Annotated in this window: 95 protein-coding genes and 1 pseudogene (2 of these 96 only partly in view); 15 read left to right on the top strand and 81 right to left on the bottom strand. The window is 40.0% G+C overall.

Going from position 1 to position 115,343, the window contains the following annotated elements; genetic code table 11:
• The 25 genes and pseudogenes from WAA20_RS05735 to WAA20_RS05615 all read right to left on the bottom strand — a co-directional run.
• Positions 1 to 877: the 5' portion of a LacI family DNA-binding transcriptional regulator gene (locus tag WAA20_RS05735; protein ID WP_073384882.1), read on the bottom strand. Its footprint begins 185 nt before the window's first position; only the first 877 of its 1,062 coding nucleotides appear in the window; its start codon is at positions 875 to 877; the stop codon falls past the left edge of the window.
• A 97-nt stretch (positions 878 to 974) separates the two neighbouring features.
• Entirely contained in the window at positions 975 to 2,858 is a 1,884-nt protein-coding gene (locus WAA20_RS05730) for a beta-galactosidase family protein (protein ID WP_073384884.1), read from the bottom strand.
• A 307-nt stretch (positions 2,859 to 3,165) separates the two neighbouring features.
• Positions 3,166 to 4,740 (bottom strand): ABC transporter substrate-binding protein, encoded by a 1,575-nt coding sequence (locus tag WAA20_RS05725; protein WP_073384887.1) that lies wholly within the window; start codon positions 4,738 to 4,740, stop codon positions 3,166 to 3,168.
• 183 nt (positions 4,741 to 4,923) lie between these two features.
• Positions 4,924 to 5,859: a carbohydrate ABC transporter permease gene (locus tag WAA20_RS05720; RefSeq protein ID WP_073384889.1), complete on the bottom strand. Its 936-nt coding sequence runs from the start codon at positions 5,857 to 5,859 to the stop codon at positions 4,924 to 4,926.
• 64 nt (positions 5,860 to 5,923) lie between these two features.
• Positions 5,924 to 6,904, bottom strand: a complete 981-nt coding sequence (locus tag WAA20_RS05715; protein ID WP_073384891.1) for a sugar ABC transporter permease — start codon at positions 6,902 to 6,904, stop codon at positions 5,924 to 5,926.
• Between the two features lie 354 nt (positions 6,905 to 7,258).
• The gene (gene smpB, locus WAA20_RS05710; RefSeq protein WP_022759504.1) at positions 7,259 to 7,723 is read right to left on the bottom strand and encodes an SsrA-binding protein SmpB; all 465 of its coding nucleotides are present in this window, start codon (positions 7,721 to 7,723) and stop codon (positions 7,259 to 7,261) included.
• Positions 7,724 to 8,379: 656 nt separating this feature from the next.
• Positions 8,380 to 10,500 (bottom strand): annotated as a pseudogene (gene rnr, locus WAA20_RS05705) (ribonuclease R); the annotation flags it as partial.
• 196 nt (positions 10,501 to 10,696) lie between these two features.
• Positions 10,697 to 10,948, bottom strand: coding sequence for a preprotein translocase subunit SecG (secG, locus tag WAA20_RS05700; RefSeq protein ID WP_073384896.1), 252 nt, complete (start codon positions 10,946 to 10,948; stop codon positions 10,697 to 10,699).
• A gap of 173 nt (positions 10,949 to 11,121) precedes the next feature.
• Positions 11,122 to 12,903, bottom strand: coding sequence for an ABC transporter ATP-binding protein (locus WAA20_RS05695; RefSeq protein ID WP_073384899.1), 1,782 nt, complete (start codon positions 12,901 to 12,903; stop codon positions 11,122 to 11,124).
• Positions 12,903 to 14,636, bottom strand: a complete 1,734-nt coding sequence (locus WAA20_RS05690; RefSeq protein ID WP_073384901.1) for an ABC transporter ATP-binding protein — start codon at positions 14,634 to 14,636, stop codon at positions 12,903 to 12,905. The genes WAA20_RS05695 and WAA20_RS05690 overlap by 1 nt, the downstream gene beginning before the upstream one ends.
• Before the next feature lie 687 nt (positions 14,637 to 15,323).
• The gene (locus tag WAA20_RS05685; protein ID WP_073384903.1) at positions 15,324 to 17,000 is read right to left on the bottom strand and encodes a M3 family oligoendopeptidase; all 1,677 of its coding nucleotides are present in this window, start codon (positions 16,998 to 17,000) and stop codon (positions 15,324 to 15,326) included.
• Between the two features lie 127 nt (positions 17,001 to 17,127).
• Positions 17,128 to 18,342: a hypothetical protein gene (locus WAA20_RS05680; protein WP_073384905.1), complete on the bottom strand. Its 1,215-nt coding sequence runs from the start codon at positions 18,340 to 18,342 to the stop codon at positions 17,128 to 17,130.
• A gap of 219 nt (positions 18,343 to 18,561) precedes the next feature.
• Positions 18,562 to 19,869 (bottom strand): ATP-binding cassette domain-containing protein, encoded by a 1,308-nt coding sequence (locus tag WAA20_RS05675; protein ID WP_242951124.1) that lies wholly within the window; start codon positions 19,867 to 19,869, stop codon positions 18,562 to 18,564.
• 18 nt (positions 19,870 to 19,887) lie between these two features.
• Positions 19,888 to 21,639, bottom strand: coding sequence for an oligopeptide/dipeptide ABC transporter ATP-binding protein (locus tag WAA20_RS05670; protein ID WP_027215277.1), 1,752 nt, complete (start codon positions 21,637 to 21,639; stop codon positions 19,888 to 19,890).
• Positions 21,640 to 21,654: 15 nt separating this feature from the next.
• Positions 21,655 to 22,635 (bottom strand): ABC transporter permease, encoded by a 981-nt coding sequence (locus WAA20_RS05665; RefSeq protein WP_207649260.1) that lies wholly within the window; start codon positions 22,633 to 22,635, stop codon positions 21,655 to 21,657.
• Positions 22,636 to 22,691: 56 nt separating this feature from the next.
• On the bottom strand, positions 22,692 to 24,272 hold the full coding sequence (locus tag WAA20_RS05660) for an ABC transporter permease (protein ID WP_073384910.1): 1,581 nt from the start codon (positions 24,270 to 24,272) through the stop codon (positions 22,692 to 22,694).
• A 157-nt stretch (positions 24,273 to 24,429) separates the two neighbouring features.
• Positions 24,430 to 26,661, bottom strand: a complete 2,232-nt coding sequence (locus WAA20_RS05655; protein WP_073384913.1) for an ABC transporter substrate-binding protein — start codon at positions 26,659 to 26,661, stop codon at positions 24,430 to 24,432.
• Positions 26,662 to 27,154: 493 nt separating this feature from the next.
• On the bottom strand, positions 27,155 to 28,954 hold the full coding sequence (gene pepF, locus WAA20_RS05650; protein WP_073384916.1) for an oligoendopeptidase F: 1,800 nt from the start codon (positions 28,952 to 28,954) through the stop codon (positions 27,155 to 27,157).
• Between the two features lie 189 nt (positions 28,955 to 29,143).
• Positions 29,144 to 30,694, bottom strand: coding sequence for a 2,3-bisphosphoglycerate-independent phosphoglycerate mutase (gene gpmI / locus WAA20_RS05645; RefSeq protein WP_073384918.1), 1,551 nt, complete (start codon positions 30,692 to 30,694; stop codon positions 29,144 to 29,146).
• 218 nt (positions 30,695 to 30,912) lie between these two features.
• A complete protein-coding gene (locus tag WAA20_RS05640; RefSeq protein WP_073384920.1) occupies positions 30,913 to 32,085 on the bottom strand; it encodes a cation diffusion facilitator family transporter in 1,173 nt (390 codons plus the stop codon).
• A gap of 102 nt (positions 32,086 to 32,187) precedes the next feature.
• Positions 32,188 to 33,951: a zinc ribbon domain-containing protein gene (locus WAA20_RS05635; protein ID WP_081373631.1), complete on the bottom strand. Its 1,764-nt coding sequence runs from the start codon at positions 33,949 to 33,951 to the stop codon at positions 32,188 to 32,190.
• Between the two features lie 24 nt (positions 33,952 to 33,975).
• On the bottom strand, positions 33,976 to 35,412 hold the full coding sequence (locus tag WAA20_RS05630) for a tetratricopeptide repeat protein (protein ID WP_073384923.1): 1,437 nt from the start codon (positions 35,410 to 35,412) through the stop codon (positions 33,976 to 33,978).
• Positions 35,413 to 35,644: 232 nt separating this feature from the next.
• On the bottom strand, positions 35,645 to 35,848 hold the full coding sequence (locus WAA20_RS05625; RefSeq protein ID WP_073384925.1) for a hypothetical protein: 204 nt from the start codon (positions 35,846 to 35,848) through the stop codon (positions 35,645 to 35,647).
• A 26-nt stretch (positions 35,849 to 35,874) separates the two neighbouring features.
• Positions 35,875 to 36,690, bottom strand: a complete 816-nt coding sequence (locus WAA20_RS05620; protein WP_073384927.1) for an NADAR family protein — start codon at positions 36,688 to 36,690, stop codon at positions 35,875 to 35,877.
• Positions 36,680 to 38,011: a D-alanyl-D-alanine carboxypeptidase family protein gene (locus WAA20_RS05615; protein ID WP_073384929.1), complete on the bottom strand. Its 1,332-nt coding sequence runs from the start codon at positions 38,009 to 38,011 to the stop codon at positions 36,680 to 36,682. The genes WAA20_RS05620 and WAA20_RS05615 overlap by 11 nt, the downstream gene beginning before the upstream one ends.
• Before the next feature lie 203 nt (positions 38,012 to 38,214).
• On the opposite strand from WAA20_RS05615, the gene WAA20_RS05610 reads away from it, so the two are divergent.
• The 3 genes from WAA20_RS05610 (at position 38,215) to rho (ending at position 42,836) form a co-directional block, all read left to right on the top strand.
• Positions 38,215 to 38,940, top strand: a complete 726-nt coding sequence (locus WAA20_RS05610; protein ID WP_073384931.1) for a hypothetical protein — start codon at positions 38,215 to 38,217, stop codon at positions 38,938 to 38,940.
• Between the two features lie 495 nt (positions 38,941 to 39,435).
• The gene (locus WAA20_RS05605) at positions 39,436 to 40,896 is read left to right on the top strand and encodes a serine protease (RefSeq protein ID WP_073384933.1); all 1,461 of its coding nucleotides are present in this window, start codon (positions 39,436 to 39,438) and stop codon (positions 40,894 to 40,896) included.
• A 251-nt stretch (positions 40,897 to 41,147) separates the two neighbouring features.
• Positions 41,148 to 42,836, top strand: coding sequence for a transcription termination factor Rho (gene rho / locus WAA20_RS05600; RefSeq protein ID WP_073384935.1), 1,689 nt, complete (start codon positions 41,148 to 41,150; stop codon positions 42,834 to 42,836).
• A 234-nt stretch (positions 42,837 to 43,070) separates the two neighbouring features.
• On the opposite strand, the gene WAA20_RS05595 is transcribed toward rho, so the two are convergent.
• From WAA20_RS05595 to WAA20_RS05570, 6 genes are all read right to left on the bottom strand, one after another.
• Positions 43,071 to 43,367 carry a hypothetical protein gene (locus WAA20_RS05595; protein ID WP_073384937.1) on the bottom strand — a complete coding sequence of 99 codons (297 nt, stop codon included), beginning with the start codon at positions 43,365 to 43,367 and terminating at the stop codon, positions 43,071 to 43,073.
• Entirely contained in the window at positions 43,368 to 43,538 is a 171-nt protein-coding gene (locus WAA20_RS05590; protein WP_167562637.1) for a hypothetical protein, read from the bottom strand. It lies immediately after the preceding gene.
• 192 nt (positions 43,539 to 43,730) lie between these two features.
• Positions 43,731 to 43,904, bottom strand: a complete 174-nt coding sequence (locus WAA20_RS05585; protein WP_167562638.1) for a hypothetical protein — start codon at positions 43,902 to 43,904, stop codon at positions 43,731 to 43,733.
• A gap of 266 nt (positions 43,905 to 44,170) precedes the next feature.
• Complete coding sequence (locus tag WAA20_RS05580) at positions 44,171 to 45,919, bottom strand: zinc ribbon domain-containing protein (protein WP_073384939.1); 1,749 nt, start codon at positions 45,917 to 45,919, stop codon at positions 44,171 to 44,173.
• A gap of 48 nt (positions 45,920 to 45,967) precedes the next feature.
• Positions 45,968 to 46,522, bottom strand: coding sequence for an NUDIX hydrolase (locus WAA20_RS05575; protein ID WP_073384941.1), 555 nt, complete (start codon positions 46,520 to 46,522; stop codon positions 45,968 to 45,970).
• Between the two features lie 238 nt (positions 46,523 to 46,760).
• Positions 46,761 to 48,260: an SPFH domain-containing protein gene (locus WAA20_RS05570; protein WP_073384944.1), complete on the bottom strand. Its 1,500-nt coding sequence runs from the start codon at positions 48,258 to 48,260 to the stop codon at positions 46,761 to 46,763.
• Positions 48,261 to 48,547: 287 nt separating this feature from the next.
• Between WAA20_RS05570 and WAA20_RS05565 the strand changes: the two genes are divergently transcribed.
• Positions 48,548 to 49,468, top strand: coding sequence for a hypothetical protein (locus WAA20_RS05565; RefSeq protein ID WP_073384946.1), 921 nt, complete (start codon positions 48,548 to 48,550; stop codon positions 49,466 to 49,468).
• 290 nt (positions 49,469 to 49,758) lie between these two features.
• Positions 49,759 to 49,980, top strand: coding sequence for a hypothetical protein (locus WAA20_RS05560; protein WP_073384948.1), 222 nt, complete (start codon positions 49,759 to 49,761; stop codon positions 49,978 to 49,980).
• A 144-nt stretch (positions 49,981 to 50,124) separates the two neighbouring features.
• Here the strand turns inward: WAA20_RS05560 and WAA20_RS05555 are convergent, their stop codons facing one another.
• The 14 genes from WAA20_RS05555 to WAA20_RS05490 form a co-directional block, all read right to left on the bottom strand.
• The gene (locus tag WAA20_RS05555) at positions 50,125 to 50,802 is read right to left on the bottom strand and encodes a thiamine diphosphokinase (protein WP_073384950.1); all 678 of its coding nucleotides are present in this window, start codon (positions 50,800 to 50,802) and stop codon (positions 50,125 to 50,127) included.
• Positions 50,803 to 50,816: 14 nt separating this feature from the next.
• On the bottom strand, positions 50,817 to 53,081 hold the full coding sequence (locus WAA20_RS05550; RefSeq protein WP_207649261.1) for a tetratricopeptide repeat protein: 2,265 nt from the start codon (positions 53,079 to 53,081) through the stop codon (positions 50,817 to 50,819).
• A gap of 125 nt (positions 53,082 to 53,206) precedes the next feature.
• Positions 53,207 to 53,773, bottom strand: a complete 567-nt coding sequence (locus WAA20_RS05545; protein WP_073384951.1) for a glycerol-3-phosphate responsive antiterminator — start codon at positions 53,771 to 53,773, stop codon at positions 53,207 to 53,209.
• Positions 53,774 to 53,795: 22 nt separating this feature from the next.
• Positions 53,796 to 54,590: an HAD-IIA family hydrolase gene (locus WAA20_RS05540; RefSeq protein WP_073384954.1), complete on the bottom strand. Its 795-nt coding sequence runs from the start codon at positions 54,588 to 54,590 to the stop codon at positions 53,796 to 53,798.
• A gap of 116 nt (positions 54,591 to 54,706) precedes the next feature.
• Positions 54,707 to 55,081 carry a DUF1667 domain-containing protein gene (locus WAA20_RS05535; RefSeq protein ID WP_073384956.1) on the bottom strand — a complete coding sequence of 125 codons (375 nt, stop codon included), beginning with the start codon at positions 55,079 to 55,081 and terminating at the stop codon, positions 54,707 to 54,709.
• 72 nt (positions 55,082 to 55,153) lie between these two features.
• Entirely contained in the window at positions 55,154 to 56,416 is a 1,263-nt protein-coding gene (locus tag WAA20_RS05530; RefSeq protein ID WP_073384958.1) for an FAD-dependent oxidoreductase, read from the bottom strand.
• A gap of 33 nt (positions 56,417 to 56,449) precedes the next feature.
• On the bottom strand, positions 56,450 to 57,898 hold the full coding sequence (locus WAA20_RS05525; protein ID WP_073384961.1) for an NAD(P)/FAD-dependent oxidoreductase: 1,449 nt from the start codon (positions 57,896 to 57,898) through the stop codon (positions 56,450 to 56,452).
• A gap of 246 nt (positions 57,899 to 58,144) precedes the next feature.
• A complete protein-coding gene (locus WAA20_RS05520) occupies positions 58,145 to 59,320 on the bottom strand; it encodes a MalY/PatB family protein (RefSeq protein ID WP_073384962.1) in 1,176 nt (391 codons plus the stop codon).
• Positions 59,321 to 59,600: 280 nt separating this feature from the next.
• Positions 59,601 to 60,521 (bottom strand): DUF3737 family protein, encoded by a 921-nt coding sequence (locus WAA20_RS05515; RefSeq protein WP_073384964.1) that lies wholly within the window; start codon positions 60,519 to 60,521, stop codon positions 59,601 to 59,603.
• 967 nt (positions 60,522 to 61,488) lie between these two features.
• Positions 61,489 to 63,039, bottom strand: coding sequence for a hypothetical protein (locus WAA20_RS05510; protein ID WP_027204381.1), 1,551 nt, complete (start codon positions 63,037 to 63,039; stop codon positions 61,489 to 61,491).
• A 248-nt stretch (positions 63,040 to 63,287) separates the two neighbouring features.
• Entirely contained in the window at positions 63,288 to 65,123 is a 1,836-nt protein-coding gene (locus WAA20_RS05505; RefSeq protein ID WP_073384967.1) for an immunoglobulin-like domain-containing protein, read from the bottom strand.
• A gap of 119 nt (positions 65,124 to 65,242) precedes the next feature.
• Positions 65,243 to 66,934 carry an extracellular solute-binding protein gene (locus WAA20_RS05500; RefSeq protein ID WP_027215297.1) on the bottom strand — a complete coding sequence of 564 codons (1,692 nt, stop codon included), beginning with the start codon at positions 66,932 to 66,934 and terminating at the stop codon, positions 65,243 to 65,245.
• A gap of 86 nt (positions 66,935 to 67,020) precedes the next feature.
• Positions 67,021 to 67,965 (bottom strand): carbohydrate ABC transporter permease, encoded by a 945-nt coding sequence (locus WAA20_RS05495; RefSeq protein ID WP_022757905.1) that lies wholly within the window; start codon positions 67,963 to 67,965, stop codon positions 67,021 to 67,023.
• 26 nt (positions 67,966 to 67,991) lie between these two features.
• Complete coding sequence (locus tag WAA20_RS05490; protein ID WP_022753366.1) at positions 67,992 to 68,918, bottom strand: sugar ABC transporter permease; 927 nt, start codon at positions 68,916 to 68,918, stop codon at positions 67,992 to 67,994.
• A gap of 389 nt (positions 68,919 to 69,307) precedes the next feature.
• Here WAA20_RS05490 and WAA20_RS05485 point away from each other — a divergent pair, with 389 nt between their 5' ends.
• A complete protein-coding gene (locus WAA20_RS05485; RefSeq protein WP_027218265.1) occupies positions 69,308 to 70,339 on the top strand; it encodes a LacI family DNA-binding transcriptional regulator in 1,032 nt (343 codons plus the stop codon).
• 38 nt (positions 70,340 to 70,377) lie between these two features.
• On the opposite strand, the gene WAA20_RS05480 is transcribed toward WAA20_RS05485, so the two are convergent.
• The 9 genes from WAA20_RS05480 to WAA20_RS05440 form a co-directional block, all read right to left on the bottom strand.
• Positions 70,378 to 71,310 (bottom strand): zinc ribbon domain-containing protein, encoded by a 933-nt coding sequence (locus WAA20_RS05480; protein WP_073384969.1) that lies wholly within the window; start codon positions 71,308 to 71,310, stop codon positions 70,378 to 70,380.
• A 581-nt stretch (positions 71,311 to 71,891) separates the two neighbouring features.
• Positions 71,892 to 73,664 carry an ABC transporter ATP-binding protein gene (locus WAA20_RS05475; protein WP_242951125.1) on the bottom strand — a complete coding sequence of 591 codons (1,773 nt, stop codon included), beginning with the start codon at positions 73,662 to 73,664 and terminating at the stop codon, positions 71,892 to 71,894.
• Between the two features lie 51 nt (positions 73,665 to 73,715).
• Complete coding sequence (rsmH, locus tag WAA20_RS05470; protein WP_073384971.1) at positions 73,716 to 74,759, bottom strand: 16S rRNA (cytosine(1402)-N(4))-methyltransferase RsmH; 1,044 nt, start codon at positions 74,757 to 74,759, stop codon at positions 73,716 to 73,718.
• A gap of 95 nt (positions 74,760 to 74,854) precedes the next feature.
• Positions 74,855 to 75,475 carry a sel1 repeat family protein gene (locus WAA20_RS05465; RefSeq protein WP_073384973.1) on the bottom strand — a complete coding sequence of 207 codons (621 nt, stop codon included), beginning with the start codon at positions 75,473 to 75,475 and terminating at the stop codon, positions 74,855 to 74,857.
• Positions 75,476 to 75,572: 97 nt separating this feature from the next.
• Complete coding sequence (locus WAA20_RS05460) at positions 75,573 to 77,390, bottom strand: ABC transporter ATP-binding protein (RefSeq protein WP_073384974.1); 1,818 nt, start codon at positions 77,388 to 77,390, stop codon at positions 75,573 to 75,575.
• A gap of 12 nt (positions 77,391 to 77,402) precedes the next feature.
• The gene (locus tag WAA20_RS05455) at positions 77,403 to 78,176 is read right to left on the bottom strand and encodes a type III pantothenate kinase (RefSeq protein WP_073384976.1); all 774 of its coding nucleotides are present in this window, start codon (positions 78,174 to 78,176) and stop codon (positions 77,403 to 77,405) included.
• A 7-nt stretch (positions 78,177 to 78,183) separates the two neighbouring features.
• Positions 78,184 to 79,389 (bottom strand): bifunctional phosphopantothenoylcysteine decarboxylase/phosphopantothenate--cysteine ligase CoaBC, encoded by a 1,206-nt coding sequence (gene coaBC, locus WAA20_RS05450; RefSeq protein ID WP_073384979.1) that lies wholly within the window; start codon positions 79,387 to 79,389, stop codon positions 78,184 to 78,186.
• Positions 79,390 to 79,530: 141 nt separating this feature from the next.
• The gene (gene rsgA / locus WAA20_RS05445; RefSeq protein WP_073384981.1) at positions 79,531 to 80,292 is read right to left on the bottom strand and encodes a GTPase RsgA; all 762 of its coding nucleotides are present in this window, start codon (positions 80,290 to 80,292) and stop codon (positions 79,531 to 79,533) included.
• Positions 80,293 to 80,600: 308 nt separating this feature from the next.
• Entirely contained in the window at positions 80,601 to 80,951 is a 351-nt protein-coding gene (locus tag WAA20_RS05440) for a multidrug transporter (protein WP_073384983.1), read from the bottom strand.
• A 516-nt stretch (positions 80,952 to 81,467) separates the two neighbouring features.
• On the opposite strand from WAA20_RS05440, the gene WAA20_RS05435 reads away from it, so the two are divergent.
• The 3 genes from WAA20_RS05435 (at position 81,468) to WAA20_RS05425 (ending at position 84,032) form a co-directional block, all read left to right on the top strand.
• The gene (locus WAA20_RS05435; protein WP_139263590.1) at positions 81,468 to 81,932 is read left to right on the top strand and encodes a hypothetical protein; all 465 of its coding nucleotides are present in this window, start codon (positions 81,468 to 81,470) and stop codon (positions 81,930 to 81,932) included.
• 72 nt (positions 81,933 to 82,004) lie between these two features.
• Positions 82,005 to 82,517 (top strand): hypothetical protein, encoded by a 513-nt coding sequence (locus WAA20_RS05430; protein WP_139263592.1) that lies wholly within the window; start codon positions 82,005 to 82,007, stop codon positions 82,515 to 82,517.
• 207 nt (positions 82,518 to 82,724) lie between these two features.
• A complete protein-coding gene (locus WAA20_RS05425; protein ID WP_073384989.1) occupies positions 82,725 to 84,032 on the top strand; it encodes an AAA family ATPase in 1,308 nt (435 codons plus the stop codon).
• A 293-nt stretch (positions 84,033 to 84,325) separates the two neighbouring features.
• Here WAA20_RS05425 and WAA20_RS05420 read toward each other — a convergent pair whose 3' ends face one another.
• The 3 genes from WAA20_RS05420 to WAA20_RS05410 form a co-directional block, all read right to left on the bottom strand.
• Positions 84,326 to 84,964 carry a flavodoxin domain-containing protein gene (locus WAA20_RS05420; RefSeq protein WP_073384991.1) on the bottom strand — a complete coding sequence of 213 codons (639 nt, stop codon included), beginning with the start codon at positions 84,962 to 84,964 and terminating at the stop codon, positions 84,326 to 84,328.
• Positions 84,961 to 85,440 (bottom strand): MarR family transcriptional regulator, encoded by a 480-nt coding sequence (locus tag WAA20_RS05415; RefSeq protein WP_073384993.1) that lies wholly within the window; start codon positions 85,438 to 85,440, stop codon positions 84,961 to 84,963. The genes WAA20_RS05420 and WAA20_RS05415 overlap by 4 nt, the downstream gene beginning before the upstream one ends.
• A gap of 165 nt (positions 85,441 to 85,605) precedes the next feature.
• Positions 85,606 to 86,715: a radical SAM protein gene (locus WAA20_RS05410; protein ID WP_073384994.1), complete on the bottom strand. Its 1,110-nt coding sequence runs from the start codon at positions 86,713 to 86,715 to the stop codon at positions 85,606 to 85,608.
• A 372-nt stretch (positions 86,716 to 87,087) separates the two neighbouring features.
• Between WAA20_RS05410 and WAA20_RS05405 the strand changes: the two genes are divergently transcribed.
• The gene (locus WAA20_RS05405) at positions 87,088 to 88,131 is read left to right on the top strand and encodes a PD-(D/E)XK nuclease family transposase (RefSeq protein WP_073384996.1); all 1,044 of its coding nucleotides are present in this window, start codon (positions 87,088 to 87,090) and stop codon (positions 88,129 to 88,131) included.
• 87 nt (positions 88,132 to 88,218) lie between these two features.
• On the opposite strand, the gene WAA20_RS05400 is transcribed toward WAA20_RS05405, so the two are convergent.
• The 6 genes from WAA20_RS05400 to WAA20_RS05375 all read right to left on the bottom strand — a co-directional run bounded on the left by WAA20_RS05400 (position 88,219) and on the right by WAA20_RS05375 (position 91,981).
• A complete protein-coding gene (locus WAA20_RS05400; protein ID WP_073384998.1) occupies positions 88,219 to 88,590 on the bottom strand; it encodes a YccF domain-containing protein in 372 nt (123 codons plus the stop codon).
• Positions 88,591 to 88,669: 79 nt separating this feature from the next.
• Positions 88,670 to 88,981 carry a hypothetical protein gene (locus WAA20_RS05395; protein ID WP_073384999.1) on the bottom strand — a complete coding sequence of 104 codons (312 nt, stop codon included), beginning with the start codon at positions 88,979 to 88,981 and terminating at the stop codon, positions 88,670 to 88,672.
• A 61-nt stretch (positions 88,982 to 89,042) separates the two neighbouring features.
• Positions 89,043 to 89,390 (bottom strand): hypothetical protein, encoded by a 348-nt coding sequence (locus WAA20_RS05390; RefSeq protein WP_207649262.1) that lies wholly within the window; start codon positions 89,388 to 89,390, stop codon positions 89,043 to 89,045.
• 30 nt (positions 89,391 to 89,420) lie between these two features.
• Entirely contained in the window at positions 89,421 to 90,695 is a 1,275-nt protein-coding gene (locus WAA20_RS05385; RefSeq protein WP_073385001.1) for an AAA family ATPase, read from the bottom strand.
• A gap of 120 nt (positions 90,696 to 90,815) precedes the next feature.
• Entirely contained in the window at positions 90,816 to 91,796 is a 981-nt protein-coding gene (locus tag WAA20_RS05380; RefSeq protein ID WP_338802373.1) for a hypothetical protein, read from the bottom strand.
• Positions 91,781 to 91,981 carry a hypothetical protein gene (locus tag WAA20_RS05375; protein ID WP_073385004.1) on the bottom strand — a complete coding sequence of 67 codons (201 nt, stop codon included), beginning with the start codon at positions 91,979 to 91,981 and terminating at the stop codon, positions 91,781 to 91,783. Before WAA20_RS05375 ends, WAA20_RS05380 begins: the two co-directional genes overlap by 16 nt.
• A gap of 229 nt (positions 91,982 to 92,210) precedes the next feature.
• Here WAA20_RS05375 and WAA20_RS05370 point away from each other — a divergent pair, with 229 nt between their 5' ends.
• The 4 genes from WAA20_RS05370 (at position 92,211) to WAA20_RS05355 (ending at position 95,357) form a co-directional block, all read left to right on the top strand.
• Positions 92,211 to 92,723: a DUF6431 domain-containing protein gene (locus WAA20_RS05370; protein ID WP_338802739.1), complete on the top strand. Its 513-nt coding sequence runs from the start codon at positions 92,211 to 92,213 to the stop codon at positions 92,721 to 92,723.
• A gap of 72 nt (positions 92,724 to 92,795) precedes the next feature.
• Entirely contained in the window at positions 92,796 to 94,199 is a 1,404-nt protein-coding gene (locus WAA20_RS05365; RefSeq protein WP_338800976.1) for a DDE-type integrase/transposase/recombinase, read from the top strand.
• On the top strand, positions 94,192 to 95,007 hold the full coding sequence (locus tag WAA20_RS05360) for an AAA family ATPase (RefSeq protein ID WP_338800974.1): 816 nt from the start codon (positions 94,192 to 94,194) through the stop codon (positions 95,005 to 95,007). Before WAA20_RS05365 ends, WAA20_RS05360 begins: the two co-directional genes overlap by 8 nt.
• 62 nt (positions 95,008 to 95,069) lie before the next feature.
• The gene (locus tag WAA20_RS05355) at positions 95,070 to 95,357 is read left to right on the top strand and encodes a hypothetical protein (protein WP_338800972.1); all 288 of its coding nucleotides are present in this window, start codon (positions 95,070 to 95,072) and stop codon (positions 95,355 to 95,357) included.
• Positions 95,358 to 95,484: 127 nt separating this feature from the next.
• Here WAA20_RS05355 and WAA20_RS05350 read toward each other — a convergent pair whose 3' ends face one another.
• The 18 genes from WAA20_RS05350 to WAA20_RS05265 all read right to left on the bottom strand — a co-directional run bounded on the left by WAA20_RS05350 (position 95,485) and on the right by WAA20_RS05265 (position 114,364).
• A complete protein-coding gene (locus WAA20_RS05350) occupies positions 95,485 to 96,387 on the bottom strand; it encodes a hypothetical protein (RefSeq protein WP_073389924.1) in 903 nt (300 codons plus the stop codon).
• 109 nt (positions 96,388 to 96,496) lie between these two features.
• Positions 96,497 to 97,264 (bottom strand): hypothetical protein, encoded by a 768-nt coding sequence (locus WAA20_RS05345; RefSeq protein WP_073389925.1) that lies wholly within the window; start codon positions 97,262 to 97,264, stop codon positions 96,497 to 96,499.
• A gap of 20 nt (positions 97,265 to 97,284) precedes the next feature.
• Complete coding sequence (locus WAA20_RS05340; RefSeq protein WP_073389927.1) at positions 97,285 to 98,478, bottom strand: MBL fold metallo-hydrolase; 1,194 nt, start codon at positions 98,476 to 98,478, stop codon at positions 97,285 to 97,287.
• 29 nt (positions 98,479 to 98,507) lie between these two features.
• Positions 98,508 to 99,491 (bottom strand): WYL domain-containing protein, encoded by a 984-nt coding sequence (locus tag WAA20_RS05335; RefSeq protein ID WP_073389928.1) that lies wholly within the window; start codon positions 99,489 to 99,491, stop codon positions 98,508 to 98,510.
• Between the two features lie 96 nt (positions 99,492 to 99,587).
• Complete coding sequence (locus tag WAA20_RS05330) at positions 99,588 to 99,854, bottom strand: hypothetical protein (protein WP_073389930.1); 267 nt, start codon at positions 99,852 to 99,854, stop codon at positions 99,588 to 99,590.
• Between the two features lie 11 nt (positions 99,855 to 99,865).
• Positions 99,866 to 99,994, bottom strand: a complete 129-nt coding sequence (locus tag WAA20_RS05325; RefSeq protein WP_278308469.1) for a hypothetical protein — start codon at positions 99,992 to 99,994, stop codon at positions 99,866 to 99,868.
• 140 nt (positions 99,995 to 100,134) lie between these two features.
• On the bottom strand, positions 100,135 to 100,587 hold the full coding sequence (locus tag WAA20_RS05320) for a hypothetical protein (protein WP_338802366.1): 453 nt from the start codon (positions 100,585 to 100,587) through the stop codon (positions 100,135 to 100,137).
• Positions 100,588 to 100,660: 73 nt separating this feature from the next.
• On the bottom strand, positions 100,661 to 101,575 hold the full coding sequence (locus WAA20_RS05315) for a hypothetical protein (RefSeq protein WP_338802365.1): 915 nt from the start codon (positions 101,573 to 101,575) through the stop codon (positions 100,661 to 100,663).
• A 130-nt stretch (positions 101,576 to 101,705) separates the two neighbouring features.
• Positions 101,706 to 102,677, bottom strand: a complete 972-nt coding sequence (locus WAA20_RS05310; protein WP_073389935.1) for a hypothetical protein — start codon at positions 102,675 to 102,677, stop codon at positions 101,706 to 101,708.
• A 257-nt stretch (positions 102,678 to 102,934) separates the two neighbouring features.
• Positions 102,935 to 103,330, bottom strand: a complete 396-nt coding sequence (locus WAA20_RS05305) for a DUF1284 domain-containing protein (RefSeq protein ID WP_073389936.1) — start codon at positions 103,328 to 103,330, stop codon at positions 102,935 to 102,937.
• Between the two features lie 452 nt (positions 103,331 to 103,782).
• Positions 103,783 to 104,754, bottom strand: coding sequence for an ABC transporter permease (locus tag WAA20_RS05300; RefSeq protein ID WP_242951228.1), 972 nt, complete (start codon positions 104,752 to 104,754; stop codon positions 103,783 to 103,785).
• A 13-nt stretch (positions 104,755 to 104,767) separates the two neighbouring features.
• Entirely contained in the window at positions 104,768 to 106,264 is a 1,497-nt protein-coding gene (locus WAA20_RS05295) for a sugar ABC transporter ATP-binding protein (protein WP_073389938.1), read from the bottom strand.
• A gap of 12 nt (positions 106,265 to 106,276) precedes the next feature.
• Entirely contained in the window at positions 106,277 to 107,215 is a 939-nt protein-coding gene (locus WAA20_RS05290) for an ABC transporter permease (RefSeq protein WP_073389939.1), read from the bottom strand.
• 132 nt (positions 107,216 to 107,347) lie between these two features.
• On the bottom strand, positions 107,348 to 108,523 hold the full coding sequence (locus WAA20_RS05285) for a substrate-binding domain-containing protein (protein WP_073389941.1): 1,176 nt from the start codon (positions 108,521 to 108,523) through the stop codon (positions 107,348 to 107,350).
• A 490-nt stretch (positions 108,524 to 109,013) separates the two neighbouring features.
• The gene (locus WAA20_RS05280) at positions 109,014 to 109,493 is read right to left on the bottom strand and encodes a hypothetical protein (RefSeq protein WP_073389942.1); all 480 of its coding nucleotides are present in this window, start codon (positions 109,491 to 109,493) and stop codon (positions 109,014 to 109,016) included.
• A 90-nt stretch (positions 109,494 to 109,583) separates the two neighbouring features.
• The gene (locus WAA20_RS05275) at positions 109,584 to 111,197 is read right to left on the bottom strand and encodes a helix-turn-helix domain-containing protein (protein WP_073389944.1); all 1,614 of its coding nucleotides are present in this window, start codon (positions 111,195 to 111,197) and stop codon (positions 109,584 to 109,586) included.
• Positions 111,190 to 113,013, bottom strand: coding sequence for a sensor histidine kinase (locus WAA20_RS05270; protein WP_081373968.1), 1,824 nt, complete (start codon positions 113,011 to 113,013; stop codon positions 111,190 to 111,192). The genes WAA20_RS05275 and WAA20_RS05270 overlap by 8 nt, the downstream gene beginning before the upstream one ends.
• 487 nt (positions 113,014 to 113,500) lie before the next feature.
• Positions 113,501 to 114,364: a patatin family protein gene (locus WAA20_RS05265; RefSeq protein ID WP_242951229.1), complete on the bottom strand. Its 864-nt coding sequence runs from the start codon at positions 114,362 to 114,364 to the stop codon at positions 113,501 to 113,503.
• Positions 114,365 to 114,678: 314 nt separating this feature from the next.
• Here WAA20_RS05265 and WAA20_RS05260 point away from each other — a divergent pair, with 314 nt between their 5' ends.
• Positions 114,679 to 115,343 carry the 5' portion of a glycosyl hydrolase gene (locus WAA20_RS05260; RefSeq protein WP_073389945.1) on the top strand. Its footprint extends 874 nt past the window's final position, so the window shows 665 of its 1,539 coding nt (coding positions 1–665); the start codon lies at positions 114,679 to 114,681; its stop codon lies beyond the right edge, outside the window.

The following is a 115,343-nucleotide window of genomic DNA, read 5'->3' as shown; positions in this document are numbered from 1 at the left end:
TATCATAACTTACAACAGTTATATCTTCGGGAATCTTAAGCCCATGTTTTCTTATGCTCTTGATAACTCCGGCAGCAGTACTGTCGTTGATACAGATGACAGCTTCAGGAAGAGGCTTTCCTGCAAGGCTGAACCTTTCGATAAGTTCGTTCATGGAGACTGTTCCCTCTTCGATTCCGTATCCGCCAAAGTTGTCAGTATAAAGAGAGCTGTTTTCAAGTTCTAATTCTTTTGTCAGTTTTAAGAACTCATTATATTTAATGTAAGTAGATTCTACGTCAAGTCTTCCTCCAACAAGTGCGATTCTTTTGTTGCCATTAGAAACAAGGTGCTGAACTAGCATGTCCATGGCAGCAGCTGCATCGATCTGAACCTGATAACAGTTGGTGTTATCAAGCTTACCTGTTACAACAAGAGGTATCTTATTGCCAAGGAGGCGGTTAACTTCTTTGACATAAGAAGGATCTGTAGTAAGGCTGTCGACAGCACCTCCAAGCTGGATTATGGCATCTGCTCTCCACTGAACGAGCTTGCCAAGCTGTCTTATCTCCATAGATGTCTGTCCAAAAGAGTTCATGAGCATTACAGAATAGCCTTCTTTGTTAGCTGCATTCTCGCAAGCCACGTACATATCTGCATAATATGTGTTTCTGATATCTGCAACGATAATGCCTATGATGCGGCTTTTGGTATCGGACAAGCCTCTGGCAACAGCACTGGGCTTGAAGTTATACTTCTTTATAAGCTCTAAGACTTTTTCCTTCTTCTCCTTTTTGACATTGGCATTGCCTGTAAGGACGCGCGAAACAGTGGCTGGTGAGACACCTGCTTCTTTGGCTATCTCATATATAGTTATCTTCTTGTCTGTCTGCTGCATATGCGTCCTCACTTTGCGAATGTGTATGATGATCACTCTGCACTTTCCCGATCAAAAGTACAAAGCCAGGCAATGAACTTTTCTGTACTATTATCGTTTATGGGCTAACCTGTTCACATGGTCCAAGGGAAGGATGATCCATAAGTTCGATCACGCTCTTAGCTTTGCCTTCTGTTTCAAATACAATGATCTCGTTCTTGCCATTCTTTATAAGTGGGCCGGGGAGATACAATGTTTCCTGCGGGCCAACTTCCCAGAATCTTCCGAGATTAAAGCCATTGATGAATACGCATCCCTTACCAAAGCCTTTCATATCAATGAAGGTGTCAGCTGATTCATCAGCTTCAAATGTATATCTGTAAAAAGAGGGGCCGTGATCTGTGATGCTATCTGAGTCTATATTATCAGCACAAGCCTTTTCAACATGATCACAAGATCCGTTGTCATCAATATTCTTATGTAATGCATCACCATTATTATCTTTATGCAATGCATCTATATTTACATCCTTAAAGCTAAGCTTGTCTACATTATCAAGTGGAAGCGTATATATATCATATCCATAGTGCTGATGAGTATTTATAAGTACGCAGCCATCAATTCCCTTGCGCTGTTTGAGCATATATGGTCCAAAGTTAACGCGGCCCATATTTTCAACAAGGATATCCATGTCTTTACCAAGCGTGGGAACAGGTGGCTCGATCTTCTTATCTTCAAGAAGCTCTCTGTCATACATGGTAGCAACATGCTTATGATCAACATATACTTTGGCTCTGTCATTAGCATCAACAAGTCTTATTCCGTTAATTTCCGGAATTTCTTTAAGCTTTGTATGATAGAGAATGTAGCCATAGCTCTGGTCAAGCTTCTCCATGGATACAGGATAAACGCTTTCGTTTTTACCAGCGATATCATCAAGGCTGTCCCAAAGTGATACATAGCCGTCAAGCTTTATGCTGCCATAAGCTTTTCTCTTGATAGGTTCTAAGTCTTCAACTTCAGGAAGTCCATATCTTTTGGATATTTCTTTTTGAAATGCTATATATTTGTCTGTAACCTGTCCGTCTTCTGTAAGGATAGCGTCATAGTCGTAGCTTGTAACATCGGGAGTCAGTTTATCATAATAGTTGGCTCCATTCATGAATCCGAAGTTGGTTCCGCCCTGGAACATGTAGATGTTGACATTGCCGTTATCGAGCATATATGCAAAGTCTTTGACATTCTGCTCTACGCTTGTTGTGTGATGGAAGCCTGATCCCCAGTCATCAAACCAGCCAAGCCAGAACTCCATGCAGGAAAGCGGGCCATCCACATATTTTTTCATAAAGTCAAAACGCTCTTTGGCATGAGATCCGAAGTTGCCTGTCTGAAGGATTCCGGGTATCTTGCCACCTGTAAATGCGTCATCGTACGGTCCGTCTGATGTAAAGAGCGGAACATTTATATCATAGCTTCTGATCAGGTCTTTGAGCCATTCCATGTAAGAATGGTCATCGCCGTAGTAACCGTACTCGTTCTCTATCTGCATCATGATGACAGGACCGCCATTGTCATACATGTAGGGTTTGATATATGGCATGAGCTTGTCATAATATTTTTTGACATGATCAAGGTATGGCTTATATGAGCAGCGAAGCTTCATTCCATCTTCTTTGAGAAGCCAAGCCGGGAATCCTCCGAACTCCCACTCTGCACAGATATATGGTGATGGGCGAAGGATCACGTAAAGTCCCGTCTCCCCTGCTGTTTCTATGAACTTGCCAAGATTAAGGATTCCTTCGAAGGTAAACTGTCCTTCTTTAGGTTCGTGCATGTTCCAGGGGATGTAGGTTTCAACTGTGTTGCATCCCATGGCGCGAAGTTTGATAAGTCTATCCTTCCAGTACTGAGGCACTACTCTGAAATAGTGGATCGCACCTGATATAAGATGGAACTCTTCGCCATCAAGATAGTATTTGTCTTTAATTTCAATTCCCCTCATCTATGTAGACCTCATTTTATAAAATCATTCAAAATCATTTTGTATAAAAACTTAGTTCGATCTGAGCTTTCAATATACTTTTTAAAAAGATTTTTTGAACAAAAGTATACACATATTATCCTTGGAGATATATTTATAATTTCATTCAAAAATGTATTTATAATGATTCGCATTTTCTTTTCTTAAAAATGGGGACGTACCCGAAGATACGCCCCCAAGGATTTAGAAAGGAAATTACAGGATGTAATTTAGACATGTCCAGAATTGAGGAGTTCATAATGAACTCCGGATGCAATTCTATGTCATTTTATTTATAGAGTTCGTCGATCTGCTTCTGAAGTTCTGCAGTTACATCATCGATACCTGCATCTTTGAGTGCCTGCTGATACTCAGCAACGATTTCTTCTGCTGTTCCTGAATACTTACCGAATGCGATCTGCTTCATGTAGTTAGTATGAATCTCGTTGATCTGGTCGATCTGAGTTGAGATATTATCTACGTTAGGAATGAACTGACCATAAGGATACTCGATCTTGATTCCGTCATACTCTTTGTAAAGTGCATCGATTGCATCCCAGTTCATTGTTGCATCTCTGATCTCAAGATCATCGTTTCTGCCCCACCAGTAGTTAGTAACGATTGCGTCAGCATCAGCGATTGTCTCTCTAAGACCGTCAGCATTTACATTGTACTGAACGCCTTCGATACCATAGTTGAAGAGCTTGTAGCAATCTGGATCATTTCTGATGAGATCATATACCATAAGTGCTCTCTCAGGGTTCTTGGAAGCAGCTGATACAGCCATAGCACCGTGTGTGATTGAAAGTGCTGTTACGTTGCCTGTCTCTTCACCAAAGTAGAAGAATCCAACTTCTGCATCTTCGTCATCAGCAAAGATTGTGTTGTTTGTGTGTCCAGGTGAGCAAAGGTCTGTCCATGTCTGTGTGTGGTGCTGCTCAGCAGCTGTCTTACCTACACGGAAGTCTTCTCTGTTATCAGATGATGTGTTGTTAAGAACGTCTGTCTTCCAAACACCGATCTCATCCCATTCCTTCATGAGCTTAGCAAACTCAACGAGTGAATCTGTATCTGTTACATATGGGCTGTATACTGTGTAAAGGTCATCCTTTGTGCCGCCCCACATAGCGCCGGAGTTGATACCGTCGATTGAAACATAGTTGCTGTGAGATGAGATCCATCCACCAACCATTGTTGCATACTGTGTTCCGTCTGAATCCCAAGGCTGAACATCAGGATAAGCTTCTTTTACATACTTGAAGTATGTTGTCATGTCTTCCCAGCTCTTTACGCCGTCTGTAAGTCCAGCTTCCTTAGCCCAGTCAAGACGATAAGAGAATCCGTGGTTAGTCCACTGTGCATAGTTGTCTTCAGGGATGAGGTAGATGTTGCCATCATATTTGCAGTACTCCCAGTTTTCAGCAGGAACTGATGCGTATGTCTGAGGTGCATATGTCTTGAGCATCTCCTCGTCGAGTTCAAGGAAAGCACCATTCTTAGCGTTTGGCCATGCATCAAGCCAGTCAGTAGCTGTTCCTACAAGGTCAACTGTTCCGTCCATCTGAGCAAGTGTCAGGTTGTAAACTGAAAGATAATCTGTCCAGTCAATATAGTAGATCTGAAGCTCTGCATTAACCTTCTCTGTAAGGATCTTGTTGAGCTCTGCAAGCATATCGTCTGTTGCGCTGTTCTCAGGCTTACCACCTGTTGTCATGTAGGTGATAACTACGTGCTCTGATGTATCAACAGCTTCTGCACTACCAGATCCGCTTGTATCCCCTGAGCCATTTCCACCATTACCGCAAGCTGCAAGTCCTGCTACCATAGTGAGTGAAAGAAGTGAAGCAAGCAATTTCTTTTTCATTAAATATCCTCCTATAGAATATATATTTGTTACTGCGTTATTGCAGTTAACTTTCCCCTAAAAATATTATTATAGTATTGCTATATCTCACGGAGTTAAATAGCTTTAGCTATTCGATTGCCCGGGAGTTAAATAGCTTCAGCTATTTAACTCTGTGTTAAAAGAATTGTTATAACAATTCTTTTAACCTTTAACCGCACCAACTGTGATACCGCCGATGAAGTATCTCTGTACGAAAGGATACAGAAGTACGATAGGTCCTGTAGCTACAACTGCTGTTGCCATCTTAAGTGAGTTGGTAGGAAGATCTGTTACAGTTACGAACTGTGCTGCAACTGAGTTCTTCAGTGAGTTAGCCTCATTTACTACCTTGTAGAGCATGTACTGAAGTGGATATGCATCAACCTTTGAGCTTAAGAACAGTGATGACTGATACCACTCATTCCAGTAACCAAGTGCAAGGAAAAGACCTATAGTTGCAAGTGCAGGCTTGAGCATCGGAAGGATAAGAGATGTAAATATCTTCATATCTCCTGCTCCATCGATCTTACCTGACTCTGTTATTTCAAAAGGTATAGACTTAACAAAGTTCTTCATCAGGATGATGAGCCATGGTGACATAAGAAGCGGAAGGAGTACTGCGAAGTAGCTGTCCTTAAGGTGATATGTCTGTGTCATAAGAAGGTAATATGGCGCAAGTCCTGCCTGGAAAAGACTTGTGAAGTAGATGAAGAATGAGATTACATTTCTAAGTACAAAGTCTTTTCTCTGAAGTGCGTAGCCTGTCATTGAGATAACGAGAAGTCCTACGCCTGTACCAACGCCTGTCATTAAAATCGTAAGAAGATATGATTTCCAGATCGCGCCTCCTTTAAGTACCATGTCGTAAGCTTCTGTGGTGAAGTCTCTTGGGAAGAGCTGAACTCCGGCTGATCTTATTACAGCTTCTGATGTAAATGATGTTCCGATGATAAGAAGGAAAGGGAATATGCAGGCAAGTGCATACAGTGTTACGAACACATATCCAATTCCTCGTATAACGTAATCCGATGTTCCAAGCTTAACTCTGGCGCTGGAATCATATGTATCATAATCAATTTTTTTATCTTTCTTAGCCATTTATATCCTCCATACCGTGTGCGGTATCTGTTATTTAGTAGTGAAAATACGAATCGGTTTTTTATCAGAAAAGTGAATAATCAGGATCAATCTTTTTAACTACAAAGTTTACTATCATGACCATAAAGAATCCGACTAATGACTGATACAAACCTACCGCAGATGCTGTGGAGAAATTGAAATCTGTCATTGTAGCACGATATACGTATGTCTCAATGATATCGGTTGTTGAGTAAAGCAGTGAGTTGGTACCGATTATGTTGTAGAACAGACCGAAGTTACCTTTTACGATTCCTCCGATAGCAAATAGAAGAAGGATTACTACTGTCTGACGAAGTCCCGGAAGGATGATGTATCTGATCTTCTGCCATGCGTTGGCGCCGTCTACTCTTGCTGCTTCGATGATCTCAGCGTCGATACCCATGATCGATGCGAAGTATACGACTGAGTTATAACCTGTTGACTGCCACAGGTGAATGATTACAAGAAGTACAGGCCAAACTGTTGGATCTGAGTAAGGGCTGAAGAGCTTTTCTTCAGGAGTTCCAAGAGCTTTTAAGATACTGTTTACGAAACCGGTATCATAGTTGAGAAGGTTATAAACAAGGAGTCCTATCAAAACCTGTGAAATGAAGTAAGGCAGGAACATCATTGTCTGTGAAACTTTCTTGAACCATTTGTTCTGGATCTCATTAAGAAGAACCGCTACAAATACTGCGAAGAAGTTACCAAGCAAAATAAATGCGATGTTATAAAGGATAGTATTCTTGGTCAGCATTCCGAGCTTACCGGAAGTTGCAAGAAATTCAAAGTTCTTAAGACCGATGAAATTACTTCCAAAGATACCTTTACGATAGTTATATTTAACAAATGCCACATAGATACCAGGCATTGGTGCATAGCAAAAAGCTATAAAGAAGATAATTGCCGGAATGCACATAAGAACAAGTGTACGATTCCTCCAAAGTTTCTGGCCAAATGACAGAGATGACTTTTGAACCTTTATCTTCTCGACCCCATTTACCGTTCCGTTTTTCTTACCCATACTTTCCTCTCCTGCTGAAATCCAAATGAATGATTTTTGAAATCGGTTTCTTGCTTGAGATTAAAAAATGGAAGTTTCTGAACCAAAACATATATTTGATATGTATCGATAGCTTACTTCCGTTAATTTTAACTACTTCTGATGTCCTTATACGATATAGCTTTAATTTGCTTTGTGTATTTTGACGTATATTTTATTTTGAAACCCATTTCATAATGTCATATTACACAAGATACTTAAATGTGTCAATAGAATTATAAAAGTTCTTTAAAATATTATGGCAATATATAAAAAAAGCCTCCAAAAACGGTTGGGTTTTTGGAGGTTATTACTAATACTATAACTTTTCTTAGCTTATCTAAGTCGCATTTTGTAGTTTTTCTCTACTTCACGCTGCTGGTCACGCTTTGCATCTGACTCTCTCTTATCATAGAGTTTCTTGCCTCGGCCAAGGCCTATCTCAACTTTGACGCGGCCTTTCTTGAAATACACCTGAAGCGGAACTATTGTATAGCCTTTGATCTTGACCTGCTGCTCGAGTTTCATGATCTCATTCTTGTGAAGGAGAAGTCTTCTGACACGAAGCGGATCTTTGTTGAATATATTGCCCTTTTCATAAGGACTTACATTCATTCCGCACAGGTCAGCCTGTCCATCCTTGATCACAACAAAGGATTCACCAAGGCTGCATCTGCCCATACGGATAGACTTAACTTCGGTTCCGACAAGTTCTATTCCTGCTTCATATTTGTCTTCGATAAAATACTCGTGGTATGCTTTCTTGTTATTACATACCAGCTTTATCTTCTCTTCTGCCATTATAACTTCTCCCATTCAAGTATTATATTAATAGTTTTGCTTCTTGATTTCTATTCTTTCAATAGTCATCATCTTTTCTTTTTCTGGTTGCTGCGAGCTGCTTTTGAAGTTGCAGACTTCTTATATTTGTGCACCTTATACTTCTTATGGCCTTTTTCCTGAGGTCCGCTTTCCTTGGACTTATGGCTCTTTGTACTGTTGTTAGATGAACGCTTCTTTTCTCTTGGTCTTCCTGTACGGCCGTCAGGTTCAAGTCCTTCTATCATGCGCTTTTTGCGCTCATGCGCGCGAAGCTCTGCGGCAGTCATAAGGTTATCATCTTCGCCGTCACTGAAGTCTATGTCATCAAGATCAGTATGCTTGCGGCTTCTGAAGTGATTTTCGACTTCGTCAAAGTCATCTTCGAAATCTTCAAGAGTAAGTTTTCTCTTTCTCTTCGCAAGATCTCTTTTAGCATTTTCATCTGATTCATCGGTGCTATAGCCATCAGACTCCTTACGTGAACGTCTACCTGTTCTCTTATCAGAATCATCCTCAGATGATGTTACGTTATTCTTCATGGAAGCTTCTTCTTTTCTCGCAGCCTCTTCTTCCATGAGTTTTAATACGTAATGCTTCTTGGCAGGCTTAAGCTGTATATCATCAGGATCTGTATCTTCATCAACGATCCTGAAATCTACAGTCTTTTCAATTCTGTCAGCACCTACAACCTTGATCTTGACCTTCTGTCCAAGTCTGTACTCTTTGCCAAAATCAGTTCCTGTAAGTGTAAAATTCTGCTCATCAAAAATATAATAGTCATCGGTAAGTTCTGCAAGTCTGATCATGCCTTCGCAGGTATTATCAAGCTCGACGAACATTCCCCAGGCTGTAACACCTGAGATTACGCCATCATATACTTCGCCAATGTGCTGCTCCATATATTCAGCTTTCTTGAGCTTATCTGTATCGCGCTCTGCATCATCAGCACGTCTTTCTGTATCGGAGCAGTGTTTTGCAACTTCCGGAAGAATTTCAGTATAATGCGCAAGCTTCTTTTCATCAAGTCGTCCTCTGATGCTATCCTTGATGATCCTGTGAATCTGAAGGTCAGGATAACGTCTTATCGGTGATGTAAAGTGGCAGTAATACTGGAGTGCAAGTCCGAAATGTCCCACGCACTCTGTTGTATACTTAGCCTGCATCATGCTTCTTAAAGCGACTCTGCTTATTATGGATTCTTCTCTGCTTCCTTCTATTTTGGAAAGGAGCTTCTGAATCTCCATAGGTCTTATCTCATCCTGACGGATATTGAGATGATAGCCGAAGCCTCTGATGAAGCTTGTAAGTGTATCAATCTTAGCTTCTGATGGCTGTTCGTGTGTTCTATAGACAAAAGGCACCTGAAGCCAGTAGAAATGCTGGGCTACAGTTTCATTTGCCGCAAGCATGAAGTCCTCGATAAGCTCGTTGGCAGGGCCTCTTTCTTCTTTTTCAATGCTTACAGGATTACCTTCTGTATCAAGCTTGATCTTGGCTTCTACTGAGTCGAACTCTATTGAGCCACGTTCAAATCTGCGCTTTTTGAGGATCTTGGCAAGCTCGTACATCTGCTCGAACATGGGGACGAGGTTTGCATACTTCTCTTTTTCCTCTTCATCGTTACAGGCTATGATCTTGCCAACGCTTGTATAGGTCATTCTCTCATCTACGTTGATTACGGATTCTACGATCTCATGATCTACGATCTCGCCCTTATTATTGATCTTCATAAGGCAGCTCATGGCAAGTCTGTCTTCTCCGTGATTGAGAGAGCATATTCCATTTGAAAGCTTATGAGGAAGCATAGGTATAACGCGGTCTACGAGGTATACGCTGGTTCCGCGCTTTAAGGCTTCTCTGTCAAGTGCAGAGCCCTCCTGTACGTAGTTAGCAACGTCAGCGATATGAACTCCAAGATGATAAAAGCCTTCATCGTCAATGCTTACGCTTACTGCATCATCAAGGTCTTTACTTTCTTCGCCGTCGATTGTGACCATCTGAACATCTCGAAGGTCTCTTCTTCCAAGCATATCGGCTTCACTGACTGTGTCAGAAGTTCTCATAGCCTGGTTCATGACTCTTTCAGGGAACTCGCTTGGTATCTCGTATCCTTTAACGATAGCAAGAATATCTACGCCGGGATCATTGATGTTACCTATGATTTCTTTGACTTTACCTTCAGGGTTCTTACCTGTAGCGATGTCGCCGTAGTCTGTGATCTCAACAACGACTTTATCTCCTGATACCGCGCCCTTGCTGCGTTCTTTTGGAACGAATATGTCGTTTGGAATCTTGTTATTATCTGCTCTTACAAAACCGAAGGTCTTAGAACTTTCATAAGTTCCGACAACTTCAGTCATTCCGCGCATTACGATCCTTATGATGCGGCCTTCCTGCCTCTTGCCTGCCTGCTCGCGCATGAGCTCGACAGCAACCGTATCTCCAAGGAATGCGTTGCCGGTTTCTCCTTCAGGAATGTAGATATCATCATCTCTTCCTTCAACAGTAACAAATCCAAAGCCTCTGCTGTTGCTGGTGAATACACCAATGATTCCGGCGTCAGACTTAAGATATCTTCCTCTGTTATTCCTAATGATCTGGCCTTCATTAACAAGGTCTTCTAGGATCTGCGCAAGCTCGTTACGGTCTTCCTTTTCAACTTGAAGGAAAACAGCCAGTTCCTTCTCCTTCATTGGAGAATATTTATCATCATGAATAAAGGCATTGACCATAGCTTTACGGTCCTGTGCTATCATGAATGTTTCCTGTTCATTTTTTATTTTCTTTTTTGCCATTTAGTTATTACTCCAAAAATCTCATGACTTGATATCCGAGGGCAATATAACTTCTTATAATATCTCTAAATACATTATAGATTATTCTCAAACTAATGTTTTATAAAATAAAAAGCGACACCCTATAAATAGAGTGCCGCGTCATTATTCCACTGAATCAGTCTACGATTCCTGTGTTAAGGAATATAGAAAGTGCGAAGAAAAGAACTGTAAGAACGATTGTAGCTGTTCTAAGTCTTCCTTCTGTAGAACGTCCCTTGTTCTTAGCCCAGTATGTATCAGAACTTGCCTGACCTGTGAGGGCTCCAAGGCTCTGTGTCTTACCCTGCTGTGAAATGATGATTCCAACAAGGGCGAAGCAAACACCCAAATATATAATATTTACAAGAAGTTTAACTGCAAATGCCATTGTAAAATGACCTCCCGAATTATTCTGTTATTGCATATCATATGTATCTGTCTGGGTCAAAAGATATTTTTTACACTGATCATATCTTTCGTTAAGAACAGACCTTGATTAGAATACCATACCTGCAGACATTTTTCAACTACATTTTGGATATATGGGTGTTTGGGATTGCCTTACGCAAACTGAGCCATATACAGGTCATAGTATGCACCGTGCTTACGCAGAAGATTTTCATGGCTTCCGCTTTCAGCAATTCCACCATCGTTAATTACAAATATACGGTCGGCACTCTTGATGGTAGAAAGTCTATGAGCAATGACAAAGCTTGTTCTTCCTGAAAGCATGGTCTGTATGCCTTTCTGAACCAGAAGCTCAGTATGTGTATCGATATTACTTGTAGCTTCGTCAAGGATCAGTATCTTAGGCTTACTGATCATAGTTCTTGCAAAAGCAATGAGCTGTCTTTGGCCGATTGAAAGGCCTGCGCCGCGCTCTTTTAACACAGTATCGTAGCCATTTTCAAGCTTCATGATGAAGTCGTGGGCATTTACAGCTTTAGCAGCTTCGATCATCTCTTCTTCGGTTGCGGAGAGGTTTCCATACATGATGTTCTCTCTAACTGTTCCGCTGAAAATGAAATTGTCCTGGGTCATGATGCCCATCTGTCTACGAAGGCTGTTGATCTTAACTCCTGTAATATCATGGCCATCGACAAGTATCTTACCCTTCTGGATGTCATAAAATCTGCTTATGAGATTTACAATGGTAGTCTTACCTGCGCCTGTCGGTCCTACAAGAGCAATTGTTTCTCCGGGCTTTGCTGTGAAGTTTACATTCTCAAGGACCTTCTTTTCACTAGCTGTTCCTTCATCGTAGGTAAATCCTACGTTTGCAAAGCTTACCTGTCCTGTGATATCTGGAAGCTCCTCTGCATCTTCTTTGTCCACGATCTCAGGCTCTGTATCAAGGATATCGAATACTCTTTCTGCTGCTGAGATGTTGGTAACAAGCTGGTTGTAGTAGTTTGAAAGTCCCATGATAGGGCTCCAGAACATTGTTGCATAGCTTGCAAATGCAGCAATAAGTCCAACTGAAGCTTCTGTATAACCAAGAAGTCTTACAGCAACCAGGTACAGCATCATGCTGCTCACAGCCCAGCTCATGTCGATGGCTGGTCCGAAGAGGTCTGCTGCTCTGCATGCTGAGATATAAGAATCTCTGTGCTTGTTGGCAAGATCCTCGAAGGTTGATCTTGTCTCATCTTCTGCGTGGAAACTCTGTACTACAGCGATTCCTGCAATGTCTTCATGAACGTAGGCATTAAGGTTCGAAGCCTTTTTTCTCATATCTGCCCATCTTGTGTGAGTCATGCTGCGGATCCAGAAGATCGCGATTATCATAAGGGGCATGGAACAAAGGGTTCCAAGGGCAAGCTTCCAGTCCTTAACGAGCATTATGAACACAACGCCAAATACTGTTATAAAGTTCGGTATAAGGTTCGTGATGGTGTTGGCCATAACATCCTTGAGGGAGTTAACATCGCCGATGATCCTAGCCAGGATCTTACCTGTGGGTCTTGAGTCAAAAAAGGTGAATGAGAGCTTCTGGATGTGCTCGTATAGTTCTTCTCTGATGTCCAGAAGTATCTTATTTGCAACCTTGTTCATCATATACATTCTGAGTTTTACAAAGAGCATATATACAAGACCAAGGAGAGCAACGCTACTTGCAACGATGATAAGACCTCTCATATTCTTGTCAGCAACGTGTACGTCTATTGCGTATTCGATAAGAAGCGGACTCACAAGGCCGATCCCTACTGTGATCATGAGGGATATTATAACCGGGATGATCTCTTTTATATGTGGTCTTAAGTATCTGATTATTCTGACAAAAATTTTCTTTTTGTCACTATTATTTATATGCTCATCTTCTCTAAAAGAATTAGCAGCCATTATGCACTTTCCTCCATTTCCTGAAGGGAGCCGTACTGTGCAATGTAAGTGTCGTAGTAAAGTCCCTTCTTTCTAAGTAATTCTTCGTGTGTTCCACGTTCTGCAATACGGCCGTTATCGAGATAGAGAATCTCATCAGCATTTCTGACAGCTGATATTCTGTGGGCTACGATAACCCTTGTAACTGCCTTGATGTCGGACAAGGTCTTCTGGATCTCAGCCTCTGTCTCCATATCAAGAGCGGATGTTGAATCATCAAGTATCAGAATCGGAGCCTTCTTTGAAAGAGCTCTCGCAATGCTTATTCTCTGCTTCTGTCCTCCGGAGAGGCCAACGCCTCTTTCACCGATTACAGTTTCGTATTTGTCTTCAAGTTTTTCTATAAAGCTGCCGGCATTAGCCATTCTTGCAGCTTCTGCGATCTCTTCGTCAGTCATTTCATCACGGCGTCCCATGCGGATGTTCTCATTAATGGTATCTGAGAAAAGAAATACGTCCTGCATTACAACTGCCGATGCCTCTCTGACCTGGTTAAGATCAAGGTTCTTAATGTCCTTACCGTCAAGCTTTATGGTTCCTTTTGTAGGATCATAGAAACGCTGCATAAGGTTAACTATTGTTGATTTACCTGAGCCTGTCTGACCCATGATTCCAATTGTTTTGCCTTCAGTAAGTGTGAAGCTTATATCACTAAGCACATGGTTATCACCAAAATCAAGAGATACATTCTCGAATTCAATGCTACCCTTGACCTTATCAAGGTGCTCAGGCTTTTCAGACATTGCCAGTGTAGAATGAACTGTGTAAATCTTACGTACCTTCTTGAGTGAAGCGATCGCGCTTGAAAACTCATTTGTGATCCATCCAAGTTCTTCTAAAGGCCATGTGCAGTTACGGCTATAGATGATGTAAGCTGTAAGATCACCAAGGTCCATCTTGCCGTTTATTACAAAGAATCCGCCAAGTACCGCACAAGCAACAGGAAGAAGGGTTCCTGCCAGCTGGAAAACCGGATAGAATCTAAGAAGCGCCATAGCTTCTTTCATGTTGTACTCATAATATTTAACGTTGTGCTTTTTGAACTTCTCTATCTCATACTCTTCTCTGGCAAAAGCCTTAACGGTTCTTACTCCTGCAAGGTTCTCTTCAGCGATTGTGGTAAGCTTTGCATTCTCTTCACTGATATCGTCGTAGATAAGGTCAAGCTTTTTCTCCATAAAGATCGCTGTGGCTCCGCAGATGATCATGAAGATCAGCGGAAGGATCGTAAGTACTGCATTTATTGAGAACATGAAATACAGTACCAGTACTGCGTTAAGAGTAACTTCCATACCTCTCATCGCAACCATTCCGACAAGGTTGTAGATCTTGTCGATATCATCCTTGACTCTGGCCATGAGTTCGCCAGTGTTGGCATCATCAAAGTAGTCAAGTGAAAGTCCCTGAATATGATTGAACAGGTCCTTACGCATCTCAGTTCCAATGGCGATGCAGTTTCTGTCAAATGTGAATTCTTTAAAATATCCAAAAACACTTCGGCCAACGCCGATTAGTACTATCGCTCCAAGAAAGAGATAAAATCTCGAAAAATCCTGTCCTATAATTACTTCGTTTACTATAAGCTTCGTAACCTTAGGAAACATCATATCAAGTGCAATAGCGATCAGCATAAAGATGATTGCTACTGAATATGTCAACCAGTGCTCTCGCACATAACTTCTAAGTGTCTTCATAAGTTTCCTCCTCAAAAATTCACTCAAACTTTCCCGGTTGTTTTGGGGAAATAATAGTTGTTGCAGGAAGATTCCGTCTCCCCAAAACAACCGGGAAGTTTGAGTTACTAGCAAAAAACAAGTTAAATGTAAAACCTGGGTCAATATAAAAAGTGGTATTGAAAAATGGGTATAAAAAAACCAGGTAAGTGCACTTTACCTGGTTAATTCCACAATAAGTATTTAAATTATAAGAGCACAGCCAAACAGCTACTCTACTCCTAATTTAAATAATAAACCCGAGGTAAAGATATATTAATTGAATTAAATGTATTAAATGCATTAAGCCAATTTTTCGCCGCTATAAATGTCACTTTATTTGTCATTATTCTTTACCTCACTTTCTTTAATATTTATCGACCCGTAACCAAATCGATGTTTTTATTATTATCAATATAATTTGATTTGTCAACAAGAAATTTGAACTTTTGGTCAAAAAAATTTAAGCAATAAAAAAGTTTTCAATTCAGCCAACAAAAAATGATTGCCTCTAAACCAAATATCAAGAGGCAATCATTTAAATTTTTTCTCACTATTTATATAACAAGTACCGATTTTTATTTTTAAGAATATGACTTCTTAAAAATAGTTTTCACGAACGCACATCTAATGTGTGTCATAATTCAATTATTCAGTATAATAAACACTTTAAATACCCATAGTCTGCTCTAACTGCTTAACTACGTTTCTAAGGCATCCGTCTTCAAAAGGATTGTTAAGACCAACTCTTGTGATCATGCTGTCGAAGAAATCTGATGCAGAGAGCTTGCAGAGTTCTAAGTAGCTGTTCCATGCTGCCTTATAATCTTTATCCATCCATACTTTATACTGGAGAGCGTCTGTACCTGCGATGCAGTAATCAATGTAGTACAGAGGGCAGTCATAGATATGATGCTTGTTCTGCCAGAATGCGCCGCCTTCATAGTATGGGTTGCCGCTGTAATCAAGGTGTGGCTTGTACTGGCGCTCAAGGTCATGCCATACGCCATTTCTGTCCTTAGGTGTAAGGCCAGGGTTCTCGTAAGCGATATGCTGGAACTCATCTACCATTGTTCCGTATGGAATGAATACACAGGAATCTTCGAAGTGCATATCTGAGTAATCCTTAGCACGGTCGCCAAAGAAGAGCTTCATCCATGGGTCTGTAAAGAATTCCATAGCCATTGAATGAGTCTCAGCTGTTTCCATTGTGATGTCCTGAACTTCTCTTACAAGTTCATTTCTAACTACGAAGCCCTGAAATGCATGACCGCACTCATGTGTTATAACATCAGCATCAGAGGATGATCCGTTAAAGTTAGCGAAGATAAATGGGGACTTGTAATCAGGAAGATATGTCATATATCCGCCTGTTTTCTTGGTCTTACGGCCAAGTACGTCAAAGAGGTCATTGTCGCACATAAAGTTCATGAACTCAGCAGTCTCAGGTGAGAGTTCATTGTACATCTTGCGTCCAGCTTCAAGGATCTGCTCAGGAGTTCCGATAGGAGCTGGATTACCGTTTGTAAAGTATACTCCTTCATCCTCAAAATGAAGTCTGGAAAGGCCAAGTCTCTTTCTTCTGATGTCGTGAAGCTTTTCTGCAAAAGGAACGAAGTCATTCTTGACCTGTTCTCTGAAAGATTTAAGATCAGCGGGGCCGTAGTTGTTGCGCTGCATACGAGCGTAGCCAAGAGGAAGATAATTCTTGTGTCCCATCTCTTCGCCCTGCTTTGTTCTGTTCTTTACAAGCTTGTCATAGATATCGTCAAGAGCTTCTGAATTCTCCTCATAGAAAGCTGAATACTTCTTCCATGCTTCTTTTCTCACCTCAGGATCAGAGCTGTTGAGGTAAGGATTCATAAGTGAAAGATTAAGTATTTCGCCCTTCCAGTCGATCTTGGCAGTTGCAAGGAGCTTGTTGTATTCATCCTGGAGCTTGTTTTCTTCCTGCATAAGCGGAAGGATTTTCTCTGCAACAGACTGTTCTGCAAGTTCCATATTCTTGAAAGCGACCTTACCGATTTTTTCTTCAAGATAAGGTCTGAACTTTGAATGAAGGAGCTGCTTCTTGTATTCAACAGAGATGTTTGCAAGTATAGGATTAGTATCATTCCAGAAATCATTCTCTTTTTCATAGAATTCATCTGTCATATCTACGTCATGTCTTATCTCAGCTATAACTGCCTGAGTCATGACATGGTCATTAAGTTCATAATATTCCTGATGGATCTGCCACTGCTCTTCACCGCTTGTGGCATTCTCCATTCTCTTTGTAAGATCTGCAAATTTCTGCTTAACCTGTTCGATGTCAGGTCTTGTATACTGCATTTCATTAAATTTCATATCAGGTCTCTCCTTTTAATCGTCAGACTTCACGCATCTCTTTCACTTTTCGAGGATGGTGAGTAATATTTTTTTGAATATCAAAATATATAGTATTTATATATCTAATTTCGATCATTCAACATCTTCAATTACCAGTATTCATAACAGTACCATTCTCTACCCAGATACTATAAATATTATTATCAGTTAAGCTTTCCAGCGCGTTTGTATCCAGAGTCTCATCACTTTCTGCATTCAGGAAAATATCGTATGCAGAAAGCACCATATCTGCACAGGTGCTGTCGTCCACATCGCTGTAGAGATATAAGCTGGTTGTGCCGGTGGCTGATGTTCCGTCAGATCCTATATAGTAGGATACTTCAGTTCCGTCCTGGTACATATAAAAATTGCCGATATCTTCCTTGGTTGCAAGGAAGTTCTTGAGCCAGACTATATTCCTATGTCCTTTATAGGGATATTCTGAAACAGGGACGATCTTATCTCCATCAACGTCATATATACTAAGAGTAAAGTCTGTATCTGAGCTTAAATTAACTGTGTATCCGTCGTTGGATGACAGGTATCCATTGGTCATTCCTGCTTCTTTAAGCTTTGAAGCTGTAAGGTCTACAACAAATGCGTTTCGTAACCATCCAAGGTTAAGAAGCTCTGTAACTTCATTTTCTTCGCAGAAGGCTTTGTATTCATCTGATATATGGAGGATTATCTTATTATCTCCAAGAAGCTCTATATCTATGCTGTCAGGGTCAACTGCGTATTCTGCAACCTTAGATACATAAGCAAAAATCTCAGGATCTTTAGAAGGATCATAAACGCTTGCTTCTGAATCTGATGAGCTGTTGAATATAGCTGTATAGTAGGTAAGCGCAGGTCCAAGGTATATAGCTCTGTTATCGTACTCTTTAAGCTTATCAAAGACGTAGTACAGATCTTCATCAACCTCAATCTCTGTCTCTGGATTACAGCTGATATAGTAAAGATTGTTTACATCCTTGCATATATTATTGGCGTTAAAAAGCCTGTAGTAATTGACCATAGCTGTAGAGTAGATAGGTGTAAGTACCTTTTTCTCAGCAGTAGATGACACTCCGCTTTGACCCAGATTATATTCAAGTGTAAATTCATCTCCGAGATTTACATCACTTGAAGAATCCACCTTGATCACAGTCCATCCCGAATCAGCATTATTAAGAAGCCATATTGCATATGAAAATGATGCGATGGCAATAGCCACAAATATCAGAGTAAGAATTGCTCTTCTTAAAATGTGGTCATGGTCTACAGTTACATTTTCAATCTTTTCAGGTTTCGGCCTGTTTTTAATATATCTATTACCCATAATTTAAACCTAATATAAATAACATATTAAAAAATATTATTCTAATTCTATAATTATCCGATTTAGAAAAATAATAAAACTATAATAAAACCAATTAGTCCACCTATATTCTCAATTCTAGAATCAGAAACTATAATACATTTTACCAAGTTAAACCGAACGATAAAAATTTAGGTATCAAAAGTCCCCCTTTGATACCTAAATAAAATGCGAAATATATTATTTCAGTGCATATAGAAGTGCCAGCAGGAACAGTACTATCAAAGCTCCAATGAAGATGAATCCTGCAACTGTACCTGACTTAACTTTTCTGTAATTACGAGCATAATGTTTTTTCTTGAATATAAACATCATTATAAGGCCAAGTACAGGAAGGAAGAAGCTAAGAACTGAAAGCCAGAGAGCACCTGTATCATGAATAGGTGTATTCTTAAGGATATCCTCGTCAATAGTTGCATCTCCAACTGTTGTCTTCTGATTTGCAAGCTCTTCGTCAGTCATGATAGTGATTGACTTAACAGGAACACCTGCCTCACGAATTTTCTTGTATTCTTCTATCTCTTTCTTGTTACCATATACGAAATGGTTATGTCCTATATCTACCATTGTAGGCTTATCAGTGCTGTAGTCATGCTGACTAGCATCATATGTAAGGAGCTTCTTGCGCTTCTCAAGCTTAGGATCAGGAAGCGGAATAGCAGATATAAGTGATCTGGTGTATGGGTGAAGAGGGAAATTGAACAGCTCTTCGGAATCTGCAACTTCCACAATATGTCCCTTATAAATAACACCGATACGGTCGGATATGAATCTTACGATTGAAAGGTCATGCGCGATGAAAAGGTATGTAACACCCTTTTCCTTCTTAAACTTGTTCATAAGATTCAGAACCTGAGCTCTGATAGAAACATCAAGAGCAGAGATAGGCTCATCTGCTACTACAAGTTCGGGTTCCATGACCATAGCTCTTGCAAGACCTACACGCTGTCTCTGTCCACCGGAGAACTCATGAGGATAACGTGTAAGATGCTCAGGAAGAAGACCAACCTCGTTGATCATATTCTCAACCTTCTGAACTCTGTCTGCCTCATCCTTGAACAGATGGAAGTTATAAAGACCCTCAGATACGATATAATCTACTGTTGCACGTTCATTGAGACATGCAGCAGGATCCTGGAATACCATCTGAACATTTCTGATAACTTCACGGTCAAGAGAACGCGGTATCTTACCGGAGATACGTACGCCCTTATAATCTATCTCACCTTTAGCAAGAGGGTTAACTCTGATTACAGCACGGCCGATTGTAGTCTTACCTGAACCTGACTCACCAACAAGTGAAAATGTCTCACCTTTATAAATATCGAAGGAAGCATCCTGTACAGCTTTAACTGCGTCTGCGCCTTTGCCGAATGTAATATCTATATCTTTTATGGACAGCAGGATTTCTTTACCTGTCTTCTCATCAATAGGTCCTTTTTCAGGAAAATGAGATGCTGTCTTGTTTTTTTCATATGTATTAGCCACTTTGTGTATCTCCATCTATTAGATATTGAATGCCTTGATCAGCGTCTCATGAATGTTACCTATTGCTTTGGGCTTTTCAACCTTAGGTGAACGAGGATCAAGAAGCCATGTCTTGGCATAATGAGTATCAGTTACTTTGAACATAGGCGGTTCCTTAAGAGAATCGATCTTCAAAGCATACTGGTTACGAGGTGCGAATGGATCGCCCTGTATATCATTATAAAGTGACGGAGGAGTTCCTGTGATAGAAAACAACTCTTCATTAGGCTTAGCCAGCTGTGGAAGTGATGAAAGTAGTGCCCATGTATACGGATGATGAGGATCATAGAATACCTCATCTACAGTACCATACTCTACAATCTGTCCTGCATAGAGAACAGCTACACGATCAGCGATATTAGCAACAACGCCAAGGTCATGTGTGATGAATACTATTGTATAATGGAACTCTTTCTGCAGATCTTTAAGAAGCTGCAGGATCTGTGCCTGAATAGTAACATCAAGAGCTGTTGTAGGCTCATCACAGATAAGTATCTTGGGCTGGCAGGAAAGTGCGATAGCGATTACGATACGCTGTCTCATACCACCTGAATACTCGAACGGATAGTCATCAAAACGGCTCTCAGCATTCGGGATACCAACCTTCTTCATAAGTGTAAGAGCTCTGACACGAGCCTCAGCCTCTGAACACTTCTGGTGCTTCATGATGATTGACGATATCTGCTTACCGATAGTAATGATCGGGTTAAGAGATGTCATAGGATCCTGGAATACTGTAGCGATCTTATTACCTCTGATCTGTGCCCAGTCTTCTTTCTCCTTAACGTCAGCGATATTAAGGATAGCTACGCCGTGAAGTGTATCCTCTGTCTCATCAACATAACGTACATGGAAAGCAACTGTATCAAATACCTGATTGCGCTGATCTTCATTGTCAAGATCAACACCCATCTTCATAGCCTTCTTAAGAGCTTCGAAAAGGCCTCCCATAAGCTTATAAGCTCTGTAGTAGCCATAACGTCCACCTGAGAGATACATCTCCTTGGCGAGGACTTCATTTCTCTTCTTCTGCTCCTGAGTAACAGGCTTAGAGATTTCCTCATGATACTGAGCCTTAAGCTTTGAAAGTTCTGTGCTGTAATATTCCTTAGCTTTAGTATCAGCTTCAAATTCAGCCTTATGCTTTCTGATAGCTTCTTCTTTCTTAAGCTTAAGTTCAGCAATCTGAGCATCATAATCCTTGATCTTCTGAGTAGCTTCCTTTATGAGATGCTTCTCAGTCTTAGGATTATATGTCTGACGCTTATTGAAGATCTCTGTACGCTCATACTTAAGAGTATCAAGCTTATTAGCTATCTTCTCGCGCTCTTCTTCGTTAAGGTCCATTCTTGCGGCCTTTTCTTTTTCAAGAGCTCTGATCTTCTTATAAGTCTCAGCTCCAAACTCAAGACCTGAACAATCATCAAGTTTAGCCTGATATTTCTTGATCATCTTGTGAGCAAATGCATTATAAGAAACCTTGGTATCAGCTAGCTCAAGGTCATTATAAATGATCTCACCCTTATCTATAAATCCATTACTATCAAGCATGCCTGCAAATGTCTTAGTAAATACAGACTTACCTGAACCGGACTCACCTACGATTGCGATTGATTCGCCTTCATATATATCTAATGAAATTCCTCTTATTGCAGTCAGTATACGGCCTCTAACATGGAACTTAACAACCAGGTCTTTGACTGACAATAATACTTTCTTATCTTCTGCCATTTTCTATCTATCCCCTTACATATGTGTTCTAGGATCTGAAGCATCACCAAGATTCTGTCCTACTACATAGAGCACAACTGTTATGATTGATACTACTATTACCGGGCTCCAGAATTCGAACTGCCATCCTGAAATAGCCATTGAGCTTTCATACTGGAATATGAGCTTACCAAGTGACATATCAGCCATACCCATTCCGATGTATGAAAGGAATACCTCGTAAGAGATATATGAAGGTATCTCAGCTGCAGCAAGTGTTACGATGATAGATGTCATGAAAGGCAGGATATTCCTGATAGCAATCTTAAAGATTGATGTTCCAAGACAACGTGATGCAAGATTATACTCTCTGTCACGGATGATGATAACCTGCGTTCTGAAAAAGTAAGCTATAAAGAGCCATCCGGTTACTGTCATGGCAAAAACCATGGTTCCAAAACTTGAAGACATTACAAGTACAAGTACTGATACTACCAAGGTAAGAGGCACATTTCCAACAATGTTATAAACCTCTGTCATGATCAGATCAAACTTTTTAGAGAATCCCCAAATAGCACCAATGATAACACCAAGTGTCATATTGATGATCGCACATGAAAAAGCAAATGAAATAGAAATTCTCGCACCATTCCATACAGCATCAAAAGTAGATTCACCTGAACCACCACGACCAAGTATCTCATGAATAGAAAAACCATTCTTGGCAATAGATGCTGATGGTGTAAGATGCTTCATTGAAGCATCTGTAATATTTGCAAACTTATCATATCCTGAAAACATAGGATAGATATAAGCAAACAGTATAAGAATAAGTAATACTGCAAGCATTATGATATTGATCTTCTTTTTAAAGAATACACGAAACACTGATTTCCAATAAGAATATCTAGGTGCTGTGATCTTCTCAGCTTCTGATTTATCATGCGTATCAAAAGAAAACAGCTCTTCTTCAGACATGCCTGCCAAATCATCTGTTAATTCAAATTTATCAGACATAATTTCCTCATTTCCAAGCGGCAGGGCCGCATTATTTTGTAAGTTACTGCTACTTATTATCTAGCCTTATCTGAGAATGAGATTCTCGGATCGAACATAGCCATAAGGATATCTCCAAGTATTACTGATGTAATACCAAGTGCTGTATAAAACAAAGTAACACCGACAATAACGCCGTTATCATACTTGGCAATCGCTTCTACAAGAAGATTACCTGCACCGGGAACAACATATACCTTCTCAGTAATGATCGCACCAACAAGTGCAACAAGGATTGTTCCGGGAATTCCATGAATTATCGGAATAACTGCATTTTTGAAAATGTGTTTTCTGAATATCTCATTGTCTGTAAGACCACATGCCTTAGCAAACTTAACATAGTCTGAGTTCTGCTGATCGATCATGTATCTTCTAAGCCACTTCATAAGGTCTGCAATACTCTTAATAGAAAGTGAGATGATAGGAAGTACGTACATGAGCTTACTTGTAGACTCCATGTCAAATGTTGTAGGAAGTCCTGCACTACCACCAATAGCCTTAACCATGAAGATATAAGCAAGCGAAGGAACTGCAATAGCAAATACTATATAAATAGTTCCGATCTTATCAATAGCTTTGTCCTTATGTCTTGCCATAGCAATACCAAGGGAAACACCAAGTACATATGCAATGATACTTGAGATAAGACCTATAACAAATGAATAACCAATTTTTGAAAGACCGTTCTTAACTGTAGATACATTAGTATAATCATCTACAAAGAGCCTCTGGTTAAGAGAACTAGAAGCAAGTGATCCCTTTACATATGTAGCTGTATGAAGGTCATCAGCTGAAGCTTCTACAACACCGGAAGGGAAAGTTACTTCTGATGATACGTAAGATCCCTGTGACAGTGTCATTGTATCAAATACATCAATTCCCGCATTTACAGTATATGATTTACCAAGACTTATCTTGATAAGGTTCTGGTGAATAAACGGGAAACTATTATCAAAGTAAAGTAAGTACTTATATTTAGTACCATTTCCGATAAGTGCCGGTGAGAACTTCTCTCCGCCATATGCCGGATCATGCAGTGTAAAGCTTATTCCACGTTTTCCAATATCAATAGAATCATCCACATAGTGAATGCTGTCAATATCAACAATTCCTGTAAAATAGCCTGTTAAACGTGATAAAAGAGGCTTGTCTCTGTATGCAAAGAGGGCTTCCTGTCCGCCATCTGCATATTTTCTACCCTTCTTGATGGTTATAGCATCAAGTCTGACAATTGTATAACCTTTAGATTCATAATACTCTGAAAACTTCTTAACATACTCAGCAACAGTTTCGGAATCATCTTCCGCCTTTTTACCAAGGTCCTGAATCTTTTCAAGTTCTGATGAATCAAGTTCTCCACTTGCAACAAGTGAAGCTATGTACTCTTCATAAGTAACATAGTCAATGTAACCGTAGTTCTCCCACATACGATACATGTACTGCTTCTTCTGGTTATTACCAAGATTCTGATATACAGAATCAGCAGCAAAAATAAGCTGACGATCCATTAATGAATAGATCAGCAGCATAACTATTCCTATAACTACAACTATAGAAAACAGTCCATGTAATAATCGTTTGATCAAATATTTTAGCATAGTCCTTCACTCCAGACGACCGGTCATGTGATAGAAGAATACGTTACATCTTCATAATTACTTACCAGTCTATATTACATCAAAGTCAGGAGAATGAGCATGAGCCCATTCTCCTGCTTATAATGTTTAATACTTATAATACTTTATAACTATCTAATTAGTAGATACCAAAGCACTTAACCATGTAACCTGCATAATCAGGAAGCATTGTGTCAAGGTATGTCTTAGGATCACCATAGTCAGGGCCCCAACCTGATACATCATAGATATCATAGTTAGCATCTGAACCAAGGTCTGTGTAATATCCTGCATAGTACCAGTCATCCTGTGTAGCACATGATACAAGATTAATAACAACAGCTCCACCAAGAGCATCCTCTACTGACTTCTTGAAAGCGTTAGCTCTGTTAGCATATACTTCACTAGCTTCAAAGTAAGGATAATCTACCTGAATAGGATTCTCAGCGCTAACTTCTACGCCCTGAGCTGCAAGCTCTTCTACAGCCTTGTTGAGGTGTTCAACTGCTGCATCCTTGTTGTACCATCCATCGAAACCTGATGAAGAACCAAGTCCATCATTTGCTTCAGGATCCCAAACCTTAGCATTAACGCCATCAGCATCAAGCTGTGCCTGTACGATCTCACCATAGTATGTTCCAGCAGGGAATGTTGTATCTGTTCCGTTGATAGCGATTGTTACATCCTCTTCAAGCTGTACGAAGTTACCAGGTGTGTATGTGTTGATAATTGAATTGTACTTAAGATCATCACCGTTGGTCTGTGCGTTGTATGTACCTCTGTCAATTGACTGAAGAAGTGCAAGTCTGAACTCCTGGTTACGCATAGCAGCCTTTGTTCTTGCAGCGTCCTCTTCTGTCTGAGTTGACTTAACAGCTGTAGCATCATTAGCATTAGCAAATGCTGCACGGTTAACATTCATGAATCCTACGAAAGATGTAGCATCTGTAAGGCTGATGTATGCATAATCATCATAAAGGCCATCATTCTTAGCTGCTTCAAGAGCTGCTGTAGAAAGACTGCATCCTGAGATTGTACCAGCCTTAGCATCATTGTATGCCTTAGTAGCATCTGTTCCATCATTGTAAAGGAAGTAAACAGTCTGGATATTGATGTTATCCTTATTCCAATATGTAGAGTTGGCCTTGAATGTAATAGTATTCTTAGCTGTAAAGTTAGTTACAAGGTATGGTCCGCAATAAGCGATGTGGTCAGCATCTGTACCATATGTATAGTCAGAAGCTGAAGAATCGAACTCATCACCGAACTTACCACCGCATGATTCGTAGTAAGAACGATTAAGAGGAGCGAACACGCTATAGCTTAACATAGTGTTAAAGTATGTGCAAGGAGCAACAAGGTCATACTCAAGTGTATAATCATCAACTGCCTTAACACCAACTGTTGAGAAATCTGTTGTCTCACCATTGATATAAGCATCTGCACCAACGATTACGTCCTGAACAAGGTACTCAAGACCGCCCATTGCATCCATCATGTGCTGCATACCAGCTACGAAGTCGTCAGCAGTAACATCGCCAACTTCACGTCCCTGAGAATCAACCCACTTAACACCTTCACGGATGTGGAATGTATATGTAAGTCCGTCATCAGATACTTCATAATCTGTTGCAAGTGCAGGCTGCTGTGTGCCTTCTCCATCATATTCCATAAGTCCGTCATATGTATGAACAAGAGCTCTTGTATCAGCCTGTCTTGAAGTGCTGAGTACGTCCCAAGTTGTAGGATCACCTGAGCTAGGATATTTGTACTCATCTGTGAGAGTATATCCCTTTTCTTCAAGGAATGACTTAACCCAAGACTCATACTCGCCTGTGCCCTTAAGCTCAGCATACTTCTCTCTCATTGCCATATAATCTTCAGCCTTAATAAGGTCAGAAGTTACTACAGCATTGTGGAAACGGCTTTCATCATTGCCCCAGTATGTTGTAGATACTGTGTAAGGAGCCACACGGCTGATGGCATACATACCACCACGTGATGTAAATGGAATGAATACACCAGACTCAAGAAGCTTAGCCTCAGCTACAGCATCAAGTGCCCATGCTACATTCTTGTCTCCTTCTGCCTGAGCAGTTTCATAAGCTTCATAGAACTCACCCAGAATCTGGTTGTAAACATACTCAGAAAGCTCATCATAATCCATTGCTGACTCATCAACAACTTCTTCCTCTGAAGCTCCGTCTGTAGCATCGCCAGTTGTGTCAGAGCCGTTGTCGCCTGTTGTCTGGGTGCTCTCAGAACCTGTGTTGTCTCCGGAATTGTTGCCAGTATCGCCTGAGCTACAAGCAACTGAAGACACTGTCATGCCAACTGTAAGAAGCAGTGCAATGACTTTAGATCTTTTCATAATTCCTTCCTCCTTTTATTCCTCTTCTATTATTAGATTCGGTAATTAGTTTTATGTAATCCTCTATGAGGCTACATTCCCCTTGCTGTTTTAACAAGTTGGCGCTTTAGTGCATCAAAGTCTAACCTTAAAATAGAAAATGACGTTAAACACTTCTTCAAAAATAAAGAAAGTTAATTTAACGTCATCGTTATCATTTCAAAATTATGAAATTTGAGCCCTCTAAACACGTTACATAGAGCCTCATTCGATGCGCGCACTGTGTTACATCAACTTACTTTATTTTACAGTCATATTAATTTTTGTCAATACGCAAATCGTAAATTTTATCAACGTTTCCACGCGTAGGGCGGACATATGTACGTCCCACGCACACAAAATTTTTCGATAAAAATCATGAGTTTCCACTGAAAATATGAATATTCGTAACTTTATGCACATGATTAGATAAAACAGTACCCTAACAATATAAATAATACCGTTTTACTAGGAATTATGCAAGCTCTTCCATCTCGGAAATGAGCGCATCGAACTGATCCAGTGCTTCCTCAATTGGCGCAGGAGTTGACATATCAACACCAGCAATTTTTAGAAGACTGATAGGATCTGTACTGCAACCTGATGACAGGAATTTGAGGTAATCCTTTACAGCAGGTTCGCCCTCTTTAAGAATCTTGGTAGCAAGAGCAATAGCTGCAGAGAAACCTGTAGCATACTGATATACATAGTAGTTGTAGAAGAAATGCGGGATTCTTGCCCATTCTGATGCTATCTCTTCGTCAACGACCATGTTCTCGCCATAGTAGAGCTTATTGAGGTCATAGTACATTTTATTAAGAGTGTCCGCGGTGAGCGTATTGCCGCTTTCTACAAGCTCGTTGAGCTTAAGTTCAAACTCTGCAAACATTGTCTGACGATACAGTGTTGTACGGAACTGCTCCATGAAATAGTTAAGGAGATATTTTCTCTTCTTAGTATCTGTTGTCTTAGAAAGGAGATTCTTCATCATAAGTACTTCATTGCAGGTAGATGCTACTTCTGCAACGAATATTACATAATCAGAATATACAACAGGTTGGTTTTTCATAGACAGGTAGCTGTGCATTGTGTGTCCTGTCTCGTGGATAAGAGTGAACTGGCTGTTGAGATTGTCCTTATGGTTAAGAAGGATATAAGGATGAGGTCTTGCGCCGCCTGAAGAGTAAGCTCCACTTCTTTTTCCTTCGTTCTCATATACGTCAAGCCAGCGGTTCTCGTAAGCTTCCTTAACAACCTTGGCATAGTCTTCACCAAGTGGTTTGATAGCTTCGAATACAGCCTCTTTAGCCTGCTCATATGTGATCTTCTCTTCTGCATCAGGAACGATTGAGTTATAAAGGTCATACATATGAAGCTCATCAACGCCCATAAGCTTCTTACGAAGATCCATATAACGGTACATGGAGCCCATGTGCTTATGAACAGTATCGATGAGATTGTGATATACACTTACCGGAACCTCTGTACGGTCAAGAGCTGCCTCAAGATTGTTCTCGTACTTTCTTGCATTTGCATAGAATGTCTGCTGCTTGTAATGAGCATCAAGAATCGTAGCAGAAAGAGACTCATGAGACTTCCATGTTTCATAGAAGGTCTTGAATGTATTCTTTCTGAATTCACGATCTGTGCTTTCCATATAAGAGATGAAGGTACCCTGTGTAAGATCGTGTTCTTCTCCCTTACTATCTTTTACCTTAGGGAATTTGAGATCGGCATTTCTGAAGATAGATCCGATATTGGAAGGACCTTCTGACATCTCTCCTGTTGCAGCAAGGAGCTTTTCTTCTGCTGCTGAGAGCATGTGCTCTTTTTTCTTTCTAACACGTGTTATAGCAAGACGATAAAGCTCAAGGTCAGGATTCTCCTTAAAGAAGCTCTCAAGCTTATCATCAGGTATGTCCATGATCTCTGTATCTGCAAAGGCTGATGCACTTGATACTGATACAAGAAGGCCTATAGTCTTACCTTTTCTTGCCTGGTTTTCATTGTTGCCAAGATCCTGATCAGCAGCAAGTGATGCATACTGATATATTGATGACAGAAGGAGTTCTGCTTCGTCAGACTTCTTGTACCACTCAAGGAGCTTGTCAGCGCTCTCTCCGACATGTCCCTGGAAAGCAGCTATCTCTTCTGTAAGTTTTCCTGCCTTTTCAAAATCTTTCTCCCAATCAGCAGGTGTTTTGTAAAGGTCTTCAAGGTTCCAGGTATACTCTACCGGAACTTCTTCTCTTTTCATGATTTTCTTTTCTTCCATATTGTCCTCTTTCAATTAATGTCATGGACAAAACAACTTCTTTCACGGCATCAGTAAAATATATTCCCAAATACCAGTCACATAAGTTTACTTATCTGCCATATACGATATTGTCTATCCAAATTATTCTTAAACACAAAACAACCACACCGGAGCAGTTAACTCCAGTGTGGCCGCATGATCATATTATCAGTCTTTCTTAACAAGAAGGCTCTTACCAGTCATTTCTGCAGGCTGCTCTTCTCCCATACACTCGATAAGAGTAGGGATAATGTCTGCAAGACATCCGTCCTCTTTAAGAGTATATGCAGGGTCATAGTTAACAAGAATGAATGGAACAGGGTTAGTTGTATGAGCTGTCCATGGCTCGCCTGTCTCATAATCGATCATCATATCAGCGTTACCGTGGTCTGCACAGATGAACATTGTTCCATTTGCTTTCATGATAGCATCATAAATCTTACCAACGCATTCATCTACTGTCTCAACAGCCTTAACTGCAGCAGGAATAACACCTGTATGTCCTACCATGTCAGGGTTAGCGAAGTTGCAGACGATAACGTCATAGTTCTGAGAATTAATAGCATCAAGGAGCTTGTCACATACTTCAGGAGCGCTCATCTGAGGCTTGAGGTCGTATGTAGGAACATCCTTAGGGCTGTTTACAAGAACTCTGTCCTCGTTCTTGTTAGGCTCTTCTACGCCACCGTTGAAGAAGAATGTAACGTGAGCATACTTCTCTGTCTCAGCGATACGTGCCTGCTTAAGGCCCTTGTTTGCAAGCCATTCTCCGAATGTGTTAGTAAGGAGAACCTTCTTGAATGCGATCTCTTTATTAAGAATAAGTGGATCATAGTCTGTGAAGCATACGAACTTAGTATCAAGTCTTGCACCTCGATCAAACTTATCGAACTCATCATCACAGAAGCAGTGTGTCATCTCTCTTGCTCTGTCAGGACGGAAGTTGAAGAATACAACTGAATCCTTATCCTTGATAGTTGCAACAGGCTGACCATCCTTCATGATAACTGTAGGAACTACGAACTCATCAGTCTTGCCGTTTGCATATGACTGCTGCATTCCTTCGTGTGCGCTGGAAGCCTTCTGGCCTTCGCCCTTTGTAAGAGCATCATAAGCGATAACAACGCGATCATAGTTGTTATCTCTGTCCATAGCATAGTAACGGCCTGAAAGTGAAGCAATCTCACCAACGCCGAGTTCTTTCATCTTATCTTCAAGCTGCTGTACGAAATCAATTCCGCTTTCCGGAGGTGTATCACGTCCGTCAAGGAAGCAGTGTACATATACTTTCTCAAGTCCGTTTCTCTTAGCAAGCTCAAGAAGTCCATAGATGTGTGTGATGTGGCTGTGAACACCGCCATCAGATACAAGACCAAACATGTGAAGAGCACTGTTATTAGCCTTGCAGTTATTTACAGCTTCAAGAAGAGCTTCATTCTCGAAGAAATCACCATCATTGATAGATTTTGTGATTCTTGTAAGCTCCTGGTATACAATACGGCCTGCACCCATGTTCATGTGGCCTACTTCAGAGTTACCCATCTGTCCGTCAGGAAGACCTACTGCAAGTCCGCTTGCATTTCCTTTTACAAAAGGATATTTCTCCATAAGCATATCAAGATTTGGTGTGTTAGCCATTGCAATAGCATTACCCTCAGGGTTTTCGTTAAGACCAAATCCATCAAGGATCAAAAGAAGTGTTGGCTTAGAACCTCTCATTTAAAAACCTCCATTTATCTACTAACTATTTATTTAATCGAATCGTCAGTCATATTGGTATCATTCAAAATGTCTCCAGTTTGTTATGACTAACAAAATCAATATCTACGCTACTATATAATACGACAGAACAAGTATTTATTACAAGTTAATTGTTAAGAAAATAACTTACTCATATCTCAAATCAGAAAATACCTATATTTTCAAAATATCCATTATTAACGAACTATCTCAGCTTTATCAACTGTCACTTCTGTTTCATAATCAGGGAACATCTCTTTGCAGGCATCCTTTGCAAATTTAATAACTTCATCATCAGAAGATTTGTAATCAAAGGGCACCACTATATCAAAAGCTATTATCTTCTCGTTCTTATGATGTATGATCCTGAAATCGTGGAACTTTATATCATCACCGAGTTGCCTGATACGCTCTTTCATCCTGTCTTTTATCATCATAACTTCTTCATCATGAAGATTTACAGGGTCGACATGGATCACACTGCTGCAGGAATATTTTTCATTAAGAAGCTGTTCGATCTCATCAACAAGATCATGAGCTTCTAACAAAGATTCATCAGAATCAATCTCTACGTGAAGAGACATCATGGTCTTATTGGGTCCATAGTTGTGAACGATAATATCGTGAACTCCAAGTATCTGATCAAATGTAAGAACATCTTTTTCTATGGCACCGATCATTTCGTCAGATGGAGCCTCTCCAAGAAGAGGGGATATTGTATCTCTTGTTGCCTCATAGGCCTGATAAAAGATAAAAATAGCTACCAAAGTTCCTGCATAGCCGTCAAGAATAATACCTGTTTTATAACTGATAAAAGATGAAATAAGAACGACGCTTGTAGATACAACATCAGATATGCTGTCTTTGGCATTGTTAACAAGTACAGCAGATGATAGTTTCTTTCCAAGATCCATATTGTATAAGAACATATACAATTTTATAAAAATAGCTACTATTAATATACCTGCAATAACAAGGTTAAATCCGGTCTGCTCAGGATGCATGATCTTCTTTACAGATGTTCGCAGAAGCTCTACTGCCATTCCGAAGATAAAGAAGGCAACTATAAGTCCTGCGACATATTCTATCCGGCCATGACCAAATGGGTGCTTTTTGTCAGGCTTCTGCGATGCAAGCTTAAAGCCTATTATCGTAACTACTGAAGTTTCTGCATCAGACATGTTATTAGCTGCATCCGCCAGTATCGAGACCGATCCTGACATAAATGCCGCTGTCATCTTGATAATTACAAGGATAATGTTTAAAACAACGCCAAAGGCGCCGCACAGTATACCATACTGACGGCGCACATTTGCATCATTTGTGTTGTTATGATCTTTTATAAATATCCCAGCAAGAAATTGAATCATATCATTAAATCCTCTTCCGCTGCTTCTTATTTGCTATATAAAATGAGGATTGCGATGTTTATTAAAACATTAGCAATCCTCATTATTATTTATCATTTATTATTATAAATCAATACTGTCGATGAATGCGTTGAACTGGCTCTGCCAAATGTTCTCAACACCGCTGTACATTACATACTGCACAACCATGTATCCATCTTTACAAGGGATAACATACATCACTCCGTTAAGAGCAACATCATATCCGCTGGCTGTAACTCCAAAACGAATAGCATCTTCTCCATCGATCTTAACATCAGTAGGATCAGTTACTTCTACGCCTTCTGTAACACTTTCAAGAATAAGTTCCATATTCTTTGTATCAGATTTGGAACTGAAATTAGACTTATCTATATAGTAAATGCAAACCTGAGCTGTTCCGTCCATATTAAGACCATACTCCTGCTGTGTGCCTGTAGCATCATACTTGATCCATGATGCAGGTATCTGGAAGCTTGCATCATTAAAAGTAGTATCGATCATATTAATACCAAGGTACTCGGTTGGCTCTGTTGAAAAAGCTACTGCTGTCTGAAGTCCTCCACCTACAGAAAGAGCATCAACTGCATCTGATGGTACAGATAAAGATGCATCTGAATCCCATTCTGTAACATTAATAGTATATGTTATCTCCTCAAGTGAGATAGAAAGACTCTTTCCGCTATAATTGCAGTAATATGAATTTACATCTGCCATTGAAAGGTTAGGATAAGAAACCTCTATCTTGGATATCTTTCCACTTTCACGATCAAGGAAAAGAGAAACTGTCATCTTCTGATTTCCGGCATCAGTAGCCTTATCAGTAATACTGCAAAAGTTTGTAAGGAAAGAGCACTTCTCAGCATTAACATCTACTGCTGTAAATACATAGTAATCCTTGTTTTCATTGTCCTTATCATAAGAATATGATAAAGAAGCAATATCGCCCAGAATTACAGAAGAACCGTTTGTAGCACTGGTAGTAAGATGTCCGCCCCATCCTGTTGACTCTGTATATGAATAATTAGTCTCTACACTTCCACTCTTTGTAACGTAAATCTCATAAGTCTGATTACTCTCGTTACCATTATCATCTGAAGCTGTGATAAGATCGCCGGTAACATAAGCTATTGTATGTCCATCTTCGTCAGTAATGTTTGATGCTGTCATTTCAGAAGACTGAGTAAGTTTATAAGATCTTCCATCAGTTGAATCATCAACATTAAGACTCATCTGATAATTGATAGTAACATCATAAGAAGAAAGGCCTTCGAGCTTTTTGGTTGCATCATCGATCTTCATCATAGCGTTAGATGCTTCAAGTCCCTGAGTAGCTGCCTCATCTTCCTCTTTTACATTAAGGGCACTCTGGTAGCTTTCTGCTGCCTTCTCATAATCCTTAGCATCGTAAGCTTCTTTAGCTTCTTCTATAGCTTTCTGATATTCTTTCTCATGAGTCTTCTCTAAATATTTATAACCGCCTGCGCCGCCTACACCTGCAAGTACTATTACAGAAGCGAGACCGATTGCAAGGCCTTTATGACTTTTCTTCTTTTTGGGAGGCTGCTGTCCATAGCCATTTTGCATCTGCGGATTATACTGCTGGTAACCCTGGTTATACTGATTCTGATACATATTCTGCGGCTGCTGATATGAATTCTGTGACTGGTATGAAGTCTGAACATTATTCATATTCTGAGACTGAAATGTGCTAAAGCCAGACTGCTCAAAATTAGTACTATTCTGAGCTTCTGATTTTACCTCTGATTTCGTCTCAAATGTCTCTCCGCAAAACGGGCAAAACTTAGCTGAATCAGATACAATCTTTCCGCATTTTCCACAATACATAGTTCTCTTTCCCTCGCTTATTATTTACTCCTCCGAATCCAATATCCTTTCTGCATCTTCGATGCATTTTTTTGTTTCAGCTATCAGCTGCACTGCATTCGGATCATCTTTTTTTCTATAATAAAAGCCTGTCAAGGCATTATTAAGCAGTGTAAGTGCTTTAGGTACATCCGGTGATATTCCGATTCCATACAGGAAGCATTGTCCCATCTTCTGCATGATATCCGGTATAATCGGATCAGGTCTTCCGTCATCGCCATAACATTCAAACATGGCACGTTCATACATAAGGTATGCATATCTTTCATTCTTTTCAACATGGTAGCCCTGAAGATACATATCCCCAAGCTTGAAAAGACAATTGGCATCATCAAAAAGAAGTGCTCCTTTAAGAAAATACTCGTATGCTTTAGCATAGTCAACTTCCTGATGTCTTCCGTAGTAATAACAATAGCCGAGATTGCTTATAGCCCTGGGTTCTCCTGCATCGGCTGCTATCTTATAAAGCTCAAATGCTTTCTGATAATCCTGTCTGACATAACGACCTTCATAGTATAATGTACCAAGATTAAGTGCTGCAACCGGCATGTTCTGTCTGACACATTCTTCATAGCACTGGACTACCTTGGCCATGATCTGCTGAACATCGTCGCGTTCATGGTGTTCATAAGCCCATTGGTACATTCCGTCGTAGTTCTCATTTTCAATAAGATCTTCAACTTCATCAAGATCATCCTGATCTTCTCTCGAAAGATTCTCATTAAGCTCGTCAGTATTTTCAAATTCATCCTGACTTATCTCTCTAATGATATGTTTGGTGACTTCTACTGCGAAAGGAACATTTTCACCTTCAAAGTAATCACTGCTAATAACAGTTCCCTTCATTATAGTATTTTTTTTGCCAAATGGAATCTCAACAAATGAGCCTGACTGCAAAAGTCCGAAATCACTTATATAGAAGTAATTGGTGCTCATCCCTTTGGGTTCAATACTACAATAGCAGTAGCGTACTGTAGTCTTCTCACTTGTCTGATACTCTCCGCCGTCAAAGAGGAAAAGATTGTCAATAGGAATAAGTTCTCTGAGCTTTACTGACAGATTAGATATGATCCTGTCTGCGCTTTTGGATAACTCACCACCATATACGTAATTATTCCCCTTTGTGTCAGTGATGATCAGTTCAAAAGAGCCATGCTCATCTGAAATATATTTTCCTTCTTTTCTTCCGTAAAATACTTCGTTAACATATTCGAGTATCTCACTGGCAAGCTCTTTTCCAATACTCGCCCCAAGTTTTCTTACAGCAGAATAATCCTGATCGTCATCATCTCTTCCCGAATATGCTGTGAACCACAGTCGTCCGGAATTCGAAATAGTGAGCTTTTGTTCTGACTCCTCTCTTAAAGCTGATGAATACTGGCCTAACTTTTTCGAAATCAGTCTGATCTTTTGAATTCTCATGCTGTCCCCTCCGGTTATCCCTACGTATTATGATTATTCTAACATATCATGTAGAAGATTATTTATGTTCCGGAGATATTTATATACTACCATCCGTTTTAAGATCTTCTACAATGATGCGACGAAATACATTTTTTATACGACAGAATGCATTTTTTGATCGAATTGCATTTTTAAAGGGCCGCAAAGAGGTATCATCCTACCTCTGTGTGGCCCCTTTATTCATACAAAATCACTTTCTGTTATTTATATCTACTCGCTTAACAATCGATTGCCACATTTGCTGCTGAAGCTCGCCAACATAACCATTATCGCTGCATTCTCTTTTGAAATCATGATATGTACTATCATGACCGCCTTCCGGATCCTCTTTGAGAGCCTTATCAAGAAGAACCTCATACTTTTCAATGATCTCGCGCTTTCTCTCTGTAACCATAAGTCTTGCCTCCCCATATTAGTTTTTCATTCAGGCAATTCGTTGCCACCCGCAGGTCTGGTTTTTTGCTCTATAATTGCTCTAAGTCTTGCATTATCGAAGACTTCCTGCTTCATTTCAAGTAATCCCGCCCTTGGAAGTGATGCAATATTGGCATCAAGCCTTCCCATCTCAAATGATCTAAGGCATGTATCCTTAGCATGCTGATCCGGTAGCGACAGAACATATGTCTGAATCGCTCTGGTAAAATCAGGTATCATCTGAAGTTCTCCGGGCGTCATGCGGAATTCCGGTATCGTGGTACCATCTTTTATATCCATGTAAGGAAGGATCTCACCAGTAGCCATAATAGAAAGTCTAAGCCATGTTCTTACATCCATAAGAACTCGACCAAGTCTGTTTTTGCCTTTCCATTTAGACGGATCATAAGCTGCTTCAGGCTGGTTTAAAGATATACCTGTACCCCACATCTCATCAAGCGGAGATGAAAAAGCTATGACCTTGTTACCTGTAGCAAGAAGCTTTTCTGCCAGTTTGGGATTCTGCTGAAACTTGGCCCTGATCCCGCGATAAGCTACGCCCTCACAGGTAACATCCCACAGCATATCCCTGTAACCCTCGAATTTGGTAGCCAGCTTCTTGATCTCTTCCGGTGATGTCTCCTGCATGATCTTCTGGCCAATCTGACGCTGACCAAACATCATGACTTTATGTAACATAATAAATTGAAGTGATGACTGATATTGAATACCTGCATATTTAAAAGGCGCATTGATCCAATTACTTAGTTCTCCATAAGCATCGTTCTCACGATAAAAACAGACCAAGTTGTCACTCTTCATCTATTCCTCCTGAATTCGACTCCGCTGCTGAAACAGAATAACCTGTATCGTTACTATTCTTCATTGCGCAAGCATAAAGATTAGTCTGATCACGTATACATTGCCAGGAGCCTTGAGCATTGCCTGTACAAAGTATATACGTATCACCATTTTCGCTCTCTGCATAGCTGACTGCACAATTTCCCGACTGATTTACAAAACCGGTCTTGCCACATACAACGTTTATACCTTCATCATTATCTTCAATCCTACGAAGGAACCAGTTAGAAAGTTCAATTCCGTCAGGATGTACCTCGGTACTCTCCGTCACATAATAGTGAGTAGACAATATTTCTCTGCAAAGCTCATTATCCATAGCCGCACGCATTATCATTGCCATATCATATGCTGTGCAATAATGGTCATCGTCATAAACGCCTATACAATTAGTAAAGTGTGCTGTATCGGAAAGCCCCAGTTCTTCAAGTTTAGCATTCATCATATCAACAAAAGCTTCCTGTGATCCAGCTATGTAATAAGCAAGTCCCAGAGCGCCATCAGCTCCTGAAGGAAGAATCAGTGCATACAAAAGATCTCTGACTTTAACCTGTTCACCAACATCAAATCCGGCAGCACTACAACCGTGTGAATAGCTAAAATCTGTTATTTCTATAGTAATCTCAAATGTATCATCAAGCTGCTCAGGTGTAAGATTCTCCACTGCAACCAGTAGGGTGAGGACTTTGGTCATTGATGCCGGATACATCTTAGCATAAGCATTTCTCTCAGATACAATTTCCATAGTGTCTGCATTGATCAAAATTCCGCAGGCACTGCCTATTTCAGATCCGAACTCCTGTGTTGAAGGAGTTTCAAATGCCACACATTTTTCTTCTTCGACAGAGCACTCTGTTGATGCTATAGAGGAAGCGGCCGTTTCATCACTTGCATCTACCACTTCAGTCTGCGCAGTTGAACATTCTGCAGCAGCTGCCTCATCAACAGACCTTGCCTTAAGGAATTGTGTGCCAACATAACTAAAAGCAAATACACCGACCACAGTTACCGCCACTATAGCAGCTCCGGCCTTGATAACATTCTGCCTGAAGACCTGTTTGTCGTGCTCTGCTTTCATTTCATTTATTCTTTTTGTTATTCTTGCCTGATATTCTTTAAAATGCTCTTCTTCTAGTCTTAACTCTTCTTCATCGATCTCATCATCGTCATCATCTGCTTCATATCGCATGATCGAAGCTATTTCATCCTTGAGAAAAGACTCATCTGCATATCTATTTCTGTTCTTAGAATTAATATGAACTTTATCTCTGTTGTCTGTCCCCAATTTTAATAATCTCCCTGATTTTTTTCACCCTCTTTATTATTTTACATTAGTTTGCCCTAAAATTCATTACAAAATTGTGAACAACATATTAGGCAGCAAGCACCTCCAGTGATGGTACAGTTTTATCTAATATGATACAATGTACATTAATCATCTATATGATGATAAGACCAGACATCCTGATGAGGAGACTTTTCGATCATATGGCACTTGATTTTTACATTCCGGGAACGCGAGGACGATTCCCAAACAGAATCCAGCTGATCAAGACAGATGATCAGCTTTCAATGAAACTTGATATCACACTCTTTCCTCTTTACTGCGACGGGTGCGGACACTTTTTCCCACATTTTTATATAAACAAAGGATCGAAGAAAGGTTTCGTTGGAGAAACCATCTGTCCTTCGTGCGGAAGATCCATTGAGGTAACAGATGACGGGACCATGGTTGAACAGGTTTATATCAACGAATTCCCTGTAAACTTCCATAATCTGTATCTTCTCGACTGGTCTTATATCGAACAGGCAGACAATATCTATGATGGGCATATCATCAAAGCTCTCCGGGAGAAATACAATAAATTCGAGCTTAATTACCTTACAATAGACGAACTAACGACTATCTGTTCCTCAGCCAGCTGTGTACAGGTTACAGGTGACATGAAGTTTCAGACTGATACAAGATTTGCAGCACTTCCGCCGGAGATCAATCACTGGATCGAGTTCCTGTACCGCTGCGGAGTGGATCTGCCAACCTATGTTACAATCCTGCAGTCAGCTCACGATATCCCTTCTCTTGAAGGCAGCGCTATATGGCGGATGAAGCACCTTGATAAATACCTCGAGCAGCTTCCTGTAAGGCGTAAGACAATTTTTGAAACTGAGAAAGAAGAGATCAAGCGCCTTAAAGCGCGTAAGAAAAAAAATTAATATTTTTTTGTTATTTGGGGTTAATTTTTATAAAGAGGTGTCGATATATGTAGTAGCAATGGAAGGACTCCTCCCCCAAATAACCCTTTCCTTCCATAGTCCTCTTTTAACCCTGCAGCCCTCCCATCTGCAGGGTTTTCTTTATAGAAAACCCAGTTTTCTTTTTTGAAAACCCAGTTTTCTTTTTGGAAAACCCTATTTTCTTTTTGAAAAAATCATTTTCAAAAATTACAGATTTCATGCAAAGTTTCTTATCTTTTTTGGCTAACAGATAGACTAAATCTCGTTTGCATCTTTTCAATTTATCATATGGTTCATGGATGCTTAATATGATAAAATAGACATACAAAGTCAATAGAGAAAAAAGTACAAATAATATTTTTTATTTTGTAGATTTTTTTCTATTCACCCACTACCACGCATGGCCGATATTTTATATGCACGCTGAAGGGAAACATTCATTGTATCAGCGGCATTCTAGAAAGGGGTAGTAATATGAAAAGAGGCTTGCTTGTTCCTGTCATTACAGTTTGTGTTCTATCAACTTTTTTCCATACACCTGTATCATTAACAGCATATGCAGACAGTAAAAATAAGACAACAACTACTACTTCGGGAACGTATGACGTTTTTGCAACTTCCGAAGATCCTGATATAAATTCCACACATACATATTCTACATACTATGCTCAGGGCTATTCCAATGCGCTCATGGGGCTTCAGACCTATGCAAACGGTCAGACATCTTATCATATCGCCAATGTTAAAATGCATAACGGACATTCCCTGTGCTTCTCTTTCTATGGGAATGAAGATTTTGTAGGAACTTTCGGAACCACATCAGATACCGTAATGATCGAAGGCAATGACGATGCATACATTATGTGTGTTTCTGAAGCACAGCTGGTTCAGAGTCCTTCGCTGTACAACATCGATTCATTCTCTTCATTCCTGACTCCATCGCAGTACTTTACATCAGATCAGGTTGAATGCTTCACTTCAGAAGACGGTCTCAATAGTCTTCTAAGAGCAAAAGTAACAGAGATCATTGAAGGTCGCAAATACAGTGGTTACCTCATGGTACTGTCACATTCGTCAAGTTATACAGGTATTCTTCTGACATACATGATGCCCGATGACAGCTATGATGAAGCAAGCGTTCTTACGTTCGCTGAATCCGTCGCTTTTGCTGATGATACCTTCGCATCATCACTCGAAACTTCAACTGCTGTTGCTGATGCCTATACTTCAGAATCATCACTTGAGACCCTTTGCAAGACCGGGTACTTTAATTATAAGCCGCTCTCTTCCGAGAACTTCACACTTGCACAGCAGCTTGTAAAGCCATCTCTTATAGAGCTCTTCCATGCAGATTCTGAAGACTCTCCAAATGGCTGGTCCGGATCTGGCGTTATCTATGATATAACTCCGGATTATATTTATTTCATTTCAGTAGCACATGTTCTTGACCGCATGAGAGAAGGCAACAACGAGCTTTGGTTGTATGATGGAACACGCATCACCTTCAGCAATGCCATCAAATACACCAGACTTTCAACCGAGAACGAATTATGTCTGTTCAGACTCAGTACAGACTATATACCAATGCGAATCCTTACAAGACTTAGAGAAATATCAGTCAACCCGAACATTTATTCGCAGATTCCTGAAGGAGCCCAGCTTCTTGGAATCGCAACTAACTATAAGCATACCGGCAAAGATCTCATTACTCCTATGACTCTTCTCAAGATCAACGATACGATACCGGAAAACAAGGACGCTTCCATCTATCTCACAGCTACTCTCGCACTTCAGGATGGAATGAGCGGAACAGCTGTAATTGATATGAGAGGTAACCTGGTAGGAATTGCTGATGCAAAGAATCTGACCACCAATAAAAGCTATGCTTTGATGATAGATAATATTCTTTCTTTTGATTATTCAAAGCTTGATTAAGACACATTTCCAAGGCGGGTCTGATACCCCTAAATGCTGATTTTTCAACATTCATCTTAAACATCTCAAGAAAAAAACAAGGCGGTGATGCTTGACATCACCGTTTTATTTTGCTATTTTTATTCATGCAAAGAAATTCATGCAAATTCTGCGAGATTCCCCTTTGTACGAATACAAGAATTAAATGCTTATTCGTAAGTAAACTTACTAATTATTATTACTATTAATTTTATATACCAAAAGGATATTTTATGAGAGAAAAATACGAAACGCTAAGTCTGACTTCTTTGAAAGACATTGCGAAAGCCCGCGGTATCAAGAGAGTCACAGGTGTTAAGAAAGCTGAGCTTATTGACAGCCTTTGTGAACTTGACGAGCAGGAAAAAGCATCAGAAGCAAAGAAAGCTTCTACAGCAAAGAAGACTACAGCAGCCAAGAAAAGCAACGAAACTAAAAAAGATACGGGTTCTAAAAAAGTATCTAACGCTAACAAAGAAACTTCAAAAAAAGAGTCTGAATCAAAAAACGAATCTGTTTCCACGAATGATTCCGATTCCAAGAAAGATTCTGATTCCAAAGATTTCAAAAAAGGCGAAAAGAAGGATCAGCCACGCAAATCCCGTCACATAATCCAGGTGTCAGGAAACGCATCACAGTCAGAGCAGCGCAAAGCTCCTGCACAGGGAGACCAGCACAAATCTCCTTCTCAGGGAGATCAGCATAAATCTAAAGCTCCTCAGGATTTCCGTAAGCAGGCGCCTAAAAAAGAGGCTCCGGCCACTGAAGCTGAAGCTCCAAAAGATGCAGAGTTCATTTCAGAGCCAATGCCTGTAGGCGGCATCATCGAGATCATGTCTGATGGTTTTGGATTTATCAGAAGTGAGAATTATCTCCCAGGCGAGAACGACATTTATATCGCTCCTGCAATGATCCGTAAATATGGTCTTAGAACAGGTGATATTCTTTCAGGTTCAGCAGCCAAGAAGAATACAACAGATAAATTCGCAGCACTTGTTCAGCTTGATACAATCAACGGTTATACACCTGAAGAATCCATAAGAAGATACTCATTCCAAAAGATGACTCCTATCTTCCCTGACCAGAAGCTCGGACTTGAATATCCGGGTGCTCCTGTTTCCATGAGAATCATGGACCTTATCGATCCTATCGGTAAAGGCCAGCGTGGAATGATCGTATCTCCTCCAAAAGCAGGTAAGACAACACTCCTTAAGGATGTTGCAAAGTCAATCAAGAGAAACTTCCCTGACATGCACATCATCATTCTTCTTATTGATGAAAGACCTGAGGAAGTTACAGATATCAAAGAGTCAATCGAAGGACCTAACGTAGAAGTTATCTACTCCACATTCGATGAGCTCCCTGAACATCACACACGTGTAGCTGAGATGACTATCGAGCATGCAAGACGTCTTGTTGAGCACAGAAAGGATGTTACTATCCTCATCGACTCCATCACAAGACTTACACGTGCTTACAACCAGGTTGTTCCACCATCAGGACGTACCCTTTCAGGTGGTCTTGATCCTGCAGCCCTTCATATGCCAAAGAGATTCTTTGGTGCAGCGCGTAACATGCGTGAGGGAGGAAGCCTTACAATCCTTGCTACTGCTCTTATCGAAACAGGTTCCAAGATGGACGACGTTGTATACGAAGAGTTCAAGGGAACAGGTAACATGGAAATGATCCTGGATCGTAAGCTTCAGGAAAAGAGAATCTTCCCTGCGATCAACATCGCCAAGTCTTCTACAAGAAGAGAAGATCTCCTCCTTAACAGCGATGAGCTTAATGCTGTAAATCGTATGCGTAAGAGTCTTAATGGCTTAAAGGCAGATGATGCAGCTGATCAGATACTTAATAACTTCTCACGTACAAAGTCCAACAAAGATTTCATAACACTTATGAATCGCAGGATTTTCTAATAATAGTTAATTTTTTATCGGATGCTTTAAAGGTTAATAATTCTTTAAAGCATCCGATATTATTTACAACAATACTCTTTCCAGACTTATTTTAGGAAGGGTTCTCCTCCCCCACAACTCTTTCCCTTCCTGAAAGTAATCACTAAAAATACCGATGGCTCCCCACCATCGGTATTTTACATTTTTATATCAATTTAACTTCTTCTTATTTCAAACACCTGACTAAAGCCCAGATTACTTCTTCTCTTCCGGAGGCTGCGTCATAAGAGAAATAGCAGCAACAGAAATCTCGTAAACTTTCTTTCTGGAAGCTTCAAGTCCTGATGTTTTGAACTTTTCAATATTTTCCTTAAAATACTTCATAGCTGCATCAATCTGAGCCTTGGTAAAGTGCTCTTCACCATCACGATGCTCATTCATATGCAGACTTCCATCCTTGCTGTCATAGCGTACAGAAATGTCATACTTATTAAAGTTCTTACCAAAGGACTGCTTGTACAACTGCATAATCAAATCTTCACGATCTGCCATTTATGCCTCCTGTGTCTTTTGCTTAAAAAAACCCATTTCGCTTTGCCATGCTTTTCTGGAAGAATCCGTCTTCTTCATATCAGGATCAAGCTCTGTTTCCAAGAAAAAATCATCAAGTGCATCATAGTCATCCCCCGTCGGATTCTCAGCATCTTTAAAGAAAATTCCCATTTAGGCTTCCTCCTTTTTTGTCTAGAGCGGATATTAATATTTTATCATTTATCTGTTTGTTTGCATACATTATTTTGTTAACAAGAGAATCCTGTTCTTAACTTATGAATCATAGAAAGCACTACTATGGTTGTACAAAAACCTCCGCACTTTCGTACGGAGGTAATAATAAAAATAAATGATTTAGTTAATTTAAAGAAGAAGATTCCAATAGCAAACAGTTCTCCAAGTCATTATCTGTCCCTGTCCATTCAGATTTCTTATGGTCAGGTTTTCAAGCTCATCAAGTTTTGTTCCATCTTCCTGTTTCTTGCGTATCTCTGTAACGTATTCAACCAGCTGTCTGTCTTGTACATCCATCGTCATATCGTCGTCCTCCCTTCGTGCTCCCGGTCATCACTTCCTAGAAGGGATAAATCCGCCAGCAAAAAGCTTAATAACTTATTAACAATGTTTACGTCATGTGCATTAGGGTCAAAAAAGACATTGCAACCCTGCAATGTCCCCACAAGTATTATATTACACGAGAACGCTTTTTTGCAATCGTTTTATCGTATTAATTTTGAACGAAAGTTTCTGCGGATGATTAGTAAATATTTACATTTTGCTTCATATTTTCAAAATCAGTTTCCTTAAATAAGACTGGGGTACACGCCGTATTCAGGAAATATTAAATCCTCAGCTCCCTCGACTATTCTAGCAGTCTCCAGTTCTTTTCCTGAAAGATATGTTATATACCAGATCTCATCTTTCTTATAGATTACTGCATTTTTGCCTGCATATATAAGAGTTTGTATATCTTCTTCAAACTTATTTTCACAATCTTTATATATACTCAGTTTTGTTTCTCCGAGATTGTATAGAACCACTAACTTATCAGCTGCATATACCAATCCTCCACCTTCGCTTACATCTCTTGCAAGAAGCTTAGTCCTGTCATTATGGAATGAATAAAGATCAATCTCATCTTCCTCTTCATTGTATGCATAATAATAAGCTGTAGTATTTTTGTTAACGTCAGTTCTTGTCGTTCCAATCCCTCCACTTGCTGCCACAAGCTTATCTGATGAAAATGTACCATCTGAAGATCTGAAAGAAACGATAGTATTACCTACAGATTCTTCTTCAGCAGCAAATTCAACCATGGCATATCTTCCATCCCATGAGCTCCAGATATTGCCTCCGCCATATTCATATTCGAAATCAAACGGCTGCTCCTGTCCTCCGGCAAGCATATAGAACCATTCCTCAGAACCTTTCTTCTGGAAAATGCTGATTCCAACCTGCAGTTCAACCTTGGAAATATCGTCCACTTCTGTTAGGCTTTCGTTCTCAGTATCATAGTAATACAGGGTAGTTCCATCACGATAGCTCTTGGATGTATAGAAAACGCCCCCTGCAGATGTACAATATGGTGAGTAATCAGAAACGTTATCTCCGATCTTTACAGGCTCTTTATTGTCGAATGTAAGATATAATTCATTAGAATTATCTTCTTCATTTTCAACAATATACATGACTGCATCACTGTCTGTTGACGTGATAAAACTGCTGATATTCTCAGCAATTATCTCTACATCAGATTTGGAGTTTAGTCCTTTTTTGCCAAGATCGAATGTATGTCCCTGCTTATCACCTTCAAGCAGATAGATGTAATTTTTGCTATATGAAAGAAAGTTATATGCTACATCTTCAGCGATCACCTTGCTGTTCTTGCCATCATAAAAACAAACTTCCATCTCGTTGGTTTCATAAAGCAAAGCGCCATCATCAAGGACCGTATAATATGTCACAAAATCAGCGACTTTCTCAGCATGATCCAGATTGTCATCCATATCTTCTGTCAGCTTATCGATCCTGACCTTTTTAAGTCTGCCAGAACCGTCGCCTGTATCTTTGTCCATAAAATACAGGATCTTACAGTCTTTAGAAAACGCTGCTATATTATAGCCAAAGCCGTAATCCAAAAGTGCACTGCTAACTTCTGCAACAGGAAGAGGCTCATCATCTTCAGATGTTATATCTGTATCAAGATATATAATTCCATCCTTAACATAAGCTATCATGGAAAAAAGCTTATTAGCATTCCTTAATGTAACTACTCTGTATGCAACTACAGAACTTGCGATCGCTATGATCAGAATGACCAGAACAACATCGATTAGTTTCTGCTTAAAATTACGAGCCTTGACCTTTTCCGGATCCTCTGGCTTATTCTTACTTGTCTTAAATACCGGGTTTTTGAAGTTGGTATTAGCTTTATCAGATTTTGTTACGTCATCCTTTTTTTCTTCGGGAGTTACAACGCTTTGCACAGTTCCGCAAAAAGGGCAGAATCTGGCTTCATCATTTATTTCTTCTCCGCATTCCTTACAAATCATACCTAAATCTCCATAAGTTTAAATTTATAAAAATACCATGGGTCTTAATTATTCTCTTCCCATTCCTGCAGCATACGCTGTGATCGCAGCCACAGTCTTGGCGTCCTGAATCTGACCCTCTGATATCATCTTCATAAGATCTCCCACTTCATAAACCTCATTACTGATATCTTCGCCTTCATCAAGCTGTTTGCCGGATGCCGCTTTCTCACAGTTTCTGGCAAGATATATATCAAGCCATTCATTACAGTATGCTACTGCAACCTGAATTCTCAGAAGGTGACTAAACTCATCTGAGGTATATCCTGTCTCTTCTACCAGTTCTCTTCTGGCACAGACAAGGGTGCTCTCATCTCCCGGCTCAATGCCTCCAGCCGGAATCTCAAGTATAGTATCATCAACAGCTGGTCTGAACTGTCTTATAAGAAGGATTCTTCCATCCGGAAGAACAGGAAGTATGCAGGCTCCATATCCCTTCTTGTGACATACAAAATCCCAGTTATGAATACTGCCATCAGGATACTGCATCTTGTCTTTATAAAGATCAACAACTTCGCCTTCAAAAGCTATGGTTCTGTCAAGGCGCTTTAACTTATTTTCCATAATCTGATCATTACTCCATATAAAAAGATATATGACTTTATAAGCTACCTTTGTTAATTCTAAAAAGGTCGTTATAAAGGCACTTTAAAATAATACCATATTATCTCCACTGATGGCTAGAAAACCCGCGCTCTTAAATAAGCTATATCCTGTTATAAAAAATGAGCCTCCGGCCGGATAGCCGAAGGCTCATATACTCACGTATTATGCGCCAGTATCAAAATTATCTGATCACAGATTACTGTTTGTTATCTACTGAGATAACAGGTGTATCAGCATCAAGCTTTACATTGCGATCTGTCTTAGCTTCATATGTGTTAGCTTTCATAACGTCTGTAAGGTCAAATCCTGTTGTCTCTCTAACTGACTCGATTGTCTTAGCAAGAACACCAGGTACATAACCGCCCATGCTGCTAACGCCTGACTCACCATTTCCCGAATCAATGATTGTAACCTTATCAATAGCTGCAAGAGGTTCAGCAACAGCCTTAGCCATCTCAGGAAGTTTCTCAACTACCATCTGAGTCATAGCAGCCTGACCGTACTTCTTAAGAGCTTCTGCCTTCTTGTCCATTGCTGCAGCTTCAGCTTCACCTTTTGCTCTGATAGCTTCAGCTTCTGCAAGACCCTTTGCCTTAGTAGCAGCAGCTTCTGCTTCACCGGCTACACGAACAGCTTCAGCTTCTTTCTGCTTCTCAGCAAGTCTAGCTTCAGCTTCTGCAATTCTCTTATACTTATCAGCGTCAGCTGCCTGCTGTGTCTGGAACTTCTGAGCTTCAGCGAGCTGCTGGAGACGATATCTTTCAGCATCAGCCTGTTTACGAATAGATGCATTGAGCTGCTGTTCCTGAACAGCTGCTTCCTGCTCTTTGATCTGTACTTCTTTTTCCTGCTTAGCGATGAGAGCGTCAGCAGTCTTGATCTCGATAGTCTTCATCTGTTCCTGCTTCTGAATTTCATAAGCAGCATCAGCTTCAGCCTTCTTAGTATCAGCCTGAACCTTAAGGTCAGCCTGTTTGATCTGAAGTTCATTGTTCTTGGTAGCGATAATTGTTTCAGAAGTAACTCTTGCATCGTTAGCTTCCTGCTTAGCAAGTGCCTGAGCAACTGCGATCTCCTTCTCAGCGTTAGCACGTGAGATCTCAGCGTTCTGACGGATAGCTACTGTGTTTGCAATACCAAGGTTTTCAATAACACCAAGGCCTGCATCATCGATGTTCTGAATATTGAATGAAACAATTTCAAGACCCATCTTAGCCATGTCTACAGCTGCATTTTCCTGAACCTTTGTAGCGAATGTCTTACGGTCATTCATGATATCAACGAGTTTCATTGAACCGATGATCTCACGAAGGTTACCTTCAAGAACATTAACTACCATGTCATTGATGTACTTTGAATCTTTGTTAAGGAAGTTCTCAGCTGCATGACGGATCATTTCCTCATTCATGCTGATCTTAACTGTAGCAACTGAATCAACCATGATATTGATATAGTCAAGTGTTGGAATTGTCTTTGATGTCTTTACATCTACAGACAGCATCTTGAGTGAAAGACGGTCGATTCTCTGAAGGAAAGGCCACTTAACAGATGATCTACCTGTGATTATCTTGGGCTCCTTGCGAAGACCAGAGATAATTACTACCTCATCAGTCGGCGCCTTGACATATCCCATTGCACTGAGAATGCAGAGAATAAGAAAAAAAACAATAGCAACAATAATAGGTGTTGGTAACATAACAAATCCCCTTTCAATAAAAAATGTTTACTAACTCCTCCGGCTCATCTCCGGTACAAAAACAATTATATCCGAGCACCCTGTCACGTTCAATAATAAAAAAAGGCATTTCGTCGGGTTAATTTGTCATTCCGTCAGTAATAAAAAGAATATTTCGCAATCAACAAGTATAAGTACACACATAATCGAAATAATGATAAAATAATAGTAACTATTCACGTAGTAAAATATGTATTTTTATAGTATACAAGCGTATTCACATCACCTCATCCCACAAGGAGGATCTTATGAGCGAAGAAACTAATACTCCCAGCATAAAACGCGGATTTATCCTGATCAGAGATGATTTTCAAAGAGAAGGGGAATCTTATGCAGACCTGTCAGAATACGAGCAGGAGGATATGTTTTTATATACCAGACTTCGTGAATGTTTTTTATATGAATACAACGGGTCTCCCTGCAGAGTTTTTGAAGTTGATGTCATAGACGACATAGAAAAAGATCCTGACAGCCGTAAGGACCGCTATTATACAAACAAGGTCCGTATCATGAGAATGGTACCTCAGGAAAAGCTCATGCAAGAGCTGAATATAGGCCACAACTGCACCGGCTACTGCAACTCCGGCGATGACAACATCGGAGACAGTAACTCCGGTTACGGAAATATGGGCAGCAAAAACTCCGGCTCTTTCAACATAGGCGACGTCAATTCCGGCTCTTTCAATGCCGGCGACTGTAACGTTGGCGAAGGCAATGTCGGATATTACAATTCCGGTGAAAGAAACAACGGAAACCACAATGCAGGCTGCTGCAATAATGGAGATTTCAATGCCGGAGATTTCAACTGTGGCAACTATAATTCAGGAGCCTTCTGCACAGGCGAAACACCATTCATGCTTTTCAATCAGCCATCTCCTATCTCACGTGATGACTGGATGAATTCAGAAGCCCGCGACATCCTGATACTTATGCCTAAAAAGTCCACAAAATGGAACAATACAATGGGTCTTACGGAAAAAGAATTTCAGGCACAACCAATCTATGGTGGTGACGAACAACTTGACGGACCAACTGTACCTCATTATGACAAAGCAGACAGACAGGCATGGTGGGATAGTCTTCCGGAAGAGAAAAAAAACATAGTAAAATCCATCCCCGGATTCGATAATGAAATATTTGAAGAATGTACAGGTATCCATATTGATTAAAAATCGTTCATCGTTTTTGTAAGAGATTACAAAACGCACACTTAAACGTTTTCGGCAATTGGTAAATTCTAACAAACTTTTCAGAGGCATATTGTGAAATGTGATAACCACGCGTTTTTGGCCATTTAAAATTGACGAACGATTTTTCGTCCCTCAAAAAACCGCACTATTTAGCGTTTTTTTGCTAACATTTGTGATAGAATACTGATTGTATTCTTTTTGAGAGCAGCAAATTGGGTGGTTAAAAAGCTGCAATGACTTGATTCAATATAGAGAGGACGATGAATAATATGTGTAAGTGGCGGATGATCGATTCTTTTGCTCAGCATATGATCGTAGATGCAATGCAGCAGCACAAAGAAAAATGCAAAAGTTGGAAAGATGGGAACGTCAGCAAATACTGGATGGAGACAGATCAGAATGGGATGACCGTGCTCTGCATCCAATATGAGAGTGGCCATGTATGGCACTATCATAGAGCATCTCAGGGGAACTTGATAAGCATATACTAATTGTATGCTTTGAATCTTATAAGCAAAATTCAATCCCGAAGCATGATTAAATGCTTCGGGATTTTTTATGTTTAAAAATAACATATACAAGATTGCTACAACAATATAACTTAATTAATAATTACTATTATTTTTCGTTTAACCTCAATGAGCTCCGCTCCAGTTGGCAATTATCAGCAGCGTCCCTTCTTTTACTGTGATACTGGCAGCTTCGTCAATTATGAATTCATTGCTTGTTCCGATTGGAAAATCGTTTGTAATAACGCCATCTTCCATCTCGTATTCAAGACCTTTTAAAGTTACACCTTCTGCTCTTTTTCCAAGAGAGAATACTGATAGTATACCAGTCATACCTTTGTTGAAACTGATGGTTTCATTTTCAGCTATAAGCATTATCTGCTCAGCTTCCATGATATATCCCTTGCCACCATTTCTTTTGATATATAAAAGTGCCTGAATATTGGATATAGAGTGGTCAAACCTTCTGCCGCCAAGAGCGCCGTACATATAGAACTTCTTATAGCCATGCTCAAAGCCTGTCTTGATGGCCTTCATGGTATCGGTGTCATCTTTATGGACATCCAGCGACATAATTCTGTCAGGATCTTCTATAGAAATCTCCCTAAGTGAATTAAGTGCTTCAGGAAAAGAAGCCATTGAATCAAAATCACCAACGATCAGATCCGGAAGTATTCCCATGCGATCAAGATAACAAAATCCAGCATCACAGGCAATAAGATAATCTCCATCCTGGTAATTTAAGTCTACCGGCTCAAAGTCACCGGCAGATACGATTATGCACTTACCCTCTTTTGTCTCCATATATGTTGCCTCTATCAAGCTCCTGCAGCTGCCGCATTGGGATCAGCCGGAGTCTCTTCTGTAGCAGGTGCATTAGGATCTACTACTGCTCCTGTGGCCGGATCGATATATGTCCAGGTGTTAGGATCGATATACAATCCAGTTGCCGGGTCTATAAGGAATCCTGTTGCCGGGTCTATCTGAAGTCCGGTATTAGGATCGTACATTGCTCCTGTCTCAGGATCTACGATCACATCAGGGGTTGTCTGAGTATTAGTCTCCTGAGGCTGTGTCTGAGTTGGAGCCGGAGTCTCCTCAGTTTCTGTTTCCTCTTCAATATCTTCATCAACAACTGTTTCGAGTTCTTCATCACCCCAGTTATCTATTGTAGTTCTGGTCTTGGTTCCGTCTTCAAGAGTGATAACCTGCTGATATTTGTAGGTTACAACATCACCTTCATACTCACATACAAAGTAATAAGTTGTATGAGGAAAATAGCTTGTGCCATGAACAGCAGGCTCGTAATTCATGATAACCTTACCGCTTCTTATCTCTTCTTCTGTGGAAGCTTCAGCAGCGCTGTCTGAAGTATCGGCTGCATCATCTGTCTCTGTATCTTTGCTGGCATCATCTAAGTTAGCTTCGTCTTGCGATGATTCTTCTGAAGAATTTTCTGAAGATTCATCTGATGAATCCTCTGAAGAATCTACTGTTGCATCTTCCTGAGATTCTACTGTTTCTTCGGTATTCTCCAAAGTTCCATTTTCTTTAGCTTCTTCAATAGCCTGCTCTGCTGCCTGAACTTCATCATATGTAAGCTGAAGTGTAATAACTCCCTTTGTACTTAAGTTTTCACTAAAATCCGGGAAGTGATATGTCCAGGAATTATCTTCAAGTGTAAGGATAACTCCTTCCTGGCAGAAAGTATTCTCCATCTCAAGTTCAAGATACGGATACTCACCTGCGACAAGAGCATCCTTGAACGCAAGGAGCTTATCACTGATCATGAAATCTCTGAACGCATCAACGTCATCTTCGCTTACCTTAGTCCAAAGCTTTGTAAATACGCCGGATACGTTTGCTGCCTCTTCAAGGCAACCTTCATAAGAGCTAAGAGAACTGCTCTCTCCAAGAAGATCACTTGCATCCTGAACCAAAAGAGCATAGTCGCTGCAATTATTAAGACCGATCCATACTACATTTCCTTCAGGCATAATGTATCTTGCGATAAGCATCTCAAGTTCATCACTTGGAGACACTTCATAAATATCAAGCATTGTAGATACTGCTTCAAGATACTGGGAAAAAATAGAATTTTCTTCCTCTGATTCCCAGAAAAGAACACTATCTCCTGAAGAATTCTTATCGATCATACAATAGCTGTAAAGAGTACCAAGAAGCTGAAGAGCATTCTCGTTAGTGCCATCGATCTTAAGTACATCAAGAACATTTTCAACTGCTTCAAAGCTTCCACCTGACGTCTGAATGCTTGCAATAACGCTATTTAATTTAAGCGAGATGTAATTATCAAGCATTGTCTGATCGCCAATATTCTGCCATCCGCTATAAAGAACGTTCATAACATGCTCTGTATCGCCTAAAGTAGCATAACAATTGGCAAGCTCTTCATATGCAACAGCTGACTTACTATCAATACTGATAGCCTGCTGATAATACTTGATAGCTGATGCATAATCTCCATTGCTCTGATAATTCTGCGCAAGTGCCAAAGCTTTAGTAAAACGAACCGCTGTAAGATTCTGATACAGCTTGTAAGTTCCAAAAAGACATACAAATAAAAGAAGTACGATGACAACGATCTGACCTATATCAAAAGCAGTCCACTTTTTTCCCTTGCTACCTTTTTTGGCTGAATCTTCTTCACTGTCAGCTTTGTCATTGTTTTCTTCTTCGATGCCAGTTTTGTCATCGTTTATATTTTCACTATCAGCTTTATCTTCTATTTCTTCTTTATCTGAATCGTTGTTATCAGAGTCCTTATTATCTAAGTCGTTATTATCAGAATCTTTACTATCAGAGTCTTTTGCATCTAAGACTTTTGTATCTGACTCTTTCTTATCTGCACCATCATTGAAGTCAATTATTTCAACAACGAAATTCTCGACGTCTTTATCAATATCCTTATTCTCAACGTTTTCATTCTCGGCGTCTTTATCAACGTCCTTATTCTCAACGTCTTTGTTATCTATTTCCTTATTCGCGATGTCCTTATCTACGATTTCCTTATTTTCGATCTCTTTATTATCGATTTCCTTATTTTCGTTTTCTTTATTAGCCATCCCGTTTTAACTCCAATTATAATGACATCCCCAAATATAATTTCCCCGGCAAAGCTCTAACAGGCTAATTAACAGCCATCAAACCTTCAAAATGCTTCACGATCTATAGTTATATACCACGAAACTTAAACAGACCATAAATCTTCTGCAGTTGTAGAAACAGCATCGGCCCCTGCATCCAAAGCTGCCACAACATCTTTTTTACTTCTGAGAAGACCACTGGCAATGATAGGAAGATCAACTGCTTCCCTCACATCCGCTGTAACAGACGGCATAACGCCCGGAAGTATCTCAACAGCATCAGGCTCATATTCTTTGATCTGTTTCATCATATTGTTATAAGCAATAGAATCGATCACAAACGTCCTCTGAATTGCGATCAGATCAAGCTCCTTAGCCCTCTTTACAAGCAAAGGCTTAGTAGAAATGATACCCTGAGCTTTAGTGTTATTTCTAATATAATCAACAGCAATCTCTTTCATGGAAAGACCATTTACAAGATCCGCATGAACTATGGCAATCTTAGAAGCTCTATCGACCTTCTCAACGATATCACTTATATTACAAATATTACCATACAAAATAAAGATCATACTGCATTCAGACAAAAGAGCCTTAGTAAGCCCCTTTTCATCTTTAACTGCCGCAATAACCGGTGAATCCGCAAGTATATCAGATAAGTTTTTTTTCATGAGAAATCCCTACCCTTTCACTTTAGGATAACATCAGCTGCCCCATCTGCGCAATTGAATCATAGATAGCATCAGGCTTAGTATCTGACGTCTCAACATCCTCAAGATGAGTTTCTCCAGTAAGGACTAAAACTCCGCGTGCGCCGTTGTTAACACCAGTCGCAACATCAGTATAGAGCCTGTCTCCCACAAACGTGACATTCTCTCTATTATAACCTGTTTTGTCAAGGATCATGTCAACCGTCTCAACAAAGGGCTTACCTACATATCTTGGCTTTTTACCTGTGGAAAGAGAGATCGCAGCGCAGATAGCACCGCAGTCAGGAATAAATCCGCCTTCAACAGGACAGTTTATATCCATATGTGTTGCAAGGAAAAGAGCTCCCTCCCTGATAAAAGTGCATGCTCTCTCCAGCTTCTCATAAGTAAGAGTCTTATCAAAGCTTGCAACAACAATATCCGGGTGCTCGCTATCAAGCCTGATACCTGCATCCTCAAAACTCTCGATAAGAGGAGCCGTACCAAGCAGATAAACCGATTTGCCCGGATATTCGCTCTTTAGGAATCTGATCATAACATCACCTGAAGTCATGATCTTATCCCTTGTTATGAAGCATCCCATGCCTGCAAGCTTATCAATATAAGCCTCAGGCCTTGTAGATGCATTATTTGTGAAAAAAAGATAATCCTTTCCCTTCTGCTTAACAGCATCAATAAAGGAAAATGCCCCCGGAAGAATCTTGTCTCCAAGGTAAAACGTACCATCCATGTCCAGCACGAAAAGATCAGTTTTTTCCAATAACTGTTTTTTATCCATGATGATCTAAAAGCCTTTCTCTACGATCCGCTTTATAGATTCATGAAACCAGCTATCAAAAATCCTTCCAGATACTGATCCGATAATCCCTAAGAATCCGTAAGTTGCGAACCGTATTATATAGCGGCGCTTCTTTCAACATCCTTGGTTGCGATAACGTCAACTCCGGTATCCGCAACATTCTTAAGAATCACATCTCCTATATGGATAGGCGCCGTAACAGTAGTATCACGGATCTCCTTCATGATATCGAAAATCTTTCCCTTAGGAATATCATTTTCAGTCTTAACAGAAACCCTTGCGATAGTACCATCGATTATTTTAACACTACTTGTCACTATACGGGTAGGGTTTGTTACTTCTTTTTTGCCATAAGCTTCGCCACGTGGGCAGGTATTACCTGTAACCGTGATATTATCAGCATCTTCCATATTTACAGTCAGCATACATCCCATGGGACAGCCAATGCATATAAGTTCTCTTGTCTCCATATCTTGCTCCAATCTTTAGAACATAATTTTCAGAACTCTGTCTCCAAAATTCCTCTTCATTAAACAGGTCTATCAGTTCTCTTCTGTACAGATCCTTATCGATTCAATGTTTTCATAATTGTCAAAAGAGCTCTTCATAAGTACTACCTGCTCCATCTCTCCCGGAGCCATGACTCTCTTTTTAATGTTTTGAACCTTCTCATCGCCGTAATATACGCATACGTTACGGTTCTTATATACATCACCAACTCTGAATCTTACGACTACCTTATCGCTCATGTTAGTGATATCAAGACTCTGAGGAACTGTGTAGCGAACACCGCCATCAGCCTTAAGCTCAATAGTCTTACCAGCTCCACTGCCAGATCCAAGAATATATGCTGCAGCATTCTTGCCTGCAAGAGTAGCTTCTTCAGATACATAGTCAACAAGGTCATGTACGTGAAGAACATTACCACAAGCGAAGATTCCCTCAACACTTGTCTCAAGCTTATCTGTTACACTAGGACCACTTGTCACAGGACATATAGAAGCTCCAATTCCTCTTGTCAGCTCATTTTCAGGAAGAAGACCACATGATAAAAGAAGTGTGTCGGCATCATAATGAATCTCTGTTCCAGGGATAGGCTTCTTGTTCTCATCAACCTTGGCAATAGTAATGCCTGTCACATGATCTTTACCTTCAATATCAACAACAGTGTGGCTTAACTTAAGCGGGATACCGTAGTCATCAAGACACTGAACAATATTTCTCTTAAGGCCGCCTGAATAAGGCATAAGCTCTGCAACAACTTCTACCTTGGCACCCTCTAACGTCATACGACGAGCCATGATAAGACCGATATCTCCTGAACCAAGGATGACAACTTTTTTGCCAACCATATGTCCTTCAATGTTCATAAGACGCTGAGCTGTTCCTGCTGTATAAATGCCGGCAGGTCTAAATCCGGGAATGTTCAAGGCTCCCCTTGGACGCTCCCTGCATCCCATGGCAAGAACAATAGCCTTAGCCTTGATAGTTGTAAGGCCATCCTCTTTGTTAATATATGTAACTTCCCTGTCTTTATTAATATCAATGACCATAGTATTTAGCTTATAAGGAATCTTCTCAGCCATAACACGGTCAATGAAGCGACCTGCATATTCAGGTCCGGTCAGCTCTTCCTTGAATGTATGAAGACCGAAACCATTGTGGATGCACTGATTTAAGATACCTCCAAGAATATGGTCACGCTCAAGTATAAGTATATCTTCCACGCCCTCTTTTCTAGCAGATAGAGCTGCTGCAAGTCCTGCGGGGCCACCGCCTATAATTACAAGATCTATACTATTCATAAATAGTCCTTTCATATATTTCAAATGAATTTTTCAGGCTCTGCCTATTTCATCTTTGTCATCACCGACAATAAGTTCCGACCCTTTGCGATTCTTGCAAACCTGTGTTACCGGAATTCCAAGCTCTTCTGCGATTATCTCGATGGTACGAGGTGTACAGAATCCGGCCTGGCATCTTCCCATTCCGGCTCTTGTTCTTCTCTTTACGCCGTCCATAGATCTTGCACCAAGTGTTCGTCTTATGGAGTTTCTGATCTCACCCTCTGAAATTCCCTCGCAGCGGCAGATGATAGTACCAAATGAAGGGTCTTGCTTTATAAGAGCAGCTCTCTCTTCCATGGACATCTCAGCTACATGAGGAATACCTGTACGTTTTCCGTTAAATCTCTCATTCTTGGATGCTCCAGCTTTTTTTGCAATCTCATCTGCAATGAATACGCCGATAGCAGGTGCGCTTGAAAGACCAGGAGATTCAATTCCTGCTGCGTCAAAAAAGCCTTCTGCATCTTCGCATTCACCGATTATAAAGTCATCTCCATCCTCATGGGCACGAAGTCCTGAGAAAGAAGTTATAGTCTGACGGAAAGGAACATTCTTAACGCTAATCATTGCCTTACTTGTAAGATCATCAAGTTCCTGAGCTGATGTGGAAGTAAGTTCTTTATTCTCAACATCAACAGCTGTAGGACCTGCAAGAAGATTGCCATGAACAGTAGGAGTTACAAGAACACCTTTACCGTATTTGCCAGGGAGCTGGAAGATCGTGTGATCTACATGATTACCAACTTCCTTGTCCATAAGCTTGTAATCGCCCTTACGGGGAGTGATATGAATCTTCTTATCAGATACCATATTATGAAAAAGATCTGCATACACACCTGCAGCATTTACGACAAATCTTGTAGTTATCTCTCCGTTATTAGTACGAAGGCTATAGCCACCGTCTATTTTCTTTATATCCTGAACTTCAGTATTGAAGCGGAATTCTACGCCGTTATCACAAGCATTCTCTGCAAGCGCGATAGTAAGATTAAATGGGCATACGATCGCACCTGTCTTTGCAAGAAGTGCTGCAACGACTTCATCTGATACGTTAGGTTCAAGCTCTCTTGCCTGATCTCCCGAAATGATCTCAAGATCCTCAACGCCGTTCTTTACGCCCCTGTCATAAAGATCCTGAAGCTTAGGTCTGTCTGCTTCGTCAAAGCAAAGAACCAAGGATCCGTTTCTTCTATATGGAAAATCTAGTTCTTTGGATAAATCTTCCATCATCTTGCTGCCAAGGACATTGAACTTTGCCTTAACTGAACCAGGTTCAGCGTCAAAACCCGCATGTACTATGGCACTGTTAGCCTTGGATGTACCGGAGCATACATCCTCTTCCTTTTCTACAAGAACAGTCTTCAGATCATAAGCTGACAACTGCCTTGCGATGGCGCATCCAACAACGCCGCCCCCGATGATTACAACATCTGTGTTCATAATCTGCTTCTCCTTCAAAAAGAATACCTTACTAAAAATCAAATATTATCGACATGAAAAAAGAGACGATAGAAAAAAGCACGTGCAAATCTCCCATTGAATTAATTCCAACAAGAATAAAGTTCTAACCGAACTAATACTGCACCGACACCCTTTTCTCTCGTCTCTTCGTTTGTCGATAAAAAAATATTCACTTAACTATATAAATACTACCATGAAACTGGTTTTGGTGCAACCGTTTCCTGATCATTTTTTCTCACTTATATAAAGCTCAATACCCTTCTTAAGTCTTTCCATGCCATCTTCTACGATGCTTCTGGGGCATGCAAGGTTAATACGAAGGAAGCCTTCTCCGCCAGGGCCATAGAGTTTACCTGGTAGGATATAAAGACCAGTCTTCTCTCTAATGAAATATGCAAGGTCATAGCTATCGTCTGTGATATCCCTGCAATCTACCCAGATAAGATATGTAGCTTCCGAATGAAGAACCTTGATGCCAGGTATATTATTTGTAATAAATTCTTCGCAGTAGCATTTATTATCATAAACATACTTGTTCAGTTCATTAAGCCAATCTTCACCTTTGGTAAATGCCGCAACAGCAGCTGTTACTGCAAGAAATGAAGGCTCGCCGCACTCATCGGTGTTGACCTGTCTCCATACCTTGTGGCGGAGGAATTTATTAGGAACGAAAGCAGCGCTTGTAGCCATGCCTGCCATGTTAAAGGTCTTGGAAGGAGCCAGGGCTGTGATGCTTATATCTCTGCAGATATCAGAAACTGATGCAAAAGGTACATACTCCTTGTCAGGATCAACTATATCGCAATGGATCTCATCAGACAGAACTGTAACTCCGTGCTTATAGCAAAGTTCGCCGATCTTTATAAGCTCTTCCTTTGTCCAAATGCGACCTACAGGATTGTGAGGATTGCAAAGGATCATAAGAGATGACTGAGGATCTGCGAGTTTTTCTTCAAGGTCCTTGAAATCGATCTCCCATCTGCCATCTTTCATAATAAGCTTTGACTCAAAAGGTCTTGCGCCGTTATTGACTATGCAGTTATAGAAGGTGTTGTAGATAGGAGTCAGAATTACAATCTTCTCATTGGGAGTTGTAAGCTTTCTGACTGTACTTGAAATGGTCGGGATAACGCCTGTTGTAAAGACAAGCTCGTCCTTTGAAATATTAAGATGGTGGCGTCTACCCCACCAGGAAATATAGGCATCGTACCATTCGTCAGGAACATAGGAATATCCATAGGCACCAACATTAAGACGCTCTATAAGCGCTTCCTTAACTTCAGGAGCTGTCTCAAAATCCATGTCAGCAACCCACATAGGGAGCTCGCCCTCTTTTACATCCCACTTTATAGCCCATGAAGAACTTCTGTCTATCACTTTATCGAAATTGTATTTTCTCATGTTTGCCTCGTTTCTGGGGGATTCCTGAGGCTGGCCGTTAATAAATGATTTTTTGGTCATGAAAAATACATTTAATTCAAGGCATGATATCTGGAATAATATATTCTGGGATTCATAAACTCGCTTCGCTCAAACAGATGAATCCCAAACAGAATATATCATTCCATCTATCAAGCTCTTGAATTTAATATATTTTTCAAAGACCAGAAAATCATTTATTAACAGCCAACCTCAGGAATCTTCAAGATAGTAGTAAAATTTATATGTGTAAAAGCATAATTTATTTCGCTATAGAAATGCTTCTCACTTCGCCACTTTCAGCGTCCTTGACCATAATATTAGTCTTAGAGATATCACAGTTATCTGGCTCAACGATAAGTTCTGCAATTTTTCTTGCCTTGATAGATCCTGAACCTGGGTTGAGGATTCCATCGACTTTATTGATGATCTCTGCATCAACGTCGTATGCGTACTCAAATGCTAGAGTCGTATTAACAAGCTTGCAATTAACCATCTTAAGATTATTAATGTAGCAAAGGCCCTGATTGGACTCGATTGTACAGTTAACAAGTGTAAGGTTCTTAGTGTTCCATGCAAGGTACTCGCCTGAAATGTAGGAATCATAAACTGTAACATTCTCGCAGTTCCAGAAGCAGTCCTTGGTCACAAGCCTTGAATTTCTGACTTCTACATTTTTAGAACCATCAAAAGCATAATTGCCAAAAAGCTCCAGGTGATCTACTTTGATATTATCAGAATTCATTCCAAAGTAGTCGCCTCTTGCTGTAACATTGGATAGCTCCACTCCATCGCACATCCACAATGTCTCCTGTGCATTAGGCATTGATGAATTCCTGATCTTTAAATTCTTACATCGTCTGAAATTCTTGGGAGCACCAATAAGGCTGTCTTCAATTGTCATATTATTTGTATACCAGACTCCTGATCTGCCCATTTCCTGCCATACGCAGTCCTTGGCATATACATTGTCAGCATACCATACGGGATATTTCCACTGAAACTCACAGCCATACAGCTCTATATTCCTGCTCTCCTTAAGCGGAGACTCTCCATCATGAAAAACTGTATCATATATCTTAAGATCACGCCCTCTATAGAGTGCTCTCTCACCTGACAACTGCTCTTCATGTATCTCTTCACCTGATCTTCTTACAGGATTAAATCTCTTAGAATCGGACACTACTAAACCTCCTACATGTACCTATCAAACTAATATCACGCTAATAATTCTTATGTATACAATATAAGTTTGAAAGTGTTCCACTTTCAAACCCAAATTGATGACGCAAGCTTCATCAATTTGAACCATTAGCCACTCGCTTTGCTCGCGACATTAGGTAAAAAATGTATATTTTATATTGTATACAATTAAATATTATACCATTTTTATTCGGATTTCAATTGTTTTTTGCTCTTTTACACCTTTAGCCGATGAAAGCAGTGTATAACTGACCGATTTATTGTGCTTTGAAATTTGCATATTACTGCCAATACGCCCCTTTTAGGCAGTGTATTATGCTTTTTTGTATCTTGAAGGTGTTATTAGCCACTTACGTTATTTTCTAGTATATCAATAAATATATCGTACACTTCTTATTTTTTTCTAAATTCTTTTTGGGATTTTTAATTTTTACTTCTTGAATAACTGTCAACTGTTCTGTTTTCTTTATTTTGGCAGTACATTTTACTTTACTCAAACTTCGCACTTGCCAAACATACACCATCCTTTGCGGTAGTGCCGATGCGGATAGTTTATAATGCATTTTCATATCTTTTGAAGGTGTTATAAAATTCAGGAGCATGAGAGATGGATTTTTATATTCTTCTTAGGGTCTGCATGTCTGAGCGAAGCGAGTTTCAGACCCTAGAATATAAAAATCCAGATATCATGCCCGGTTACAGGATGTAACTAGACATGTATAGAAATACATGGATGTATTTCTATGTCCTTGAATTTATAACACATTCAAGATATGAAAATGCATTATAAACTATCCGCATCGGCGCTGCCTCAAAGGGTGGCGTATGTTTGGCAAGTGCGAAGTTTCAGTTACTTTAAAATTAAAAAGCTTCCCACATGATAAGTTAACCCTCATGTGAGAAGCTTAGCCATTAGGCAATATCAGTTGCCCTACTATTTACGATCATCACCTCGTATACTCTCTAAGATCCGTAAAGTCCACTGTGCAGTCTTCTGCAAAGAGTCTGATGCTCTTGCCGGACACTCCGTAGAGCCTTACTGTAAGTGATGCCTGACCATCTATGTAGAAGACACCTACAGAGCCTTCCTGAATATAGGTAAAAGAGTATGTCTCGCCTTCTTTTAGTGATACGCTTGTAGAAGTGATATCTGTCGTACCTTCATTAAAATTAAGATCAAGAAGCTGAGTCCTTGTATCTATGCTTATCATCTTGTAATTATCACTATTGCCATTATAATCAAAGGCAAGTCCAAAGCTTCCATTACCGGAATATGTGAACTTACCGGTCAGCATAAAGCTTTCATAGCAGTTAAAATACTCTTCGTAGTAATATCTAGAGCCCGCTGTTATGTTCACATCATCCTGTGCCATAAGAGGCTTTCTTCTATCCTTGTACTGCTCCACGATCTTGTCAACAGGTGCAAGATACAGACTTCCATCCTCATTTTGACAGATCTTCATGACTATAAGGTTCCCTGCCCAGGCTGTTACACCCATGATGTCAGAAGGTGAATCACTTCTTCTGGCCCATGCTACCATATACATTCCATCAGGACCCTCTACGTGCTTGGCCGCATAGAAGAGCTTGCCATCAATTCTTGCAGCATTCTCATAAGGCCCGTAAGGCGTATCTGATACTGCATACCAGAGAGTATCATCCTGTGCTGAATATGTGATGTAATACTTGTCTCCTATTTTAAAAGTATCAGAACACTCAAGATTCCAGAACTCTTTAGTAGGATCATCGAAGATAACTCCATCATAAGTCACTTCTTTAAGATCAGAGCTTAGCGTGTACTTAAGGATCCTTGCAACATTATCCTTAGATGCAGTAACTGTAAGCACTATATTACCTGTTTCTTCATCATAATATGCCTGCGGATCCCTAAAATCATTCTTTTGTCCAAGTTCATCAGGAGGTATGATCTCGAAAGTCTCGTCCTTTTCAAACTCTGTAGGACTAGTTCCTCTTGCAACCTTGATAGTCTCTGCATATTCACAGGTAGGATGAGATCCGTGTCCTGTGTAGAAGAATAGATATTCATCACCTATTTTCACAACAGATCCTGTTCCTATCCATGCATCCTGACCGCCTGCTTTGTCAGCTTCAAGCACAGGGCCTTCCACTTCTTCATAAGTTACAAAGTCTGTTGTCTTGGTCAGGAATACTGAGTGATTATATGAATCTCCGCCATCTTTGAGATAATAGATATAATATGTTCCGTCTTCATAATATGCCATACAGTCACCTACATATGGCTGATTTGTACCACATAATCCCGGGAGAAAAAAGTTTTTGTATTCATATGCTTTTTCCATACTTCCGGGAGTTGTAAGCTCCGAGAAATCTTTATCATTTGTATTTTCCACAAAAGGTTCCCCTTCATCATCATATTCTAAATTTTTTTGGAAAGGCTCCTGCCCAATACTGCATCCCGCAGTAAAGACGCATAGAATGCTCATGATCCTGGCAATTCCTAATAACTTATTTTTCATAAAATAAAAATCCTCATGTACAGACATATCATTAGAAAGTCTGATAATCTGTATCTAATTCGTATGTTTTTTACCAACGCCCAAACACTAATTTTATAGCAAGTGTTTTGGTCTTAATCTTTAATGATCCCGTAGGCATCAATCATTCACATTACATATATAAGTCAAACAGGCCAAAGCATTTTGTACCGCCCGGCCTGTCTGCTCACTTTATATAAATCCCCTAACGTTTACTATCTTCCGCCGCCTTACATAGCGCTCATCTTATAGATAGTAATGTTAGAAAACTCTATAGTATTTTCTCCCATAGCTGCTGTGTCCTCAGAACCAAACTGGAACAGAAGCTCGAAATCCATATCTGTGATGAATGTATCTGTAGTAGTAAATCTGAAGGTCTGATACTCAGTTGTGATATCCATTCCTTCTGAGATCCTGGGATCCCAGTCTCCCATAGGATTGAGGAATACTCCGCAAGATACAGGCTTTTGTGCCTTAACTGTTATCTCGATCGTATAGTAAGCATCTGATTCAAGAGTAAGAGGATTGCCTGTATAACCGCAGATAAGCTTGTTGTGCCAGTCTACTGTGCCTCCATTATCAATACGGTAAAAGAAGCTTCCGTCTTCTGCCCAGATAACGCCAACTCCCTTGTCATTATCTTCATCAGTTCCATTGAAGGTCTCCCATGGAAGATCTGTATTATCTGCGTTGGCACTATTTCTTCCAAATGCCATGAAAGAATCAATTGTCTTAGTAACTTCCTTATCACCTTCTACTGTTCCAAATTCGATGCTGTTTATAACTATCTCATTATCAGTTACTCCCTCAGGAGCGTTACCTATCTGAAGGCGGATAACAGGATCCTCTACGTCAGCTTCTGCAGTAAATACGCCCTCGACTGTTATCTCCTCACCGGCAGGTGCATCCAGCGTATTAAAGTTAGCTCTGCACTCAAAGCCCTTTTCCCTACTTTCTACCAGAACTTCACCAGTCTGTCCGTTAGCAGCATTAACATTGAATCTGTAATAGTACTTCTTTCCATTCTCAATCTTAACATCGCCTATTGAAATATCTGTCTTAATGCTCCATACTCCGCCATCAGCAGATGGATAAGCTGTAATATCAGTCTTGGCGCTGCCATCTTCGAATGTAACCCCGGCCTCTGCACCGTCGCCTGCTTCTACAGTAAGATTATCTTTAGAAGGATCAGCTGTGTATGAAGCTACAAGCTCCTCTTCACCAACACTTTCATAGATCTCGATCTTATCAATAGTTACAGTGAAGTCTTCAGGTGTTGTATCTTCTGCATTATCAGGGTTAGGTGTGATCTTGCCCATATTGATCATGAGCTCGCACTTACCCTCTTTATCTGAAGAAAAAGTAAGTTCGTAAGGTGCTACCTCTTCTGTGATCTGAACGTTATAAGATCCGCCAAAAGTAGCCCAGTCTGCCGCGTTTTCATCTCTTGCTATGATATGTGCATATGTTGGCTTTGTTGACTTAGCCCAGACTTTTACAGTATAGTCAGCTTTTTTGACTTCAAATCCTGATTTGGAAAGAGCAACTTCTCCATCAGACTCTCCGGGATTTTCTATATCAAAAACATATGCGCCCTGCTTGAGCTGACCTGTTGCCTTGGCATTGTCACCTATCTTAACTTCCCAGCCTTTATTATCTACTTCTCCGGCCTTACTAAAATCAAACTCTTTATAAACTTCCTCGTCCCCAGTCATCTTGGTAACAGTAAGAGTTGCATAGCTTTCAGTAGTAAGACCTCCCTTATCTGTTACAGAATATACAAGCTCATAAGATCCTGCATTCTCAGGTGTTGCCTTACCGTTCTTAAAATCAAGTGAAGGAGTAGCCTCAACCTTGATCACACTGCTAAGGTCGCCATCCTGATCATCAGATGCTGTTATGCCGCTAAGTGCATCAAACTCTGTTCCGGCCATAACTGTAGCATCAGCAGCTCCCTCTATTACAGGAGCAGTATTATCACCGCCTGATGCTGCGCCGTTTGAACAGGCAGCTACTGATACTGTACATATAAGTGTCATAAGCATTGCCACAAACTTTTTTCTCATTCTCATTCCCTCTTTTATATTATTTGGTCCCTAGCTGTCTATATAGACTTACAGGAACTTATTTTTGCTACAAAAATTCTCTAATACCTTTTATATTTTGTTTTGATATACTTGCAGTTTTACTGACTTATATATCTGTCATAAGCATCCTGATATACCTGCTGGATCTCAGGAAGTTTAACTTTGCCATTAAGGTCATTCTGGAAAGCTTCCCAGTCGCTGTCTGTCACGCCGCCTTTCATAAGCCATGCAATGAGATTGGTCCTTATATAGTCATTCATGTTGCTTTCGTAGTTGCCAAGAGTATTGAGCTCTTCAAGAGTGAACTGAAGGTTAGGACATGGGGTTACCTTAGCATCTACATAAGGTCTTGCCACCTGATCAAGTCTCTCAAGGCGGAGTTTTGCTCTAGGCTCCATGTTGACAACATTGTTCCATGCATACTCTCCAAGATTGATGATGCCAAGAGGCGCATTCTGAAGACGAAGTTCATCAGCTGTAACTCCCTCCGGAAGCGGCTTTTGAACCAGCATTCCGCTATCATCAAGTTCCTCTTCATATACAACGCCTACAGGACCATAGTTGATCTGTGCGGATATAAGCGGATCATAGTAGCGGTCGAAGTATGCAAGGAGGATCTCAGGATATTTACAATCTGCAAACACTACAACTTCACCTGTTCCAATCTCAGGGTTATTGGATACACAGATTGTCTGATCGCCGTTTGGTCCGATAAGAGGACTGCATACGATATAATCTTCAGGATTAGATACTACTGTCTCACTCTCCCACCAGTAGAAAGCGCCATATGTTTCAAGGCCTTTGCCGCCTGCAAGGAAGTTGTCCTGGCTCTGCTCGAATGAAACCTTGTCGATAAGGCCATTGTCTACCCAGCTTGCTATATAATTAGTAGCTTCCTTGAATCTGTCATCAGTAACTGTATATGTCACCTTGCCATCTACAACAACTCTGTGCTCAAGGTTATCATTAAGGCCGAACATACCATACAGATCGCACTGATTGCCCTGCCAGTTGTTATATACAAAGCTAAGAGGTCTTTCATCATCGCTCTTACCATTGCCGTTCATATCATTGTCTCTGAAGTAAGCAAGGATCTGCTCCATCTGATCAGCTGTAAGAGTAAGTCCGTCCTGGACATCGCTTTCAGATAAACCTGTAACTGCTCCGGCATTTATAGCATCTTTGGCCCACTGAGCATTCAGAAACAGAAGGTTAGGGAACTCTAAAAGTCCCATCTCTTCAATACGAGGAAGGGAATAGATCTTGCCATCCTCTACATTTAGCAGCTGGTTCTTGATATCAGGACGTTCTTCCAGAAGCTTTTTAAGATTGGGCATATAATCAAGATAATCACTTATTGGCAAAAGAACTTTACGCTTTGCATACTTGATTATCTCTCCCGAATCCATACCTGCATGATAGATAGCATCAGGGCGGTTCTCACTGTTACCAAAGATAAGACTCTTTTGCTGAGAATATACAGATTCAGATACATTCTCCCAGTTTACTTTGACACCAGTCTGATCATACAGATCCTGCATGATCTTCATATCGTTATAATCAAGTGCAGAAGCGTTCTTGGAAGAATAGATATTAAAGCTTATCTCCTGTGAACCTTTTTCATTGACTATAGGCTTTGTAGGATCCTCCCACTGAAATCCATACTCACTTACAAGTGCATCTATGTCAGATGCTGATGCACTTTGCTTATCTCCAGATCCGCAGCCGGCAAGCGACGAAGTCATAACCGCTGCAAGAACCAGAGCACTTAGTTTTTTATACCTTTTCATATTTTTTCCTCCAAATGGTATTTATACAGATACATGATCTAATATAGTGTTCTTATTATTCCTCCATGACAAGCACTTGAAGATACTCAGTCTTTAAGAGATCCAAGCATTACACCCTGTGCAAAATATTTCTGAACAAAAGGATATAAGCACAGAACCGGAATACTTGATACGATAACCGATACGTATTTGAGCTGGTTAGCAAGTCTGTACTGCTGCAGTATTGTCTCTCCGCTGCCTCCTACAGTGCTCTCTGAAGCGATCAGTATCTCTTTAAGTACAAGCTGAAGCGGATACTTGGTCTCATCCTGCAAAAAGATCATCGCATTAAAGTAGCTGTTCCACTGACCTACCGCGTAGTATAGTGCCATAACCGCAATGATAGGTTTGGCAAGTGGCAGTACTATAGAATAGAAAGTCCTGAACTTCCCCGCGCCATCAATTCTTGCCGCTTCCAATAATCCTTCAGGGATCGATGACTCGAAGAAAGTCTTGGTCATGAACAGATTCCATACAGACAGGATAGCCGGAAGTATGATAGCCCACTGTGAATTGATAAGATGGAGACTGCTCATAACATTGTAAAAAGGAATAAGACCACCTCCGAAGAACATGGGAATTATAAAAAAGACCATCCAGAATTTCCTGCCCGGAAGTTTCTTCCTGCTAAGAGCCCATCCTGCAGGAATCGTTACAGCAAGTGACAACACCACAGTGATCACTGTGTACCAGATAGTGTTCAGATAACCTGTCCAGATATCGTTTCTGTGAAGTATCTTCTCAAATCCATCAAGTGTAATCTTGACAGGATATAGATAAACCTGACCACCCAAAACCGCATCCGGATCTGATATAGATGCTATGATGATAAAATAAACAGGATACAGGATTATCAGTGCAAGCAGTGTCAGAAACAAAGTATTGATAAAATAGAACACTCTGTCCCCAAGCGATAGCTTTTTGATAGATCTTCTCTTTATTAGGGCTTTCTCTTTATTTAAAGCAGAAGTATTGCTGATAGAATTATCCATATTAACCTCATTTATAAAATATATTTTCACCAAAGAGAGTTCTCAGAAAAACGCTTCGATAGCGTATTGGCAATGATCAAAAGTACCACATTGATAACCGAGTTAAAAAGTCCGATCGCTGTAGCATATGCCTGATCAGGGACTCCTGTAAGACCCTTCTTATATACATAAGTTGCTATCAGTTCGCTCACGGCAAGGTTACCATCTGTCTGCATAAGGAGCGCCTTCTCATAACCGACTCCCATAAGACCGCCGATGGACATGATCAGCATCACGCTTATCATAGGCATGATCGCAGGAATATCAACATGAAGTATCCTCTGGAATCTGCTGGCACCGTCGATCATAGCGGCTTCGTGCTGACCCGGATCCACGTTAGACAAAGCTGCAATATAGATCACTGCGCTCCATCCAAAATCCTGCCAGTTACTGGACAAGATATACAAAGGTCTAAAAGCTGAGTTTTCAAGGAAATAAGAGAATCTCTCAAGCCCCATACCAGCCGCTATATTGTTGACAAGTCCATATCTTCCGAAGAAGAGCTGTAGCATACCAACAAGTACTACAAGCGAGATAAAATGCGGCGCTGTAAAAATGGTCTGGAATATCTTGCCTGCTTTCTTTTTTCTAAGTGCATTAAGTGAAAGCGAAACAATTATTGGAAGTGGAAAACCAATGATAAAACCATAGATACACAATAAAAAAGTGTTCTTCATAAGCGGCAGGAACTGAACATCACTAAAGAATCTTGTAAAGTTACTAAATCCTACCCATATGGTTGTGTCTGAAAAGATCTTGTCACCGGGCATAAAGTCCTGAAAAGCGATAAGAACTCCATATATCGGCAGATAATTAAAAAGAAAAACAGTTACAATGGCAGGTAGTAGCATAAGAAGATAAGGAAGATTATCCTTAAACCCACGCACCAACGTCTTTCTAGGCTTTTTATTCATATAGATCCTCCCCGGTACATACTGGCGGTTTGATAACATAGATATACGAAAATAACCGCCATACATTTTAGTTTACAATGTTTACATTTTTTACATTGTTCACATTTGATGATTATGATTTTACATCCATGATTTTTTATCGTCAATATTCAATAGTAACTGTTTTAAGCATCTGTTTTTTGTACAATATTAATAATATTCTGCGCAAAACGCAAAAATACAGGATGTATATAGATGTAAATCTCCAATGTGTAAATTGTTTACATTTGTAAACTTGTTTTGACTTTTTTGATATGCTAAGATTTTAAAGATATCTGATGAATGCATTAAGACAAGCCTTGATGCGCTATTATCATATGTAAATATCAGATCAATATGAGGTAATGAACATGGCCAACAATAAAGTGACTATGCAGGATATCGCAGACGCCTGCGGATTATCCAGAAATACAGTATCCAAAGTTTTCAACGGACGAGGCAATGTCCCTTCAAATACACGTAATCATATATTAAAAAAAGCTGAGGAGCTCGGCTACAAAGCCATCCCCAGCGAAAAAGTCTTCCAGCAGTCTTCTCATGGAAAGGTAATCGCACTTCTTTCCAATAAGCTCCCTGCTGAATACCATTTTGGTACATATTTTGTTACTACTTTTACAGACAGGATATGCAGAGCAGGTTATAACCTTAAGATGTTCGAGATATCTTCAGAAGAGCTTAAACGCAAAGAACTCCCGCCCCACTTCATCCCGGATCAGACTGCCGGAATAGTGGGAATAGAGCTGTTTGATCAAGACTATCTTGATTATATATGTAAGCTCGGAATCCCTACGATAATGCTCGACAGCCCCACACACGCTTCCAAAAAGCTCATGGGATGCGACTTCGTAGCTATGGAAAGCCGTGCCGGAATAATAGAAATAGTAAACTATATTATTAGTAAAGGTGCAGGAAAGATTGGATTCTACGGTGACAGTGAACACTGCGGAAGTTTCTATGACAGATGGATAGGATACCGGACAGCCCTTATAGATGCCGGCATAGATTATAACGAAGATTACTGCATCTTAGATCCGGATGCATCTCCATACGCAGACACAGACTGGATCGTATCAAGACTTAATAAAATGAAAGAGCTGCCGGATGCCTTTGTATGCGCAAATGACTTCCTTGCAGCCCATCTAATGAATGCTCTTAAAAAGATGGGATTATCTATTCCAGGCGACATAATGGTAACAGGATTCGACGGAACACCTCAGGCCTCTATCGTAGAGCCCGCACTTACAACCGTCCAGATCCCCAGTGTAGAGATAGGCCGCATCTCAGCAGAAGTTCTCCTTAGAAGGATCGGCAATCCCGGCATCCCCTACAGCTGGACCCATGTGGAATGCACACCCATGTTCAGAAACAGCACCAGAAAATAACCCCCGGTATACACTACCAGGGGTCGCTATTTAAACCATCAAAATATGAAGTTTGCTGCCCATACTGACGCCTGTAATGATGCTAGCTGCTCATTAGTTCTTATCTGCTCAGCTCTGATATCTTCAAGAACTGAATAGATACATTTCATAGCATTCAGCACATCCTGTGAACGCTTGTGCTCATCAAAGGCGCGAACAGCCTCCTGAAGATTATTAACCCTGGTGTTCGTGTATGAATCAACAAAGTAAGAAAGTGCACTGCTATGTCTGTATGCAGGCGGACAGTAACAGATATAGTCCTTAATTGCCAAAACTATTTTATTACGCTGATTCTCATAATCCTTTATTTCATTCTCAAGTATCGGTATATCATGGTTATTGTATCTGGACATCGTTGTCCTTGAAATTTTACGATATTTGATCTTTAACGGTACTATGGTCAATAAAATTAAGGAAAGCCAATATAGTAGCCAACAAAAAGAAGAAGTCAGTTCGGCTCCAAAAATCAACCCAATCACCCCCAAAATTAACGCAGCAAAAATCGTAACAACCGGAGCTACGAAAAGTGAAATGAAGAACCTAGATAGGTATTCTGAACCACTAGGTGTTTCACCCTCATATGCTTTTTTCGCTGCTATTTCACATTCGTTATTTTGTATTGCAATCGTTAAATGCTCAATCTTGCTAACCGGAGAAATCAATTTTTTGTAGAGCGTAAACAGGCAATCGTTGAGCTTCAGGTCATCAACTGATTCTACTCTGTTTGCAAAAACCGTTTCATTTATTCCGGCTTGCGCCATTGATTCTGCCGATACTTCTCTCAATCTAAAGCCGCTTTTATGTCCGGTTGTAGTCTCAACCGCTACACTCTGAGCTGCCACTTCCTCTTTCTTCTCAATCTTGTTCCCACACCCTGGGCAAAATACAGCATTATCTGATATTTTTGCTCCACATTTTTCGCAAAAAGCCATTGTATTCCTCCCTCAATCAAAACTAATCATTTATTTTTGGTTATAGATAATAAATCCCCTTCCAGCAAATCCCCCGACTTGCCAGATCTTATTAAAATATCATTAAGCTCAACCTTCAAAAAATTGGAAAAATATGCCTTACTGAAGCTGAATTTGATGACCAAAAAACATTATATATATATATATATATATATATATATGCAAGTATTTTATTACATTTTTTTAATTATGTTTCAATATCATTAATATACCTATTCTATCTTTTTAATCATACTCTTCTACCAGTACAACTATCGTAATTATATATTTAATATATATTTAATAAATTACTCTTTTTAGCAGGAAAGAATGTCGTTTGCGGCATTCTCGCTCCGAGCACGGATGCTTTGGCATCATCTACATATCGCGCAAGTGGGCATCCATAGCGGAGCGTTTTTTATTTAATGGGAAATTCAAAGAAATTTCCTCGTATTAAATAAAAAAATAGGACATTCCTATACGGAACGCCCTCACATATTCATAAATTCATAGACAAGTAATCTGGTTAATTATGAATGAATGCCCATCGCATTCAGATCGTCTTACTGCCACTGGGACATGTACATATCGTAATAAGTTCCTTTTTGGTCCATAAGGCTCTGGTGAGTTCCCTGCTCGATGATATCCCCCTGGTCTAAAACTAGGATGTTGTCGGAATTCTGAATAGTAGATAGTCTATGAGCTATTACAAAGCAGGTACGTCCCTTCATAAGACTTGTCATAGCCTTCTGAATCTCCTGCTCAGTAGTAGTATCGACATTGGAAGTTGCTTCATCAAGTATCAGAATACTTGCATCATACAAAAAAGCTCTCGCTATAGTAAGGAGCTGCTTCTGACCCTTAGAGATATTGCCGCCGTCTTCGCTAATAACAGTGTCATAGCCCTTTGGAAGGTGGGTTATAAAAGAATGAATATGGGCAGATTTAGCCGCATTTATAACATCCTGCCTTGATACATTGTCGCAGCCATAAGCTATGTTCTCAAAAACAGTTCCCTCAAAAAGCCAGGTATCCTGAAGTACCATCGCATAGGCTCTTCGAAGGCTCTTTCTGGTAAGGGACCTTATCTCGTTACCATCAACGTAGATATGGCCTTCGTTCACATCATAAAATCTCATAAGAAGGTTGATAAGAGTAGTCTTGCCTGCCCCCGTCTTACCAACAATAGCAATACGCTGACCTGCAGGAACCTTGAAGGAGAAGTCCTTGATTATAGTGCGGCCCTCGATGTAGCCGAACTTAACGTGGTCAAATTCCACATCGCCCCTTACATCTGTAAGCTCCCTGGCACCCTCAACGTCTACAGTCTCCTCCTCTTCATCAATGAGCCTGAAGACTCTCTCAGACGCTGCCAGCGCTGAAAACAGGTCATTAACAATATTTGCGATCTCGTTAATAGGACCTGAAAATTTTCTTGTATATAAGACAAAAGAGGAAATCTCTCCAAGATTAACAATCCTGTATAAATACAAGACGCTACCAAACATGCCGGTAAGAGCAAGACCCAGGTTATTGATAAAACCTACAGAAGGGCCGATGGTCATTCCATAATATTCTGACCTGTAGAAAAGATCTGCGGCTTCAGAATTGATAACATCAAAGTTTTCCGTAACCTTCTTTTCCCTGCCGTAAGCCAGAATCGTCTTTTGCCCGGAGAACATCTCCTCAACGAAGCCGTTCATCTGGCCATACTTGGCGCTTCTTTTGGAAAAAAGAGGTCTGGTTCTTTTGCCCATAAATCTTGTATACATAACTGCAAGCGGGATTGTGACAAGAGTTATGACTACAAGCTGCGGGGATATCATAAACATCATGATAAAAGCACCCACAACCGTAACGATACTGGTAAGGATCTGAACTGTATCAGTAGAAATAGACGTTGAGATAACATCAACGTCATAAGAAACTCTGCTTATGATATCTCCCACCTGATTGCGGTCAAAATATCCTACAGGAAGAGTCATAAGCTTATTGAAAATATCCTGCCTCATCCTGTGGGCAATGAGTCTTCCTGTTTTCATCATTGTGACAGATACAATGTATGAAATAAGGGCGGATGCCACATAACAGCAGATCATCAGAATCACATAATGGATTACGATCTGCATGTTGATGCGTCCTGACCCGTGGGATATCTCTTCTATTGCATTACCTGCAAGCTTGGGACCTGCTAAAGCAAGGAGATTGCCGCAAAAGCACATGATAATAGTGATACATAGCCTAAACTTATACTCAAAGCAGTACTTTAAAAGGCGCTTTAATGCACCTTTAGTATCTTTGGGCTTATCAGTTTTGGTCGAAAGTCGCATTGCCATAGCTTGTCCTCAGGTAAAAGTCCCGTAAAGGGCGCTGGTTTTATGTCAAGATCAGGCTTTGATCGCCCATCTCATCTTAGTGGATTTACTTCTCGGGTTGATCCTGCATTCCTCGGCAGATGGCCTTATAACTTCATCTGAAACTTCGGAATACACACCCTCTTTTTTCAGAGCTTTAAAAGACTTCTTGACAAGCCTGTCCTCACCTGAATGGAAAGTCAGGATCGCAACTCTGCCGCCAGGCTTAAGGATGCCGGGAAGCTTTTCAAGGAAGGCATATAAAACCTCGAACTCGCTGTTAACATCTATGCGAAGCGCCTGAAATACTCTTGCGCAGCTCTTCTTGATCGTCTGCTCTTTTTCAGACTTATCGACCTTCCAGAGAGCGTCAGTTATAGCATTCTTGAGGGCAGTTGTGGTATCCATAGGATTGCCCTTAGCCATCTGGGAAAAGACCTTTGACGCGATCTCCCTGGCATAAGGCTCATCAGAGTTTTCGATCATCATTCCTTCAAACTCTTCCTGAGTAATGCTGTGGAGCCTTTCTGCAGCGGACTGGCCGTGCTCAGGGTCGAGACGAAGATCAAGTGGTCCGTCAATCTTATAAGAAAAGCCTCTTTCAGGATTATCGATCTGCATGGAAGATACGCCAAGATCGGCAAGTACAAAGTCGAACTTACCTGCTTCAGCGGCAACCTTATCTATATTTTCAAAATTAGTAAGTCTGAACTTAAAGATATCATCTCCAAAGCCAGCATCTTTAAGGCGCGCTGTGGTCTTCTTAGACTCAATAGGATCTATATCAAGGCCGTAGACGCATCCCTGTCCCTGAAGCTGCTCAAGCATCTTGCGGGTATGACCGCCATAACCAAGTGTGCAGTCAAGACCCTGTTGCCCAGGCTGGATCTGAAGAAAGTCTAAGATCTCCTTAACCATGATAGAAATGTGCATGCCTGCAGGAGTTGAGCCCTTACTGATAACGTGCTCAACTGTGTCCTTATATTTTTCAGGATCGTGCTCCTTGTACTTTTCTTCAAACTTCTTTGGGTATTTACCAGAGTAGTGAACTCTTCTTTTGTGTTTCTTTTCTTCCATCGATTATTTTCTCTTTCAGGGGTGTTTCATTATTTCTGTTCTTCACATATATAAACGTGTATTTTCCTAAAGATGCGTGAAGCTTCAACTCTTAATTAGATCTTACTTAATAATTCCTGAGCCGCTGCACTTCCATGCTTTGCCGCATAAGAAGCCCACTTTTTAGCTTTCGCAAGGTTCTTTTCACCAAAGCTTCCGTCGAAGTAGCCCTGAGCAAGTCCGGCAGCTGCGTCTATATTTCCTCTTGCAGCACCGTCAATGAGCTTAAGCTGTTTGAGCTTTAAGAGCTTCTTATCAAGTTCTGCTTTAAGGTACTGATAACGTTCGAACTTCTCTGCTTTTGCAAAGTGCTCATCTCTACTCTGCTCAGGATTACCTTCATATGAAAGAACTTCATCACCGAACTGCTCGCTGGTAAGATCGAAAACGCAATCATCTACTACGTTGTAGCAATGGAAGTTGCCGTCCGGCCTCGGAACACCGTAAACCTTGCCGCCAAAGATATCCTGTGCAAGGAATGCAGTAATTGAGCACTGGCCGTAGGTCATATTTTCCTTAGTCCAGTTGTCTCTCATTCTGGGAGCGCAAGTTTCTTTGCACCATACTTCTGTGAGGAGCACATAAAGCTCCTTAGGATCAGCTATTAACTCATATTCTTTATTAACCGGAGCGACATCTGCCTTGTCCCATCCGTAGAATTTAAACTCTCTCTTCATAAAAACTCCTTATAAAACTTCACCCGCCACCTTACGATGGTAGGGTAATCTCTTTGCCTTTATATATTAGCATATATCATCTATCAATTGATTCTTCTTATTTTTTCATCTGGTGCTCGAATATCTTCCTATACAGTTCACAAGACTCAAGCAGTTCATCATGTGTTCCGTAAGCAACCATCCTGCCGTCGTCTAGCACCAGTATGTTGTTACAGCTCATTACTGAACTTACGCGCTGGGCTATCATGATAGTCGTGGCATCGCCATAGTCTTCTCTGATAGCTTTGCGAAGGGCTGCGTCTGTTTTATAGTCAAGTGCGCTGGATGAATCGTCAAGGATCAGAATCTTGGGATCGCCTGCAAGTGCTCTTGAGATCATGATTCTTTGCTTCTGACCGCCGGAAAGATTAGCACCGTGAATTGCGGCCTTGAATTCATAGCCGCCTTCAAGCCTGTCGATGAATTCGGATGCACCGGAATCATCGGCACTTTTTCTTATAGCCTTATAAGATAAGCCTCTTTCAAAATCGATATTTCCATATATACTATCTGCAAAGATAATATCGTTTTGGAATACAACGCCAAATTTATTTCTCAAACCATCTTTTTCATAAGACCTGACATCTCTGCCATCAACGTAGATGCAACCTTCCGTAGCATCATAGAATCTCATGAGTAGATTGATAATGGTGGTCTTGCCGCTTCCGGTCTGACCTATGATACCCAGGGACTGACCTCTTTTTATGTCAAAAGAGATGTCTTCAAGGATACGACCTTCTTCTTTTTCCAACTCGTTCCTATCAATAGGCTGATCTGATACCTTATCCATGGAACGAATACCCTTAGCTTCCGCGGATCTTGCACTTTCATCCTCACTACCAGCGGGTGTGAAGTAATTAAAGCTCACATGGTCAAATCTAATACATACATCCTCGGGCACATCGCCTCTGGCAAGGTCCAAAACCAGCTGGTCAGGCGCATCCGAAAGGACAAGCGCTATACGATCCGCAGAAGCGGTAGCCTTACTTATCATAACGAATATCCTGTTAAGTCCCATGACCGCCTGAAGTATTACATTAAAATATGTCAAAAAAGCGAGGATAACACCCGGCTCTATCGCACCATTATCAACTCTTACTGCGCCCAGAAGGACAACAATAGAAAGTCCCACATTAAGACAAATCTCCATAAAGGGCCCTGGAATCGCCATAATTCTGTTGGCATGAATATCTTCCCTTGCAAGCGCATCATTAGTCACTTTGTATCTGTCCATTTCATGATCTTCTCTGGAAAGAGCCTTAACGACCCTGATACCGGAGATGTTCTCGCGCATGATACGGACAACATCATCAACTCTGCTCTGAACTCTGTCAAAAAGAGGAATACCTCTATTAGAGATAAAAAGAACTACTCCCATAAGGATAGGAAGCATAATTATCAGAACAAGCGCAAGCTGCGCGTCCATCGTAAGAGTCAGGATGATGCCGCCTATCAGCATAATAGGCGCCCTTACTGCCATAGTCTGAACTCTCGCCATGAAGTTCTGCACATTGTAGGAATCAGACGTCATTCTGGAAGTCAGAGATGCAAGCCCGAAACTGTCAAACCTAGTACCGGACAGATTAGATGTCTTTGTAAAAAGATCGTAGCGGAGCTTTTTGATACCATCTGCTGCAACTCTTACTGCCAGTCTGTTGGCTGTGACATTTAAAAACCTTGTGACAAAGGCCATAAACGTCATGAAAAGGCCCCAGTACACAACTAGCTTAACGCTTCCAAGTGGCACGATATCGTCGATGATATGCTCCAGGATATAGGGAAGCGAGAGCTCGCACATGGTTCCGATGAGCTTAATGGACATGTTGCTCGTTATTCTTTTCCAGTATAATTTCATGTAGTCCCAAATAAGCTTCATGCCCGCTCCCCGCTACTTAATGTCAGAAATACTACTATAATACAGCCTCAACAGCCCCTCTAATAGAAGATTCTCATCTATCGTCACCTTATGCCTAAGGAGTGGCGCGATCATTCCTGCGAATCCGCCCGTCATCACCACTGTCTTAAGCTCGCCCTTCTCAGACTCAATCCTGTCAATAAGCCCGTCCAGCATGGCTGCTGCCCCGTGCATAAGCCCAGAACACATACTGTCTTTTGTATTAGTTCCAAGAAGAGCCTTAGGGCTTTCTATTTCGAAGGAAAAGAGCTGTGCAGCTCTAGAATAAGAATCCGCCGTAGTCCTTATCCCCGGAATTATGATAGTGCCCTGATATTCATGATCACCGCTGACATAACACAGCGTTGTAAAAGTCCCAAGATCAATGACGCAAAGCGGCGCCTCGTACTTAAATATAGCTCCACTCGCGCCAACTAGAAGGTCTGTCCCGACTTTCTTAGGGTTATCCATTTGGATCTTAAGACCATAATCCGTCTGGGAATCTACAGCTAAAGGCGCATTACCTGTCAGCATCTCTACTGCAGATGATACCTTAACCGTAACAGTCGGCACAACGCTACATATGACAGCGCCGTCTATACTATTAGTAGACTTTCCTTTAGACAAAAGAATTCCTTGGATCTTCTCAGCATAAGCTTCCGAATCCAAGTCTCTGTCGGTTATAAGTCTTGCTGTGAAGATTAGCTTATCCTCTTCATAAGCCCCAATAGTAATATTTGAATTACCTATATCAAAAACTAAAACCATACCAACCTCATCTGTTTGAGATCTGGCTACAGATCGTCAGAATCTCTCCTGCTGCCTCAAACTTACTCATAAGAGGAAGGTGATTCGCACCCTCTTTGGTTATGACTGTTATGACATTGGTATCTACGCCAAAGCCGGCGCCTTCAACCTTAACATTGTTGGCACAGATAAGATCAAGGTTCTTCCTTTCAAGCTTATCCTTGGCATGAGCCTCAAGATCTTCTGTCTCCATAGCAAACCCGCAGAGAACCTGGCCTTCTTTTTTGTGCTGACCTATCCATGAAAGAGTATCTTCTGTTCTTTCAAGGGTCAGTGTCATAGTATTGTCAGACTTGTCTTCCTTGCGGATCTTATTATCCGCGATAGTCTGCGGTCTGTAGTCTGCAACGGCCGCTGTTGCTATTACGATGTCTGCATCTGCAGCTCTTTTGCTAGTCTCTTCAAAAAGCTCTTTTGCACTAGTAATAGGTACAAGCTCTATGTGAGACGGAGCCTCGATATTTACAGGGCCTGAAACAAGGCTTACGTCTGCGCCCCTAAGCATGGCAGCTTTGGCGAAGGCGTAGCCCATTTTGCCTGTTGAATAGTTAGTTATAAAACGGACAGGATCAAGAGCTTCTCTTGTAGGTCCGGCTGTGATCAGGACTTTTTTGCCAGTAAGATCCTTGTCAAAAGCTACATGATACAGGATCTCTTCAAGTATGAGTTCTTCCTTGGGAAAACGACCTTTGCCGCTGTCACCGCAGGCAAGATAGCCTGATTCAGGTGTCATAATAGCAAATCCGTGCTTTTTAAGGTGCTCTATGTTCTCCTGAGTTATACTATTTTCATACATACGTGTGTTCATTGCAGGTACGATGAGTTTCTTACAGGTTGCTGCAAGCACAGTTGTTGTCAGCATGTCGTCTGCAATGCCGTGAGCACACTTCGCGATAATATCTGCGCTGGCCGGAGCGATGGCGATGATATCAGCCTTCTTGGCCAAAGAGACGTGCTCTACGGAGAATTCGAAGTTGCGGTCAAATGTGTCAGTGAGGCACTTATTGCCGATGAGCGTTTCGAATGTGATGGGGTTTATGAAGTTGATGGCGTTCTTTGTCATAATAACGTGAACGTCAGCACCTTCCTTTTTGAGCATACTTGCAAGGTTTGCGGCCTTGTAAGCGGCGATACTTCCGGTAACGCCAAGTACAATCGTTTTATTCTTGAGCATCTTGCTCCTCCTATGCGGTATTGTCCATATATTTTTCCTGTCCGATGTATAACCAAGTGCTTTCCGTCAGGATATGGTACAATCCAGATTTTTGTTAAACACGTATGTATTCTATACTATTATGACGGTTATGAAAAGAATTTATATCAATCCCACCTCGCGCATACCGGGAGTGTCAATGATACTTACGCCGTTTTCAAGCTCGATCAGCTGTCTGTGAGTTGTGGTGTGCCTTCCGGTGGAATCGTATGACCTTATTTCTGATGTCTTCATGGTCTCTTCGCCGGTAAGCGCATTGATAAGAGTAGATTTGCCCGCACCTGATGAGCCCAGAAGGCATATGGTTTTCCCTTTGGCAAAATACTCTTTGAGCTCATCCATACCTATGTCGTAAAGAGCAGAGATTGCGTGAACTCTTATTTTGTCAGAGATAGATTCCACTTCGCTGATATAGGGCCAGACGTTACTGCAGAGATCGGATTTCGTAAGAATCACGACAGGAGTAGAGCCGCCCTGAATGACGGCACTTACGTATCTGGCGATTCGGTTATAGCTGTAATCCTCATTAAGTGATGTTACGATAAAGGTGTAATCGGCGTTCGCCACCATATACTGCATTACTCCCGTCTTGGCCTGATCGGGTCTTTGAAGGAAGCTGGTCCTTTCACGCACTGACAGAATGACAGATTCACCTATTGGGTTATGCTGGAATGTTACGTAGTCTCCCACAACAGGAAGGTTCTCTGCAGCTTGTTCGTAAAAGCTTCCCTTAAGCTTAGCCGGAAGGTCTGTGCCACAGAATCTTATCTTGTAGCTGTTCTTTTGTACTTCAGAAATTCTTCCGATCTTGTTTTCATTACCATAATCTTTATTAGTTTCATGTTTGATAAGATTGTTATTCAATTTTGTATTCTCCATTCATATTTTTTTGATATACATGGAGACCTCTGAATGTGAATATTGCCTGATTAAGGCGCAAGAATCTTCTTTCTGAAAAAAGAAAAACCGTGACTAATAAGCCACGGTCAGAAATCAAATATATATTCGTCCTATACGAATTATAAGACACAAACCGAGGTCTTCATACGATATACAGTTACATTCTCAATTGTCATTACACTCATTATTATGATTACCTCGCTTTCTTTTAGATTTTTGGTACATTCTGAGATTATCAGAATTGCGTTATAATGTCAATAACGATCAATTCCTCACACGCCAAAACGATACTCTTTCTCATCCTTATCTGTATACGCTCTTACATAATCCTTAAGCTCATCACTAAAGTCACTTAAATCATCCTGTGTAATAGCACCTTCGTTTATAAGCTCAAGAATATTAAAGAGCATCTCGGATCTACTCATCCTTGCCTGTACGCCCTTACACTTTTTATCTTCCTTAAGGCGCTCATCCAACGCCCAAAACTTATCAGACGGATTACCTTCACCACTTAGTAACTCAATATATTCCTTGTTAAGTTTGTCCATATAAGATTCCTGCCAATCAGCAATCTTCTTTCTGAACAATTTCCAGTCACTTTCTTTAAATACCTGATTATACATTACTAATTCCTACCTTAATAGTCCAGACTATCCTCATTTAACAAAAAATCAAACAAACTCATAACTATAATTCCTTGCTCTATCAATTACCATATTATATGCCTCATTTTAGATTTTGGGTACATGTACCCTTTTTCTAAAGTGACGTCCACAAAATTCAGGCAAGCATATCACGCTTCCAGATACCGCACTCCTTTTCCATGCTAAACCGCATACTCAATCTCCGAGTGAGTACTATCTCCAATATACCCTCCGACATTGATCACATATATAGAATCCGCATTCTTTAAAAAAATCCAAAGCACCTTTTACCACTATCAAAAAACTATTCTTACAATAGTAATCATGCTTTTAGTATATAATCGTTTTGTTGTAAGTTAAATGCAGTTGAACTTAGAAAAAAACTAGAGTAATTTTAATAGCACCATATTCAATAAATTATAAATCAGATTATTGAAAAAATGTAGAAAAACGTCGTATAATCTTATGTTGTTGGGTTTTGAAAGGAGATAAAAGTTGAAAAAAGGTATTTTCAAAAAAGTTTTAGTACTAATGTTAATGGGTTCGTTCCTTTTAACAGGTTGTGGGAGTAAAAGTTCAAAGGTAGATGGCTATTGGCTGTGCAGAACCGCAGCAAATGGTCACGGGGTTATTTATCTTCATATTGATGGATCAAAGGCAGAATATGTAACTAATCTGGATAATATTGGTTCATATAATTATTTTAAGCAATATGAGGGTACAGCAGAGAAGACTGAAGATGGAGTTGATATTTATTTTTCAGAGTATAGTAAATTCGTGCCATTACATGCTAAAGTGTCTGAAGATGGAAATACTTTATATCTTTCATCTGACAATGATAGTTGGAATACTGAAATCCATTATAGAACTGATAAAGAGACCTTTGAAGAGGATATTGCAGATGGAGCAGCATATCCAAGAGATGATGATACAAATGTACCAGCAAGTGAAGCTAAATAATTTATACTAATACAAATCCCCTGACAACAAAAGTGATTACAAAATTTAATAAATTACTATTATGAAGTGGCAATGATTACTATAAAAATAATAATCATTGCCACTTTTTATAAAGAGAATCGCCTCTACTTCATGCCTCTTTTCATACAAAACACATCCACCATCATGATCATCAAGAAGTACCCCTTCCTTCTGCAAGGCTTTTATGGCGAAGATAATAAATATCCCAGCATTCAGCTTATGAACGACTATTATACGGGAGAAAAAAGAGACATTTGTGCAGAGGATAAGGAATATCCAGAGGTTACTGACGTTATAGATGTTGCTCTTTGCGACTTAGATTACGACGGCCTTTCCGACCTGATCGTTACCGCTGTCTGCGACGGCGACACAGTACCGCTCATATTCAAAGGATATGAAAATGTTCATGAGTCCTATGGCAAAACCTACAGAGATTTCGAATATCTCAGCTATAAAACAGACGTCACAGAATGGATCTGCGATAACGTCGATAGCATGACTACTGATGACATAATTGATTTTGTTACGGAAAACAAGGAAGATTTTGAAGACTTCTACAACTAATCAAATAGATTCGTTTTTTATGGTGACAGGTTCGACTCCCGTCACCTTTTTAATTGCCTTGATGTCTTATTAATGCTATAATTTTCTAAAATGTTGATGAGTGATACATTTTAGAGCTCTAAAATGTTGATATAATTTGCATTTTAGTATTCTAAAATGTTGATATGATTCCCTTTTACTTTCTATTATGTTGATAGGAGTATTATGATGTTAAAAAGAAAAGCAACCAAACAGCTTCAAGACTGGAAGAAAACAAAAAACAAAAAATGCCTCGTAGTTCAAGGCGCACGTCAGACTGGTAAGACATTCATAATAAGGCGTTTTGCTGAGGAAAACTATGATGAATATATAGAGATAAACTTTAAGATGACTCCCTCAGCAACTGAGATCTTTTCTGGCGACCTTGATGTTGATGGAATGGTCATGGCGCTTCGATTCAGATTTCCTGACAAGAAAATTTCTCCGGACAAAACTCTTATTTTCCTTGATGAAATACAGGAATGCCCCGAAGCAATTACTTCCCTTAAATTCTGGGCAGACGACAATAGATATGATGTGATTGTTTCAGGATCTCTATTAGGAATCGACTATAAACGTTCATCCTCATATCCAGTAGGTTATGTGGATTACTTAAAAATGCATGGTCTTGATTTTGAAGAGTTTTTGTGGGGGCTTGGATTATCTGAAGATATGATAGGCTCAGTCCGTGATTACCTTCTCCATAAAAAAGCAATCCCCGATGCCATACATAATCAGATGATGAGCTATTACAGGCAATACATCGCAATAGGTGGAATGCCTGAAGCAGTACAGGTATATGTGGACTCCAAAAATTTCATCGAGGTTGACCGAATACAACGAGATCTTCTTCAAGGTTATCAATATGACATTGCGCACTACGCCACTGCTGAAGAAAAAGTAAAAGCTGAAAAGTGTTACCTTTCCCTTTCCAAGCAGCTTCTTGATAAAGAAAACCATAAGTTCCAATATAAAGAGATTGAACATGGTGCCAGAGCACAAAAGTATTATTCAAGCATCGAATGGCTCCTGAGTGCAGATATCATTCAACTGAGCAAGGCAGTATCAGACATAAGATACGATCTTGATGACTATGCCAAAAGCGAACTATTCCGGGCGTATACAACAGACCTTTCACTACTGATCGCAATGAAAGATTATTCCCTCAAGCAACACCTTGTCGAAAATACGCTTTCAGGCACTACCAAAGGCGGTTTCTACGAATGTGCTATCGCTGACGCATTATATAAAAACGGCTATACTCTTTACTATTACAAAAACGACACCACTAAAAAAGAATTAGATTTTCTAATACAAAAAGAGGGCGCTGTCATTCCCATTGAAGTAAAATCCGGAAACACAAAAGCCACATCGCTCACCAGCGTGATAAAAAACAAACCGGATATTTCATACGGATATAAATTTGTCGATGGAAATCTCGGAATTAGTGAAGATGGAATAATTACCCTTCCTTTGTATATGTCAGCATTCATCTAAAGATAGATTTTCAGAAAATCATATAGATTCGTTTTTTGAGGTGACGGGTTCGATTCCCGTCACCTTTTAATTCTTCATCTGCATGATTGCCTCCAATCATTCAAAAAGCGAATTTGCTCGTCCGTATGAAACCAATGCTCTCGATGATACCATCCGCATCGAACTCCGATCCGATTTCCGCCATGATACCGAAGTGCATGTTCGGGGACATATAGTGCGCCCTTTCCGTATATAAGTATTTCCTACCTGGCATAAATCTCTCTTTCTCCTTATAATCGGTTTTACTGAAAAGATTAATGATCTGATCTTAACGCATCCCTGACCGCGGCTTTGATTACTTCGCTTGACATGGTTGCACCGGAAACCGCATCAACTTCGATATCATTCTTCTCTATCATATCATTTTCTCCAAGATACATAACGATAGGCTCTATGTATTTGATATCAGAGATGTCATAGGATGAAGCCATCTTCTCAGCCATTACCTTCTCTTTCTCAGTGGCATCCTTCTTGTTTTTTAAGGCTGACACAAACATCTTCATAGCAATACGAGATGGCGTCTTCATCTTTTCATAGTTAAACCCGCCCTGGCAGTAGAATACCTTTATGTATTTCCTCTGCTCTTCTGTAATTACATTCTGAAGAAAGACATCTACATCCGGGTTATCGTTAGGGCTGCCACCTACACAAAACACAGCTAGGCGCTTATTCTTCCAGTTAGTAGCCTTTTCAAGGAACCACTTTGCCTTAACAATACTTCCTGCCATTGCCCAACCTCCATAGCAGATTGCATCGTAGTTCTCAAAGAACTCCATGTTCTTTTTCTGAGCATCTTTGAGATCAAGCAGATCTCCGCTCATTTTCTCCGCAAGCCACTCGGCATATCTTTTGGTAAATCCAGTCTGTGATGTGTATATTATCAGTGTTTTCATAGTTCGCTTAAATTCCTTTCCATTTTCATGATAGTTCGTATGGTGGTTTGCAAGCTCTTTTCATCGATTCCGTCAAAAATACGGCCGATTACGTACTGGCTCTGTTGACCGTTATTGTCATTCTGTTCCAAAAAAGTCCTGCATTTTTCCGTAACAAAAATGCGCTGCTTTCGCTTGTCTTTATCATCAGGAGCAGCCATCACAAAGCCCTTTTTCTCAAGCTTCAGCAGTATCTGCTTTACATTTTGATGTGAACTGCCCATTATATCTGACAGTTCATTCAGTGTCGGAGGTTCCTTGCAAAGGTTGATACAAATTATGGCAAAGAACTGTTTCCAGGTAATTTCCTTGAAATATGCATCAGCTGCAGCCTGATATCTGTTATCAAACGCGCTGAGTAATCCCAGCAAAAAAGGCTGTGGAGGCATATCTCCAAAATTTACTTTTTCGATATTCATCACTTCATCGTAGTTCATATGAGCTCCTTTTAATAATATGTAATATGTTACCTATATAAACAATGTAATATGTTACATACTTTTTGTCAACACTATTTCAAAGAAAAAGCTCCGGCACTTTCACCGAAGCTTAAACGTATATTATTCTGAAAATTCACATAACGATTTCTTCTATAAGTACTCTTACCATACTGAATTTACCGCGTCTGAGAGAATCGCCTCTACTTCATGCCTCTTTTCATACAAAACACACCCGCCATCATGATCATCAAGAAGTACCCCTTCCTTCTGCAAGGCTTTGAATAGTCTTGAGTTCATAGCCTCCCTTAACGATGTGTCTTTTACATTTATATCCGAGTACGGCGAGAACGGACAAGGCTCAGCTCCTCCATGAGAATTGATATGGAAAAAGCCTCTTCCGGCTGCGATACATCCACCTGAGCTCTTTTCATCTCCCGGAAAAGATACAAATACCATCTCAGGATGTTCCTGCCTTAATCTCATAATTTCTTTTTTCAGATATTCTCTATCTTCCTCACCCGGAGCAAGATGCTTTGAGTCATCTGTCACAGGAACAAACTCAACGAAAATAACAGCTTTGCATCCCTTGTCGGACAGATTGCCAATAAAACTCTCCGAAGAAACGTCCTTAATATTCTCCGTAGTCACAGTCACTGAAGCACCAAAAATAAGTCCGCGCTTTTTAAGCTCATCCATGTTGGATATGAGCTTGTCATAAACACCCTCACCACGTCTATTGTCTGTAGCTTCTTTCTCACCCTCGATACTCATTATTGGAACAAGATTCCTATTCTGATCAAACATGTCAAAATACTTCTCTGTCATAAATGTTCCATTTGTAAAAATAGGAAAAAGAATATTCTGTTTCCTGCCTGCAGCTTCTATCACACCCTTGCGAAGAAGTGGCTCTCCACCTGCCAGAAGTATAAAGCTTACTCCAAGGTCATCGGCCTCATCAAAGATCTTAAGCCATTCATCGTCAGTGAGCTGCTTAACAGGCGCAGCGTCGTTTGTAGCATTGTTGCATCTGGAATAGCAGCCAGCACAGTGAAGATTACAACTGCTAGTTATGCTTGCGATGAGGAACGGCGGAATGTGCTCGCCATCTGCTTCCATTCTGGCTCTTTTCTTTGATGCAGCTTTAGTCGCCAGTGCAAACTTTGCCATATATACACTTTCCTTGGGATTCTTGAGAGTAGCTTTTATCGCATCTGAAACCACTCTTTCTACTCCATGTGTCATATATTCCTGAATATCAAATTCCTTGCTCATTACAACTACCTCTTAATTTATAGTTCATTATATTTTATACTATTCCATTTTGCAAAATACATTATAATAATACCACCAATTTTGTGAACTTCAAGAGTCCATTTGCTTATTAATTCTCATTGTGCTATATTTTTCAGCGATTTGTATCATTTTTTAATGGTGAAAAAAATGGGAGGTACCAGGTTCAATAACTATTCAATAATAATTTCATGTCTATACATAATAATCATTTTGTGATATGATTCCTTTCGTGTTCACATCTAAAGCACAATATTCACAGTCAATGACTGTCATGGCGAGTTCTCGCCAACAATTCCACGCACTACGTAAGTAGAACTGGGAACTATTTTTAATTGCAAGAAAGGAATCTATATGCAAAGTAACTATTCAAGTCTTAAACCCTTTTTTCCTGTTATTAGAACCAGGGAAGAGATTTTAGTGGAGATAGGAAAATCTCCGGAGCTCAGTCTTACTTTCGATTCGTGGGCTTCTGAGCATCAGGATCTTTTTCTGGATATCTGTACCGGATCAAAAGGTGTCAAAATGCTGTATGACAGCTATTTCAAAGAAATCTTAAATCCTGAAACCAAGCCGGAAAGGTTGTCTTGGCTTCTTTCTGTCATTATGGGGCAAAAAGTCACTGTAAAACATCAGCTTGCAAATGACAATAACAGATTAGGTGATGAAGCCTCCTTGGTAATCACTGATATTGTTGTAGAACTCGAAGATGGAACTATAGCCAATATCGAAGTTCAAAAAATAGGCTACAGGTTTGCAGGGGAACGAGCTTCCTGCTATATGGCTGATCTTTTGATGCGACAATATAAACGGATTAAGACAAAGTGCAAGGAATATAATAAAAAATTCAATTATAAGGATGTACCTCCTGTCTATACTATCGTCTTTATGGAATCTAGCCCACTCGAATTCAAGAATTATCCAAATATCTTAATGCACACCTTTAAACACAAATCCGATTCAGGATTAACGCTTAATATGCTGGAGAACTGTATCTTCATTCCTATTGATATTTTCATGGACAAACTTCATAATGAAGGTATAGACAATGAATTTGATGCATGGCTTACATTTCTGGGATGTGATGATATTAATTACATTGGAAAGCTTATTGAGAAATATCCTTCTTTCACGCCCATGTATCAAGATCTTTATGATATGTGTCTCAATGTTGAAGAGGTAATGAAAATGTTTTCGAAAGAACTTCAAGAACTTGATCAGAACACTGTTATTTATATGATTGACGAGTTGCAGGATCAACTTGATAATGCTAATGCTACTATATCTGAGAAAGATGCTCAGTTATCACAGAAGGATGCCACTATTTCTCAGAAAGACTCAACTATCGCAGATCTTCAAGCCAAGATTAAAGAGTTGGAAGCACAAATCAGTCACTAACTGCTTAAAATTGCCTTGATGAAATATATTTTCAGGAAATCAAATAGATTCGATTTTTATGGTGACGGGTTCGATTCCCGTCACCTTTTAATATGTTATCTTCACTATTCTCGCCCCAAAGGGAAAAAGTGCTAATCTAGCAATCTTGAAAAACTGCATTCCGAAAGGAATTCCAATAATCGTAACGCAAAGAACGCATCCAATAACAAAATTCCCAATAGCAAGTTCTAATCCAGATGCAAAGAACCAGATAATGTTTAATAGGCAAGATACTGCTCCGCCCTCATCTATCACTTCTTTTCCAAATGGATTTAGTGATAATGATGACATTTTAAAGCATTGCAGACCGACAGGAATTCCAACTATTGTGATGCACCAAAGAATACCTGCCAGCCACCATCCTATAGCACTAAATAAGCCACCGCATATTATCCAAATTAAGTTTCCGATGAAATTCATATTCAAATAATCCTTTCAATCATATCAACCATATTATTATCTTATACTACTTCCTTTTTTCTGAATTTAGAAATATGCTTTACAAATACTCATTTAAAAACCGTTTTTCAATATAGTCTACTGCAGCCTGACCGTCAGTAAATTCCTGATATCTGGGATTACCACCTGAATATGTAAGATGATATATTCGGTATACTTCATCATCAAGAACAAACAGAACGTCATCGTTGGAATAACTTCTGGCTATCGCCTTTACACTTTTAAAGGGGGCAATAGTTGTCTCTCTCTTTAGTTCTGTTTCGAAATATTCAGGCTTAAGGTCTGTGCCCCAGTTAAACTCTTCGCCATATTTTTCTTCTAACTTATTTATCTCGCTTATGACATTATACATATCTTAGAATCTTTCCTGCTACTAAAATAAAACTTATGTTAATTGTACCAGGTTCAATCAACTAGACTATATTTTTGATAACATGATATAGTTCATCCGCCAGTATCTCATGTCCTTCTGGTTCAAGATGAAGCGAATCTATATCTGAAGGATATATGTATTTGGCTGCATCAAAGAATATACACCCCTTTTCATCAGCGACTTTCTTATAAAATTCCGGGAATCTTTTTGACTCTTCAATAGCGTCCTCAACAAATCCTCCATAGAAAGGAGAGGTTCTGATATCTTTTCCTATTTCCGGAGGTGATACCATAATTATCTTGGGAATAAATTCCTGCTTTTCTTCATATGGAACCGCCAACAGTTCTCCGTCAATAACCCAAAATACTCCTCTTCTCCGATTAGTCATAGTTTTTCCTTATCATAGTTTTCCTATAATTCACGATATTTGTTTTTTATACGAAACACATATGCTCTGAACATCTGAATATGTAAGGGTTGTATTCTTTATCAATTCATCAGCAATTTTATCCAATAAAACTCGATTTGCTGCCAACAGCTTTTTGACTTCCAGATAGTTTTTCTCCAATACCATTGCCATAGCACGGTTTCTATTTTCAGCCACAAAACTTGAGTCATTATCTTCAATCCAGTTATTAAATCCATACATGCATCTGTTGTCAACCATTATTTTAGCTTTATCAAATGCATGATGTAGGTCACTGTTCACCCCCATATCGGACTCTCCAAAAACAAGTTCTGTAGCCGCTTTCCCTGCCAATGATGTCATAATAATGTTTTCGCTATAATCACTACAAAAATCCTCTTTTTCTTCACGTCTTAAATACTTGATAAATCCATATTTACCACCATCTGTTTTTCTTATAGAGATTATACTTACACTCCCTGGGTCCAATACTTCAGCGGCAACTGCATGACCAGCTTCGTGATAGGCGACTCTACGTTTGAACTCTTCTGAAAGATCCTCCTCACTTTCGGGAGCGTCAAATATCACATCCAAACATGCATCTATTATGTTTTGCATATTCACTTTATCCTGACGATTGAAAGCAGCCTTCATAGCAGCGCTGTTTATTACATTCTCCAATGCTGCGCACGATTCACCATTCAACATTCTTGCAATTGACATTTCATCTAAATCATTGCAATTTTCAATCCTATCAAGATAATGTTTTACAATCCTTGCTGCCTCATTGGCTTTAGGCAAGCGCACATATATTCTTTTACCCAACCTCCCTGCTCTTTTCAAAGAATCAGGAATCTTTCGTATGTTGTTGACAGTTGCGATAACAAAAATATCCATCCCTTTTATTTCGTCCATGCAGGATTGAACAGCAGCGAATTCCTCTGCATCACAATTCTCATCCTTATCAGAAAACTTATCGAGATCATCTAAAAGCACAATTGATGGCATGTTTTCTTTAGCATTCTTGAACACATCATTTATTGTCTTCACAAACTCACCGTCTGTAGCCTTCTTTCTACATAAGTAAACTGATCTGTTAGTGGATTTTATAAGGCAGTTAGCCATGGTAGTCTTACCAGTGCCTGGTCTACCATTTAGAATTACCCCCTCATTGATACTTGCTCCAAGTTTTTTATACATTTCTGCGTTATTCAGCATATCGCTAATAATTCGTAATTCCTTTTTGATATCTTCATATCCAACTATTTCTTCAAAAAAATCCTTCATTTCCCTGCATTATCCTTTCATTTCTTAACCAGCGGTGAAACAGATCCTTGTTCACTAGTGTACCTTTACAATCACATAATAAAAAAAGCAATGTGCCTTTTTTAGCACATTGCTTAATTATCAGAGATTAACATAATCCGCAATTCTTATGTAGCGATCAGCCTTGCCTTGTCCTTTGCCATTATCCTTGTATCGGAATAATACATACCCTATGTCTGAAGCGTTTGCTACATAGATATCCTGAGTTCTTTCCTTTCCGTACTTTTCTACTGCTGCACTAAGTTCAGCTTTTGCTATTGTACTGTCAGGATCTCTGTTAGCAAAAAGAAAGGCTAAATCCACTTTGTTTTCATCTATTATTATATTGGCATCTTTATCATCAAGATTAGTTGGCATCATATAAGCCGGGATGAGTCCAAGATGGTATTTTTGCCAGAAAACCCCTTCCATATCTCTGCACATATCAAAATAAGCTTTAGTCTCTATGAATGCCCTATAATCACTGATATGCTTCTGTATGCCAGCTTTTCCCTTCATGGCTCCATCATAATACTTCATTTCAAAAAATGTTATTCCCATATCAATACGTTTTCTACGATCTGAGGAAGTAGAAGGCCAGTTAAGACCGATTGCATCAAATCTTAGATTCAATCCGCCTTGTTCTTTATATGCATACTCAATATCTAATATAAAGTAATCCCCTGTAGTTTTTGACTTCCCAGGAAGGATATTATTTTCCAGTACCAGTTGTAGTAAGCATTGTGCCTCCAACTCAGGATTAATAGATCTATAGTAGTCCATTTGATGCTTATACAGAGCTACATTCTTTACGCATTCCTCGGGTGAAGGGTCAGTAACAAGTTCCTCATATTTCTTTTCTGGAAGCCAATATGCAGGATTATGATATATTTCATAACCTTTGCCTGTATTGGTAATGGTAAATAAAGCTCCGCCACGATAGTAAATTACAACCTTATTACCACGAAGTTCCATAATGAGCGTTGTGTCATTATGAACCATATTTAGTATCCCTGCTAAGCTTCCATCTAGAAACTCCATAAAAAAATCATAATTCAATCTTCGTTTCATCTTACCATCCACCTTAATGTTAAAAATACTGTTTTAAGTTTTGCAGCCTTCATTTCACGCCTATATTCCTGTATCCCTAATAATGAAAATGCTTCATAAAAAGAATAATAGCGTTCGCAATCCTCGCAATAATAGCCATCCTCTTCCTGATAAAAGAAAGGGCAGCCGCAATCCTCACATATCAATCCATATGACATAAAACTCTCCTATTGATATATACCCTTCTTGGCATCAGTCCATTCTGTTGTAGACCTCTCAAATTAACATAATACAGATCTGCTTGTTTGACACGGAACTGCTCTGTATACTGTCATAAGAACAGTATATAAAAAGGAATGTCCCAGAGCACCCTCCGTGGAAAGTCGCGTACTCTGGGACGTGGTTTTTCAACCATGATTATTATATCAGAGTACTACCTTACCCGCCATAAAGAAAATATTTTTAGTTGAGAGCAATGGTATCACACCACCGTGTCCTCACTGTGGTGGTGAGCTTAAATACCGAGATTCCAAGAAACGGATACACCGCAAGGAAGGTGGTATTATAGAGTGGTTTATCATCCGAAGGCTTCAATGCTTGGGATGTGGGGGCTTTCATACAGAGTTGCCGGATTGCCTGGTCCCCTATAAACATTATGACTCAGAGATAATAACCGGAGTCATAGATGGAATTGTTACATCAGATGATGAGGATTCCGAAGACTACCCTTGTGAGGAAACTATGAAAAGATGGATCCTGTGGTACAAAGAAAACAAAGAACGTGCCGAAGGATATCTTCGCAATACCATATACAGGCTGCTTGATAACAGAGATGACTTCCTGATATCAGGCGTATCATTGCTCAGTACTTTCAAAAAAATTGAAGTCAAACCTCACTGGCTGGGATATATCATCCGCACCATCTACAATAGCGGTAATTATCTTGTCCCTGTCTGGTAATTCTTTGCACTCACTTTGTTTTGAGTGTCAAGATCAGTTCTCGTATAGTTGCCTCATAGGAGGTAACTGACGATGGAAAATAACGAAAATATCAAATGGCAGGAACGTGAGGCTCTTGAACGTTTCAGGCTTATATCACCACTTCTGGATCCTGAAATGGATAATGCTAAAAAGATCCAGATGCGAAACAAGATCGCAGTTCAGAACGATATTTCACCAAGAACACTGTACAGATATGAAAGTTCATTTCGCGATAATGAGTTTGAAGGTCTTAAGCCTGTTCCAAGATCAGGAGTACATTCACACAAGCTGCCAGAGAACTTTGACAACCTTGTAAAAGAAGCCATACAGCTTAGGCTTGAGGTACCAGGAAGATCTGTGGATCAAATCATAACGATCCTTGAGATTGAAGGTAAAGTTCCTATTGGTGTTCTTAAAAGGTCTACTCTTCAACGCCACATGTACAAACAGGGCTTTGGAACCAAACATCTTAAGGTATATTCAGATGCCAGAGAAAGCTCATCCAAAAGATTCTGCAAGCCTCACAGAATGATGCTTGTCCAAGGTGACATTAAGTATGGACCGATGTTACAGATAGGTGGAAAGAAAGTTCAGACATATCTTTCTTCTGCTATCGATGACCATTCCAGGATGATACTTTCTTCGCAGTTCTATGACAACCAGGAAGAGACCATTGTTGAAGATACATTCAGAAAGGTCATACTCCGTTATGGAAAGTTTGATGCATGCTACTTTGATAATGGAACTCAGTACATAGCAAAACAGCTCAAGCTATCACTTACAAGACTTGGCATAAGAATCAACCATGCCAAGGTGCGAAGCGGTAAAAGTAAAGGCAAGATTGAGAAATTCCATCAGGTAGTCGATGCCTTTTTGCGAGAAGCCAAACTCAAAAAAATCACTTCTCTTGAAGAACTTAATCGCCTTTGGACCATCTTCCTTGAAGAGTATTACAACAAGAAGCCTCATTCTGGTATCAGAGAGTACTATGAAAGCGTCGGAGTAAATGTGCCGAATGAAGGTATAACTCCAGTTCAAGAATTTAATCGTGACAAAAGACCGCTTACATTCATCGATACATCAACTGTATCAGAGGCTTTCATGTACCACGTCACACGGCAGGTAGATAAAGGAGCCTGCATAAGCTTTAAAGGACGAAAGTACGAAACTAAACCTTCACTTATCAGCCACATGGTGGAAGTAGCCTATGACCCGTTCTTTCCTGAGACTATCACAGTATCTTATCCGGGGATTGAACCGTTTACCGCAAAGCCATTAAAGATTGGAGAATACTGCGACAAGAACGAAACCCTTCCGGTCGGCATACAGCTTGCAACATCTGAAACGTCAAGGTTCCTGGATGCTCTTGAAAAGAAACATGCGCAGTCAAAGAAGAGGCTTACAGATGCCATCTCCTTCGCTTCCTACAGAAAGGAAGGTGGCAACAATGTATGAACAATTCTTTGATATGAAACACACACCGTTTACCAGAAATGTTCCACCCGAAAAGCTTTATGAATCAATCGCCATAGATGAGACGCTCGGAAGACTTTCATACGCAGCTGATAGGCAGCTCTTTGCTGTAGTTACAGCTGATGCCGGATGTGGTAAATCAACTCTGATAAGGAAGTTTGTGTCAACCCTTCCCAAGGACGAGTACCTTTTCCTTTATCTATCTGATTCCAAGCTTACCCCGAGATGGTTTTATAAGGGAATGCTTGATCAGCTTGGGATTGAATCAAAGTTCTACAGAGGTGATGCCAAGAGACAACTCCAAAAAGAAGTCGAGATAATTCGCGGTGTCCATGGCAAAAAAGTTGTATGCATTCTCGATGAAGCGCATCTTCTTGAAAAAGAAACTATCGAAGAGTTCCGATTTCTTCTGAATTATCGTTTTGATTCAATGAGCCCCATGGCACTTGTACTTGTTGGCCAAAGTGAACTTTGGGATAAGCTCAAACTTCAAAGATATGCTGCTGTAAGGCACAGGATAGATATAAGCTGCGTTATACCGCATCTTGACAGAGCTGAGACTCAGCATTATATAGAATCTCATCTTAATTACGCTGAAGGACGTAAGGATATATTTACCGATAAAGCTATTGATGAGATCTATAAAGTTTCAACAGGTATACCAAGACGAATAAACCATATCTGTGATGGATGTCTTATGTATGCAAGTCAGCAGAATAAGCGTCTCATCGATGAACATCAGGTTCAGTTTGTCATAGACCACGAGATGCTTGGAGGTGAGGTATCATAATCACTTACGAATTTCCCGTAACAGAATTCGACGGAGATGACCCTGAAGATGCATACACAACCATGCACACAGCAAAGATTGATGTAGAAGAGCTGTTGCACGAACCATACGAAGTCACAGTATATGCCTTTAAGGATACGTTTAAACTGATTTTCGGGCAGTGCCATGATGGATTCTTCCTCTGTATACCAAATAAAAAGATGAGCTGCATACTTGAATCTCTGGATGATATTGAGGAGATTAGCTATGAGCTTCTTCATCCATACGAACCGCTTTGTTTTGAAGATGTAATAGCAATCTCATTTGCGCTTAATGAACTTTGTAAAATTATCAAGGTACGAAGGACATAAAATCTATAACTAAAATGATGGTGATGGATGGCTGATGCCATCCAATAGCCATCAGGAACTATTGACAACAACCTGAGCAGTCTCTTGTCATTGAGTGAGAGCAGTTCAGGGTCAAGCTAAAAGATCATTAACACCATTCCATTATTTTGCAGTTGTACTTTTTCTCACGTATATATTGCTGAATGATTTCCTCATGCTCATGATAATAATCTGTAGCTGTATTGGTGAGTATAATCATCATCTCAAATCTTTTAAGACTGTCCGGATCTGGAACAATCTTAGGCGGATTGTGCAGTTTCAAGTCTTTATATGCTGAAATAATGTCATGTGCTTCCTGCTTCCTATTGTCTAAAAATGGACTTTCTTTTATATAATGATCCATGCCATCCAGATGCTTTGTTAAGCCGCTTGTTTCATCTTCACATGCTTTCCAAGTGGATTTAACTTCGATAAATACAATAGCTTGGGGAATGCCTCCTGAATATCTGACTGCAAGCATATCTGGTTCATTTTCAAACTTGCATTTTCTCTGTTTGAATTCCAGATCATAAACATATAAGCCATCTTGAGAATCTGTGAGTGTTTCAAATAATTCTTGTTGAATTCTCTTTTCTTGGTATTTGGCCACACCGAAAAACTCTTTTATTACATCCACCATCATGTTGTAGGTCAAATCAACAAAACGTTTATCGAAAGACTCTTTTATCACATATGGGTATGACTGTGCATGCTTACTATTAGTAATAAAGCCCAAAGGTTCTCGCCGCAAATGTTCTAAAAGCTTTTCCTTACGTGAACCCTTAGCATGATTGGCGCTGACTTCAACTTTATATCCACGCGTATGTTTAGAGATTTTCCATACTATATGATTGTTATAATAAATTGTAATAGCTTCTGGAGTATCGTTTCCTCTAAAACGTAGTTGGAGCCCACTATTGTCTTCTTTTATTTTAGCTAGAAAAGGACTTAAAGCTCCCTTTTCCCAAAATGCTTCCAAGAAATTTTTGCTTACAGCTCGATTATCATTCATTGTTCCTCCAAATGCATTTCACTTAAACTACGCAATAATTGTTTGTCTATTTATAGAATAGAAAAAGCAATGCGCTTTTTTAGGCACATTGCTTTTGTATAATCAATATTTATCCTTTATATATTTCATACATACCATCTGTTGTACTATCTTTTATATAAAAAGGAACTATATTATTATATTTGTCATTCAATTGTTCATTTCTAAACTTCTCATCTTTTCTTAGTTTACTTATAAGCTTGAACAGCTCCTTTCTTTCTCCATTTTCAGATACTTCTTGCATTTCATCAAACTGTGTTCTTCCTTCAAAAACTAATGGTGCTATAGCCAAACTATATCCCACCTTGCCAAAATCATTAAGAAGTGTATCTTTATTTACTTGCTTTGCATATGTATAAGCTTCTAAAATACACTTCAAAATTGTTTCAGTATTTGATTTTTTCTTCAATTCTAATATGTAAACAATCTTTTCGTTTTCATCAACAGCTAAAAGATCAATTTTTCCTACCCCTTTATCAATTTTATTATTCCTTTTTAATGGAATTTGATAATCAAGTATCTCAAAGGGAAAGGTACCTTTGTTTTCTTTACTTTGTCGAAACAATTTCTTAGCTAAAATTTCTTCATCATCTTTATTTTTTTCTTTTATTTCAAATTCTACAGTGTGCCCTTTTGTTACATATTTTTCTCTATCCAGTTGATCTATTGAAAAAAAATTGAAATTGTCAAATAGATACTTTGAAATCACTTCTGTATAAAGATTTTTTGTATCCTTTGTCCTTCCGACATAATTAACAATAGGACTCTTGTAAAAAAAAGCTGGATTTGATAAATTCTCGGAGCACCACTGTAATATTATTTCTTCTTTATAACTCATATTTTTCTCCTTTCATTATCCTACAACTCTATTGTAGTCCCATCCTTAGCGCACACTAATTCTGTTCCTATTGGTATCATGATTCTCTTTTCCTGATCATCATTCGACAAAGTATGATGAATCATAAGTTTCTCCGGCCCAACAATATCTATCACATGTTCCAGATCCTCTTTTGTTATATGCCCTGAAACATGAACAGTCTCTACATTTTTTGCAATTTCAAGGATCTCTTTAACTCCATCCAATGACCTATAGCCGCTCCACATGGAATAAATCATAATAGTATCACCTGGGTACTGTTCAAAATATTTCTTAACAATCTTACGGAATACACCCCCTGATCTGACTACCATGCCAAATCCGCCATTTTCCATCTTCTTATCTAGAGAATTACTATAGTACAGCACCTTGTGTGACTTTAACTCTTTTTCTCGTTCTTTATCAGCAATTTCCTGTATTCTCTTCTGATAATCATCAGCAACAACATATTGTCCATCCGGAACCTGTCTTGAAAATGATGCTATTCTATCTATATTTGAGGATGATGTAAATAAAAATACATACTTATACTGTTCTTTTAACTCCTTAAACTTCTTTTCAATGTCCTTTTCATTTTTATAAATGCCTTTATAGTCCTTAGTGAGATTTGTGCCTTCGGTAATCATAAGGTCAATATGGCCCATTTCCCTGAAGGTCTTTTCCATATGCTCAGTGCGGAAGCCGTGCATTCTGTAATCTCCGGTAAGAAGAATTCGTTTACCATGCCCCTCAACAAGGAACATTAAGGAATCAATAGCAGAATGATCAGATTCAATCGGGGTAATCTTAAGATCTTTTATAATAACTGGAACACCATATTCCAAATCCTTGGCTCCATCAGCCCAGACCACAGCACCATGACGTTGCATATGCTCTTGCTGCGCCTGAAGAATCTTTCTGGCGGTCTTTTGCATATATACAGGGATTCCGGCTTTAATACGTGGTACTTCTCCTACATGATCACCGTGATAATGTGTCAAGAAGACCGCATCACAATCCATATCGCCCTTAGTTACTCCTTCGATACTCAAAGGCTTTTGGTCGCCTTCATCTTCAAGTGGTGAACCAAAATCAAAAAGAATTCTAGCCTCGTCAGTTGCAATTTCTGTGCAAACGCCACCAATCTGCCTCATTCCTCTATGGGGTATTACTCTTATCTTCTTTTCATCATTCATACGATTTACCTGCAATATTGATAGAATCTTTATTTATACTTCTTAAAAATCGCTTCTGAAGCCTTCTTTATCCGCATTCTCATGCTTTCCGGCTCTAATACCTCTGCATGCTGTCCATACTGCATTACCCAATAGAAGAAAGCATCGGGATTACACTTAAGATCAACAATTATGTCGTTACCTTCTCCAAGCTTTACTCGAAAGTCTTTTCCAAAGTTATCGATAAGTGTATCCATCAATTTCTCATGGACACGTAGTTTTATATGTTCACTTTCACCTGCGAACATATAAACATGCTCGGAAATGTATTCGGCTATATTTAGTCCATTCTCAAGTCCCTTAATAGATTTCATAGGCTTACGTGGATCTGTAAGAACTTCAACATCTGTTATTCTATCTAGCCTGTAGTGTGAAATATCATCATAAGCGTCATAATTGCCAATAAGGAAATATTTTCCTTTGTTGTTTATCATCTGATATGGGCTAACCACATATCTGATATCTCTCTTTGGATGGAGCTTAAAATCAACACCATATTGTAAATATGAAAAACTAATCTTTTTTCCTTTTGATATAGCCGTATCTATAGCAGCAATTGATTCCATAACCTTTTGGTTTTCTGCATTTTTGCCACTGGAAGCACTGTGAATATGAGAAACATGGGCTTTAAAATACTTATTTGAGTATTTCTCAAGTTTTTTTACCAGTTGATGAGCTTCTTTATCTGTGATTGCATTCGATGAAAAAATGCTGTCTATCAAAAGACGCAATTCAGCATCTGTAAAATCCCTAGTTTTGAGATAATAGCCTTTGTTATAATCAATGTCGTACCCCATTTCCTGGAGAGACACTATATTATTTTTTATTGCACGTCTCTCGCAGCTTATACCATAATTGGTATCCAAAAGGTCTATGATATCCTGCTGCTGTAATCTATGTTCATCGTCTGAATAATCCTTAAGAATGTTCAAAATGAGCATGTTTAGCATTTTCTTTGTACCTGTTCCGTACATAAATCAGTCCTCCATCATTACATTCTATTTCGTGGTTTGATTAACGGTTTATGGCATACTTTTATATTATCACACCGCTTTTATCATGTGCGTTTTTTAGCACATTACAATTTTTTCGACTATACTCTTCATTTCTTCGCGCCATTCTTCAACTTTTCTTCCTCCAGTAAACCACTTCACATCATGCTTAGGATGCATTATCTTTAACCACTCTGCTTTAGCCGCATTATACATATCAACTGAGCCCCTTTTTTGAATTTCTATAAAAACCTCTCTTACCCATACAATTGCAGCTTCTTTGATAAGAAAAGGAACTCTTAATATCATTTCATCCTTCTCATCCTTTATGATCTCTACTTCCATCAGATTTTTCCTTAAGATTTTTTATCCTGAATATAGATAGCATTCTCATCTACATTTATAATCATGTGAGATTCGAGATCTTCTTCACACTTACTGTCATTGCATCTAACAGTAAGTATATAAACAACATCCTTGCTCATTTATCTATTATCACTTTCCTATAAAATCTTGCTTTTATAGAAGCGTAGCAAATGATATGTGCTTTTTTTAGCACACAAAAAAGCAGTACACAATCTTATAAATCATGTGTACTGCTCAACTTTTCTAATTATCAAATTCTTTAGCTAACCGGTTCTATATAATACCAGCTAACAGGCAACCAAAAGTACTTATGTTCATATACGATTCGAACATATCTGTCACTATCATCAGCCAATATTCTGTCGCGTTCTTCATCAGAGAGCGCATCAAAATCATACATACACATATCAGTCATGCCTGTGAAGTACTCAACATCAATATTCATAAGAGCCAGGTCCGAATTGTTTTCCTCTAAATATTTCTGCACATATTCCGGGCCGCCGTCACAGATTATGACCTTTTCTGCACTCATGTGAACCCAGTAAATGTCTGACGCTTCAGCCTTGGTCTGGCCGTAAACCGTGATGCCATCTGGCATGTTCAGGCTTTCAATCCTTGATATCGCCATTTTACACATAAGGTAATATCCGACATTGCTGGTCAGCACGATTACCAGCACAATAATACCAATCGTAGCAAGTAGTATTTTCATTACTTTATGTTGTTTTTTCATAATGAACCAAACCACGCATATTAGCGCGTTAATCCTTTCCTGTTTATACTGATTATTTACTTTCCTTATTAGAAGCATATGTCTTCAAAAAATTCAGAACTTCATCAAAGTACTCTGTCTGTGAATAAGAAATCTTATGCTCTTTTCCATTGTAATCAGTGATCCTGATCTCTTTGGATATAAATAATTGACTACCACCTCTACGACTAGTTGAGACTGTAAATTCAACATATTTTCGCCATTTTTGAACATCTCCTGCTTTGATCAGACGTTTTTTTGAAAACAAACCTTTAATAACTATGGCTTCGTCCTTCACTTTTATATAACCAAATGTACCATCAAGTAATACAAGCACTAATAAAGCAATACCAACAGTAAACGCAGGACAAATGTAATGAAAACATATCTTGTCTGATAATGTATAAACATTGTCCCATTCAATATAACCTAAATAGCCCAAACCTCCTGCCATCGCCAAAAAGAGGATTGCAAGAAATAAAAATAACCCTCTGGATGGTTTTAACAAAGATTTCTCAATAATCTTTTTTGCATCATCAGATAACTTGTTGTCGTCACATTTATAATCTGTATCAAGGAATACTTCAGTCTTCCTAACGTGCTTTGAAAGCTCATGATATATCTTATCAATGTTTTCATAGTAAGCTAGTCCAAATGATTTTCTTTTGCCGTTGGCCTCAAAACAGTAAATGCAATTATACTGACTAATATAGCCTTTTCTAACGATGCATTTTTCAACATCGCTGAACTTAATTTTTCTCCTGAAAATGCCAAAACTCATGACGAATTCTGTGTCTGATATAATGAGATATCTAAACGGATAAAAAATTGGTGCCGGAACAATTGCAACTGCAATAAAGAATATTCTTGTAGCCCAGTCATCAAATAATAATCCTATAATTATTAAAAACACTGCTATCACTAGCCATAATATTGTAAGTGGTGTCATATCAAGTCTAAACACCATCTTGCCATTTTTAAAATAATACGTATTTTTAAAATTCATCTCTAATTTCGTTAATCCTCACAAACAATTGAATTCCCAAAACGTTGTTATAAACACTTCTTATGTTTTTCAATCACCCAAAAAAGTACAGATACTCATTCCCCTCATCATCTGTCGTAAGATACATCTCCATAGACCTTGTCTTGGCGCCATTCCAGCCATCATCAAAGAAGTAATAAACTCCCATGCAATTCTCTGATTTAAGCAACTGTGCAATCTCGTGGTTCTTATATCCCGGGATGGAATTTACTTCTTTAATCTCCCTGTCTCTTTCGGCAAATCGCTCTTCAATGGTTTCTGTAGCGCCGTTAAACAAACTGATACGGATATAAGCAAATTCACTGTATCCTTCTGAATAATCGATTTCGACCTCGCCCTCAGCCATGTAGTAAAGGTCGCCTAGCTCAATGTCTGTAATTTCAGCAACATAATCTACAAGGTCCCAGCCTTCATAGGAACAGATATTATTAGCTTTTGCATAAATAAGCTTTGCCTCATACAAAGCATTTCCCAGCTCGTCAGGTTCAAAAGCAGAAAGCAGAACTGAAAAATATCTATTGAACTTCTTGGTAGTTACCATGTAGCCGCCAACATCTTTTTTTGTACCATCCTTCAGATAAAGATAAATGTACTCAGAGTCTCCATCGCATACGCTTGTGTCCTCTTTTATCTTCATGGTTCTAAGGTCATCTCTGTCAATCTTATCTTTAAGATCATCAATATCAACAGTGGTCTCATAAACTACTTCATCTTCAAATATAAGCTCTGCCCTGCCGTCGTTATATATGATCACATCGCCACCGGCACATTCAAAATATGATCCCCAGCCGCCTCCTCCGTAGGTAAAGCCGATGTACTTATCTTCATCGTATAGATCTTTTTCCTCTTCGGATCTATCTTCATCTTTTGAAGAGTATCCTTCCTCTTCTGTTTCCGGGATTCTGTCCCTGATCCAGGACGTAAGAAATAATGCTGACCCCAAAGTAACAACACCTATTACTAAAACTACCAGAACTGCTACAAAACCTTTTGTATTGTTCTTCATACCGTCTCTCTCTTTTCTAAATTTTATAATGGATTTTTACCTACTGACATAACCAAGATTATCATTTTTCCAAACTTAAAATCACAAGATCCGATAATCGGTCGATTTTATAAGATAAAATGTAATTCTTCCATTTCCTTTGTTAGTTAAAAGACTTTGATGAAAAACTATGATGACAAAAGACTTTAATGGCAAAAGAAAAGGCAGTACACAATATACATATCATGTACTGCCCATCATTCTCCTTATCTGTTCGATCACAGATTTCTAGTAACGTTCTTATTTCTGCAAATGTAATCCCAGCTGCAATCTCCGCATATGTCTTCTCGTTTGCCAGTCGCGATAATAAGCTCTCGGACTTTTTTCAGAAAGTCTTCATATGAGATCTCGGTTCCTTCGCTAAGCCTGCATGCATCCAGAACGCTGCGGTCGTACCGTTCTACTTTATCTTTGCTATTGCAGACGCCAGATTCATTATTAGGGCAATTCTTGCATACAATATCCGTCTCAACTTGCAGTACTATCTTTTGTGAAGGATTTTCCTCAAATTCTCGTATTACCATTCCCATATGGTCTGTGAAGTCAGCACTATAGCCTTTGCCCTCGTAGAACTGAAAACACATGCCATGATGGGGTCTTAAGCACTTACTCATTACTCATGTAATCTCCCTTTCTTTTATCTATCAGATTACTTATATAATAATCTCCAAATCGAATCAATCAAAATTAAAGTAAAAATACACACAACATACATATCGTGTGTATTTTTACTTTAATTCAAGATTCGTACATATAAGCTCAATAACTTGAATATTCCTGGGGCTGGCAGCCTATAAATGATTTTGGTGTCTTTGAAAAATATATTAAATTCAAGAGCGTGATAGATGGAATGATATATTCTGTTTGGGATTTATCTGTCTGAGCGAAGCGAGTTCCCGACATAGAAGTTCATCCATGAACTTCTAAACATGTCGTAACTACGTCCTGTAGTTTATAAATCCCGGAATATATCATTCCAGATATCATGCCTTGAATTTTATATATTTTTCATGACACCAAAATCATTTATAGGCTGCCAGCCCCAGGAATAGGCTAAGCCTTGCTTTTACTTCACTATCATGCCTGTTTTACGATCTGAGAAGATTGCAACTTCTACGAGGAAGATGATTCCGAGGAGGAGCTGCTGGATCTGGGAGGTGAGGCCCATCATTACAAGACCTGAGGCAAGGATCTTGTATGTGAATACGCCCAGGATGATGTTGTAGAATTTAACTTTGGCGCCGCCGTTTACGGGCATTCCACCGAGGACTAGGGCAATCATGATCTGGGTTTCAAGCTGGTTACCGGCTGTTGATGTTACGGAACCGACTTTTACTGAGTTGATGAATGCTGCAAGTCCTGTTACGCAGCCAGCAAGAATGTAGATGAGCATCTTGGTTCTTTCAACTCTGATCCCCGCGAATCTTGCGGCGGTTTCGCCTGCGCCGATGGCTTTAAGTCTGTTGCCAAGTCCTGTGTAGGTGAAGGCTACAAAGAGTACCAGGAGGATGATCACTGTAAATGTGAGGTTAAATCCAAGTGTGTTGTACTTGGCGATATCGCTTACGCCATATACAGGAGACTTGGTGGTTGCATATGCTACAACGCCGCGCAGCAGGTACATCATACAGATAGTAACGATGAATGATGTGATCTTGCGCTTAACGTTAAAGTATCCGTTGATAAGGCCTATAAGTCCGCCAACTGCAACGCCGCCGAGCATGGCGAGCACTATGTTGTAATTGGAGAGGTAACATATGACGATTGAGCATACACCAAGCATTGATCCTTGGGAAAAGTCGAGTCCGCCCATTGTCATTACCATGAATACTCCGGAAGATGCTATCATCAGCATGTAGGTCTGACTGAAGAGGAGTTTTATATTAGCTGCAGCAAATATCTTACCGCCTGTAAGTATATAAAAGATAAGGCAGATAAGAAGGAATCCTATGAAGGGCATTGCAGTTCTTAATGTATTTTTGTCAAAGAAGGAAACATCAGATTTTCCCTTTTTATTCATAATAGCAAAATCGCTCATTTCTTTTCCCCCTTTAAACCATCTTTGCAATAAGGTCTTCATCTGTAAGCTCCTTTGAACGTTTGAATTCGCCGCTTACTTTACCATCTTTCATTGTCAGGATCCTGTCGCTCATACCGATAAGTTCCATGATCTCTTCCGAGATCATAATGATGGACTTACCATTTTTTCTCATCTCATCCATCATTGAGTAGATATCAGCCTTAACCTTGACATCGATTCCTCTTGTGGGTGAGTCAAGAATGATGATATCTGAGTCCTTGCCGATCCATCTGGCGAGGACGACTTTCTGCTTGTTACCACCGGAAAGAGCTGACACGAACTGGTTGACACTCTCCATCTTGGTAGACATCTGCTTTGCAAACTTCTCTGCAAAACTTGTCATGTCCTTGTCGTGAAGTATCTTTTTCCTCTTAAGATTCTCTATTGAAGGAAGGCAGATGTTGTCCTTGATGGTGTCGTTAATAACGAGTGATTCGGTGTCTCTGTCCTTGGATGCATAGGCTATGGAGTGGCTTATGGCATCGGGGATGTCGTTGATCCTGGTTCCGTCATATAAGGTCACGGTGCCTTCTCTATCATAGGAAGCTCCGAAGAGGGCCTTGCCGACTTCATGCATTCCGCATTCAGACAGGCCGCCGATTCCGAGTATCTCACCCTTATGAAGTTCTACGTTGAAGTCATCAAGCTCATCCCTTACGCTTATATGCTCGCCGCGAAGAACTACTTCGTTGCTTATCTCTTCGCCATAATCGGTGCGGTAGTAGTTATCACTCATCTCACGGCCGACCATGAGCTTTTTGAGGTCATCAGGTGTTGCACCCTTTGCAGATATTGTATTGATCAAAACCCCGTCACGAAGAACAGATATGTTGTCAGACTGTTCTATTACTTCTTCAAGGTCATGGGATATGAAAATAACGCAGTTACCGCTATCCCTTACCTTCTTCATAACTTTGAAAAGCTCGGCTCTTCCTTCATGTCCAAGAGCTGTGGTCGTCTCATCGACAACGAGGATCTTGGGTCCGAAGTGGGTTGCCTTAACTATTTCGATAAGTTTTCTTTCCTCGAAATTATAGGTATCAATAAGGGTTGTAGCCTTGATGTGGTTAAAGCCATAGCTGTCGAGAAGTTCCTGGGCTTTTTTGTTCATTGCCTTGGAATTCTTGATGCCTTTTTTGGTAAACTCATCCTCTTTTCCCAAAAAGATATTCTCAGCAACGGTAAGTCCTGACAATGTGCCAACTTCCTGCACTATGATAGCCACGCCTTCATAGTTGGCTTCTACCTGGTTCTTGGGATTTATTTCTTTTCCCTCAAGGGTAAAAGTGCCGCCGCCCTTTTCATATATTCCGGTAAGCATCGATGTGAATGTTGACTTGCCGGAGCCGTTCTCTCCTATAAGCGCGTGAATCTCGCCTTTGTAAAAGTCCAAAGAAACATGATTCACGGCGTGTGTTATGCCAAAGCGCTTGTCTATGTCTTCGGCGTGTAATAGTACTTCGCTCATGTTCCCCTCCTTTTACTTTACTACCAGTCCTTTGACCGGCTTTGTTGTCATGGTTACGATCATAAGAAGCGCGATACCTGTGATCACGTTCTGGATGGTGATCGGTGCGCCAAGTGCTACGAAACCGTTGAACATCATTGAGATGATGATCTCGCCTATTACTATCGCTACGATGGGATGGCCGTATTTTCTGAATGCAAGGCCGAAGAATGTTCCCATAAGTGGTGTGAAGTTACGGCTCATGGATGCAAGGTTTGATGCGGATGTCATTGATGTACCGTAGCTGATGGTAAGGATACTCTGGATTCCTACGAAGAATCCGCAGATCGTGAATGCGAGGATCTTATATTTTTTGATATTTACGCCCATGTTCTTGGCAACGACTTCGTTACTTCCGATGGCATAAACGTATGTTCCAAACTTGGTGTACCTTAGGATAAAAGCGCATATGAGATATGCAGAAAATGCCAGCACAATATTCCATGGATAATCGCCGAAGGCACGAAGGTTCTTGTCAAGGACAGCTTCTTTACCATTAGTTGCAAAAATAGCCAGTGCCTCATATATAAGCGAAAGACCTACCGTTACGATAAGTGACGATATCTGAAGTTTCATATACACGATGCCGTTGCAAAGACCTACAAGCGTACCGCAGATGAGCGGTGCTATGATGAGTCCTGCATAGCCAAAATACTTACTTGCAGTTACAGCTACAACTGCTGATAAAACGATATTTGCACCAACTGAAAAGTCGAATGGTCCCATTACGCAGATAAAATAAAGTCCGCATCCACCAATTGCATATATAAATGCAGTTTTGATATACTGGAGCACTTTATCCGGAGAGCCAAATGTATCTGGTCTTAATATCTTGAATACAGCCCAGAACAGGATGGCCATGAGTACCAGAATGACTATTCCATACCATTGGTTTTCTTTTAACTTCTTCATAGAATTAAGTCTCCTGATGTGATTATTTAGGATTTTTGTTCTTGAATCTTTAAGTTCTTTTACCAGATTCCTATAAAAATATGCCGTACAGCCTAAGTGGCAAGTTGTACGGCATATAGTGTGTGCCCTGGATTACTGATGACGAGCTATAACGTCATCGATTGATAATTCGCTTGCTGCCTTGTTAAGGTCGTCAAAGCTATATCCTGCCATTGTTACGATCTCTTCGTCTGTGTATGGATCAGCGTTTACAAAGTACTCTTCATAGTTAGAATAGTCTTCAGGAGATGATACATAGATATATGGGAAAAGAATCTCATATCCGAATGTACCTTCTTCCTTCACATAATTACCCTGAACTGCGTTGTAAACCATAAGGAATGCAAAGAGTGGATCGCAGAAGTGTCCGCCTGACTCTGCATACATTCCGCCAGACTTAAGCTGATCTGCAAGGTCATCAAGGAAGTCTGTTGATACTACGTCGATCTGGCCTGTAAGACCTGCGTTATCAAAAGCACCAATTGAACCTACAAGTGGATCTCCCCCACCACCTGCTACGATAAGAGCATCCATACCGGGCATTGAGTTGTAAAGTGACATTGCAGCTGCTGCACCTTCTTCAGAAGATGTGTTAGCATATACAGGCTCGCTCATTGTAACCTGATCATCAGGGTTAGCTGCATTCCACTCATCAACTGCTTTCTGGTATCCTTCCCATCTTGCCTGGAATGTTGCATCACCAACTGTCCAAGCTTCAAGACCTATATTTCTGTCGCCGTTCTCGATAAGGAGATTAACGAGTGTGTATCCGTTGGTAACCTCATCTTCGTGAACTGCACCAACATAATACTTGGAGTTGCAGGCTGTCTTATAAACTTCAGGGCTGTTCTTCTCTGAGATGATACGGAAGAACTGTGCGATATATACGCCGTACTCATCACAGGTATTGATAGCTGATGTCATCTCTGAATCTGCTGAGTTACAGATGATGATGCCCTGGCATCCTGCTGCGCAGAGGGTTTCAACTGATGCTGTAACCTGCTCGGATACGTGGCCCTGGTCAACCCACTGTGTCTTTACGCCAAGAGCACCTGCTGCCTTATCAACGACCTTTTTGCACTGGCTTCCGAGTACGTCTGTTGAACTCCAGATAGATACGCCGATCGTGATGTCAGAAGAAGCTCCTCCTGCTCCGCCCCCTGCAGATCCGGTATCTGCTGCGTTACCTGTATTGCTACATCCGATGGCGCTTGCCATAAGTGCGGAAGTGCATGCAACAGCCAGTAACTTTTTACCAAATTTTTTCATGACAAAAACATCCTCCTTTTTAAAATAAAAACGATCCCCTGGGCCTTGGTTCAGGTCCCTTGCTAAGGCTATTATCAATTATTCAGTTAATATACTGTTAGGAATATTTTTCAAAAATAATAGGACGATTTTTAAAATCGTCCTACATGATTTGGAATCAGGCTTCGCACATATAGGTGTCGCAGGGCTGGAGGATTTCTGAGGATGGCAGTTAATAAATGATTTCGGGTCGTGAAAAATATATTAAATTCAAGGCATGATAGCTGGACCAATATATTCTGGGATTCAAACTCGCTACGCTCAGACATGTGAATCCCAAGCAGAATATATTGGTCCATCTATCACGCTCTTGAATTTTAATATATTTTTCAAAGACCCGGAATCATTTATTAACTGCCATCCTCAGGAATCCTCTAGGTTTTGGTGATATTTTATATGTGCGAAGTATGAGTGAGTTAGTTGCGAACGATATTATGCAATAGTGCAGATATTATTTCAAACCACTGACTTTGTATTGGTGTGATGATTCGCTGCCGAATACTACGCCAGCCTCGTCTGCGGCGGTCTTATCGTATACGACTGATACTGTAACTACGTCACCGTTAGAAAGATCTGTATACTGATCCGATGAAAAAGATAAGGATGCGCATACGTTGATGTATTTATTTAAGGTTCCAAGATCCTCGACAGAATCAAGCGCTTCCAACTTATCTCGGCCGCCGACCATTTCAAGTTCTAGGTTGTCGTAGTCGATTACTACGTTGGCTTTGCCCTGGCCGTTCGTTCCGTCGAATTCTACTGTTACGTAGTCGAAAATGTCTACTACGCCGTCGATTTCGGGATCTTTCTTGCCGCAGCCGATGAGCATGATTGAGGCAGCGAGAATTATGATTATGCTTTTGATATTTTTGATATAATTAGTATTTCTTTTATTTTTATTGTGTTTTTCCATTTTATTGATCTCTGTCATATTGCTTTTTCCTTTACTATTTTTATAATCTCTTTTTTACTTCTTTTTTTATCTATTTGATATTGCTTTCTTTGAAAACTGTACTTGTCATCATATGTGACTTGCCTCCAGTTTCTTCTTATATTCGCTTGGGCTTTGGCCAGTCTGTTTTCTGAAGACGCGGCTAAAGTAGTTATAGTCTTCGTATCCGACTTCGAAAGAAATCGCTTCAAAGCTTTGCTTTCTTATCATGAGTTCTTTGGCTTTTTCAATTCTGGTTCTTGCAATGAAGGCGGTTATTGATTCGCCGTACTTTTGCGAGAATACTCTTGAAAGGTAGGTGGGGTCGACATGATATTGTTCGCCAAGGTGAGATAGGGTGAAATGCTCGTAGTAGCGTTTTTCAAGCATGTCGTGGATCTGCTCGACCTGGCCGGTTATGGATGTGTCGGTCATGTCGCCGTCGTCTTTGCATATGAGGGATACGAAAAGCTCAAGGTTTTCGATAAGGCCGTTTTTATCAAGCATCATCTGGGCATAGTTTATGCCATTCTCGATTTCTTCGCGGTTTTCGATGGCCTGTCTTGGAAGATTGTCCATGCCCCAGATTATTCCGCTTATTCTTGCCATAAACTGGGAGATTTCGAATAAGGACCAGCCGTCTGTATCGCAGGTGCTTAGGCCGCTTTTTTCTATGAGGCACTTTTTGAGTGCGTAGCCTCTTCCGTTACTTATGGCATCAGTTATCTCTTTTTCCAAAGTACGTGTGAGGTTATCGTGGGACATCAGGCTGGCAGTTACTGGTATACCATTTTCATATATTTTCCCACTACAGCTAATGATCACGTGGTGGCTTTCGAATGGTCTGTTCATCATAGAAGTAATCATGTCACGGTAGGTCTGGGCCATATCGGCTACGGCCTGAGTTCTTTCCTTGATGACTACTGTTATAGGGCCATACTGATCTATCGGGAACTCTTTTACAAGGCTGTCTGCTGCCTTCAAAAGGTCGCTTTCGTCAAGTGAGCTGCACAGGATAAATTCATTGACTTTGGTGTTGTAGTTGAACAATACTCCATTGTCTTCGTCGTTTTCAGGCTGGCCTATAGCTTCTCTTATCATGGTCTTGATGCCTAGTGACATTTTAGCCATGTCGTTTTGATACATCTGGCTTATCTTGGATGTGTCGTGGAATTTTACAAGGAGTGATGGGATGTGCTCGACATTTCTTTTTACAGATATCTCAGTCTGTCTCTTGGCCTGATAGAGCTTGCCTGTGAGGATCATGGACTGCTCATTATCTTCGACGAAAGATGAGATGATAAAATCGTTCCCCTTTTCTTCCAAAGCTTCCAGCGACTTTTTGAGCACAGCAACCATCTGCTCTCTGCCAACAGGCTTAAGCAGGTAGTCGATTCCTCCGTTTAGAAATACCCCTTTTACCTTTTCAAAATCGTCATACCCGGAGATCGCAACAGACACTATGTCGGGATACTTCTCATGAATCTGATTCAGAAGTTCCAGGCCATCCATGAAGGGCATGTTTATGTCCGTCATGACAATATCAGGCTTCTCCACAGGGATCCTTTCGAGGACCTCTTCGCCATCTTCCGCCGGCTCCAAGAAATCAATGGAATATGTATCCCATGGTAAAAGGGTTCTGATGTTCTCTCTGCTCCAATATTCATCGTCTGCTGCAAGTACCTTATACCTTCTCTTAGACAACTTCTTCCCCCCTTTGAATCTGTATTACAGGCAGTTTGATAACTACCTTTGTACCAACATTGTTTTCGCTGTCAACATGTATTCCGTAGTCATATCCAAAGGCCTTCTTGATCCTTGCGTTAACATTAAGGATTCCTATGGACTTACCTTTTTCAACTCTGGAGATACTGTTTTTGCCAAGTTCTTCGTTAAGACTATCTGCATCCATTCCGATTCCGTTATCTTCAATGGATATCTTAAGATACTCTTTAGCCCCCTCTTTGGCATGCTCTGCTTTGATAAAAAGCTTTTTGTCTTTTCTCTTAAGATACCGGAGTCCATGATTGATAGAGTTCTCAACTATAGGCTGGATCGTTATCCTGGGGATCTGGTCCTGAAGAACTTCACTTTTTATATCGAACTCGTGCTGTATACTATTTCCATTTCTTACATCCATTACGTATAGATAGTTACGCACATGCGCAAGCTCATTTTCTATTGTGGAAAGCTCATCTGATATATCAAGGCTGTACCTGAAAATAGCTGACAGCGACTGGCACAATCCGCTTACCATCGTGCAGTTCTGAGAATTGGCGATTCCTGACATGGTATCAAGTGTGTTATACAAAAAGTGCGGATTGATCTGGGCCTGAAGCGCCTGATACTCAGTTCTTTCCATGAGGAGCTGGTTCTCGTACTTCTCTGCGATCATCTGATTTATCTTGTTAAGAAGGTCATTGAACTCAGTACCAAGTATCTCAAGCTCCTTGATAGCACCCTTTTGCGGCGAAAGACGAAGCTCTGTCTCACCGTTTCTGATGCGATATACAGTCTTTTGCATATCCTCAACCGACTTTGAATAAAATCGCGCGATGAAGGAACTGACGAGGAATGTAAAAAGCATCATGATGATGGATGTGATTATAAGCGTCCTGAACAGGGTATTCTGAGTCGCAAGGGCAAGGGACATCGGGGTCAGTATATATGCGCTCAGCCTATGCTGATCGAAGGATCTTGAAGTAAGGTAAAAGTCATCATACTCTACGTCAAAAGAAAGGTCATCTTTGGACATAGCCTTTTCTATCGTGTGACTGATATAGCCGTAAAGTGCCTCTCCCCCCTGGTTACTGCCAATACCTGTGATAACCTTATCACCTTCAGGCTGTAACCACATAAGTACATCATCTGAGGGCGAATATTTTTTCATAATGTCGGAAAAAACGCTGCTGTCGAAGTCACATACAAGATAGCCGTACTGCTCCTGGTTATCAGAATAACTGTGGAGTTTGAGTACCATGTGAACTATCTGCCTGCCGGCAGCTTCATTGGTATATCCTGTGATAAGAAGCCCGGTGTCTCCCCCGTCTGCATAGGCGCGGATCACGTCACTGTTGGTATCTTCCTGACTTTCATATAGATTGTATGGGTAATAAACTACTGATTTGCGATAAGAACTGACAATATAATTTTTGGCATCGTAGATATAGATGGCAACAAGATCATCTGAAACAGAAAAATGCTTCTTGGCATACTTCCCGGCAGTAAAGTAGAAGGGTTTAAGGTCATAGCCTTTGCCTTCGGTCTTGCGCTGGAGCTCTGACATAAGCTCGGTCTCGGAATAGATCGTCTGCATCTGAACACTAAGTGTACGGATCCTTGATTCAAGCTCAGTCTCCATACGCTCTAAGGTTCTGGTGCTGTCTTTGATGCTTTCATCGCTGATCTGACGATGAGATGTCATATAGAAAAAAACTGTAAGAAGGACCAGAGCAACAATAGTACACGACGTACTTATTGCCATGATCACATGACGCATAGTCCATTTCTTAGTATTCACGCTTCTCCCCCCTCTAAAGAAAAACGCATGGGATTACAGCGTATGGATGGGGTCCGCGTTCAGGGATATAAACAAGATCGTAAGCCTCAGGTGAAAATGTTCCTGATTTTTCTAAGTGTCTTATCCGCTTTCGTGGACACGCAGTACTACAGCTCCTAAGACACTAAGAAAAATCGGGAACATTTTCAAAATCGGCTTATGATCTTGTTTATATCCCTGAACGCTCCTAGCCACTTATAGTGCTGTAGTTCATGATGGCAATCTGGTGATTGTGTTTTAATGCTGTAAGTAACCCAATTTTGTGCTTTATGTCATAAAGTCGATTGATTCATACTGTAGTTGTATATGGATTAAAGACTTTTGACATATTTTGATATATGGTACATTCTGTACCGGCCCCATAAGATTACATTTATTTTATGTTATGGCTATGCCTAGTTCAATAGAACAATTTTAACCTTATTTTGTAATTTTCAAAAAATTCCTGTCATCTTAATTTTAAATATTTACTAAGTTCATCAAGCTTAGACTCCATAGTTTGTATACCGATTTCATATACACGGCGAAGTTCGTCTGGGTTATGCTCCATGCTGCCTATATTTAGGGCTTTTGGAGGACGTATTACGAAGAGTTCGCCGGCGAGTTCTTTTTTCCTTATATATTCGAGCGTCTTGTTATATCGGATGTGTCTTGACTGTACGGACTTAATAAAGTCAGGGTAGTCTTTGTACATGAGTTTTATAAGAGGGAGCATTTTGTTTTGCTTCTTTTCATATTCGAGGGGCTGGGTTAAGACTACTACGTTCTTGTTATATCCTTTGTGTTCCCAGAATTTGATTGGGATAGAGTCAGCTACTCCGCCGTCGAGGAGTTTGTGGCCGTCTACTTCTACTATCTGCGATACAAGAGGCATGGAAGCTGATGCAGTAAAATAATACATATCCTTGCCCTTTCCATTAGAAAATCTATGATAGTAGGGTTTACCTGTTTCTACGTTGGTGCATACAGCATAGAATTCCATTGGGTTCTTGTCGAAGGTTTCAAAATCCATGGGATCAAGTTCATAAGGTATGGTTTTATAGCAAAACTCTGCGCCGTAGAGATCGCCTGTCTTAAACAAAGACTTCCAGCTTGAAAATCTCCAGTCTGTGCAGTACTTGGTGGAGTATCTTATAACTCTTCCGGGCTGTTTGGATTTAATGTTGCAGCCAAAAGCTGATCCTGCGGATACGCCTATGGTTCCGTCAAAATCTATGCCTTCTTTCATCATTGTATCTATAACGCCTGCGGTGAACATGCCGCGCATGGCGCCGCCTTCAAGGATAAGTCCTGTCTTGATCTTCTGTTCCATGATAGCCCTCTCGTTTTCTATAGCAAAAGTTTCGTATCTCTGCTTACATGTAATTTCATTACTTGATACTCCAACAGTATACTCCAAAGTGAGCATTCACAACATGCTTTACTTAAAATTTTAGAATTATTTTATACCATTCACTTTTTGGGAAAATATTAGCAATAATTCGCTAGTAAATGCCATGCCTGCTGGGGTAGATTGAATTTACAGAATTAATTCATTTAACTAATGGATCATTTATTAAAGAAACATGTAGCAATACAATTATTTTGATCAAAAATCATAAGAATACAACACTAATGGGGGATTACATGTCAAGCAGCAACACTACTGTTCAAACAATTAACGTAAAAAGTTCTGATACAGCTTTTTTCCATAACAATGTCGACTTCTGCGTAGGCACAGGTCGTTTTGGTCTGGCTCTTACCAAGGAGTACCTGGACGAGCTTCGCTTTGTTCAGGAAGAGATTGGATTTAAGCACATCCGTGGTCATGGTATCTTTACAGATGATACAGCTATATACCATGAGTATGAAGAAGATGGAATTACTAAAGTAGAATACAACTATACTTATCTTGACCGTATCATGGATGAGTATTTAAAGCTTAATATACGTCCATTTATAGAGCTTGGGTTTATGCCAAAAGATCTTGCGAGCGGCACTCAGACTATCTTCTACTGGAAGGGGAATACTACTCCTCCAAAGTCCTATGAGAGATGGTGCGATCTTGTTGTAGCACTTCTGACTCATCTTATGGAGCGCTATGGAGAAAAAGATGTTCTTACATGGCCTATTGAAGTCTGGAATGAGCCGAACCTTCCTGGATTCTGGGAGCATGCTGATATGAAGGAATATTGCAAGCTCTTTAAAGAGACCTTTACTGCTATTAAGGAGCTCAATCCTGCATTTAAGGTTGGCGGCCCTGCTATCTGCGGCGTCAAGGATGCTGAGTGGATCAAAGGATTCCTCGATTT

It is taken from the genome of Butyrivibrio fibrisolvens (assembly GCF_037113525.1).
Lineage (GTDB): Bacteria > Bacillota > Clostridia > Lachnospirales > Lachnospiraceae > Butyrivibrio > Butyrivibrio fibrisolvens.
The sequence above is the reverse complement of the archived record's forward strand: the minus strand, read 5'-3'. Positions and strand labels throughout refer to the sequence as shown.

Bases quoted from the DNA above. Each gene is read 5' to 3' on its own strand.
- WAA20_RS05730 (WP_073384884.1), bottom strand. From the start codon at position 2,858: ATGAGGGGAATTGAAATTAAAGACAAATACTATCTTGATGGCGAAGAG.
- WAA20_RS05725 (WP_073384887.1), bottom strand. From the start codon at position 4,740: ATGAAAAAGAAATTGCTTGCTTCACTTCTTTCACTCACTATGGTAGCA.
- WAA20_RS05720 (WP_073384889.1), bottom strand. From the start codon at position 5,859: ATGGCTAAGAAAGATAAAAAAATTGATTATGATACATATGATTCCAGC.
- WAA20_RS05715 (WP_073384891.1), bottom strand. From the start codon at position 6,904: ATGGGTAAGAAAAACGGAACGGTAAATGGGGTCGAGAAGATAAAGGTT.
- smpB (WP_022759504.1), bottom strand. From the start codon at position 7,723: ATGGCAGAAGAGAAGATAAAGCTGGTATGTAATAACAAGAAAGCATAC.
- secG (WP_073384896.1), bottom strand. From the start codon at position 10,948: ATGGCATTTGCAGTTAAACTTCTTGTAAATATTATATATTTGGGTGTT.
- WAA20_RS05695 (WP_073384899.1), bottom strand. From the start codon at position 12,903: ATGGCTGCTAATTCTTTTAGAGAAGATGAGCATATAAATAATAGTGAC.
- WAA20_RS05690 (WP_073384901.1), bottom strand. From the start codon at position 14,636: ATGAAGACACTTAGAAGTTATGTGCGAGAGCACTGGTTGACATATTCA.
- WAA20_RS05685 (WP_073384903.1), bottom strand. From the start codon at position 17,000: ATGAAATTTAATGAAATGCAGTATACAAGACCTGACATCGAACAGGTT.
- WAA20_RS05680 (WP_073384905.1), bottom strand. From the start codon at position 18,342: ATGGGTAATAGATATATTAAAAACAGGCCGAAACCTGAAAAGATTGAA.
- WAA20_RS05670 (WP_027215277.1), bottom strand. From the start codon at position 21,639: ATGGCAGAAGATAAGAAAGTATTATTGTCAGTCAAAGACCTGGTTGTT.
- WAA20_RS05665 (WP_207649260.1), bottom strand. From the start codon at position 22,635: ATGTCTGATAAATTTGAATTAACAGATGATTTGGCAGGCATGTCTGAA.
- WAA20_RS05660 (WP_073384910.1), bottom strand. From the start codon at position 24,272: ATGCTAAAATATTTGATCAAACGATTATTACATGGACTGTTTTCTATA.
- WAA20_RS05655 (WP_073384913.1), bottom strand. From the start codon at position 26,661: ATGAAAAGATCTAAAGTCATTGCACTGCTTCTTACAGTTGGCATGACA.
- pepF (WP_073384916.1), bottom strand. From the start codon at position 28,954: ATGGAAGAAAAGAAAATCATGAAAAGAGAAGAAGTTCCGGTAGAGTAT.
- gpmI (WP_073384918.1), bottom strand. From the start codon at position 30,694: ATGAGAGGTTCTAAGCCAACACTTCTTTTGATCCTTGATGGATTTGGT.
- WAA20_RS05640 (WP_073384920.1), bottom strand. From the start codon at position 32,085: ATGATTCAATTTCTTGCTGGGATATTTATAAAAGATCATAACAACACA.
- WAA20_RS05635 (WP_081373631.1), bottom strand. From the start codon at position 33,951: ATGTATTGTGGAAAATGCGGAAAGATTGTATCTGATTCAGCTAAGTTT.
- WAA20_RS05630 (WP_073384923.1), bottom strand. From the start codon at position 35,412: ATGAGAATTCAAAAGATCAGACTGATTTCGAAAAAGTTAGGCCAGTAT.
- WAA20_RS05625 (WP_073384925.1), bottom strand. From the start codon at position 35,848: ATGGTTACAGAGAGAAAGCGCGAGATCATTGAAAAGTATGAGGTTCTT.
- WAA20_RS05620 (WP_073384927.1), bottom strand. From the start codon at position 36,690: ATGAAGAGTGACAACTTGGTCTGTTTTTATCGTGAGAACGATGCTTAT.
- WAA20_RS05610 (WP_073384931.1), top strand. From the start codon at position 38,215: ATGGCACTTGATTTTTACATTCCGGGAACGCGAGGACGATTCCCAAAC.
- WAA20_RS05605 (WP_073384933.1), top strand. From the start codon at position 39,436: ATGAAAAGAGGCTTGCTTGTTCCTGTCATTACAGTTTGTGTTCTATCA.
- rho (WP_073384935.1), top strand. From the start codon at position 41,148: ATGAGAGAAAAATACGAAACGCTAAGTCTGACTTCTTTGAAAGACATT.
- WAA20_RS05595 (WP_073384937.1), bottom strand. From the start codon at position 43,367: ATGGCAGATCGTGAAGATTTGATTATGCAGTTGTACAAGCAGTCCTTT.
- WAA20_RS05590 (WP_167562637.1), bottom strand. From the start codon at position 43,538: ATGGGAATTTTCTTTAAAGATGCTGAGAATCCGACGGGGGATGACTAT.
- WAA20_RS05585 (WP_167562638.1), bottom strand. From the start codon at position 43,904: ATGACGATGGATGTACAAGACAGACAGCTGGTTGAATACGTTACAGAG.
- WAA20_RS05580 (WP_073384939.1), bottom strand. From the start codon at position 45,919: ATGATTTGTAAGGAATGCGGAGAAGAAATAAATGATGAAGCCAGATTC.
- WAA20_RS05575 (WP_073384941.1), bottom strand. From the start codon at position 46,522: ATGGAAAATAAGTTAAAGCGCCTTGACAGAACCATAGCTTTTGAAGGC.
- WAA20_RS05570 (WP_073384944.1), bottom strand. From the start codon at position 48,260: ATGTTACCAACACCTATTATTGTTGCTATTGTTTTTTTTCTTATTCTC.
- WAA20_RS05565 (WP_073384946.1), top strand. From the start codon at position 48,548: ATGAGCGAAGAAACTAATACTCCCAGCATAAAACGCGGATTTATCCTG.
- WAA20_RS05560 (WP_073384948.1), top strand. From the start codon at position 49,759: ATGTGTAAGTGGCGGATGATCGATTCTTTTGCTCAGCATATGATCGTA.
- WAA20_RS05555 (WP_073384950.1), bottom strand. From the start codon at position 50,802: ATGGAGACAAAAGAGGGTAAGTGCATAATCGTATCTGCCGGTGACTTT.
- WAA20_RS05550 (WP_207649261.1), bottom strand. From the start codon at position 53,081: ATGGCTAATAAAGAAAACGAAAATAAGGAAATCGATAATAAAGAGATC.
- WAA20_RS05545 (WP_073384951.1), bottom strand. From the start codon at position 53,773: ATGAAAAAAAACTTATCTGATATACTTGCGGATTCACCGGTTATTGCG.
- WAA20_RS05540 (WP_073384954.1), bottom strand. From the start codon at position 54,590: ATGGATAAAAAACAGTTATTGGAAAAAACTGATCTTTTCGTGCTGGAC.
- WAA20_RS05535 (WP_073384956.1), bottom strand. From the start codon at position 55,081: ATGGAGACAAGAGAACTTATATGCATTGGCTGTCCCATGGGATGTATG.
- WAA20_RS05530 (WP_073384958.1), bottom strand. From the start codon at position 56,416: ATGAATAGTATAGATCTTGTAATTATAGGCGGTGGCCCCGCAGGACTT.
- WAA20_RS05525 (WP_073384961.1), bottom strand. From the start codon at position 57,898: ATGAACACAGATGTTGTAATCATCGGGGGCGGCGTTGTTGGATGCGCC.
- WAA20_RS05520 (WP_073384962.1), bottom strand. From the start codon at position 59,320: ATGAGAAAATACAATTTCGATAAAGTGATAGACAGAAGTTCTTCATGG.
- WAA20_RS05510 (WP_027204381.1), bottom strand. From the start codon at position 63,039: ATGAAAAATAAGTTATTAGGAATTGCCAGGATCATGAGCATTCTATGC.
- WAA20_RS05505 (WP_073384967.1), bottom strand. From the start codon at position 65,123: ATGAGAAAAAAGTTTGTGGCAATGCTTATGACACTTATATGTACAGTA.
- WAA20_RS05500 (WP_027215297.1), bottom strand. From the start codon at position 66,934: ATGAAAAGGTATAAAAAACTAAGTGCTCTGGTTCTTGCAGCGGTTATG.
- WAA20_RS05495 (WP_022757905.1), bottom strand. From the start codon at position 67,965: ATGGATAATTCTATCAGCAATACTTCTGCTTTAAATAAAGAGAAAGCC.
- WAA20_RS05490 (WP_022753366.1), bottom strand. From the start codon at position 68,918: ATGAATAAAAAGCCTAGAAAGACGTTGGTGCGTGGGTTTAAGGATAAT.
- WAA20_RS05485 (WP_027218265.1), top strand. From the start codon at position 69,308: ATGGCCAACAATAAAGTGACTATGCAGGATATCGCAGACGCCTGCGGA.
- WAA20_RS05480 (WP_073384969.1), bottom strand. From the start codon at position 71,310: ATGGCTTTTTGCGAAAAATGTGGAGCAAAAATATCAGATAATGCTGTA.
- WAA20_RS05475 (WP_242951125.1), bottom strand. From the start codon at position 73,664: ATGGCAATGCGACTTTCGACCAAAACTGATAAGCCCAAAGATACTAAA.
- rsmH (WP_073384971.1), bottom strand. From the start codon at position 74,759: ATGGAAGAAAAGAAACACAAAAGAAGAGTTCACTACTCTGGTAAATAC.
- WAA20_RS05465 (WP_073384973.1), bottom strand. From the start codon at position 75,475: ATGAAGAGAGAGTTTAAATTCTACGGATGGGACAAGGCAGATGTCGCT.
- WAA20_RS05460 (WP_073384974.1), bottom strand. From the start codon at position 77,390: ATGAAGCTTATTTGGGACTACATGAAATTATACTGGAAAAGAATAACG.
- WAA20_RS05455 (WP_073384976.1), bottom strand. From the start codon at position 78,176: ATGGTTTTAGTTTTTGATATAGGTAATTCAAATATTACTATTGGGGCT.
- coaBC (WP_073384979.1), bottom strand. From the start codon at position 79,389: ATGCTCAAGAATAAAACGATTGTACTTGGCGTTACCGGAAGTATCGCC.
- WAA20_RS05440 (WP_073384983.1), bottom strand. From the start codon at position 80,951: ATGTATAATCAGGTATTTAAAGAAAGTGACTGGAAATTGTTCAGAAAG.
- WAA20_RS05430 (WP_139263592.1), top strand. From the start codon at position 82,005: ATGATTACTATAAAAATAATAATCATTGCCACTTTTTATAAAGAGAAT.
- WAA20_RS05425 (WP_073384989.1), top strand. From the start codon at position 82,725: ATGTTAAAAAGAAAAGCAACCAAACAGCTTCAAGACTGGAAGAAAACA.
- WAA20_RS05420 (WP_073384991.1), bottom strand. From the start codon at position 84,964: ATGAAAACACTGATAATATACACATCACAGACTGGATTTACCAAAAGA.
- WAA20_RS05415 (WP_073384993.1), bottom strand. From the start codon at position 85,440: ATGAACTACGATGAAGTGATGAATATCGAAAAAGTAAATTTTGGAGAT.
- WAA20_RS05410 (WP_073384994.1), bottom strand. From the start codon at position 86,715: ATGAGCAAGGAATTTGATATTCAGGAATATATGACACATGGAGTAGAA.
- WAA20_RS05405 (WP_073384996.1), top strand. From the start codon at position 87,088: ATGCAAAGTAACTATTCAAGTCTTAAACCCTTTTTTCCTGTTATTAGA.
- WAA20_RS05400 (WP_073384998.1), bottom strand. From the start codon at position 88,590: ATGAATTTCATCGGAAACTTAATTTGGATAATATGCGGTGGCTTATTT.
- WAA20_RS05395 (WP_073384999.1), bottom strand. From the start codon at position 88,981: ATGTATAATGTCATAAGCGAGATAAATAAGTTAGAAGAAAAATATGGC.
- WAA20_RS05390 (WP_207649262.1), bottom strand. From the start codon at position 89,390: ATGACTAATCGGAGAAGAGGAGTATTTTGGGTTATTGACGGAGAACTG.
- WAA20_RS05385 (WP_073385001.1), bottom strand. From the start codon at position 90,695: ATGAAGGATTTTTTTGAAGAAATAGTTGGATATGAAGATATCAAAAAG.
- WAA20_RS05375 (WP_073385004.1), bottom strand. From the start codon at position 91,981: ATGTCATATGGATTGATATGTGAGGATTGCGGCTGCCCTTTCTTTTAT.
- WAA20_RS05365 (WP_338800976.1), top strand. From the start codon at position 92,796: ATGGAAAATAACGAAAATATCAAATGGCAGGAACGTGAGGCTCTTGAA.
- WAA20_RS05360 (WP_338800974.1), top strand. From the start codon at position 94,192: ATGTATGAACAATTCTTTGATATGAAACACACACCGTTTACCAGAAAT.
- WAA20_RS05355 (WP_338800972.1), top strand. From the start codon at position 95,070: ATGCACACAGCAAAGATTGATGTAGAAGAGCTGTTGCACGAACCATAC.
- WAA20_RS05350 (WP_073389924.1), bottom strand. From the start codon at position 96,387: ATGAATGATAATCGAGCTGTAAGCAAAAATTTCTTGGAAGCATTTTGG.
- WAA20_RS05345 (WP_073389925.1), bottom strand. From the start codon at position 97,264: ATGAGTTATAAAGAAGAAATAATATTACAGTGGTGCTCCGAGAATTTA.
- WAA20_RS05340 (WP_073389927.1), bottom strand. From the start codon at position 98,478: ATGAATGATGAAAAGAAGATAAGAGTAATACCCCATAGAGGAATGAGG.
- WAA20_RS05335 (WP_073389928.1), bottom strand. From the start codon at position 99,491: ATGTACGGAACAGGTACAAAGAAAATGCTAAACATGCTCATTTTGAAC.
- WAA20_RS05330 (WP_073389930.1), bottom strand. From the start codon at position 99,854: ATGGAAGTAGAGATCATAAAGGATGAGAAGGATGAAATGATATTAAGA.
- WAA20_RS05325 (WP_278308469.1), bottom strand. From the start codon at position 99,994: ATGAGCAAGGATGTTGTTTATATACTTACTGTTAGATGCAATGACAGT.
- WAA20_RS05320 (WP_338802366.1), bottom strand. From the start codon at position 100,587: ATGAAAATACTACTTGCTACGATTGGTATTATTGTGCTGGTAATCGTG.
- WAA20_RS05315 (WP_338802365.1), bottom strand. From the start codon at position 101,575: ATGACACCACTTACAATATTATGGCTAGTGATAGCAGTGTTTTTAATA.
- WAA20_RS05310 (WP_073389935.1), bottom strand. From the start codon at position 102,677: ATGAAGAACAATACAAAAGGTTTTGTAGCAGTTCTGGTAGTTTTAGTA.
- WAA20_RS05305 (WP_073389936.1), bottom strand. From the start codon at position 103,330: ATGAGTAAGTGCTTAAGACCCCATCATGGCATGTGTTTTCAGTTCTAC.
- WAA20_RS05300 (WP_242951228.1), bottom strand. From the start codon at position 104,754: ATGAGCGATTTTGCTATTATGAATAAAAAGGGAAAATCTGATGTTTCC.
- WAA20_RS05295 (WP_073389938.1), bottom strand. From the start codon at position 106,264: ATGAGCGAAGTACTATTACACGCCGAAGACATAGACAAGCGCTTTGGC.
- WAA20_RS05290 (WP_073389939.1), bottom strand. From the start codon at position 107,215: ATGAAGAAGTTAAAAGAAAACCAATGGTATGGAATAGTCATTCTGGTA.
- WAA20_RS05285 (WP_073389941.1), bottom strand. From the start codon at position 108,523: ATGAAAAAATTTGGTAAAAAGTTACTGGCTGTTGCATGCACTTCCGCA.
- WAA20_RS05280 (WP_073389942.1), bottom strand. From the start codon at position 109,493: ATGACAGAGATCAATAAAATGGAAAAACACAATAAAAATAAAAGAAAT.
- WAA20_RS05265 (WP_242951229.1), bottom strand. From the start codon at position 114,364: ATGGAACAGAAGATCAAGACAGGACTTATCCTTGAAGGCGGCGCCATG.